The sequence below is a fragment of the Stenotrophomonas sp. Steno-C17 genome (assembly GCF_056393165.1).
This window is the reverse complement of sequence record NZ_JBWJPD010000009.1, coordinates 1-111,888: the sequence shown is the minus strand read 5'-3', so window position 1 is coordinate 111,888 and position 111,888 is coordinate 1. Positions and strand designations below refer to the sequence as shown.

At 67.4% G+C, this 111,888-nt stretch carries 104 protein-coding genes, 5 tRNA genes and 1 other RNA gene (1 of these 110 only partly in view); 38 read left to right on the top strand and 72 right to left on the bottom strand.

Features of this window, described 5'->3' with window-relative positions; translation table 11 throughout:
* The 3 genes from dnaK to hrcA all read right to left on the bottom strand — a co-directional run.
* Window positions 1-1,267, bottom strand: partial view of a molecular chaperone DnaK gene (gene dnaK, locus AC06FA_RS10200; protein WP_478068185.1) — the 5' portion only. Its footprint begins 656 nt before the window's first position; the window shows 1,267 of its 1,923 coding nt (coding positions 1-1,267); the start codon lies at window positions 1,265-1,267; its stop codon lies off the left edge, out of view.
* 186 nt (window positions 1,268-1,453) lie between these two features.
* Complete coding sequence (gene grpE, locus AC06FA_RS10195) at window positions 1,454-1,969, bottom strand: nucleotide exchange factor GrpE (RefSeq protein WP_108749334.1); 516 nt, start codon at window positions 1,967-1,969, stop codon at window positions 1,454-1,456.
* A 63-nt stretch (window positions 1,970-2,032) separates the two neighbouring features.
* A complete protein-coding gene (gene hrcA / locus AC06FA_RS10190; RefSeq protein WP_478068184.1) occupies window positions 2,033-3,097 on the bottom strand; it encodes a heat-inducible transcriptional repressor HrcA in 1,065 nt (354 codons plus the stop codon).
* Window positions 3,098-3,212: 115 nt separating this feature from the next.
* On the opposite strand from hrcA, the gene recN reads away from it, so the two are divergent.
* Window positions 3,213-4,889, top strand: a complete 1,677-nt coding sequence (gene recN, locus AC06FA_RS10185; RefSeq protein WP_478068183.1) for a DNA repair protein RecN — start codon at window positions 3,213-3,215, stop codon at window positions 4,887-4,889.
* A gap of 122 nt (window positions 4,890-5,011) precedes the next feature.
* Here the strand turns inward: recN and AC06FA_RS10180 are convergent, their stop codons facing one another.
* Window positions 5,012-5,929, bottom strand: a complete 918-nt coding sequence (locus AC06FA_RS10180) for a LysR family transcriptional regulator (protein WP_478068182.1) — start codon at window positions 5,927-5,929, stop codon at window positions 5,012-5,014.
* Window positions 5,930-6,155: 226 nt separating this feature from the next.
* A complete protein-coding gene (gene fur / locus AC06FA_RS10175; protein ID WP_108749330.1) occupies window positions 6,156-6,563 on the bottom strand; it encodes a ferric iron uptake transcriptional regulator in 408 nt (135 codons plus the stop codon).
* A gap of 103 nt (window positions 6,564-6,666) precedes the next feature.
* Between fur and AC06FA_RS10170 the strand changes: the two genes are divergently transcribed.
* On the top strand, window positions 6,667-7,056 hold the full coding sequence (locus AC06FA_RS10170; RefSeq protein WP_478068181.1) for an outer membrane protein assembly factor BamE: 390 nt from the start codon (window positions 6,667-6,669) through the stop codon (window positions 7,054-7,056).
* 36 nt (window positions 7,057-7,092) lie between these two features.
* Here AC06FA_RS10170 and AC06FA_RS10165 read toward each other — a convergent pair whose 3' ends face one another.
* Together AC06FA_RS10165 and AC06FA_RS10160 are read right to left on the bottom strand one after the other, a co-directional pair.
* Entirely contained in the window at window positions 7,093-7,350 is a 258-nt protein-coding gene (locus AC06FA_RS10165; RefSeq protein WP_478068180.1) for an RnfH family protein, read from the bottom strand.
* Window positions 7,351-7,353: 3 nt separating this feature from the next.
* Complete coding sequence (locus AC06FA_RS10160; protein WP_478068179.1) at window positions 7,354-7,779, bottom strand: type II toxin-antitoxin system RatA family toxin; 426 nt, start codon at window positions 7,777-7,779, stop codon at window positions 7,354-7,356.
* Between the two features lie 57 nt (window positions 7,780-7,836).
* On the opposite strand from AC06FA_RS10160, the gene smpB reads away from it, so the two are divergent.
* Complete coding sequence (smpB, locus tag AC06FA_RS10155) at window positions 7,837-8,340, top strand: SsrA-binding protein SmpB (protein ID WP_312708738.1); 504 nt, start codon at window positions 7,837-7,839, stop codon at window positions 8,338-8,340.
* Between the two features lie 307 nt (window positions 8,341-8,647).
* Here the strand turns inward: smpB and AC06FA_RS10150 are convergent, their stop codons facing one another.
* Window positions 8,648-9,220 carry a hypothetical protein gene (locus tag AC06FA_RS10150; protein ID WP_478068178.1) on the bottom strand — a complete coding sequence of 191 codons (573 nt, stop codon included), beginning with the start codon at window positions 9,218-9,220 and terminating at the stop codon, window positions 8,648-8,650.
* A 228-nt stretch (window positions 9,221-9,448) separates the two neighbouring features.
* Here AC06FA_RS10150 and ssrA point away from each other — a divergent pair.
* Both ssrA and AC06FA_RS10140 read left to right on the top strand, forming a co-directional pair.
* Window positions 9,449-9,802, top strand: a transfer-messenger RNA (tmRNA) gene (gene ssrA, locus AC06FA_RS10145).
* Window positions 9,803-9,963: 161 nt separating this feature from the next.
* Entirely contained in the window at window positions 9,964-10,434 is a 471-nt protein-coding gene (locus AC06FA_RS10140) for a hypothetical protein (RefSeq protein WP_478068177.1), read from the top strand.
* A gap of 19 nt (window positions 10,435-10,453) precedes the next feature.
* On the opposite strand, the gene AC06FA_RS10135 is transcribed toward AC06FA_RS10140, so the two are convergent.
* Window positions 10,454-10,909, bottom strand: coding sequence for a methyltransferase family protein (locus AC06FA_RS10135; protein WP_478068175.1), 456 nt, complete (start codon window positions 10,907-10,909; stop codon window positions 10,454-10,456).
* A 108-nt stretch (window positions 10,910-11,017) separates the two neighbouring features.
* On the opposite strand from AC06FA_RS10135, the gene AC06FA_RS10130 reads away from it, so the two are divergent.
* The 3 genes from AC06FA_RS10130 to AC06FA_RS10120 all read left to right on the top strand — a co-directional run bounded on the left by AC06FA_RS10130 (window position 11,018) and on the right by AC06FA_RS10120 (window position 14,392).
* Window positions 11,018-13,048 carry an esterase/lipase family protein gene (locus AC06FA_RS10130; protein WP_478068174.1) on the top strand — a complete coding sequence of 677 codons (2,031 nt, stop codon included), beginning with the start codon at window positions 11,018-11,020 and terminating at the stop codon, window positions 13,046-13,048.
* A 105-nt stretch (window positions 13,049-13,153) separates the two neighbouring features.
* Window positions 13,154-13,387 carry a hypothetical protein gene (locus tag AC06FA_RS10125; protein ID WP_478068173.1) on the top strand — a complete coding sequence of 78 codons (234 nt, stop codon included), beginning with the start codon at window positions 13,154-13,156 and terminating at the stop codon, window positions 13,385-13,387.
* Window positions 13,388-13,537: 150 nt separating this feature from the next.
* The gene (locus AC06FA_RS10120) at window positions 13,538-14,392 is read left to right on the top strand and encodes an endonuclease/exonuclease/phosphatase family protein (RefSeq protein WP_478068172.1); all 855 of its coding nucleotides are present in this window, start codon (window positions 13,538-13,540) and stop codon (window positions 14,390-14,392) included.
* 16 nt (window positions 14,393-14,408) lie between these two features.
* Here the strand turns inward: AC06FA_RS10120 and AC06FA_RS10115 are convergent, their stop codons facing one another.
* The 7 genes from AC06FA_RS10115 to AC06FA_RS10085 all read right to left on the bottom strand — a co-directional run bounded on the left by AC06FA_RS10115 (window position 14,409) and on the right by AC06FA_RS10085 (window position 22,638).
* Entirely contained in the window at window positions 14,409-14,672 is a 264-nt protein-coding gene (locus AC06FA_RS10115) for a hypothetical protein (RefSeq protein ID WP_478068171.1), read from the bottom strand.
* 163 nt (window positions 14,673-14,835) lie between these two features.
* Complete coding sequence (locus tag AC06FA_RS10110; protein WP_478068170.1) at window positions 14,836-16,251, bottom strand: efflux transporter outer membrane subunit; 1,416 nt, start codon at window positions 16,249-16,251, stop codon at window positions 14,836-14,838.
* Complete coding sequence (locus tag AC06FA_RS10105) at window positions 16,245-16,982, bottom strand: SDR family oxidoreductase (protein WP_478068169.1); 738 nt, start codon at window positions 16,980-16,982, stop codon at window positions 16,245-16,247. The genes AC06FA_RS10110 and AC06FA_RS10105 overlap by 7 nt, the downstream gene beginning before the upstream one ends.
* A 66-nt stretch (window positions 16,983-17,048) precedes the next feature.
* Window positions 17,049-20,219, bottom strand: a complete 3,171-nt coding sequence (locus tag AC06FA_RS10100; protein WP_313139697.1) for an efflux RND transporter permease subunit — start codon at window positions 20,217-20,219, stop codon at window positions 17,049-17,051.
* Between the two features lie 112 nt (window positions 20,220-20,331).
* On the bottom strand, window positions 20,332-21,507 hold the full coding sequence (locus AC06FA_RS10095; protein ID WP_478068237.1) for an efflux RND transporter periplasmic adaptor subunit: 1,176 nt from the start codon (window positions 21,505-21,507) through the stop codon (window positions 20,332-20,334).
* 136 nt (window positions 21,508-21,643) lie between these two features.
* Window positions 21,644-22,414 carry an SDR family NAD(P)-dependent oxidoreductase gene (locus AC06FA_RS10090; protein WP_478068168.1) on the bottom strand — a complete coding sequence of 257 codons (771 nt, stop codon included), beginning with the start codon at window positions 22,412-22,414 and terminating at the stop codon, window positions 21,644-21,646.
* Window positions 22,411-22,638: a hypothetical protein gene (locus tag AC06FA_RS10085; protein ID WP_478068167.1), complete on the bottom strand. Its 228-nt coding sequence runs from the start codon at window positions 22,636-22,638 to the stop codon at window positions 22,411-22,413. Before AC06FA_RS10085 ends, AC06FA_RS10090 begins: the two co-directional genes overlap by 4 nt.
* A 146-nt stretch (window positions 22,639-22,784) precedes the next feature.
* Between AC06FA_RS10085 and AC06FA_RS10080 the strand changes: the two genes are divergently transcribed.
* Complete coding sequence (locus AC06FA_RS10080; RefSeq protein ID WP_478068166.1) at window positions 22,785-23,813, top strand: LysR family transcriptional regulator; 1,029 nt, start codon at window positions 22,785-22,787, stop codon at window positions 23,811-23,813.
* A 217-nt stretch (window positions 23,814-24,030) separates the two neighbouring features.
* Here AC06FA_RS10080 and AC06FA_RS10075 read toward each other — a convergent pair whose 3' ends face one another.
* Together AC06FA_RS10075 and AC06FA_RS10070 are read right to left on the bottom strand one after the other, a co-directional pair.
* Complete coding sequence (locus tag AC06FA_RS10075; protein WP_108749307.1) at window positions 24,031-24,726, bottom strand: YiaD family glycine zipper/OmpA-like lipoprotein; 696 nt, start codon at window positions 24,724-24,726, stop codon at window positions 24,031-24,033.
* A 139-nt stretch (window positions 24,727-24,865) separates the two neighbouring features.
* Window positions 24,866-26,281, bottom strand: coding sequence for a cryptochrome/photolyase family protein (locus tag AC06FA_RS10070; RefSeq protein ID WP_478068165.1), 1,416 nt, complete (start codon window positions 26,279-26,281; stop codon window positions 24,866-24,868).
* Between the two features lie 105 nt (window positions 26,282-26,386).
* Here AC06FA_RS10070 and AC06FA_RS10065 point away from each other — a divergent pair, with 105 nt between their 5' ends.
* The gene (locus AC06FA_RS10065; RefSeq protein WP_478068164.1) at window positions 26,387-26,971 is read left to right on the top strand and encodes a hypothetical protein; all 585 of its coding nucleotides are present in this window, start codon (window positions 26,387-26,389) and stop codon (window positions 26,969-26,971) included.
* Window positions 26,972-26,990: 19 nt separating this feature from the next.
* Here the strand turns inward: AC06FA_RS10065 and AC06FA_RS10060 are convergent, their stop codons facing one another.
* From AC06FA_RS10060 to AC06FA_RS10040, 5 genes are all read right to left on the bottom strand, one after another.
* Window positions 26,991-27,488 carry a hypothetical protein gene (locus AC06FA_RS10060; protein ID WP_478068163.1) on the bottom strand — a complete coding sequence of 166 codons (498 nt, stop codon included), beginning with the start codon at window positions 27,486-27,488 and terminating at the stop codon, window positions 26,991-26,993.
* 232 nt (window positions 27,489-27,720) lie between these two features.
* Window positions 27,721-28,347, bottom strand: a complete 627-nt coding sequence (locus tag AC06FA_RS10055) for an inorganic diphosphatase (RefSeq protein WP_478068162.1) — start codon at window positions 28,345-28,347, stop codon at window positions 27,721-27,723.
* A 10-nt stretch (window positions 28,348-28,357) separates the two neighbouring features.
* Window positions 28,358-29,722 carry a purple acid phosphatase family protein gene (locus AC06FA_RS10050; protein WP_478068161.1) on the bottom strand — a complete coding sequence of 455 codons (1,365 nt, stop codon included), beginning with the start codon at window positions 29,720-29,722 and terminating at the stop codon, window positions 28,358-28,360.
* The gene (locus tag AC06FA_RS10045; protein WP_478068160.1) at window positions 29,719-30,837 is read right to left on the bottom strand and encodes a phytase; all 1,119 of its coding nucleotides are present in this window, start codon (window positions 30,835-30,837) and stop codon (window positions 29,719-29,721) included. The genes AC06FA_RS10050 and AC06FA_RS10045 overlap by 4 nt, the downstream gene beginning before the upstream one ends.
* Complete coding sequence (locus AC06FA_RS10040) at window positions 30,837-33,398, bottom strand: TonB-dependent receptor (protein ID WP_478068159.1); 2,562 nt, start codon at window positions 33,396-33,398, stop codon at window positions 30,837-30,839. The genes AC06FA_RS10045 and AC06FA_RS10040 overlap by 1 nt, the downstream gene beginning before the upstream one ends.
* A gap of 154 nt (window positions 33,399-33,552) precedes the next feature.
* On the opposite strand from AC06FA_RS10040, the gene upp reads away from it, so the two are divergent.
* Window positions 33,553-34,185 carry a uracil phosphoribosyltransferase gene (upp, locus tag AC06FA_RS10035; protein WP_312708705.1) on the top strand — a complete coding sequence of 211 codons (633 nt, stop codon included), beginning with the start codon at window positions 33,553-33,555 and terminating at the stop codon, window positions 34,183-34,185.
* Window positions 34,186-34,289: 104 nt separating this feature from the next.
* On the opposite strand, the gene AC06FA_RS10030 is transcribed toward upp, so the two are convergent.
* The 6 genes from AC06FA_RS10030 to rsmD all read right to left on the bottom strand — a co-directional run bounded on the left by AC06FA_RS10030 (window position 34,290) and on the right by rsmD (window position 39,141).
* On the bottom strand, window positions 34,290-35,177 hold the full coding sequence (locus AC06FA_RS10030) for an MBL fold metallo-hydrolase (protein ID WP_478068158.1): 888 nt from the start codon (window positions 35,175-35,177) through the stop codon (window positions 34,290-34,292).
* Window positions 35,178-35,305: 128 nt separating this feature from the next.
* Window positions 35,306-37,045: a gamma-glutamyltransferase gene (ggt, locus tag AC06FA_RS10025; RefSeq protein ID WP_478068156.1), complete on the bottom strand. Its 1,740-nt coding sequence runs from the start codon at window positions 37,043-37,045 to the stop codon at window positions 35,306-35,308.
* Window positions 37,042-37,323, bottom strand: a complete 282-nt coding sequence (locus AC06FA_RS10020; RefSeq protein ID WP_312708702.1) for a YfhL family 4Fe-4S dicluster ferredoxin — start codon at window positions 37,321-37,323, stop codon at window positions 37,042-37,044. Before AC06FA_RS10020 ends, ggt begins: the two co-directional genes overlap by 4 nt.
* A 132-nt stretch (window positions 37,324-37,455) precedes the next feature.
* The gene (locus AC06FA_RS10015; RefSeq protein WP_478068155.1) at window positions 37,456-37,947 is read right to left on the bottom strand and encodes a hypothetical protein; all 492 of its coding nucleotides are present in this window, start codon (window positions 37,945-37,947) and stop codon (window positions 37,456-37,458) included.
* Between the two features lie 79 nt (window positions 37,948-38,026).
* On the bottom strand, window positions 38,027-38,536 hold the full coding sequence (gene coaD / locus AC06FA_RS10010; RefSeq protein WP_005409091.1) for a pantetheine-phosphate adenylyltransferase: 510 nt from the start codon (window positions 38,534-38,536) through the stop codon (window positions 38,027-38,029).
* Between the two features lie 26 nt (window positions 38,537-38,562).
* On the bottom strand, window positions 38,563-39,141 hold the full coding sequence (gene rsmD / locus AC06FA_RS10005; protein WP_478068154.1) for a 16S rRNA (guanine(966)-N(2))-methyltransferase RsmD: 579 nt from the start codon (window positions 39,139-39,141) through the stop codon (window positions 38,563-38,565).
* A 663-nt stretch (window positions 39,142-39,804) separates the two neighbouring features.
* Here rsmD and htpG point away from each other — a divergent pair.
* Complete coding sequence (htpG, locus tag AC06FA_RS10000; protein WP_478068153.1) at window positions 39,805-41,694, top strand: molecular chaperone HtpG; 1,890 nt, start codon at window positions 39,805-39,807, stop codon at window positions 41,692-41,694.
* Between the two features lie 104 nt (window positions 41,695-41,798).
* Here the strand turns inward: htpG and AC06FA_RS09995 are convergent, their stop codons facing one another.
* Window positions 41,799-42,098 carry a hypothetical protein gene (locus AC06FA_RS09995; RefSeq protein ID WP_478068152.1) on the bottom strand — a complete coding sequence of 100 codons (300 nt, stop codon included), beginning with the start codon at window positions 42,096-42,098 and terminating at the stop codon, window positions 41,799-41,801.
* A 129-nt stretch (window positions 42,099-42,227) separates the two neighbouring features.
* On the opposite strand from AC06FA_RS09995, the gene ftsY reads away from it, so the two are divergent.
* From ftsY to AC06FA_RS09980, 3 genes are all read left to right on the top strand, one after another.
* A complete protein-coding gene (ftsY, locus tag AC06FA_RS09990; RefSeq protein ID WP_478068151.1) occupies window positions 42,228-43,508 on the top strand; it encodes a signal recognition particle-docking protein FtsY in 1,281 nt (426 codons plus the stop codon).
* A 114-nt stretch (window positions 43,509-43,622) separates the two neighbouring features.
* Window positions 43,623-44,747, top strand: coding sequence for an A/G-specific adenine glycosylase (mutY, locus tag AC06FA_RS09985; RefSeq protein ID WP_478068150.1), 1,125 nt, complete (start codon window positions 43,623-43,625; stop codon window positions 44,745-44,747).
* A 5-nt stretch (window positions 44,748-44,752) separates the two neighbouring features.
* Window positions 44,753-45,022 (top strand): oxidative damage protection protein, encoded by a 270-nt coding sequence (locus AC06FA_RS09980; protein WP_478068149.1) that lies wholly within the window; start codon window positions 44,753-44,755, stop codon window positions 45,020-45,022.
* A gap of 67 nt (window positions 45,023-45,089) precedes the next feature.
* Here AC06FA_RS09980 and AC06FA_RS09975 read toward each other — a convergent pair whose 3' ends face one another.
* The 10 genes from AC06FA_RS09975 to AC06FA_RS09930 all read right to left on the bottom strand — a co-directional run bounded on the left by AC06FA_RS09975 (window position 45,090) and on the right by AC06FA_RS09930 (window position 52,089).
* The gene (locus AC06FA_RS09975) at window positions 45,090-45,539 is read right to left on the bottom strand and encodes a DUF6491 family protein (protein WP_478068148.1); all 450 of its coding nucleotides are present in this window, start codon (window positions 45,537-45,539) and stop codon (window positions 45,090-45,092) included.
* A gap of 146 nt (window positions 45,540-45,685) precedes the next feature.
* Window positions 45,686-46,399, bottom strand: a complete 714-nt coding sequence (gene lolD / locus AC06FA_RS09970) for a lipoprotein-releasing ABC transporter ATP-binding protein LolD (protein ID WP_478068147.1) — start codon at window positions 46,397-46,399, stop codon at window positions 45,686-45,688.
* On the bottom strand, window positions 46,392-47,633 hold the full coding sequence (locus tag AC06FA_RS09965; RefSeq protein WP_108752791.1) for a lipoprotein-releasing ABC transporter permease subunit: 1,242 nt from the start codon (window positions 47,631-47,633) through the stop codon (window positions 46,392-46,394). The genes lolD and AC06FA_RS09965 overlap by 8 nt, the downstream gene beginning before the upstream one ends.
* Window positions 47,634-47,656: 23 nt before the next feature.
* Window positions 47,657-48,106, bottom strand: coding sequence for a hypothetical protein (locus AC06FA_RS09960; RefSeq protein WP_478068146.1), 450 nt, complete (start codon window positions 48,104-48,106; stop codon window positions 47,657-47,659).
* Window positions 48,057-48,305 (bottom strand): FAD assembly factor SdhE, encoded by a 249-nt coding sequence (locus AC06FA_RS09955; RefSeq protein WP_478068145.1) that lies wholly within the window; start codon window positions 48,303-48,305, stop codon window positions 48,057-48,059. Before AC06FA_RS09955 ends, AC06FA_RS09960 begins: the two co-directional genes overlap by 50 nt.
* A gap of 96 nt (window positions 48,306-48,401) precedes the next feature.
* A complete protein-coding gene (locus AC06FA_RS09950) occupies window positions 48,402-49,187 on the bottom strand; it encodes a succinate dehydrogenase iron-sulfur subunit (RefSeq protein ID WP_108752788.1) in 786 nt (261 codons plus the stop codon).
* Window positions 49,188-49,253: 66 nt separating this feature from the next.
* Window positions 49,254-51,044: a succinate dehydrogenase flavoprotein subunit gene (gene sdhA / locus AC06FA_RS09945; RefSeq protein ID WP_108752787.1), complete on the bottom strand. Its 1,791-nt coding sequence runs from the start codon at window positions 51,042-51,044 to the stop codon at window positions 49,254-49,256.
* Window positions 51,045-51,074: 30 nt separating this feature from the next.
* The gene (gene sdhD / locus AC06FA_RS09940) at window positions 51,075-51,470 is read right to left on the bottom strand and encodes a succinate dehydrogenase, hydrophobic membrane anchor protein (RefSeq protein ID WP_478068144.1); all 396 of its coding nucleotides are present in this window, start codon (window positions 51,468-51,470) and stop codon (window positions 51,075-51,077) included.
* On the bottom strand, window positions 51,467-51,859 hold the full coding sequence (gene sdhC, locus AC06FA_RS09935) for a succinate dehydrogenase, cytochrome b556 subunit (RefSeq protein ID WP_108755925.1): 393 nt from the start codon (window positions 51,857-51,859) through the stop codon (window positions 51,467-51,469). Before sdhC ends, sdhD begins: the two co-directional genes overlap by 4 nt.
* 56 nt (window positions 51,860-51,915) lie before the next feature.
* Window positions 51,916-52,089, bottom strand: a complete 174-nt coding sequence (locus tag AC06FA_RS09930) for a DUF1674 domain-containing protein (RefSeq protein WP_312708685.1) — start codon at window positions 52,087-52,089, stop codon at window positions 51,916-51,918.
* A 39-nt stretch (window positions 52,090-52,128) separates the two neighbouring features.
* Between AC06FA_RS09930 and ygfZ the strand changes: the two genes are divergently transcribed.
* Window positions 52,129-53,004, top strand: coding sequence for a CAF17-like 4Fe-4S cluster assembly/insertion protein YgfZ (gene ygfZ / locus AC06FA_RS09925; RefSeq protein WP_478068143.1), 876 nt, complete (start codon window positions 52,129-52,131; stop codon window positions 53,002-53,004).
* Between the two features lie 256 nt (window positions 53,005-53,260).
* Here ygfZ and AC06FA_RS09920 read toward each other — a convergent pair whose 3' ends face one another.
* Window positions 53,261-54,343, bottom strand: coding sequence for an ABC transporter ATP-binding protein (locus AC06FA_RS09920; RefSeq protein ID WP_478068142.1), 1,083 nt, complete (start codon window positions 54,341-54,343; stop codon window positions 53,261-53,263).
* A gap of 354 nt (window positions 54,344-54,697) precedes the next feature.
* On the opposite strand from AC06FA_RS09920, the gene zwf reads away from it, so the two are divergent.
* The 5 genes from zwf (at window position 54,698) to AC06FA_RS09895 (ending at window position 60,797) form a co-directional block, all read left to right on the top strand.
* Entirely contained in the window at window positions 54,698-56,134 is a 1,437-nt protein-coding gene (gene zwf / locus AC06FA_RS09915; RefSeq protein WP_478068141.1) for a glucose-6-phosphate dehydrogenase, read from the top strand.
* The gene (gene glk / locus AC06FA_RS09910; RefSeq protein ID WP_478068140.1) at window positions 56,131-57,138 is read left to right on the top strand and encodes a glucokinase; all 1,008 of its coding nucleotides are present in this window, start codon (window positions 56,131-56,133) and stop codon (window positions 57,136-57,138) included. Before zwf ends, glk begins: the two co-directional genes overlap by 4 nt.
* Window positions 57,135-57,857, top strand: a complete 723-nt coding sequence (gene pgl, locus AC06FA_RS09905) for a 6-phosphogluconolactonase (RefSeq protein WP_478068139.1) — start codon at window positions 57,135-57,137, stop codon at window positions 57,855-57,857. Before glk ends, pgl begins: the two co-directional genes overlap by 4 nt.
* A gap of 58 nt (window positions 57,858-57,915) precedes the next feature.
* The gene (gene edd / locus AC06FA_RS09900; RefSeq protein ID WP_478068138.1) at window positions 57,916-59,832 is read left to right on the top strand and encodes a phosphogluconate dehydratase; all 1,917 of its coding nucleotides are present in this window, start codon (window positions 57,916-57,918) and stop codon (window positions 59,830-59,832) included.
* Between the two features lie 305 nt (window positions 59,833-60,137).
* The gene (locus AC06FA_RS09895; RefSeq protein WP_312708674.1) at window positions 60,138-60,797 is read left to right on the top strand and encodes a bifunctional 4-hydroxy-2-oxoglutarate aldolase/2-dehydro-3-deoxy-phosphogluconate aldolase; all 660 of its coding nucleotides are present in this window, start codon (window positions 60,138-60,140) and stop codon (window positions 60,795-60,797) included.
* 388 nt (window positions 60,798-61,185) lie between these two features.
* Here the strand turns inward: AC06FA_RS09895 and AC06FA_RS09890 are convergent, their stop codons facing one another.
* From AC06FA_RS09890 to ispG, 3 genes are all read right to left on the bottom strand, one after another.
* Complete coding sequence (locus AC06FA_RS09890; protein ID WP_478068137.1) at window positions 61,186-61,833, bottom strand: response regulator; 648 nt, start codon at window positions 61,831-61,833, stop codon at window positions 61,186-61,188.
* A 202-nt stretch (window positions 61,834-62,035) separates the two neighbouring features.
* A complete protein-coding gene (locus tag AC06FA_RS09885; protein WP_478068136.1) occupies window positions 62,036-62,785 on the bottom strand; it encodes a phosphatase PAP2 family protein in 750 nt (249 codons plus the stop codon).
* The gene (gene ispG / locus AC06FA_RS09880; protein WP_478068135.1) at window positions 62,766-64,031 is read right to left on the bottom strand and encodes a flavodoxin-dependent (E)-4-hydroxy-3-methylbut-2-enyl-diphosphate synthase; all 1,266 of its coding nucleotides are present in this window, start codon (window positions 64,029-64,031) and stop codon (window positions 62,766-62,768) included. The genes AC06FA_RS09885 and ispG overlap by 20 nt, the downstream gene beginning before the upstream one ends.
* Window positions 64,032-64,145: 114 nt before the next feature.
* Between ispG and AC06FA_RS09875 the strand changes: the two genes are divergently transcribed.
* Window positions 64,146-65,372, top strand: a complete 1,227-nt coding sequence (locus AC06FA_RS09875) for an ATP-binding protein (protein ID WP_478068134.1) — start codon at window positions 64,146-64,148, stop codon at window positions 65,370-65,372.
* Entirely contained in the window at window positions 65,369-65,932 is a 564-nt protein-coding gene (locus AC06FA_RS09870) for a response regulator transcription factor (protein ID WP_312708669.1), read from the top strand. The genes AC06FA_RS09875 and AC06FA_RS09870 overlap by 4 nt, the downstream gene beginning before the upstream one ends.
* Before the next feature lie 90 nt (window positions 65,933-66,022).
* Here the strand turns inward: AC06FA_RS09870 and pgi are convergent, their stop codons facing one another.
* The 6 genes from pgi to pcnB form a co-directional block, all read right to left on the bottom strand.
* Window positions 66,023-67,537: a glucose-6-phosphate isomerase gene (gene pgi / locus AC06FA_RS09865; RefSeq protein ID WP_478068133.1), complete on the bottom strand. Its 1,515-nt coding sequence runs from the start codon at window positions 67,535-67,537 to the stop codon at window positions 66,023-66,025.
* Window positions 67,534-67,914, bottom strand: coding sequence for an aspartate 1-decarboxylase (panD, locus tag AC06FA_RS09860; protein ID WP_004153087.1), 381 nt, complete (start codon window positions 67,912-67,914; stop codon window positions 67,534-67,536). Before panD ends, pgi begins: the two co-directional genes overlap by 4 nt.
* A 143-nt stretch (window positions 67,915-68,057) precedes the next feature.
* Window positions 68,058-68,897, bottom strand: a complete 840-nt coding sequence (gene panC / locus AC06FA_RS09855; RefSeq protein ID WP_478068132.1) for a pantoate--beta-alanine ligase — start codon at window positions 68,895-68,897, stop codon at window positions 68,058-68,060.
* A complete protein-coding gene (gene panB, locus AC06FA_RS09850) occupies window positions 68,894-69,709 on the bottom strand; it encodes a 3-methyl-2-oxobutanoate hydroxymethyltransferase (RefSeq protein WP_478068131.1) in 816 nt (271 codons plus the stop codon). The genes panC and panB overlap by 4 nt, the downstream gene beginning before the upstream one ends.
* A 34-nt stretch (window positions 69,710-69,743) precedes the next feature.
* Window positions 69,744-70,229 carry a 2-amino-4-hydroxy-6-hydroxymethyldihydropteridine diphosphokinase gene (gene folK, locus AC06FA_RS09845; RefSeq protein WP_478068130.1) on the bottom strand — a complete coding sequence of 162 codons (486 nt, stop codon included), beginning with the start codon at window positions 70,227-70,229 and terminating at the stop codon, window positions 69,744-69,746.
* A gap of 3 nt (window positions 70,230-70,232) precedes the next feature.
* Complete coding sequence (gene pcnB, locus AC06FA_RS09840) at window positions 70,233-71,609, bottom strand: polynucleotide adenylyltransferase PcnB (protein WP_478068129.1); 1,377 nt, start codon at window positions 71,607-71,609, stop codon at window positions 70,233-70,235.
* Window positions 71,610-71,659: 50 nt separating this feature from the next.
* Here pcnB and AC06FA_RS09835 point away from each other — a divergent pair.
* Window positions 71,660-71,734 (top strand) — tRNA-Glu (locus AC06FA_RS09835).
* A 497-nt stretch (window positions 71,735-72,231) separates the two neighbouring features.
* Here the strand turns inward: AC06FA_RS09835 and AC06FA_RS09830 are convergent.
* From AC06FA_RS09830 to xylB, 3 genes are read right to left on the bottom strand one after another with little or no spacing between them, the layout of a single operon-like run.
* Complete coding sequence (locus tag AC06FA_RS09830) at window positions 72,232-73,656, bottom strand: sugar porter family MFS transporter (RefSeq protein ID WP_478068128.1); 1,425 nt, start codon at window positions 73,654-73,656, stop codon at window positions 72,232-72,234.
* A gap of 32 nt (window positions 73,657-73,688) precedes the next feature.
* A complete protein-coding gene (xylA, locus tag AC06FA_RS09825; protein WP_478068127.1) occupies window positions 73,689-75,029 on the bottom strand; it encodes a xylose isomerase in 1,341 nt (446 codons plus the stop codon).
* Between the two features lie 23 nt (window positions 75,030-75,052).
* Entirely contained in the window at window positions 75,053-76,546 is a 1,494-nt protein-coding gene (xylB, locus tag AC06FA_RS09820) for a xylulokinase (protein WP_478068236.1), read from the bottom strand.
* A gap of 245 nt (window positions 76,547-76,791) precedes the next feature.
* On the opposite strand from xylB, the gene fdxA reads away from it, so the two are divergent.
* The gene (gene fdxA, locus AC06FA_RS09815; RefSeq protein WP_108749264.1) at window positions 76,792-77,115 is read left to right on the top strand and encodes a ferredoxin FdxA; all 324 of its coding nucleotides are present in this window, start codon (window positions 76,792-76,794) and stop codon (window positions 77,113-77,115) included.
* Window positions 77,116-77,263: 148 nt separating this feature from the next.
* Here the strand turns inward: fdxA and AC06FA_RS09810 are convergent, their stop codons facing one another.
* Window positions 77,264-77,800, bottom strand: a complete 537-nt coding sequence (locus AC06FA_RS09810; RefSeq protein WP_478068126.1) for a hypothetical protein — start codon at window positions 77,798-77,800, stop codon at window positions 77,264-77,266.
* A 32-nt stretch (window positions 77,801-77,832) separates the two neighbouring features.
* Complete coding sequence (gene dapA, locus AC06FA_RS09805) at window positions 77,833-78,726, bottom strand: 4-hydroxy-tetrahydrodipicolinate synthase (RefSeq protein WP_478068125.1); 894 nt, start codon at window positions 78,724-78,726, stop codon at window positions 77,833-77,835.
* Between the two features lie 93 nt (window positions 78,727-78,819).
* Between dapA and AC06FA_RS09800 the strand changes: the two genes are divergently transcribed.
* The 10 genes from AC06FA_RS09800 (at window position 78,820) to AC06FA_RS09755 (ending at window position 84,841) form a co-directional block, all read left to right on the top strand.
* Window positions 78,820-79,452: a glycine cleavage system transcriptional repressor gene (locus AC06FA_RS09800; protein WP_478068124.1), complete on the top strand. Its 633-nt coding sequence runs from the start codon at window positions 78,820-78,822 to the stop codon at window positions 79,450-79,452.
* Window positions 79,453-79,531: 79 nt separating this feature from the next.
* Window positions 79,532-80,011: a peroxiredoxin gene (locus AC06FA_RS09795; RefSeq protein ID WP_478068123.1), complete on the top strand. Its 480-nt coding sequence runs from the start codon at window positions 79,532-79,534 to the stop codon at window positions 80,009-80,011.
* Window positions 80,012-80,092: 81 nt separating this feature from the next.
* The gene (locus tag AC06FA_RS09790; RefSeq protein WP_108749260.1) at window positions 80,093-81,493 is read left to right on the top strand and encodes a PhoH family protein; all 1,401 of its coding nucleotides are present in this window, start codon (window positions 80,093-80,095) and stop codon (window positions 81,491-81,493) included.
* Window positions 81,490-81,996: a hypothetical protein gene (locus AC06FA_RS09785; RefSeq protein ID WP_478068122.1), complete on the top strand. Its 507-nt coding sequence runs from the start codon at window positions 81,490-81,492 to the stop codon at window positions 81,994-81,996. The genes AC06FA_RS09790 and AC06FA_RS09785 overlap by 4 nt, the downstream gene beginning before the upstream one ends.
* Window positions 81,997-82,005: 9 nt before the next feature.
* The gene (locus AC06FA_RS09780; protein ID WP_478068121.1) at window positions 82,006-82,674 is read left to right on the top strand and encodes a YoaK family protein; all 669 of its coding nucleotides are present in this window, start codon (window positions 82,006-82,008) and stop codon (window positions 82,672-82,674) included.
* Window positions 82,675-82,785: 111 nt separating this feature from the next.
* Window positions 82,786-83,595, top strand: coding sequence for a bifunctional hydroxymethylpyrimidine kinase/phosphomethylpyrimidine kinase (thiD, locus tag AC06FA_RS09775; RefSeq protein ID WP_478068120.1), 810 nt, complete (start codon window positions 82,786-82,788; stop codon window positions 83,593-83,595).
* Complete coding sequence (locus AC06FA_RS09770) at window positions 83,592-84,518, top strand: alpha/beta hydrolase family protein (protein WP_478068119.1); 927 nt, start codon at window positions 83,592-83,594, stop codon at window positions 84,516-84,518. The genes thiD and AC06FA_RS09770 overlap by 4 nt, the downstream gene beginning before the upstream one ends.
* Window positions 84,509-84,585 (top strand) — tRNA-Arg (locus AC06FA_RS09765). Before AC06FA_RS09770 ends, AC06FA_RS09765 begins: the two co-directional genes overlap by 10 nt.
* A 70-nt stretch (window positions 84,586-84,655) precedes the next feature.
* Window positions 84,656-84,732: transfer RNA gene (locus AC06FA_RS09760), tRNA-Arg, on the top strand.
* A gap of 32 nt (window positions 84,733-84,764) precedes the next feature.
* A tRNA-Arg gene (locus tag AC06FA_RS09755) sits at window positions 84,765-84,841 on the top strand.
* A 484-nt stretch (window positions 84,842-85,325) separates the two neighbouring features.
* On the opposite strand, the gene AC06FA_RS09750 is transcribed toward AC06FA_RS09755, so the two are convergent.
* Window positions 85,326-86,240, bottom strand: coding sequence for a LysR family transcriptional regulator (locus AC06FA_RS09750; RefSeq protein WP_478068118.1), 915 nt, complete (start codon window positions 86,238-86,240; stop codon window positions 85,326-85,328).
* Window positions 86,241-86,379: 139 nt separating this feature from the next.
* Here AC06FA_RS09750 and AC06FA_RS09745 point away from each other — a divergent pair, with 139 nt between their 5' ends.
* On the top strand, window positions 86,380-87,081 hold the full coding sequence (locus AC06FA_RS09745) for a pirin family protein (RefSeq protein WP_478068117.1): 702 nt from the start codon (window positions 86,380-86,382) through the stop codon (window positions 87,079-87,081).
* 46 nt (window positions 87,082-87,127) lie between these two features.
* Here AC06FA_RS09745 and AC06FA_RS09740 read toward each other — a convergent pair whose 3' ends face one another.
* Window positions 87,128-88,240, bottom strand: coding sequence for an alpha/beta fold hydrolase (locus tag AC06FA_RS09740; RefSeq protein WP_478068116.1), 1,113 nt, complete (start codon window positions 88,238-88,240; stop codon window positions 87,128-87,130).
* 234 nt (window positions 88,241-88,474) lie between these two features.
* Between AC06FA_RS09740 and AC06FA_RS09735 the strand changes: the two genes are divergently transcribed.
* Together AC06FA_RS09735 and AC06FA_RS09730 are read left to right on the top strand one after the other, a co-directional pair.
* A complete protein-coding gene (locus tag AC06FA_RS09735) occupies window positions 88,475-90,853 on the top strand; it encodes a TonB-dependent receptor (protein WP_478068115.1) in 2,379 nt (792 codons plus the stop codon).
* Between the two features lie 8 nt (window positions 90,854-90,861).
* Window positions 90,862-92,970, top strand: a complete 2,109-nt coding sequence (locus AC06FA_RS09730; protein WP_478068114.1) for a phosphocholine-specific phospholipase C — start codon at window positions 90,862-90,864, stop codon at window positions 92,968-92,970.
* Between the two features lie 44 nt (window positions 92,971-93,014).
* Here AC06FA_RS09730 and AC06FA_RS09725 read toward each other — a convergent pair whose 3' ends face one another.
* The 15 genes from AC06FA_RS09725 to folP all read right to left on the bottom strand — a co-directional run bounded on the left by AC06FA_RS09725 (window position 93,015) and on the right by folP (window position 111,740).
* On the bottom strand, window positions 93,015-93,497 hold the full coding sequence (locus AC06FA_RS09725; RefSeq protein WP_478068113.1) for a LuxR family transcriptional regulator: 483 nt from the start codon (window positions 93,495-93,497) through the stop codon (window positions 93,015-93,017).
* A 100-nt stretch (window positions 93,498-93,597) separates the two neighbouring features.
* Complete coding sequence (locus tag AC06FA_RS09720; protein ID WP_478068112.1) at window positions 93,598-98,274, bottom strand: ATP-dependent helicase; 4,677 nt, start codon at window positions 98,272-98,274, stop codon at window positions 93,598-93,600.
* A gap of 163 nt (window positions 98,275-98,437) precedes the next feature.
* Window positions 98,438-98,530: transfer RNA gene (locus AC06FA_RS09715), tRNA-Ser, on the bottom strand.
* Window positions 98,531-98,608: 78 nt separating this feature from the next.
* A complete protein-coding gene (gene csrA, locus AC06FA_RS09710) occupies window positions 98,609-98,812 on the bottom strand; it encodes a carbon storage regulator CsrA (RefSeq protein WP_108749250.1) in 204 nt (67 codons plus the stop codon).
* A gap of 150 nt (window positions 98,813-98,962) precedes the next feature.
* Window positions 98,963-101,611, bottom strand: coding sequence for an alanine--tRNA ligase (alaS, locus tag AC06FA_RS09705; RefSeq protein ID WP_478068111.1), 2,649 nt, complete (start codon window positions 101,609-101,611; stop codon window positions 98,963-98,965).
* A gap of 109 nt (window positions 101,612-101,720) precedes the next feature.
* Complete coding sequence (gene recX, locus AC06FA_RS09700; protein ID WP_108749248.1) at window positions 101,721-102,212, bottom strand: recombination regulator RecX; 492 nt, start codon at window positions 102,210-102,212, stop codon at window positions 101,721-101,723.
* Between the two features lie 111 nt (window positions 102,213-102,323).
* Complete coding sequence (gene recA, locus AC06FA_RS09695) at window positions 102,324-103,361, bottom strand: recombinase RecA (protein WP_478068110.1); 1,038 nt, start codon at window positions 103,359-103,361, stop codon at window positions 102,324-102,326.
* Window positions 103,362-103,565: 204 nt separating this feature from the next.
* Entirely contained in the window at window positions 103,566-104,201 is a 636-nt protein-coding gene (lexA, locus tag AC06FA_RS09690) for a transcriptional repressor LexA (protein ID WP_005412936.1), read from the bottom strand.
* A gap of 225 nt (window positions 104,202-104,426) precedes the next feature.
* The gene (gene ubiB / locus AC06FA_RS09685) at window positions 104,427-106,109 is read right to left on the bottom strand and encodes a 2-polyprenylphenol 6-hydroxylase (RefSeq protein ID WP_478068109.1); all 1,683 of its coding nucleotides are present in this window, start codon (window positions 106,107-106,109) and stop codon (window positions 104,427-104,429) included.
* A 35-nt stretch (window positions 106,110-106,144) separates the two neighbouring features.
* Complete coding sequence (locus AC06FA_RS09680; RefSeq protein WP_478068108.1) at window positions 106,145-106,639, bottom strand: CinA family protein; 495 nt, start codon at window positions 106,637-106,639, stop codon at window positions 106,145-106,147.
* Window positions 106,640-106,701: 62 nt separating this feature from the next.
* Window positions 106,702-108,009 (bottom strand): MFS family transporter, encoded by a 1,308-nt coding sequence (locus AC06FA_RS09675; RefSeq protein WP_478068107.1) that lies wholly within the window; start codon window positions 108,007-108,009, stop codon window positions 106,702-106,704.
* Window positions 108,010-108,194: 185 nt separating this feature from the next.
* Entirely contained in the window at window positions 108,195-109,505 is a 1,311-nt protein-coding gene (hflX, locus tag AC06FA_RS09670; protein ID WP_108752750.1) for a ribosome rescue GTPase HflX, read from the bottom strand.
* A gap of 14 nt (window positions 109,506-109,519) precedes the next feature.
* A complete protein-coding gene (gene hfq, locus AC06FA_RS09665) occupies window positions 109,520-109,795 on the bottom strand; it encodes an RNA chaperone Hfq (RefSeq protein WP_478068106.1) in 276 nt (91 codons plus the stop codon).
* A gap of 95 nt (window positions 109,796-109,890) precedes the next feature.
* On the bottom strand, window positions 109,891-110,844 hold the full coding sequence (gene miaA, locus AC06FA_RS09660) for a tRNA (adenosine(37)-N6)-dimethylallyltransferase MiaA (RefSeq protein ID WP_478068105.1): 954 nt from the start codon (window positions 110,842-110,844) through the stop codon (window positions 109,891-109,893).
* Entirely contained in the window at window positions 110,844-111,740 is an 897-nt protein-coding gene (gene folP / locus AC06FA_RS09655) for a dihydropteroate synthase (RefSeq protein ID WP_478068104.1), read from the bottom strand. Before folP ends, miaA begins: the two co-directional genes overlap by 1 nt.
* Window positions 111,741-111,888 lie beyond the last annotated feature (148 nt).

The following is a 111,888-nucleotide window of genomic DNA, read 5'->3' as shown; positions in this document are numbered from 1 at the left end:
TGGTCGGAATGGTGGTGTTCTTTTCGATGATCTTGGTGAACACGCCGCCCATGGTTTCGATACCCAGCGACAGCGGGGTCACGTCCAGCAGCAGCACGTCCTTCACGTCGCCGCCCAGCACGCCGCCCTGGATCGCCGCACCCAGTGCCACGGCTTCGTCCGGGTTGACGTCCTTGCGCGGTTCCTTGCCGAAGAACTCGGTCACCGCCTGCTGCACCTTCGGCATGCGGGTCTGGCCACCGACCAGGATCACTTCGCTGATGTCGCTCGAACGCAGGCCGGCGTCGTTCAGGGCCACGCGGCACGGCTCGATCGACTTCTTGATCAGGTCTTCCACCAGCGCTTCCAGCTTGGCGCGGGTCAGCTTGATGTTCAGGTGCTTCGGACCCGACGCGTCAGCGGTGACGTACGGCAGGTTCACTTCGGTCTGCTGGGCGCTGGACAGCTCGATCTTGGCGCGCTCGGCAGCGTCCTTCAGGCGCTGCAGGGCCAGCGGATCCTTGCGCAGGTCGATGCCCTGGTCCTTGTTGAACTCTTCAACCAGGTACTCGATGACGCGGTTGTCGAAGTCTTCGCCGCCCAGGAAGGTGTCGCCGTTGGTGGCCAGCACTTCGAACTGCTTTTCACCATCGACGTTGGCGATTTCGATCACCGAGACGTCGAAGGTGCCGCCGCCCAGATCGTAGACCACGATCTTGCGATCCTTGTTGTCACCCTTGTCCAGGCCATAGGCCAGCGCGGCCGCAGTCGGCTCGTTGATGATGCGCTTGACGTCCAGACCGGCGATGCGGCCGGCGTCCTTGGTCGCCTGGCGCTGGCTGTCGTTGAAGTAGGCCGGCACGGTGATGACCGCTTCGGTGACCTTCTCACCGAGGAAGTCCTCGGCGGTCTTCTTCATCTTTTCCAGCACCTTGGCCGAGATTTCCTGCGGGGCCATCTTCTTGCCGTCGCTGGTGGCCACCCAGGCATCGCCATTGTCATGGGCCAGGATGCTGTACGGGACGTGGGCGATGTCCTTCTGCACTTCGGCGTCGGTGAACTTGCGGCCGATCAGGCGCTTCACCGCGTAGAAGGTGTTCTTGGGGTTGGTCACGGCCTGGCGCTTGGCCGAGGCACCGACCAGCACTTCGCCGTCCTTGGTGTAGGCGACGATCGACGGGGTGGTGCGATCGCCTTCCGAATTCTCGATGACGCGGGCCTTGCCGCCGTCCATGATCGCCACGCACGAGTTGGTGGTGCCGAGGTCGATACCAATGATCTTGCCCATGGGGGAGACTCCTGAAGAATGCTTGTTGGGTTCAGTCCGGCCGTTGTGCCGGTGGATGAATGGGATGTGGGGGAGGCTCGTGGAACATTCAAGCCATCCCCCGAACGCTGTGTTCAACCGTTCAAGGTTCGCCGGGCATGGCCCGGCGCTACCGGTCCCCGGCGGCCGTGCGCCCGGGACGCCGGGTCAGTCGGCGGCCACCACCACCAGCGCCGGCCGCAGCAGACGCTCGTTCAGCAGGTAGCCCTTCTGGAACACGGTGACCACGCTGCCGGGGGCGGCGCCGGGGGTCGGCACCTGGCTGATGGCCTGGTGGTGTTCCGGGTTGAACGGTTGGCCGGTCGGGTCCAGCAGGACCAGGCCATTGTCGGCGGCGACCTTCAGCAGCTGCTTGTAGGTCAGTTCCAGGCCTTCGCGCAGCGGATGGGCGTCATCGCCAGCGGCCTTCAGGCCGGCATCCAGGCTGTCGAACACCGGCAGCAGCTCGCCCAGCAGCTTTTCGTTGGCGAACTTGCGGGCCTGCTCGATGTCGCGGGCCACGCGCTTGCGCTGGTTGTCCAGATCGGCGCGTTCACGCAGGGCGTCGGCCTTGATCTGCTCGATCTCGGCGCGCAGGCGCTCGGTTTCGTCACTCACGCCGGCCGCAGCCGCTGCATCGGCCGCGCTCTGCTGGGATTCGATATCGGGGTTTTCGTGGTTCATGTCTGGGTCCCTGGCGGTCACAGCCCGCCTCCACCCACCCTAGTGTGGGCGGGATGCTGCGTTTCAAGCGTCGGATGTGCCCGGGGTGCGCCCGGAGGGCGAAAACGCCGCCCCCAGCACGTCGGCGGTGGCCTGCACCAGCGGAATCATGCGGTCGTAGGCCATGCGCTTGGGCCCGATCACCCCCAGCACGCCCAGCACCTGGCCGTTGGCGGTATAGGGCGCGGTGACCAGCGAGACGCCCTGCAGGGGCATCATGCCGGTCTCTTCGCCAATGAAGATGCGCACGCCCGGGGCCTGGATGGTCCGCTCCAGCAGCTGCAGGATCTCGCGCTTGCTGGAAAACAGCTCGAACAGTTCGCGCAGGCGCTCCAGGTCGGACAGGTCCTGCACGCCCATCAGCCGGGTCTGCCCGGCCACCAGCATGTCGTCGGCCGGCGGCTGCAGGGCCTGCTCGGCCAGCTCGATGCTGTGCGCCAGCAGCTGCTCCAGCTCGGAACGGGCATCGCGCAGCTCCAGCAGCAGGCGGGTGCGGATCTCGGCCAGCGGCAGACCGGCAAAATGCGCGTTCAGGTAATTGGCGACCTGTTCCAGCTGGCCCGGGGCGAACTCCTGGCGGGTCTCGATCACCCGGTTCTGCACCTCGTTGTCGGCAAACACCAGGATGGCCAGCACCCGCCGCCCGTCCAGGGCCACGAAATCGATCTGCCGGAAGGCGAACTGCTCGCGCCGCGGCGCGCTGACCACGCCGACGAAATGGCTCATGGCCGACAGCAGCTCCGAGGCGCTGCCCAGCAGGGCCTGGGTGCTACCGCCGCCGGCCAGTTCCAGCCGCAGGCGGGCCAGCTCGCCTTCGCCGGGGGGCTGCATCTGCAGCAGGCTGTCGACGAACACCCGGTAGCCGTGCGCCGTCGGAATGCGCCCGGCCGAGGTATGCGGCGAGGCCAGCAGGCCCAGGTCTTCCAGGTCGCCCAGGATGTTGCGGATGGTGGCCGGACTGACCTCCAGGCCGGCCACGCGCGCCAGCGTCTGCGAGCCTACCGGCTCGCCGTCCTGGATGTAACGCGCAATGAGCGTGCGCAGCAGATGGCGCGCGCGCGGGGCTAGCTGGTCGGCGGAACCGTGCATGGAATCAACCTGTGAGACACGGACACTAGATAATGGCGGCGCAGCACCTTGGCAAGTCATTGGACCACCCGGCCGCACATGCTAGCGTTGCGCGGCTGCAGACACCCCATTACCCATGCTCAGACATCTTTCGATCAAGGATTTCGCCGTCGTCCGCGCCACCGAACTGGAGTTCGGGCCCGGCATGACCGTCGTTTCAGGCGAGACCGGCGCCGGCAAGTCGCTGATGGTCGACGCCCTGGGCTTCCTGTCCGGGCTGCGCGCCGACAGCGGCGTGGTCCGCCATGGCGCCGCCCGCGCCGAGCTGTCGGCCGAATTCGCCCTGGACCAGCTGCAGGCCGCCCGGCAGTGGCTGGCCAACAATGAACTGGACGATGACGAGCAATGCCAGCTGCGTCGGGTCATCCGCGCCGACGGCGGCTCGCGGGCCTGGATCAACGGCCGTCCGGTCACCCTGGCGCAGCTGGGCGACCTGGCCGCGCACCTGGTGGAAATCCATGGCCAGCACGAGCAGCAGGCACTGCTGGCGCGCCCGTCGCAGCTGGCCCTGCTGGACGCATTCGCCAACAACGAGGACGCGCGCCGCCAGGTCCGCCGTACCGCCGCCGCCTGGCAGGCGCTGGTCGACGAATCGCTGGCGCTGTCGCAGCAGGGCGACGTGAGCGACCGCATCGGCTTCCTGGAACACCAGCTGCGCGAACTGGACCGCGAAGACCTGGAACCGGACTCGATTGCCGCCCTGGGCGCCAACCACCGTCGCCAGGCCCATGCCAGCGCCCTGCTGACCGCCTGCCAGGCCGCCAGCAACCAGCTCAACGGCGACGACGGCAGCTCCGCGCTGGACCTGCTGCAGCAGGTGCGCCACGACCTGTCGCGCCTGATCGAACACGACGCGCGCCTGGGCGAGGTGGATGGCCTGATCGAGAACGCCTCGATCCAGCTGCACGAAGCCCTGTCGCTGCTGGACCGGGTGCACGACGATCTGGATGCCGATCCGGAACAGTTCGAAGAAAACGAGCGCCGCCTGGGCCGCCTGCACGACCTGGCGCGCAAGCACCGGGTGCCGATGGACGAGCTGGGCGCGCAGCGCGAGCGCATGCACGCCGAAGTAGAGCAGCTGCGTGGCGCCGACGAGCGCCTGCAGCGCCTGGCCGGCGAGATCGACAAGGCCGTGGCCGCCTGGCGGGTACAGGCCGAGGTGCTGACCGCCAGCCGGCGCAAGGCCGCCGCGGAGCTGTCGGCCACCACCACCGGCATCATTGCCGAGCTGGGCATGGGCGGCGGCCAGTTCCTGATCGACCTGGAACCGCAGGACGCGGGCAAGCCCGACCCGCAGGGCGCCGAACGCGTCGAGTTCCTGGTCGCGGCCAACGCCGGCCAGCCGCCGCGCGCCCTGCGCAAGGTAGCCTCCGGCGGTGAACTGTCGCGCATTTCGCTGGCCATCGAAGTGGCCGCGCTGGACCTGGATGCGGTACCGACCATGGTGTTCGACGAAGTGGATTCGGGCATTGGCGGCGCCGTGGCCGATATCGTCGGCCAGAAGCTGCGCGCACTGGGCGAGAAGCGCCAGGTGCTGTGCGTCACCCACCTGCCGCAGGTCGCTTCCAAGGGCCACGCCCACTATCGGGTCAGCAAGGCGCCGGTGGAAGGCATGACCCAGAGCGCGGTGGAGAAGCTGGACAACAAGGCCCGCGAAGAGGAGCTGGCACGGATGCTGGGCGGCGTGGAAGTGAGCAAGGAAGCGCGCGCGGCGGCGCGCAAGCTGTTGGTCGCGTCGAGCTTGCTCGACTGAGCACGTGCATCCACGCATGGCGTGGATCTACGGGGTGCCAGGTCTGTAGAGTCGAGCCATGCTCGACTGCTCTTGGCCTGATGCCAGAACCAGTCGAGCATGGCTCGACTCTACAACGGGCTTCAGGCCAAGGGTTTGGCCAGGTCCACGTGTTCCACCAGGAAATCCAACAGCGCGCGCACCCGTAGCGGCAGGTAACCGCCCTGCCCCACGAACACGGCGTGCACTTCTTCCAGATCACCGGGGTTGGCGTCTTCCAGCACCGGCAGCAGGCGTCCAGCGGCCAGGTCATCGCGGACCTGGAAGGCCGCCAGCCGGGCCATGCCCAGCCCGCCCAGCACCAGCTGGCGCAGCGCATCGCCATTGCTGGCGCGCAGATTGCCCTGGGTCGGCACGCGCACCTGCTCGCCGTTGTGCAGCAACGGCCAGCCCTGCAGCGTCCGCGCATGGCCGATATCCAGCCGGTTGTGTGACAGCAACGCATCGGCGTCGGCCGGCAGGCCGTGGCGGGCCGCATAGGACGGCGCGGCCACGATCATCATCCGCGTAGCACCCAATTGCCGCGCCACCAGACTGGAGCTCTTCAGTGGGCCGGCGCGCACGGCCACGTCCGTGCGCTGTTCCAGCAGATCGATCACCTCATCGTTCAGGCTCAGGTCCACGCCCACCTGCGGGTGCGCCTGCAGGAAGGCCGGCAGCAACGGCAGCAGGAAGTGGCGACCGAACGGCACGTTGGAATTGAGCCGCAGACGCCCGCGCGGCTCCGCATGCGCGCTGGCGCAGCGCTCGGCCTCTTCCAGATCGGCCAGCACGCGCAGGCCGCGCTCGTAGAAGCTGCAGCCTTCCGGGGTCAACTGCAGTTGCCGGGTGGACCGCTGCAGCAGGCGCGTGCCCAGCCGCTGCTCCAGCCGCGCCACCAGCTTGCTCACTGCCGACGGCGTCATGTCCAGGCTGCGCGCGGCCGCGGAAAAGCCCCCGGTCTCGATCACCCGCACGAAGACCTCCAGCTCACCGGATCGGTTGATGTCAGGGCGGGCCATGGTGAATCCTGTTCACAGATGATTGTCCGGGCGCAGTCTAGTTCACAGATCGCGTAGCGGCCACGCTGGCCCACCTGCAGGGACGGGGGTCAGAGCCCTTTCCCGGCGGAAAGGGATCTGACCCCGGGGTCGGATCCCCTTGCGCCAGAAAGGGGCTCTGACCCCAGCAACGAAAAACCCCGGGCCAGGCCCGGGGTCTTCGCACATCACAGCAGGCGGGAAACCGTTACTTGCGCTTCTTGCGCACGTACAGCACCAGCGAATGCTCTTCCAGCTCGTAGCCGTGCTCGGCCGCGATCTTGCGCTGCAGCTCTTCGATTTCGTGGCTTTCGAACTCGATGATCTTGCCGCTGTCCACATCGACCATGTGGTCGTGGTGGCCGCCGCGGTCCAGCTCGTAGACGGCCTGGCCGCCTTCGAAGTTGTGCTTCAGCACCAGGCCAGCGGCCTCGAACTGGGTCAGCACCCGGTACACCGTGGCCAAGCCGATCTCATCGCCGTGCTCCAGCAGCTGGCGGTAGATGTCTTCGGCGGTCATGTGGTGCTGGGCATTGCGCTGCTCGAGCAGCGCCAGGATCCGCATCCGCGGATGGGTCACCTTCAGGCCGACTTTGCGCAGGTCGTGGGTTTCCATAGGTCTCCGTTCATTGGCGATTTAGCGCCAGCTGCCTCGGATTGGGTCGCGGTGGCACGCCAGGAGTGTATCATCGGTTCGATTTCCCCAAACGCCCTTTCCGATGCGCAATCTCCTGCTGGTCGCCACCATCGCTCTGTCCACCACCGGGTGCGGCATCATCTACAAGCAACCGATCTACCAGGGCAACCTGATCCGCGAGGACGCCGTGGCCAAGCTGCAGGTCGGCCAGAGCAAGCAGCAGGTGAATGCGCTGCTGGGCACGCCCTCGGTGCCGGACCCGTTCCATGCCCAGCGCTGGGACTACACCTCCACCGAACGCGTGAACCGCCTCGGCCGTACCGAAGTGAAGAACTTCACCGTGTACTTCGAGAACGACGTGGTGACCCGTTGGGAAGGCGACTACTTCCCGGCCAACGACAAGGCCCTGGCCCAGCAAACCGTGCGCCAGTTCGGCCGCAACCTGCCGAAGGACAAAAAGAAGGGCCGCTGAGCCCCGCTTCGCCGCGCCGCCGATGGGGGGCGCGGTTCAGTCGCCGCGGGCGCGCTTGCGGCGGTTGTCCTTGGGGTCGGCCAACAGGGGGCGCAGCAGCTCTACCCGGTCGCCGTCATGCAGCACCTGCTGCGGGCGGGCCAGCACCCCATGCACGGCCAGCGCCGGGCAGTCGGCACTGCCTTCCAGCGCGGCGGCAGCGACCGCATCGGCCACGGTGGCGCCCTCTTCCAGTTGCAGGCGGCGCGACAGCACGCGCTGCGGCCAGGCCAGCACCACCTCGACCTCGATCATCGCTCAGCCCTCGTCGGCCACGCGCACGAAGTCGTTGACCATGCGATCGGCCAGGCCCTGGAAGCCGATCGCCAGCGCCGGCCCGAGCAGGCGTGAGCGGGGTTCGAATTCCAGGGTCAGGGTCACCTTGCAGGCATCCTCGGCCAGGGCATGGAACTCCCAGCGGCCGTGCAGCTGCTTGAACGGGCCGTCGCGCAGCTGCATATCAATGCTGTGCGGGCGCTGCAGGGTGTTTTCGGTTTGGAACCAGGTGCTGAACGAGCCCAGGCCCAGATCCAGGCGGGCCACCAGCCGGTCCTCGCCCTGCTCCAGGATGCGGGCATCGGAGCACCAGCGGAAGCGGCGCGGATAGGCCTGCACATCGTTGACGAGATCGAACATGCGCGCGGAGGAATGTTCGACCAGGGCGCTGCGGCGGATAGTAGGCATAAAGACGGAACGTTTCGGCAATCGACCGGGCGGGCCCGAATCGGAGACAATACGGAAATGAGCAAGAACAGCGGCAAGGATAAAGCAAAGAGCGCGACGGCCAACAAGACCATCGCGTTGAACAAGCGTGCCCGCCACGAGTACCACATCGAAGAGCGCTTCGAGGCGGGCCTGGCCCTGCAGGGCTGGGAGGTGAAGTCGATCCGCGCCGGCCGCGGCAACATCATCGACGCCTACGCCTATGTGAAGCAGGGCGAGATCTTCCTGATCGGCGCGCAGATCACCCCGTTGATCCAGGCCTCGACCCACGTGGTGGCCAACGACCGCCGCGAGCGCAAGCTGCTGCTGCACCGGAGCGAGATCGACAAGCTGGTCGGCAAGGTCGAGCGCGATGGCTACACGATCGTGCCCACCGCCATGTACTGGAGCAAGAACAAGATCAAGCTGGAAGTGGCGCTGGCCAAGGGCAAGCAGACCCACGACAAGCGCGACGCCGCCAAGGACCGCGACTGGGCCATCGAAAAGCAGCGCGTCATGCGCCGCGGCAACCGCGACGCGTAACGCCCGGCCCCACCTGTAGAGCCGAGCCATGCTCGGCTGCTGTTGCCCTGCTTCGTAGAGTCGAGCTTGCTCGACTGCCTTGCTCGGTAGAGTCGAGCTTGCTCGACTGCGACGGATCCCTCAGTCGAGCTTGCTCGACTGTGGCGGACCCATCAGTCGAGCTTGCTCGACTGTGGCGGACCCATCAGTCGAGCTTGCTCGACTCTACCAACGGCCAGAAGTGCTTGCTCGACTGCGCCGGATCCATCAGTCGAGCAAGCTCGACTCTACCAACGACCAGAAGCCGTCGACCAAACCCGCCCCCCGGTCAACCGGCCAGCATGCCCCGCCCGCCCATGCGCGGCGCCAGCGCCGCATGCATCACCGCCAGGTGCATCACCACCGCCAGTTCCGGCGCATGCCGGTCATCGCCGGCGCGCCACTGCTGCGCCAGGCGCGCCGCGTCGGCCGGCAGCAGCGACATCAGCTGCGCATCGTCCAGCGCGTCGGCCGCACCCTGCAATTGCCGCGCAGTCTGCCGCGACTGCCACACATGCACGCCAATACTCAGACTGGCCAGCGACATCAGGGTCAGCGCCAACCCGTGTTCGAACCATTGCGCCAGCACGTCCGGCCCCCACAACAGGGCCGCCAGCACCGCCAGCGCCGGCAGCCGCCAGCCCAGCCAGTGCATGCGCCCGCGCTGCGGCCAATGCACCACCACCGCACTGGCCACCAGCGCCGCCGCAGCCGTGGCCGGCAACTCACTCAGCCAGGTGGCCGCCAGCAGCATCGCCATGACCGCCCACACCCAGACCGGCGGCACCGCCCGGCGCTGGTAGTCGGCGCCCACCGGTCCGACCAGTTGTCGCAGGCTGCGCTGTTGCGTGGCTTCGGTCACCCATTGTCTCCGTGTCGATCCTGGCTCGGATGGTCGCTGCCAGTGTGTCGCAATTTCGTGCCCGGGAAGTTAGCAATCCGCTATGACAAAGGCTCTACAACCTGTTGCGGATTGAAAAAACGGCAAAGGTGACGGTTCAGCATTTTTGCCGTAGCATTACAGGCGTTGGGCAGGCCAGCGCCGTGGCAGCACGGAACCGGTCTTGTACCTTGCAGCACTGTAGAAACCGGGGGTGCATTGGTTTCGACGGGGGTTGTGAAGTCGCCTGGCGCATGCCGAGGGGGTAGCTTTCCTCGTAAATCCAGCTGCAAAACTCTAGTTGCCAACGACGACAACTACGCTCTGGCCGCTTAAGGCCTAAGCCTCGAAACCGCTTGTGTCCATGCTCGCGGTGTAGAGTCACTATCATGGAATCGCGCTGGGCGGCTGCCTGTCAGTCCGGCACTAGAACACAACAGGCTGGTCCCCGGGTGCGCTTTGCACACCGTGCTGCTCGGGGGCGAGATCCAACGGTGAGCTAAGCATGTAGTGCTGGGGATGGAGTGCCTTCGGACGGCGGTTCAATTCCGCCCACCTCCACCATTTGTATGGCCTGTCGAGGCCACAAGAAGCCGGTTCTCCTTCCAAGGGGTTCCGGCTTTTTTGTTGCCCGTGCACAGCTGCGGTGACAGCCCACCCGCGCCTGCCGCACACTGCAGATTCAAAGGCCACTCGCCCCGCCCCACCACCCAGAAGGATCTGCAATGAACACCCGACTGCCCACCCTGCTGCTCGCCCTGGCCGCCAGCGCCGCCGCCTCTGCCGCGCCTGCCGCCAAGCCGACCGCGGCCCTTGAAGCCCTGCTGGCCTGCCGGGCCGGTTCCGATTTCACCCAGGCCCAGGCGGAAGATGCGCTGCGCGCCGCAGGCCTGACCCATGTGCCGGGCGGGGTGTTCGAGGCCAAGGGGGGCAAGGTCGCCCTGTTCGGCGGCCGCGTGGACAGCGCCGACATATCCATCGGGCCGAGCGGCAGCAAAAGCCTGCACGTTTATCTGAACGACGTGTCGGCGCCGCAGGTCGGTCGCAGCCTGTCGGTCACCACGGTGAACGAGGCCTCCGACCGCGAAGCGCCTTCCTTCATCCGCAAGCTTGATGCCCGGCACACCTTGCACGTGGGCGCCGCAGACGATTACGAAGGCTACTCGGCCTCGGTCAGCTGCCTGATCCTGCCGTAACCCCGCACGGCGCTGGTGCCTACAGCCAGCGCCGCACCTGGCTGCGGAATGCCTCGTAGCGGGCACCAAAGCGCGCGGCCAGTACCCGTTCTTCCGGCACGATCTGCAGCCGCGTGATCCAGGCCACGAACACGGGCACCACCAGCAGCGGCAGTGCATTGCGCAACAGCAGCAGGGCGCCCAGCAGCACCATCGCCTGGCCCAGATACATGGGGTTGCGGCTGTAGCGGTAGAGGCCGCCGGTCACCAGCACGGTGGTGGACGCCGGCCGCAGGGGATTGACCGTGGTGCGCACGCGGCCGAACGTCCACTTCGGCAGCAGGTTCAGCAGGAGGCCCAGCCCCAGCACGGAAACCGCCAGCCAGGCCGGCGCCGGCAGCGCCCATCCCGGCAGCAGACCGTCCAGCGCCCATCCGGCCAGGCCGCACATCAGCATGACCAGCGGCGGCGGAACACGGGTTTCCAGCAGGTGCATCGGTGTCCCTGAGCGTCTGCGTCCAGCCCGCAGCCTCACACACGCCGCCACTTTCTTCCGCGTTGACGCCGCTCCGGCTAGAGTGGCGCCACTGCGCAGGAGGACCGCATGGCACTACCCGGCTTCACCGTCGTTCGCCACATGGCGCTGACCATCACCGCCCTGCTGCTGCTGAGCGGCTGCGCCACGCTGCGCCAGTTCGGTCCGTCGGTGCAGGTGGGCACGGTCACCCCGGGCCAGTACATCGCGCTCAAGCGCGGTGACATCCTGACCAGCGGCAAGCTGAGTGCGGCCACCTGGGAAACGTTGCGCGTGGCCGGGCTCGATGAAACCGCGTGCGCCAAGCCGGGGCCGGCCTGCATCGAGGCGATGGAAGCCAGCATCGTGGTGCGCGAGGAGGACAAGCGTTCCAGCCTGGCCGAACTGTGGCTGCAGTATGCGATGACCCTGCCTGCGCCCAAGCGCGAATCACCGGCCGCAGCACGTGCGGCGGCGCCGACGCAGCCGCTGCCGCCGCTGGATGCGGGCTTCCAGCCGCGCCTGGACGCGTGGATGCAGGTCGCCCGCCAGGCCTACGCGTATCTGTTCTTCACCGAACGCACCGCCAACCAGCGCGGCTTTGAAGATCGCCAGACGCAGGTGCGCGACTACTACAACCTGGCCGTGCAGGAAGCCTCGGTGATGCTGTTCGAGGTGTATTCGCGCGGCGACGCCGGCAGCGACCGTTCGCGCTTGCAGGTGGGGCCGTGGACCTTCGTGCTGGCCCCCGATGCTGATGGCGCCACCCAGGACGGACGGCAACTGGTCGAACTGGTGCCGGCCGCGTCGATGTCCTTCACCGGCACCCTGCGCAGCGTGCACCGCCGCGATGGCTTCGGCGCCGAGCTGGTGGCGGTGATGGCAGACCCCAGCGAACAACCCGCCGCGGCAGCACCGGCGCCGGGCAGCCCGCAGGCGGCAGCGGCGGCCAGCGTGCGCGATTGGAGCGAGATGCCCTCGCCATCGATGACGGTGCTGCTGCGGTTTGCCGGCGCCAACCTGTGGGAGGTGCTGCACGACAACGCGCCCACGCTGGAAATCCACGACCCCTACCAGGTGTCCGAAGTACAGCTGCATGGCGAGCAGGTGCCGCTGGCGGCCAACTTCACCGCCGGTTATGCGCTGTGGCTGGCGCGCTCCAATTTCAGCCGGCAGTCGTTGCGCTCGCTGTTCGGTGGCAAGGGCGGCATCGAGCGCCCGCATCTGTTCATGATGCAGCCCTTCGATCCGGACCGGCGCGTGCTGCTGATGATCCATGGCCTGGCCAGCAGCCCGGAAGCGTGGGTGAACGTGGCCAATGAACTGATGCGCGACGAGGAGATCCGCCGCGACTTCCAGATCTGGCAGTTCTACTACCCCACCAACATGCCCATCGCGCTCAGCCACGATGCGATCCGGCACACGCTGGACGATGTGCTGGCGCACTTCGATCCGACCGGCAAGGACGTGGCCTCGCACGACATGGTGGTGGTCGCGCACAGCATGGGCGGGGTGATCTCGCGGCTGTTGGTTTCTTCGTCCGGCGACCATCTGGTGCAGACCCTGCTGGACACCGCGCAGATGTCGCCGGTGCAGCGCGAACTGCTGCGCACGCGCGGCGCACCGCTGCTGAACTTCCAGCCGGAACCGGAGATCTCGCGGGTGGTGTTCATCGCCACCCCGCACCGCGGCACCGATGTGGCCGGCACCCGCCTGGGCCGATGGATCGGCAAGTTCGTGCGGCTGCCACTGACCGTGCTGGAAGACGTGGCCAGCCTGGCCAACGATGGCCAGATCGAACGCAACGACGACAAGCACGGTTACCGCATGAACAGCATCCAGAACCTGGACAAGGACGATGCCTTCATCAAGGCGGTGGCCGACCTGCCGATGGCGCCGAAGGTGCGCTACCACTCCATCATTGCCCGCTCCAGCGCGCAGGGCCCGCTGCAGGACAGCAGCGATGGCCTGGTGCCGTACTGGAGTTCGCACCTGCCACATGCGCAGTCTGAAAAGGTGATCGTGTCCGGCCACAGCGTGCAGGAAGCGACACCGGCCATCGTGGAGCTGCGGCGCATCCTGCATGAAGACATGCAGGCGCACGACGCGCCGGCGAAGTAGCGGCGCACACTGCTGCCGCGTCGCCGGGGCACTTCCGGCAGCCTGTCGTGCGTGCTACACCAGCACTGCGCATGTGCGCGATCGCAGGAAGCAAGGATGAAGCTGATGAAACTGCAATTGGCCACGATGGCCACCCTGGTGGTAGCGGCGGCAACCCTGGTTCCGCTGGCCGAAGTACACGCCAGCGCACCGGGAACGACGGTGTCGTGCGTCCCGGTGAACATTGACCGCAACCGCGTCCACCAGCACTGCACCGAAACCTACATCGACGAGCAGGGCAACGTGCACGAAGCCGAGTACTGGATCGATGAGTACGGCAATCCGTACCTGCGCAACTGAGCCAGGCCTGCGCTGACCCATTGCACCACTGCGCCGGGCGGGCCTTCGCGGCCTGCCCGGCCTCTGCCAGCCGCCCATCGCGGCATACCGCAGCCCTGCCCTTCCATGGCATGCTCTGGAATCGTTTTCATGGAATGGAGGGATTCCACGATGTTGCAGCATGTCCGCCGCACCGCGCTCTGCGCGCTGTTGGCCCTGGCCCTGCCGGCCGCCGCCTGGGCTGCCAGCCCGGCACCGCTGAAAGTCATGTCTTTCAACGTGCGCACACCGGCCGATACCGAGCCGGGCAAGCGCTGGCCGGACCGCCGCGATGCGATGGTCAAGGTCATCCTGGAGGCCCATCCGGCGGTGATCGGCACCCAGGAACTGGTGCCGGAGCAGGCCCATTATCTGGCCGAACACCTGCCGGGCTACCGCTGGTTCGGCAAGGGCCGCCGCGGTGGCGAGGACGACGAACACATGGGCGTGTTCTACGACAGCAAGGTGCTGGCGATCGAGCAGTCCGGCGACTTCTGGCTGTCCGATACCCCGGATGTGCCGGGCAGCATCACCTGGGGCAACCTGTACCCGCGCATGGTGACCTGGGCACTGTTCCGCCGCCTGGACGACGGCCGCCGCTTCTACTTCATGGACACCCACCTGCCCTATCGCGACGAGGATGAGCCGCGCCGGCAGAAGGGCGCCGAGCTGATCGCGCAACGCGTGGGCAACCTGCCGGCCAATCTGCCGGTGGTGCTGACCGGCGACTTCAACAGCGAACCGGGCAGCGGCACCTACCAGGCCTTCACCCGCGTGCTGCAGGACACCCGCACCCAGGTGGCCGCACCGAAGGGGCCGCGCAAGACCTTCCATGATTTCACCGGCACGGCCACCACGCAGCTGGACTGGGTGCTGGTGCGCGGCTTCCATGCACGCAGCTTCACCACCGACGACCGCCGTATTGGCGGCGTGCTGCCGTCGGACCACTTCCCGCTGGTGGTGGAACTGGACTGGCCCAAGCCCTGACCGGCGTGCCCCCTGCTTACGGCGGGGGGCGCTTGTCGAGCAGGCGGAACAACGCCTGGTGCTGGTCGCGTGCCTGGAAAATGCGCGCGGCCACCGCCAGGAACAGCGCCACGCAGATCAGGCCGATGCCGATCATCGAATCGGGCAGCCGCATGAAGCCCAGCGCGCCGGTGAGGGCCGCCAGCACCATCAACACCACCACCGCCACTGACAGGCCTGCGCCGGGCAGGCCGGGATCACCGAACAACATCCGCTGGGTGGATCGCTTGTCGTCACGCATCGCCTGTCCTTGCTGGGGTGTTCCCCTCTAGGTACACCGCGCGGGAGGATTCCGGCAGAGTCAGAAACGACAGCACGCTGCGCTGCACCGCAGCAGCACCGCAGCAACGGCAGGCATCACGCCGCCAGCCACGCTGGAAACGACGTGATGCCCGCGCCTGCTGTCAGCGGCTGGCCACCGCCGGCTGCGGCGCCTGGCCCCAGCCGCCCAGTGCCTTGTAGACACCGACCACGCTGACATTCACTTCCGCTTCGGCCGCCGCCAGCGCATCGTCGGCAACCAGTTGCGTGCGCTGTGCATCCAGCAGGGTCAGGAAGTCTTCCGAGCCTTCGCGATAGCGGATCTGCGCCAGCGCTTCTGCACGCCGTGCCGCCTGCGCCTGCTCGACCACGATCGCCAGCCGTGCCTGTTGCTTGGCATAGCGGGTGAGCGCGTTTTCGGTGTCTTCCAGTGCCAGCAGCACGGCCTGCTCGTACTGCGCGGCCACGCCTTCGGCTTCGGCCTTGCTGGCCTGCAGGCGTGCCTTCACCGTGCCGAAATCGAACGCGGCCCAACTGATCGACGGGGTGAGCGACCAGGCCTTGTTGTTGCCGTTCACCAGCCCGCTGGCGTCGCCGCCGAGGAAGCCGACGAAGCCGGACAGCGACAGACGCGGGAACAGGTCGGCGGTCGCCACACCTACCCGCGCGGTGGCGGCGGCCAGGCGGCGTTCGGCCATGCGCACGTCGGCACGCTGGCGCAGCAGCTCGCGGGTGTCACCCAGCGGCAGTGCCTTGGCAAACGCCGGCACCTCATGCGGGGCCAGCATCGCGGTCAGCACTTCCGGGCGCTGGCCCAGCAGCACCGCCAGGCGGTTGCGCGACTGTGCCTCGGCCACTTCCAGCAGCGGAATGTCGGCCTCGATCGCCTTCAGGCGTGCGCGGCTGCTCTGCACGTCCAGCTCGCTGCCGGCGCCCAGTTCCCAGCGGGCTTCGGTCAGCTTCTGCGTATCGCGCAGGTTTTCCAGCGTGTGCTGGGCCACCGCGATGCGCTTCTGGGTGCCACGCAGTTCGAAGTAGTTGCGCGCGACTTCGGCGGCTACCAGCACCTGCGCGTCGGCCAGGTTGGCCTGCTCGGCGCCCAGGTCGGCACGCGCGGCTTCGGCGGCGCGGCGCTTGCGGCCGAACAGATCCAGCTCCCAGCCGGCATCGAAGCCGAGCTGGTAGCTTTCGCTGAACACCCGCTCGCCGCCCTGCGTTGCATCGGGCTGCTTGCGGCGGTCGTAGCTGCCACCGGCGGTGACATGCGGCGCCTGGTCGAAGCGGCTTTCCACGAACACCGCGCGGGCCTGGCTGACGCGGGCCACGGCCACGCGCAGGTCCAGGTTGTCCGACAGCGCACCGTGCACCAGTTCTTCCAGCACCGGATCGTCGAACTGGGCCCACCAGCTGGCCACCGGCGAAGCGGTGCTGAACACCGCCTGCTGTGCGCCCTGCAGGGCGACCGGCTCCTGCACCGGTGCCTTGTAGTTGGGGCCAACCGTCACGCAGCCGGCCAGCACCAGGCTGGACACGGCCACGGCCAGGGTACGGATCACCACGGCAGCACCTCGCCCAGGTAGGTGAAGCTGCCGCTGGCGCCGGATTCACCGATCAGCGCCATTTCCACGCTGGAACGGGCGCCTTCGCTGATTTCGATCTCACCGTTGCCACCGTTCATGTCGGTCTTCACGTAACCGGGGTGCACGGTGTTGACCTTGATCGGGGTGTTGCGCAGTTCGTAGGCCAGGCTGAGCGTCCAGCTGTTCACTGCAGCCTTGGAGGCGTTGTAGGCGGGAATCTTGAAATCGTAGATGCCCGATGCCGGGTCGGCATGCAGGGTCTGCGAGCCGAGCATGCTGGACACGTTGACGATGCGGCCGGACTTGGCCTGCTTCACCAGCGGCAGGAAGGCCTGGGTGACGGCCACCAGGGCGTACACGTTGGTGTCGAAGGTGCGGTGCCAGGTCTCCAGCGACTGCTCCGAAGGGGCCTGCGCCGGGTTCTCGATCATGATGCCGGCGTTGTTCACCAGGATGTCCAGGCGGCCGTGGCGCTGGCGCACCTGTTCGGCGGCCTCGGCAATGCTGGCTGCATCGGTCACGTCCAGCTGGATGGCTTCCACCGGCAGGCCCTCGGCCTGCAGCTGCAGTGCCTGCTCCACGGCCGTTTCGCGCTTGCGACCGGCCAGCAGCGTGTGCACGCCGGCCTGGGCCAGCTGGCGCACGGTTTCCAGGCCGATGCCGCGGGTGGCGCCGGTAACCAGGGCAATCTTGTTCTGATGGGTGTTCATGGGGTCATGCCTCGATAGGGGAAAGCGGGCGCCGGCACCGGGCCGGCGCAACCGCTGTTTTCCAGGTCAGTGATGAATGGTCGGTTCGCCGTGCTGCACCAGCTGGCCACCGCCGTTACGGGTGACGAACTTGCGCAGGGCGACGTAGAACACGGGGGTCAGGAACAGGCCGAACAGGGTCACGCCCAGCATGCCGGCGAATACGGTGATGCCGGTGACCGAGCGTACCTCGGCACCTGCGCCATGCGACAGCACCAGCGGCACGGTGCCGGCGATGAAGGCGATGGAGGTCATCACGATCGGGCGCAGGCGCAGGCGGCAGGCTTCCAGCGCGGCCTCGACGATGCCCTTGCCGCCCATTTCCAGCTCGCGGGCGAACTCGACGATGAGGATCGCGTTCTTGCACGCCAGGCCCATCAACACCACCAGGCCCACCTGCACGAACACGTTGTTGTCACCGCCGGTCAACCACACGCCGAACAGGGCCGACAGCAGGGTCATCGGTACGATCAGGATCACTGCCAGCGGCAGCGACCAGCTTTCGTACAGCGCGGCCAGCACCAGGAAGGCCAGCATGATCGCCACCGGGAAGACGATGAAGGCGGCCTTGCCCTGGGTCGCCTGCTGGTAGCTCAGGTCGGTCCATTCGGTGGTCATGCCCACCGGCAGCACCTTGCCGGCGATCTCGGTCAGCTTGTTCATGGCTTCAGCCGAGGACAGCACGCGCGGGTCGGCTTCGCCGGCCAGGTCGGCGGCCGGGTAGCCGTTGAAGCGCAGCACCGGGTCCGGGCCGTAGGTCTGCTTCACGGTGACCATCGAGCCGATCGGCACCATCTCGCCACGGTCGTTGCGGGTACGCAGCTTGCCAATGTCTTCCACGCTTTCACGGAACGGACCATCGGCCTGGGCGATCACCTGCCAGGTACGGCCGAACTGGTTGAAGTCGTTCACGTAGGCCGAGCCCAGGTAGGTCTGCAGGGTATCGAACAGCTCGGTGAGCTGCACGCCCTGCGCCTTGGCCTTCACGCGGTCCACTTCGGCATCCAGCTGCGGCACGTTGGCCTGGTAGCTGGTGATCGGGAACGCCATGCCCGGGGTCTGTGCCACGGCACCCTGCATCGACTGCACCGCGTTCTGCAGGGCGCCATAGCCCAGGTTGCCGCGGTCTTCGATGAACATCTGGTAGCCGTTGCCGTTGCCCAGGCCGAGGATCGGCGGCGGCATCATCGAGAATGCGAAGCCTTCCTGCAGCCCAGCGATCTTCTGGTTGATCTCGGCGTTGATCTGCGCAGCGGTACGGCCGTGGCGCTCGTTGAACGGCTTGAGCGGGATGAAGGCCACACCCGTGTTGGGCGTGTTGGTGAACTGCAGCGCGTTCAGACCCGGGAACGAGATGGTGTGGGCCACGCCATCGGTTTCCTGGGCGATCTTGGCGACCTTGCGCAGCATTTCATCGGTACGCGCGATCGACGAGCCTTCCGGCAGCTTCACACCGGCGATGAGGTACAGCTTGTCCTGGGTGGGAATGAAGCCCGGCGGCACCAGCTTGAAGATCACGCCGGTACCGACCAGCAGGATCGCGTAGACCACGAACACCGCACCGCGACGGCCGAGGATCTTCGACACGCCACGCTCGTACTTTTCCGAGCTGGACTTGAAGAAGCGGTTGAACGGACGGAACACCCAGCCGAACAGACGGTCGATCAGGCGGCTCGGCGCATCCTTGGGTGCACCGTGCGGCTTCAGCAGACGCGCGGCCAGCGCCGGCGACAGCGTGAGCGAGTTGATGGCCGAGATGACCGTGGAGATGGCGATGGTGACGGCGAACTGCTTGTAGAACTGGCCGGTGACACCGGACAGGAAGGCCATCGGCACGAACACCGCGCACAGCACCAGCGCGATGGCGATGATCGGCCCGGACACTTCACGCATGGCCTGGTGTGCCGCCGCGGTGGGCGACAGGCCTTCTTCGATGTTGCGTTCAACGTTCTCCACGACCACGATCGCATCGTCGACCACGATGCCGATCGCCAGCACCAGGCCGAACAGGCTGAGCGTGTTGATCGAGAAGCCCAGCAGGTACAGCGCAGCGAACGTACCCACCACCGACACCGGCACGGCGATCAGCGGAATGATCGAGGCACGCCAGGTCTGCAGGAACAGGATCACCACCAGCACCACCAGGGCGATGGCTTCCAGCAGGGTGGACACCACGGCCTTGATCGAATCGCGCACGAAGATGGTGGTGTCATACACCGCTTCGTACTTCACGTCGGCCGGAAAGCTCTTCTGCATCTCGTCCATGGTGCCGATCACTGCATCACGGATTTCCAGCGCGTTGGCGCCGGGCGACTGGAAGATGCCGATACCCACCGCGTTCTTGCCATCCAGCTGCGAGCGCAGGGTGTAGTCACCGGCACCCAGTTCCAGGCGGGCCACATCGGACAGGCGCACGATCTCGCCATCAGTGCCGCTCTTGAGCACGATGTCGCCGAATTCCTGCTCGCTCTTCAGTCGGCCCTGCGCGTTGATCAGGGTCAGGAACTGGCTGTTGGGCAGCGGTTCGGCGCCGAGCTGGCCGGCCGAGACCTGCACGTTCTGCTCGCGCATGGCGGCCACCACGTCGCTGGCGGTCAGGCCGCGCGCGGCCACCTTGTCCGGGTCCAGCCAGGCGCGCATGGCGTAGTCACCGCCACCGAAGATCTGCGCATCACCCACGCCCTGGATGCGTGCCAGCGCGTCCTTCACGTGCAGGCGCGCGTAGTTGCGCAGGTACAGGGTGTCGTACTTGCCATTGGGCGAGGTCAGGTGCACCACCATCAGGAAGGTGGGCGACTGCTTCTGCGTGGTCACGCCCTGCCGGCGCACGTCCTCGGGCAGACGCGCCTGCGCCTGGGCCACGCGGTTCTGCACCTTCACCGCCGCTTCGTCCGGGTCGGTGCCCGGGCGGAAGGTGATGGTCATCTGCAGCACGCCGTCCGAACCGGCCACCGACTTGAGGTACATCATGCCCTCGACGCCGTTGATCGCTTCTTCCAGCGGGGTGGCCACGGTTTCAGCAATGACCTTGGGGTTGGCGCCGGGATAGACCGTGCGCACGACCACCGACGGCGGCACCACTTCGGGGTACTCGCCGATGGGCAGGATGGGAATCGAGATCAGGCCGGCGGCGAAGATCACGATCGACAGCACCGCCGCGAAGATCGGCCTGTCGATGAAGAAACGGGAAAAGTCCATGGAGGAATTCCTGGGAAATGCCGCCGACGGGCAACAGCCGCCCTGCCCCTCGTCGATATGACGAAGGCAGGGAAGGCTGCCGCAGGCGCCGGCAGCTAGAGGGAAACGCGGATCAGTGCTTCAGTGCAGCGGTCGCATCGCGGCCCGGCGCGGGGGCCGGCTGCGGCTGCATCGCCACCGCCTTGGCCTGCACCGGCATGCCCGGCATGAAGACCTTCTGCACGCCGTCGACGATCACCTTGTCACCGGCAGCCAGACCGTCTTCGACGATGCGCAGGCCTTCGGCGGTTCGACCGAGGCGGACATCACGACGCTGGGCCTTGCCGTCCTTGTCGACCACGTACACGTACTTGCGGTCCTGGTCGGTCAGCACCGCCTTGTCGTCGATCAGGCGGGCTTCGAACTGGCCACTGCCCAGCAGCTGCACGCGGGCGAACAGGCCCGGGGTGAACTGGCGGTCGGCGTTGTCCAGCAGCGCGCGCACACGGATGGTGCCGGTGCTGCGGGTCACCTGGTTGTCGAGGAAGTCGACCTTGCCGGTGTGCGGGTAGCCGTCTTCACCCGACAGGCCGACCTTCACCGGCAGTTCGCTGTCGCGCTCGCTCGGGCGCTGGCCGTTGCGGGCCATCTGGGTGTAACGCAGGAAGGTGCTTTCGTCGGCATCGAAGTAGACGAACACGGTGTCCAGCGATACCAGCGTGGTCAGTACGCTGGCGCTGTCGCCGGCGGTCACCAGGTTGCCGGCGGTGACCATCGCGCGGCCGGCACGGCCATCGATGGGCGCGCGCACCTTGGTGAACTCCAGGTTCAGGCGTGCCGCATCCAGTGCCGCCTGCGCCGCCTGCACCGCAGCGCCGGACTGGTCGGCCGCGGCGCGACGCTGTTCGGCGGTTTCGGTGGAAATGGCCTGCTGTTCGGACAGACGCTTGGCACGCTCGGATTCGCTGCGCGCCAGGCTGGCCTGGGTGCGGGCACGGGCCAGTTCAGCGGCGGCGCGATCGTACTCGGCCTGGTAGCTGCGCGCGTCGATGGTGAACAGGACAGCGCCCTTCTTCACTTCTTCGCCTTCGACATAGTTGACCTTGTCGATGTAGCCGGACACGCGCGGGCGCAGCTCGACGCTCTGCACGGCTTCAACGCGGCCGCTGAATTCATCCCACTGGCTGACCTGCTTGACCAGCACCGGGGCGGCACTGACCTGCGGCGGCGGCGGCGCACCGGCCTCTTCGGCATGACCACCACTGCAGGCGGCCAGCACGGCAGCGGCAAGGATCGAAACACCAGCCATCGCCAGGCGATGACCGATACGGTGTGGAGAAGTGTTGGGGGAAGTCATGGCATGCATCCGTACGGAAGGGGTGGTAGTTCGGTGATACGTGTTCGTTTTCAGGCGGCGTAGCCTGCGACCTCAACGATGGTTGAGGTCAAGCAACGCCGGCGGTGTCGCGCCACAGCGGGGGCAGATCCAGGTTCAACAGCCCGCGCGGCAGTTCGGCGTCACTGCTGTCACAGCGGACGATGGCGCGGTTGTCGCGGCAGCCATCCAGCAGGGACACCACACGGCGCCCGACCAGCAGCGAACTGGGCCACTCGATGCAGGCGTTGGCCGCATTGCTGGGGGTGCAGACCGGGTTGCCGACTTCCAGCATCTGCGCGCGCACGCCCAGCGCCTGGGCCTCCTGGTGCAACACCTGCGCGTACATGCGCAGGGCCGCGGTGGTGATCGAGGTTTCGCCGTAGCCTGCCCAGGGCTTGGCACCGGCCGGACTGCCGATCAGCACATAGCGGCGGGCATGCGGGTTGTCCTGCAGCAGCGGCAACAGGTGGCGCGCGGCGTGCACGTGCGGCATCAGGTCAGCCTGCAGCGCACCCAGCAGCGCATCGCCACTGCGCGCGGTGACCCGACCACGGTTGTACGGGCCGCCCATGGCCGCCACCACCGCCGCCAGCGGACGCGGGCGCTGCGCCACACGCTCGGCCACGGTACGCGCCGAGCCATCGTCGCTGAACGAGCCGAGCATCGTCTGCAGGCCCGGCTCATCGGCGAACTGTTCGTGCAGCGCCGCCAGGCGCCCCGGATCGCGGCCGACCACCAGTACCGGGCTGCCGGCCTCCAGCAGCGCACCGACCACGCCCTGGCCGACCGCGCCGGTGCCGCCGAGGACAAGGACCTCGGGGGTCAGAATCCCATTCACGGGACATTTCCTCCCAAATCCGGGATAGTCCCAATTCGACGCAGGCGATCACCCTGGCGCGGGGCAAGGCGGATGGCACCGCCACGCTGCTGACGCAGGGGCGCGGTAAACTCGCGGAAATCCTTGTGTACCAAGGAACTCGGACGGGCCTCGACGGTCATTGCCTGGTCCAGGGTGTCCTGGCTGGCAAGCCGGAGGCGGGCAAGAATGTTGCGCAGGCTCATAGCGGACGGGCTCCAATCAACGAATGGCGCCACGATAGACCTCAAACCTTTACTTGATTAGTCCGGATTAAGGGGAATAATCATCCCGTCTCCGGTCCAATCGTTCTGTCACGATATCCCCGTCCCCGGCGTCCAGGATCCCGATCATGTCCCACGACCTCAATGAAACCCTGATCTTCGTCAAGGTGGTCGAGCAAGGCAGCTTCATCGCCGCCGCCAAGTCGCTCGGCCTGCCCAAGACCACGGTCAGCCGCAAGGTGCAGGAGCTGGAAACGCGCCTGGGTGCGCGCCTGCTGCACCGGACCACGCGCCGTCTCGGCCTGACCGAAGCCGGTTCGATCTACCACGAGCACTGCCAGCGCATCGCGCGCGAACTGGAAGAAGCCGAGAGCGCGGTCAGCCAGTTGCAGTCCGGCCCGCGTGGCTGGCTGCGCTTCACCGTGCCCTACTCCATCGGCATCACCTGGATCGCACCACTGCTGGGCCAGTTCCATGCGCAGTACCCGGAAATCCGCCTGGACATGCACATGGGAAACGAGAAGCTGGACCTGATTGCAGGCGAAGCCGATCTGGCCCTGCGCGTGGGTGCCCTGCCCGATTCCAACCTGGTGGCGCGCAAGCTCGGCAGCCTGCGCACGCAGGTGTTCGCCAGCCCGGCCTACATTGAACGCTACGGCGAGCCGCTGCACCCGGAAGAACTGCAGTTCCACCGCATCCTGGCGATGCGCAAGCCGCACCACACCGGTAGTTCACCGCGTTTCACCTGGCAGCTGGGCGAGAACGGCGGCGAACTGCGCGACTTCCCGGTGACCCCGCTGATGACCGCCAACGATATGTCCGCCCTGAACGGTGCACTGGTGTGCGGCGAAGGCCTGCTGCTGACCGGCGACGTGATGGCCAAGCCCTTCGTTGAATCGGGCATGGTGCGCCGCGTGCTGGCCGGCTGGACCGGCCCGGAAGTGGACTTCAATGCGGTGTTCGCCGGCGGCCGCCTGGTCTCGCCGAAGGTGCGCGCGTTCGTCGATTTCCTGGTGGAAAAGCTCAACTTCGACGCCAACTACATGCTGGCCCAGTGCCCGGCCGCGAAGCTGGCGCAACGTCAGCAGGAGAAGGAAGACGCCGCGCTGGAAAGCAGCGGCAAGCGGATTCTGGAGAAGGTGACTGCAGCGGCGTGACCGATGCATCATCCTGGACCGCCTTTTGTAGAGTCGAGCCATGCTCGACTGCTTCCGAACGTGCCGACCAAGGTCGGCACCTACCACGAGCGGGAGATGCGGCTGAGAATTCCACGGCGTGCCGAGCAACGCTCGGCACCCACAAAAATGCCGCCTGCAAGGGCGGCATTTTCGTTCCGGCCGAGGGCCGGAACGGCTCAAGCAGTAACGCTGCGCGTTACTGCTTGAGCGGAATCACGCGGATTTCCACGCGGCGGTTCTGCGCGCGGCCGGCGTCGGTGCTGTTGTCGGCAATCGGGTAGGCCTTGCCCGCACCCAGGGTTTCAATACGCACCTGCTGCACGCCCTGGCCCACCAGGTACTGCGCCACCGAATCGGCACGCTCCTTCGACAGGCGGTTGTTCACCGCATCGCTGCCGATGCTGTCGGTATGGCCGACCACTTCGATCATGGTCTGGTTGTATTCGTTCAGCGTGCTGGCAACGCCGTTGAGCGAGCTGTAGAACTGCGGCTTCAGCGCCGACTTGCCGAAATCGAAGGTGATGCCATCGGGCAGGTTCAGGGTGATGTTGTCGCCCTGGCGCTGCACGTCGATGCCGGTGTTGGCGGTGCGCTCACGCAGCGCGCGTTCCTGGCGGTCCTGGTAGTTGCCGATGGCCGCGCCGCTGAGCGCGCCGATGCCCGCACCGATCAGCGCATGCTGGCGGCGTTCGGTGGCGCTGTTGCCGGTCAGCAGGCCGGCCGCCACGCCCACGGCGGTGCCGATCAGTGCGCCACGCCCGGTGCGGTTCTGCTGCTCGGTCGGATTGCCGTACTGATCGCTCTGCACGTAGGAGCCGCCAGTGGCGCACGCACTCAGCGCGGCGGCAGTCATCAGGGCCAGTGCGACGTTGCGGGTGGTGTTGCGGATCATGGGTGGTCTCCTTGGATGCCGGCCGATGCGGCGTGCGAACGCTGAGGAGGATATACACGCCAGTGCGATGCCGGGATGATGAATGTGAAGGCCGGACGTGCTGCATTCAGCTTTCTGACCCGGCCTTCATGCGGCACCTTTACGCCCCGCCCGTACTCCGGTAAGCGGCCAACGCGGCGTCTCGGCCGGCGGCCAGATCCACCAGCGGGGTGCGCGGGTAAGCCGGCGCTTTCTCGGCCAACAGTTGCGGATGCTGCCACGGCGCAAAGCGAGCCTTCACCGGCAGCGCTGCCAACTCAGGTACCCAACGGCTGATGTAGCGCGCCTGCGGATCGAACTTCTCGGCCTGGGTCACCGGGTTGAACACGCGGAAGTACGGCGCCGCATCGGCACCGGTGCCGGCCACCCATTGCCAGCCCATCGTGTTGTTGGCCAGGTCCGCATCGACCAGGGTGTCCCAGAACCAGCGTGCGCCGTGCAGCCAATGCGCGCGCAGGTGCTTGCACAGGTAGCTGGCCACGATCATGCGCACCCGGTTGTGCATGTAGCCGGTGTGCCAGAGTTCGCGCAGACCGGCATCGACGATCGGCACGCCGGTGTTGCCGCGCTGCCAGTCGTGCAGCTGCGCGCTGCTGGGATTGGCCCACGGGAAGCGGTCGAAACGCGGATTGAGGTTGTCGGTAGGCGTTTTCGGGAAGTGGTGCAGCAGGTGGTAGGCGAAGTCGCGCCAGCCCAGCTGGCGCAGGTAGCCATCGATATCAGCATCGGTGCCGGCACTGCGCAGGGCTTCCAGCGCATGGGCGATGCGCCACGGTGCGATCTCACCGAAATGCAGGTGCGGTGACATGCGCGAAGTGCCCACCCGATCAGGCAGGTCACGCTGCTCGCGGTAGCCGCGCAGGGCGCCGTCTTCGAACACCGACAGCGCTTCCAACGCACCGGCTTCGCCCGGCTGCCAGTGCTCCCAGAAGCCGCTGTCCCAGTCCAGCGTGGGTGCCAGCTGCAGCGCGTCCAAGGCAAGGCCGTGTACCGCGTGCGCCGGCAGTCGCTGCGGCGCGGCCTGCAGCACGGGCAGGCGCCAGTGGCTGAGCACGTTGCGCCAGTACGGGGTGAACACTTTGTACGGCTGCCCCTGCTGGGTGGCGATATCCCACGGTTCGAACAGCAGGCTGCCATTGCAGCTCTGCGCATCGATGCCCAGCTCGCGCAGCGTGCGCTTGATGGCGGCATCGCGCGGCTGGGTGGCAGGTTCGTACTTGCGGTTCCAGTACACCGCTTCGGCGCCGGTTTCCTCGATCAGCGCCTGCAGGGTCGCCAGGCTGTCGCCGGCGCGCAGCACCAGCGCGGAACCGCGTGCACGCAGATCGGCATCCAGCGCCGCCAGAGAACGGTGGCGCCAGGCATCGGACGCGGCACCCGGCATCCACTCGCCCTCTTCGTGGGGCGCATGGATGTAGACCGGCACCACGTCATGGCCGGCATCGAGTGCGGCCTGCAGGGCCGGATTGTCCTGCAGCCGCAGATCGCGGCGGAACCATACCAACGCTACCGACACGTGCATCGCCTTCGTTCTGAGTGCCGCACATGATAGCCAGCGACAGTGAAGGCCGTGCGCGCGGCGCGGTCTGCTAGGCTGGCCCGCCCGCCAGTGGAACGTTGCATGCAGGATCTACGTGACCGGTTCGCCGTGTTTGGACCGTTGCAGGCGCAGGATGAAAACGATTGGCAGGGACCGTTCCCGCTGCCGGCAGTGGTAGCCCGCTTCTACGCGCAGGTCGGGCCCTTGGGGCACGAGATCAATGCCAAGGTTGGCCATGCCGGCATCACCCTCCCCGGCCTTGAGGTCTGGATTCCGCCCTTGCGGCGCCTGTGGAGCCACCAGGCCGGTTATCGCTGGCATGGCATCAGCGGCGAGCCGATCGAGGACTGGCCTTCGAACTGGCTGGTGATTGCCGACCATGGCGCCGATCCCTTCATCCTGGACATGGACGATGGCCGCATTCTGTTCGCCCAGCATGGGCGTGGGCACTGGGACGCCGATGTGTTCCTGGATGACCTGCCGACCCTGATGGCCGCGCTGACCGCTGCCGGCACGGCGTATGCGGATGCCGGCGATGACCTGTACAGCGATGACGACGACGGCGGCATCCGCGCCGAGCACGATGAAGCGGCGCTGCAGGCACTGGCCCAGGTGCTGGGCAGTCGGCTGGAAGCGGAGTGTGTGCTGGAGTCGCTGCGCGGCTGAGAGCCCGCCGCGTGGAGCATCACAGACCGCGGGCGCGCTGGCCATCCAAGGCGTGGGCGATCATCGCCCGCCGATAGACGGAAGCTGCCTGCTCGGCCAGTGCGCGATCGTCGTGCAACAGCAGGAAGCGCAGGAAACCGCGCTGCAGGCGTTCAGCATGCTCCAGCCCCAGACCGCGGTCTGCAGCAGCATCCATCGCCTGCCAGTGGGCGCGGGCCACTTCCTGGATCATCGCCGGATCGTGCAGATCCACCGTGCCGTAGTCCTTCGAACGCGGACGCAGCGGGGCGGGGGCCGGCACCACCGGCGGCGGCTCGGGCGCCGGTCCGGGTTGCCAGCGCCCACCGCGCAGCACGCGCTGCAGGCGCACCGGCACGGCCATCAACACCACCGCCAAGGGCAAGGGCAGCAGCAGCGCGCCCGCGCCGGTGTACAGGATCCCCTGCAGGCCATCGCCCAGGCCGGGGCGCAGCGCGGACAGCCCCTTGACCAGATACAGCAACAGCGCCAGCGCCATGGCATGAAACCAGGGGTACAGCACGGCACGGTTGAAACAGCGCCGCCACAAGCGGGGCGCCGATAGATCCGATGGGTAACGGCTGTACATCAGCACGCCCAACGCAAGCCAGCCGAACACAGCCGCGATGACCCACTTCGTGACCATTGCCACACCGCTCCCCTGCCCCAGCGGCGTAGTGCCGCGCCCGCGCAGCGTATCGGGTTGCCCGGGCGGGCGCCACGGCCTTGGCTCAGCGCCGGTTTTTGGCCTCGAAACGCTGCATCGACTCGCTGATCACCGCCCGTGCCTCGGCCGCGTTGCCCCAGCCATTGAGCTGCACCGGATTACGCCCGGCCGGCAGGTCCTTGTAGACACGGAAGAAGGCTTCGATGCGCTGCCGCTCGATCTCGGGCAGATCGGCCAGGTCGCGGATATTGGCGTAGCTGGGGTCCACTTTGTCGGTGGGCACGCCGATCACCTTCTCGTCGTGCTCACCGTTGTCGATCATCTTCAGGTAACCGATTGGACGGAAGCGCACGATCACACCAGGATGCAGCGGCTCGCGGGTCAGCACCAGCGCGTCCAGCGGATCGTTGTCACCGGCCAGGGTACGCGGCATCGAACCATAGTTGGCCGGATAGGCCACCGGCATCGACTGGAACCTGTCCACGTGCACCAGCCCGTCTTCCTTGATCTCGTACTTGGTGAAACTGCCGGCGGGGATTTCCACCGCCAGGTTCACCTCCTGCGGGGCCTGCTTTGGCTGCGCGGCCAGGAATGGGTGAAGCACGGCTTCGGCAGCGGTGGCAGCACCTGCCACCAGCAGCACGGCCGCGGCAAGGGCGGCCACCGGCACGAAACGTCGGGATGCGATCATCGTTGGCTCCTCATTCCCAGCAGCGGTCGGCACGACCCTTGGCAGTCTGCGCACGCGGGCATGCACGCGGGGTGATGCGCCCCTGCTGCAGCTCCACCTTCTGCGTGCTGCCATCGGCCGCACGGCGCAGCTCGAAGGCGTCGTACAGACGGCCGGTGACGGTGCGGGCTTCGTAGCGCAGGTGCTGCGGGTCGATGCGCAGCACCTGGAACAACTGCGTGTCCTCGGCCAGCGGCTCCATGGTCTGCTTGGCCTCGTCCGACAGCCGGTACTGCTTCGGACCGGCCACGGTCACCACATACTGCGGCGTAGCGGCCTGCCCTTCACCGCGGCGGCCGTAGGTGTGGTCGTGACCCTGCAGCACCAGATCCACCTTGTGGCGACGGATCACCGGCTGCAGCACCTTCTGCAGCGCGGCGTTCTGGCGGCCTTCGCGCGGCGAGTAGAACGGCTGGTGCAGCAGCACGATCGTCCACGCACGCCGGTTGCCGCTCAGCACGCTGTCCAGCCACTGCGCCTGCGCCTGTGCGGTGCCCAGATCGAGCGCGGAGGTGCCATCGAGCACCACCACGCGCACATCCTGTACGTCGAACCAGTAGGTGCTGGTATCGGCCACTGCCACACCGTTGCCCGGCAGCGCAAAGGTCACCGGCCAGTGGCGACCCAACACGCGGCGTTCCTGCGGCGTATCTTCGAATTCCTCGAAGTACTCGTGGTTGCCGATCGCCGGCGCCACCAGCGTTTCCTGCGCCAGCCAACCGGTGGCGGCGAACCATTCGCCCCACTCGGTATCGTCGGCGCCGTCGCCACCACTCACCAGGTCGCCGGCGAACAGGCTGACCCGCGCATCCGGCGCGGTCTTCTGCGCGGCCCGCACCACGCGACTGACATGGCTGAGGTTCTTGTTCTGGGTGTCACCGAAGTACAGCAGGGTCAGCGGCTGGCCGGGAACACCGGCGGTGCGCAACTGGTTCCAGGCGCTCCAGCCGCCGTTGCCCTGCACGCGGTAGACGTACAGCGTGTCCGGCTGCAGCCCATCCACCTGCACGCGGTGGTGATGGGACAGGCCGTTCTCGCTCTGCAGCGTCTGCGTGCTCGCACGCAGCTGGCGCACGCCCTCGATGGCCGGCGAATCGCCGGCCACGGCCACTTCCAGCAGCGGCGACTGCACGCTGCCGTCGGTACGCCAGGCCACCGCGAACGCGTGCGCCGGATCAGCCGAAGGCGAGGCCACGATGCGGTCTGGCAGCGGCGTGGCGGCGTAGTGACGACTGCCCTGCGGAACCTGGGTGTTGGGTTCGGCCGCAGCACCCGCCAGCAGCGGTGCGGCCAGCAGCAGTGCGACACTCAGCATGCGCATGCAACGGCCGCTCATGCGCCACACTCCAGCGGCAGCGACAGCTGTTTGGCAATGGCTTCCCAATCGAAGGCCACCACGCCCTGATCGTCATGCACCGCGTACAGCGCGCCGTGCGGGAAGCGCGGCGTGGGCTGCTGCATCATCCAGATGCCGTCGGTATTGGCCACTGTGTTGCCCTGGAACGCGCCGACCGGCTTCAAGGTGTGCCGGTCGAACAGATGGAACACACTGCGCTGCTTGCCCTGTTCGGTGGTGATCCACCAGCCATCCTTGCCGCAGGTCCGCAGCATCACGCCTTCGGCCTGCGCCTTGAACACGTCGCGACCGAAGGTGGTGCCGGTGAAGCGACCTGCCAGGGTATAGACCTTGAACTCGCTGGCGTAGCTTTCATCCTCTTCGGCAATCAGCAGGCGGTCGTTGGCCGGGTCGCCCCAGATCGATTCGACCACCCGCAGTGCACCGGCTTCGCCGGTGTCGCCGATGCTGGCCGCCAAGGTGGCTGCAACCTTGGCGCCGTCGCGGGTCACGTGGTACTGGCGCACGCGCTTGTCCAGCTCGGCCAGCGGCGGCAGGATGTCCTTGCCCTGTGCGTCCTCGCCGTTGTCCCAGGAATCGGTGACGTACACGCTGTAACCATCGGCCCGCTTGTCCACCCACAGGCCGTAGGGCTTGCGCAGATCCTGCGCACCAAACACTGCCAGCGGGGTGAAATCGGGCAGCGAGAATACCTGCACGCGGTGGTTGTCGCGCTCCACGATCCACAGCAGGTCGTCAGTCACCGAGATGCCATTGGGGCGGTCGAACTGGCCCAGCGCCGTGCCGCTGCTGCCGACATCACGCAGGTGCTTGCCGCTGCTGCCATCGTAGACCACCAGTTTGTCGGTGGCCTTGGCCGTGGCGATCAGCCAGGTAGCACCATCCGGCGCCTGCCAGCTGGCCGGCGAATCGATGTTGTCGGCCGGGGTCATCGGGGTCAGGAATGCCTCGGCAAGGGTCGCCACCGCACGCGGCGTATCTGCCGATGGCGTTGCCGCAGCGGAGCCGGCCTCGGCCGGCGCCCCCGCCGGCGTGCAGCCTGCGGCCAGCGCTGCGGCCAGCGCGGCCACCAGCAGGTTGATCCGGCGCGCCATCACAGGGCCACCTTCAGGCCAACGGCGTAGGTGCGGCCATACTCTTCCAGCTGCAGGGTGCGCGAGCGGGTGCCCTGGTACAGCTCCAGCGGCTTGTCCAGCAGGTTCTGCGCTTCGAAGTACATGCTGATGCGCGGGGTGAACCGGTAATCCAGCGAGAAGTCCAGCTGGGTGTTGGGCGCCACGTAAATGTCGAACGCGCGGCCCTTGCCGATGCTGTCCAGGTACTCACTGCGATACACCGCGGCCAGGCGCGTGCTGAGCCCGTATTTCTCATACCCGATGTGGGCGCTGTACACGTGCTTGGATGCGCGCGGCAGCATGAAGTCCTCACCGGCGCGATCGTCGATGCCGGCATCGAACTCGGTGTCCAGCCAGGTTCCGCTGGCGCCGACCAGCAGGCCGTCCAGCGCGCCCGGCAGGAACGACAGCTGCTGCTGCCAGTTCAGTTCGGCACCGCGCACGGTGGCCTTGCGGCCGTTGATCGGCTGGGTCACGTCGAAGCCGCCGTAGGCCGGATCATTGGTGCGCACGGTTTCCACGATATAGCCGTCGATGGACTTGTGGAACAGGCCGAGCGAGACGATGCCGGTGGTGCCGAGGTACTTCTCCACCGACAGATCGATGTTCTTCGACTCGTACGGATCCAGTTCCGGATTGCCCAGGCGCACTTCTTCATCGCCACGGCTGTACCCCACGCGTGGCGAGATATCGCCGAAGGACGGACGGGACACGGTCTTGTTCGCCGAGGCGCGCAACACCCAGTCATCGGCCGCGTCGTAGCGCAGGTGCAGGCCCGGCAGCACGTTGGTGTAGCTGCTGTTGGCCACGCGCGGGGTAACCGTGAAGCTGCGCCCGTTGGCCGCCACGTCCACCTGGTTGCCGGTCGCCTCGAAGCGCGTGCTTTCCACGCGCACGCCACCGATGACGCGCAGCGCGCCGATGTCCCAGGTGCCCATCGCATAGCTGGCGAAGATGTCTTCGCCGGCCACGTAGTCTTCTTCCAGCGAGGTCATCGCATTGCCGCCGACATCCTGCGGGCGGGCACTGTACAGGCTGCTGTTGGCCGCCCAGTAGGCGCGCATCGCATCCGAATCCATGCCGTCGCCCATGTTGCCGTGGCGATGATCGGGCGAACCGCTGGTCCAGCTCGACAGGGCGACCTTCGGGCCGACACGCAGTTCGCGCTCGTCGACATTCACGTCGCGGTCGCGCCAGCGGCCCAGCAGGCCGAACTTGATGCTGCTGCTGTCACCGTCGAAGCGCACGTTGACCTGCGCGCTGTGTTCCTTGTCGTTCACCTGCTTGGGCGACAGCACGAAGCGATCAAACGCGTAGTTGCCGTTGTCCAGCCACTGCGGGTTGTCGAAGGTGTAGGTCGGCAGGCGGCTGCGCTGGTCGAGCGTTCCGTTGAAATCGTCGCCGTCCAGGCTGAAACGCGCTTCCATCTCATCGTTCACCCGCTCTTCGGTACGGGTGTAGCCGACCTTGTAGTCGACCACCGCGTTGGTGAACGTGTTCTCACCGCCCAGGCTGGCCGCAAAGGTGTTTTCTTCCTTGGTGCGGTAGCGCATGCGCTTGTCGATCGCATCGCCGGGCATGTCATCCAGGCGGTACTGATCGGTACCGGTGAGAACCATGTCGGCATCGTCGAAATTGAAGATCACCCGCTGGCGGGTTTCGGCGTCATCGAACTGGCTGTACAGGGTGCGCAGGTAGTACTTGCTGTACTCGTTGGGGCGCCAGTCCAGGTTGAGGTTGGCGCCGATGCGCTTGCGTTCGATCTCGTACTTGCGGTGCTGCAGGTTGATCGCGGTGACATCGCCGGGTGCGGCATCGTCCTCGCCGTCGTACTCCACTTCGCTGTTGTCCGATTCGAACGTGCGCTTCTGGTAGTTCACGCCCAACGCCACGCCGAAGGTATCGGCGAACACTTCGCTGTAGTTGAAGGCCGCCTTGGGGCTGGTTTCGCCGGACAGCTGCTGGTGGCTGGCTTCGAGCTTGCCGCGCAGGCTGCGGCCATCGCGGTCGAACGCCGACGCCGACTCGACCAGCACCGCACCACCGATGGCATCACCGGGCATGTCCGGGGTGGGCGACTTGACCACGCGCAGGCGTTCGGTCGAATCGGACGGAATCACGTCCAGCGGTGCAGCGCGGCTGGAATCTTCCGGCGTGCCCACGGCAATGCCATCCACGCTGACGCTGTTGAGGTTGGCATCCAGGCCGCGGATGACCACGAAGCGGCCCTCGCCCTGGTCGCGGGTCACGCTGATGCCGGGCAGGCGCTGCAGCGATTCGGCCACGTTCTTGTCCGGGTACTGGCCCAGCGCGTCGGACGAGACCGCATCCTCGATGGCGTTGCTGCTGCGCTTCAGATCGACCGCACGCACCTGCGATTCGAGCTGGGCGCGCACTTCGATGCGATCCAGGTCGACCGCATCGGCGGCAACCGCGCCGGCACCGGCCACTGCCTGTTGCCCGGCAGCGTGCAGCGGCGCTGCAGCCCCCATCGCCAGGGTCAGGGTGATGGCCATGGCCAGCGGAGTCTTGATAATCACGTTGGAGCCCCATTCCTGTTAAGAATGGGTCTGCACGGTATGTCCGCAAGGTTGCACGGTCGTGACATGTGCGCGCCGACAGCCGCCGCCGCCGTTTGGGTTCGGACCGCCCTTGCGGCAAAATGGAGGCCTCTCCCAGACCCCCTTTCCGACCATGAAGATCGTCGAAGTGCGCCACCCGCTGGTGCAGCACAAGATCGGCCTGATGCGCAACGCTGCGCTCAGCACCAAGGATTTCCGCGAACTCGCCAACGAGCTCGGCACGCTGCTGGCCTACGAGGCCACCGCGGACCTGGAAACCGAACCGCACACCCTGCCCGGCTGGGCCGGCCCGGTTACCGTGCAGCGCATCGCTGGCGCCAAGATCACCGTGGTGCCGATCCTGCGCGCCGGCCTGGGCATGCTCAGTGGCGTGCTGTCGCTCATCCCCGCCGCCCGTGTGAGCGTGGTCGGCCTGCAGCGCGACGAAGAAACCCTGCAGCCGGTGCCCTATTTCGAGCGCCTGACCGGCCGTCTGGAAGAGCGCGATGCGCTGATCCTGGACCCGATGCTGGCCACGGGCGGCACCCTGATCGCCACCATCGACATGCTCAAGCGTGCGGGTGCGCGCCGCATCAAGGGCATTTTCCTGGTCGCCGCCCCGGAAGGCATCGAGGCAGTAAAGGCCGCGCATCCGGACGTGGAAATCTACACCGCCGCGATCGACGCCCATCTCAATGACAAGGGCTACATCCTGCCGGGCCTGGGCGACGCCGGCGACCGCATTTTCGGTACCCGCGTGGTTTGACCGGCTAGCGAGGTCGTAGAGTCGAGCTTGCTCGACTGGCGCGGGGTGTATCCGGGCATCGGGGTCAGAGCCCGTTGCGGCGCAACGGGGTCCGACCCCGGCACTCAGCCCAGCGCGCGGGCCTTCAGTTCGCCCTGCTCGTCCAGGGTCACGAAACGGCCTTTCTCGTCACGGCCAAGCTGCGCCAGTGCCACCTGCGGGTCGTGGGTGAAGAACAGATGCACGTTGCGCGCCAGCTTGTCTTCCAGGAACTGTCGCTTCTCGTCGATCAGCAGCTCGGCATTGCGGTCGTAGCCCATGGTGATCGGCACGTGCACCCATGACCGGCCCGGGATCAGGTCGGCACAGAACACCACGCCGCCGTGCGGCGCTTGGTCGGCATGCGCGTGGCCGACGATCTCGGCCAGCATCAGCCCCGGCGTGTGGCCGTCGCTGTAACTGAAGCGCACGCTGCGACCCAGGACCTGCGAATACTCGCCCTCCACCACTTCCAGGCGACCGCTGGCCTGCAGCAGCGCCGGCAGTTCGGCGATGAAACTGGCCCGATCGCGCGGATGCGGCTGCAGCGCCCGTTGCCAGTGCTGCGCGCCGACCACGAAGGTCGCATTGGGGAACAGCAGTTCCGGGCCGCGGCCTTCGGTCCACGGCGCCAGCAGACCCCCTGCATGATCGAAATGCAGGTGGCTGAGTACTACCACGTCAATATCTTCGTGCTCGAATCCGGCCTCGCGCAGCGAATCGATCAGCACGTGGCGGCTTTCCTGCACACCGTAGCGTTCGCGCATGCGCGGGTCGAAGAAGGCGCCGATACCCGTTTCAAACAGCACCGTCTTGCCTTCCAGCGGGCTGGCCAGCAGCGCACGGCAGGCCAGCTCGATACGATTGAGCTCGTCCGGAGCCGCCCATTTTTCCCACAACGCGCGCGGCGCGTTGCCGAACATCGCCCCGCCATCCAGGCGCTGCGAGTTTCCACGAATCGACCAGAGTTTCATGCAACGATTATTGAACGGGCCCCGTTAAATAATCGCTAGCCGGAAAATGGAAAACCCCGCCGGCTGGCGGGGTTGGTGGGGTTCGCGGGATTCGGGTGCGCCGGGCATGGCCCGGCGCTACCTGCACTTCAATGCGCCGGTACCACCTGCGCGCTGCCCACCGGATTGCGCGGATCGCTGCCGCCGAACAGCTTGTTCGCCTTGCGATCCCATTCGACGGTCTGCAGGTTGCCCCAGACGTGGCTGGAACCGCGACCACCGGCTGCGACGTCGCCCGGCAGGTCGATCTTGTGGCCCATCGCCTGCAGCTGCTTCACGGTCCCGGCATCGAACGCATCGCTCTCGGCCTCGATCAGGTCCGGCAACCACTGGTGGTGATAACGCGGCAGCGCGGCGACCTGCTGCGCATCCAGGCCGGCGTCGTAGCCCAGGATGCCCAGCAGCACCATGGTGATGATGCGGCTGCCACCGGGCGTACCGAGCACGATCACCTTGTCGCTGTTTTCCATGAAGGTGGGCGTCATCGAGCTGAGCATGCGCTTGCCCGGCTTCGGCGCATTGGCCGCATAGCCCATCACTCCGAATGCATTGGGGGTGCCCGGCTTCAGTGCGAAGTCGTCCATTTCATTGTTCAGCAGCACGCCGGTGCCCTTCGGAATCAGGCCCGAGCCGTACAGCAGGTTCACCGTCTGGGTGGCGCCCACGCGGTTGCCATCGCGATCGATGATCGAGAAATGGGTAGTTTCGTCATCTTCCAGCGGGGTCGGGTTGCCCGACAGCAGATCGCTGGGGGTGGCCTTGTCCGGATGGATGGTGGCGCGCAGGCCCTGGGCGTAGTCCTTGCTGGTCAGCACCTTCTGCGGAATCTGCACGAAATCCGGGTCGCCCAGGAAGAACGTGCGGTCGCGGTAGGCGCGGCGCATGGCCTCCACCACCAGGTGGGTGCGGTGTGCCGGGTCCATCTGCTTGATGTCCCAGCCTTCCAGGATCTGCAGCATGCTGGCCAGGGCGATGCCACCAGACGACGGCGGCGGCGCGGTGGTGATCTTCCAGCCGTTGTAATCGAACACGATCGGCTCGCGCAGCTTGACCTGGTAGCCGGCCAGTTCCTCGGCGGTCCACTTGCCGCCGGCCTGCTTCACCCCTTCCAGCAGCAGCTTGCCGGTCTGGCCCTTGTAGAAGCCATCGCGACCGCCGGCCGCCAGGCGCTCCAGGGTCTGCGCCAGTTCGGGCTGCTTGAACAGATCGCCGGTGGCGATCGGCTTGCCATTGCGCAGGTAGACCTCGCGCGTACCGGGGAAGCGCTCCATCACCTCACGGCGCGAGGCGTAGCCCTTGGCCATGCGCTCGTACACCGGGAAGCCCTCGCGTGCGATGCGGATGGCCGGCTGCAGCGAGGTGGCCAGCGGCAGCTTGCCATGCTTGGCCGACAGCTCAACCAGCGCGGCCGGCAGGCCCGGAATACCGGCCGACCACGGGCCATTGACCGAGCGGTCGCGGTCCAGGTTGCCCTGCTTGTCCAGGAATGCCTGCGGCGTGGCCGCGGTCGGCGCGGTCTCGCGCGCGTCCAGCATCACGTCCTTGCCGGTGGCCGCATCGTGCAGCAGGAAGAAGCCGCCACCGCCCAGGCCAGAGCTGATCGGTTCAACCACCGCCAGCGTGGAGGACACGGCCACGGCCGCGTCGAAGGCGTTGCCGCCCTGGGCCAGGATATCGATACCGGCCTGGGTGGCCAGCGCGTGGCCACTGGCCACGGCAACCCCGTCGGGGCGCTCTGCGCGGGCGGGGGTCTGGGCGGGGCCTGCAGCCCACGCCTGGGGGCCCAGCAGCAGGCCAAGCAGCAACAAGGGGCGGACGATCAGCTTCATTCGGATGGGGGCTCCGCGTAGAGTTCGGGATGATCGTGCTGCAGCTGGCGCAGCTTGGCCAGCAGCTGGACTTCCGTTTCCACGATATCCGGGTCCGGGTCGATGCATTCGACCGGGCAGACGACCACGCACTGCGGTTCGTCGAAATGACCGACGCATTCGGTGCAGCGCGCAGGGTCGATCAGGTAGATGGTTTCACCCATCGAAATGGCCTGGTTCGGGCAGGCCGGCTCGCAGACGTCACAGTTGACGCAGAGCTCATTGATTTTCAGCGACATGGCGATACTCCTCGCCCGCGCCTTGGGACAAGGACCGCCCCGCGCGGGCGCGCGGAACGGTCAGGTCATCAGCGGCACCCCTTGCAGGATGCCGCCCGGGCCACGCCGCAGCGTGGCCGCCACGGCTCGGTATTACTTGGCTTCGACGAAAATGTACTCGGCGCCGGTCGGCTGCACGGCAGCCTGCACGCGGGCGTTGTCGGCCGACAGACCGATGAAGACGACGCGCACGCCCTTCATCGAATCCGGCGACACGTCCTTGAACACGGCCTGGATCATGTCAGCCATCTTGCCCGAGGCCGACGAACCGAAGGCCAGCATGTTGCCCGGCTGCACGCCACGGGCCACGGCCTGGGTCGCGCTTTCGGTCTGGCGCTCGTACTTGGCCTGGAAGTCCGGGTCCGATTCCGGCGAGAGGTAGTACAGGAACGGGCTGTTGCTGATGTTGCCCATGTTCTGGATGGCCACTTCCTGCAGGTACTTCTTCCAGCCTGCATCGTCGTCCCTGGCCGGGGCGACCAGGGCCTGCTTGGCCTCGTCGACCGGAGCCGCTTCTTCCTTCTTGCAGGCGGTGAAGGCCAGGGCAAACGAAGCGATCAGCATCGCGCGCATGGTGGTGTTCATGGGTTTCCTCCCGAGATGGTGCGTGTTGGTGTACGTAATGGGGGTGCGTGGTACTACAGGAACGGCCGCTTGGCAGCGGTTACGACTGTGCCGCTTTCGCTTCGCGGACCTTGCGCAGCGCTTCGAGCACGGCGGCCGGCACGAAACCGGACACATCGCCCCCCAGGCGCGCGATCTCGCGGACAAGCGAGGACGAAATGAAGCTGTGCTGCTCGGCCGGGGTCAGGAACAGGGTCTCGACCTCGGGGATGAGATGGCGGTTCATGCTGGCCATCTGGAATTCGTACTCGAAGTCGGACACCGCGCGCAGGCCGCGCAGCAGCACTCCGCCCTGCACCGAACGTACGAAATGGGCCAGCAGGGTATCGAAGCCGATGACTTCGACATTGCCGTGGTGGCCCAGGGCGCCACGGGCCAGCTGCACGCGCTGTTCCAACGGCAGCGCTGGGCCCTTGGACGGGCTCTGCGCCACGCCCACCACGACCTTTTCAAACAGCGGCGCGGCCCGGCTCACCAGATCGATGTGACCATTGGTGATCGGGTCGAACGTGCCGGGGTAGACGGCGATGCGGCGGTTGGCCACGGTCATGGGCGGTTGCAGATGTTCAGATGAGGTCAAAGTGTAGCAGCGGCACGGCGGTACAGGGCAAAGCGGACCTCGCGGGTGCCGCCCTCGCGGTGCAGCAGCCAGTCCGGCGGCAGCACCGGCACGTGGCCCGCCGGTGATTCCACGTACAACCAGGCGTCGGCGGCTGCGTGCCGTGGCAGCTGGGCCAGCACGTCCTGCCACAGGCCATCGGCGAACGGCGGGTCGATGAAGACCAGATCGGCCTGCAGGGCCGGCGCGCCCTGCAGCCAGCGCAGGGCATCGGCCTGGACCACGGTGATCTGCTCGGCGGCCTGCAGCTTGGCGACGGCGGCCGACAGGTTGCGGGCGAGCTGGGCATCGCGCTCGATCAGGGTGGCGTGGGCGGCGCCGCGCGAGACGGCCTCCAGGCCCAGCGCACCGCTGCCGGCGAACAGGTCCAGCACACGGGCCCCCGCCAGCCTGGGCATCAGCCAGTTGAACAGTGTTTCGCGCACGCGGTCGCTGCTGGGCCGCAGGCCCGGCAGGGTCGGCACCGGCAGGCGGGTATTGCGCCAGCGCCCGCCGATGATGCGGACCTGACCGTCATTGCCACCACGGCCGCTCACCGGCGCCCCCCGCGGGGGGTGTTCAAGAAATTCAGCATGGCGGGGATTGTAGTTCGGCCGGGCTTTGCCCGGCACCCGTAGAGGCGAGAGCAAGAGCAAGAGCAACAGCGGGCATTCTGTGGGATGGCGGGGTGGGTCCGGTTGAGGGGGACGCCGTAAACCCGTCCATGGGGGCTTGGTCGCCGCATCCATGCGGCTCACACCCCCTCAACCGGACCCACCCCGCCTTCGACAGTTTCCCACGGTCTGCCGGAACGGCATCGGGGTCGGATCCCGTTGCTCCGCAACGGGCTCTGACCCCAGATCTGTATAGGCAATTGACAGATTTCATCCACGCATGGCGTGGATCTACCGTGTCGACCAAGGTCGACACCTACCAACAGCCGAGTGAACCTGTCAGAGGCGGGGCGGTGTGGGTGGGCAGGACCGCAGGCGCCATGGATGGCGCCTACGAGCCCCCAGGGACGGGTTTACGGCGTGTCCTGCCCACCCACACCGCCCCGCCATCCCACGTAATGCACGCTTTTGACGTTGAAGTTGACGTTGATCCGGCGGGTGCAGGGCGCAGCCCTGCCCGACCAACCCCTTGATTTCGGGACAATCAGCCATACCCCTTGGCGAGGCCGCACGCGCTGGCGCGGCATTGCACACGGAGCCCTATCGATGACCGAGACCCCCCAGACCGAAACCCTTGGCTTCCAGACCGAGGTCAAGCAGCTGCTGCAGCTGATGATCCACTCGCTGTACTCGAACAAGGAAATCTTCCTGCGCGAGCTGGTCTCCAACGCCGCCGACGCCGCCGACAAGCTGCGCTTCGAGGCCCTGACCCAGCCGGCCCTGCTGGAAGGTGACAGCGAGCTGCGCGTGCGCGTCAGCTTCGACGCCACCGCCCACACCATCACCATCGAAGACAACGGCATCGGCATGAGCCGCGCCGAAGCCATCGCCCACCTGGGCACGATCGCAAAATCCGGCACCGGCGATTTCCTGCGCCAGCTGTCCGGCGACCAGAAAAAGGACTCGCAGCTGATCGGCCAGTTCGGCGTCGGCTTCTACAGCGCCTTCATCGTCGCCGACGAAGTGGAAGTGACCTCCCGCCGCGCCGGCCTGGCCGCCGGCGAAGGCGTGCGCTGGACCTCGCGCGGCGAAGGCGATTTCGAAGTGGCCACCGTCGACAAGGCCGAGCGCGGTACCCGCATCGTGCTGCACCTGAAGGACGGCGAGCATGACTTCGCCGACGGCTGGCGCCTGCGCAGCATCCTGAAGAAGTACTCCGACCACATCGGCCTGCCGATCCAGATGCCGAAGGAAGGCGAAGAAGGCGCCGCGGTCGAGTGGGAGACCGTCAACCGCGCAAGCGCGCTGTGGACCCGCCCGCGCACCGAGATCAGCGACGCGGAGTACACCGAGTTCTACAAGCACGTGGCGCACGACCACAGCGATCCGCTGGCGTGGAGCCACAACAAGGTCGAAGGCAAGCTGGAATACACCTCGCTGCTGTACGTGCCCGGCCGCGCGCCGTTCGACCTGTACCACCGCGACGCGCCCAAGGGCCTGAAGCTGTACGTGCAGCGCGTGTTCGTGATGGACCAGGCCGAGCAGTTCCTGCCGCTGTACCTGCGCTTCATCAAGGGCGTGGTCGATTCCAACGATCTTTCGCTGAACGTCTCGCGCGAAATCCTCCAGTCCGGCCCGGTCATCGATTCGATGAAGGCGGCGCTGACCAAGCGCTCGCTGGACATGCTGGACAAGCTGGCCGCCGACAAGCCCGAGCAGTACGCCTCGTTCTGGAAGGAATTCGGCCAGGTGCTGAAGGAAGGTCCGGCCGAGGACTACAACAACCGCGAAAAGGTGGCCGGGCTGCTGCGCTTTGCCTCCACCCGCGGCGACGCCGATGCGCAGAGCGTGTCGCTGGCCGATTACATCGCGCGCATGGCCGAAGGCCAGGACAAGATCTATTACCTGACCGGCGAGAGCTACAGCCAGGTGCGCAACAGCCCGCACCTGGAAGTGTTCCGCAAGAAGGGCGTGGAAGTGCTGCTGCTGACCGATCGTATCGACGAGTGGCTGATGGGCTACCTGACCGATTTCGACGGCAAGGGCTTCGTCGATATCGCCCGTGGTGATCTGGACCTGGGCGCGCTGGAAAGCGAGGCCGACAAGCAGGAACAGGAAGCGGCCGCCAAGGACAAGCAGGCGTTGGTCGAACGCCTGAAGACGGTGCTGGGCGATGACGTGGCCGAAGTGCGGGTGTCGCACCGCCTGACCGATTCACCTGCGGTGCTGGCCATCGGCGAACAGGACCTGGGCCTGCAGATGCGCCAGATCCTGGAAGCGAGCGGGCAGAAGGTGCCCGACAGCAAGCCGGTGCTGGAAATCAACCCGGGCCACCCGTTGATCGCCAAGCTCGATGCCGAAGCCGATGGCGCCCGCTTCGATGACCTGGGCCGGGTGCTGTTCGACCAGGCCGCGCTGGCCGCCGGTGACAGCCTGAAGGACCCGGGCGCCTATGTGGCCCGTCTGAACAAGCTGTTGCTGGAGCTGTCGGCCTGACCGATACGGTTGCCGCCGGGCATGGCAGGCGTTTGTAGAGTCGAGCCATGCTCGACTGCTTTGTGGGTGCCAACCAAGGTTGGCACCTACCAGGGCGGGTTGGCTCAGGCGTTCCGATCCAGCAACGTGCCCAGCATCTGGTCCTGGCGGCGCACCAGCGCGGCATTGGCAGCGAAAGCCACCACCTCGGTTTTCGCCGCCAGCAGGTCGCCCAGCGGCGCGCTGGCATCCGGCGCTGCGGTGGCGACAGACGTCTCCACCCCACCCTGCTCCACGGCGCTGCGCTGCACCTGCAGCCGCTGCGCATCCGGGGTCGCCAGGTTGGCCACGTTGTGCGCGGCCACCTGCACGCCCTGCTGGGCGGCGCGCATGCCGGAAAGAGCGGTTCCCATCACGCTGTTCATGTTGGCCTCCGGGCCGCCCAACGCAGCCCTCCGTACCCGTTAGCGGCCGGCAGGCGGCAACCTTCAGTCCACATCGGGCCGACAGGCCCGAGTGGTAGCATATCCCCCTGATTTCAGCGCCTTTTGCCAATGCTCAGTTTTTTCCGCCGCAAGAAGCCCCAGGACGCCGCCGCTCCGGACGCGCCCAAGACCCAGCACTACTCGGCTGAAGAGCTGGCGGCGGCGTTCCCGTCTGCCGCGCCGGCCGAGCAAGCCCCAAGCGCTGCGGTAGCCGAGCCCGCGCCGGCTGCCCCGGCACCGGTACAGCCCCCCGTCGCCGAAGCGCCGCCGCTGCAGGCCGCCGAGCCGGTGGTCGCGGCCGAAGACGTGCAGGCCGAAGCGCTCGCCGCGGCCGCCGTGCTGGCCCCGCTGGCCCCGGTCGTTCCCGCCGAGGAACCGCCCGCGCCCGCCGCCGACCTGCCGGCCCTGGTGGACGCCCCGCCGGCCCCGGCCGGCAAGCCAGGCTGGCGCGAGCGCCTGCGCAACAGCGTCATCGCGCGCAGCTTCGGCGGCCTGTTCTCACGCAACCCCAAGCTCGACGACGACCTGCTGGACGAGCTGGAAACCGCGCTGATCACCGCCGACGTCGGCGTGGGCGCCACCACTGATCTGGTGGAAGGCCTGCGCAAGCGCATGAAGTCGCGCGAGTTCGCCGATGCCAATGCACTGCTGGCCGCGCTGCGCAGCGAACTGATCGCGATCCTGCAGCCGGTGGCGCAGCCGCTGGTGATCGACCGCAATGCCAAGCCGTTCGTGGTGCTCACCGTCGGCGTCAACGGCGTCGGCAAGACCACCACCATCGGCAAGCTGGCCAAGCGCTTCAAGGACGATGGGCACAGCCTGATGCTGGCCGCCGGCGATACCTTCCGTGCCGCCGCCGTGGCCCAGCTGCAGGCCTGGGGCGAGCGCAACGGTGTGGCCGTGGTCGCCCAGGGGCAGAACGCCGACGCCGCTTCGGTGGCCTACGACGCCCTGCAGGCCGGCAAGGCCCGTGGCACCTCGGTGCTGATTGCCGATACCGCCGGCCGCCTGCATACGCAGTCCGGCCTGATGAACGAGCTGGGCAAGATCCGCCGCGTGCTCGGCAAGATCGATGAAACCGCGCCGCACGAAGTGCTGATGGTGATCGATGGCACCACCGGCCAGAACGCGCTCTCGCAGCTGCGCCAGTTCAATGCCGCGGTGAAGGTGACCGGTCTGGTAGTGACCAAGCTGGACGGCACCGCCAAGGGCGGCGTGGTGTTTGCGCTGGCCCGTGAGTTCGGCATTCCGATCCGCTTTGCCGGCATCGGCGAACGTCCGGAAGACCTGCGCGTGTTCGATCCGGAAGCCTTTGTCGACGCCCTGCTGCCTGAAGCACTGGGCGGCTGATATATCGCGCAGCCACGCATGGCGTGGCTCTACTGCCCCGCGCGCGACGCCCCGGTGCCGCGCGACGGCCTGGTAGAGCCACCCCACGGGTGGCTGCCCCTCCCCGGAACCCCGATGCCCCGCCAGCCGCACGCCAGCGCCAACACCGCCCCGGACGGCCGCTTCGTCGCCCGCCTGCTGCACTGGTTCGGCGCGCACGGCCGCCACGACCTGCCCTGGCAGCACCCGCGCAGCCCCTACCGCGTCTGGCTGTCGGAAATCATGCTGCAGCAGACCCAGGTGGCCACGGTCATCCCGTATTTCCACCGCTTCCTGCAGCACTTCCCGACCCTGCCCGACCTGGCCGCGGCCAGCAACGATGCGGTAATGGCGCAGTGGGCCGGGCTGGGCTACTACGCGCGTGCGCGCAACCTGCACGCCGCCGCCAAGCGCTGCGTGGAACTGCACGACGGCGAGCTGCCGCGGGATTTCGAGGCGCTGCACGCGCTGCCCGGCATCGGCCGCAGCACCGCGGGCGCGATCCTCAGCCAGGCCTGGAACGACCGGTTCGCCATCCTTGATGGCAACGTCAAACGCGTGCTCAGCCGCTATCACGGCATCGAGGGCTTCCCCGGCCTGCCGGCCATCGAAAAGCAGTTGTGGGCACTGGCCGAAGGTCATGTCGCCCATGTGCCCGACGGGCGCATGGCCGATTACACCCAGGCACAGATGGATCTGGGCGCGACCGTGTGCAGCCGGGCCAAACCGGCCTGCGTGATCTGCCCGCTGCAGGACGACTGCGTGGCCCGCCGCGAAGGTCGTACCGCCGAACTGCCCACCGCCAAGCCCAGCAAGACCCTGCCCGAGCGCGAGGCAGTGGCGCTGCTGCTGCGCGATGCACGGCAGCGCATACTGCTGCAGAAGCGGCCGGACACCGGCATCTGGGCCCAGCTGTGGACCCTGCCGCAGGCCGACGCCGGCAGTGACCTGCAGGACTGGTTCGACGCCAACGTGGACGGTTCACTGGACGATGCCGAGGAACTGCCGCTGCTGCAGCACACCTTCAGCCATTACAGACTGCACCTGCAGGTATTGTCACGACAGGTATCCGGCCTGCGCGTGGAAGAACCCTCGCTGCGCTGGGTCGCGGCCGACGAGCTGCCCGCGCTGGGCCTGCCCGCGCCGATCCGCAAGCTGCTGGAAGGCACCAGCCCCAAGGTGCCGAAACGAAAGACCCCGAAAACCCGCAACCACGAGTAACCACCATGCCCCGTACCGTCTTCTGCCACTACGAACAACGCGATGCCGAGGGTCTGGATTTCGTGCCCTACCCCGGCGAGCTGGGCCAGCGCGTGTTCAACCAGATCGGCAAGCCCGCCTGGACGGCGTGGCTGGCGCACCAGACCATGCTGATCAACGAGAACCGGCTGTCGCCGCGCAAGCCCGAACATCGCGCGATGCTTGAAGCGGAGCTGGTGAAGTTCCTGTTCGAAAAGGACGCCGAAAAGCCGGCCGGCTTCACCCCCGAGGGCTGAGCCGATTCTCGCCGGGCCAGCATGCCCGGCGAGCAGACACCCGCCGGGCATGGCCCGGCGCTACCGGTTACTTCGCGGGTTCTTCGCGTTCCTGCACCTGCGCCTGGCGCATTTCCTTTTCCTCCGCGCGCAACGCTTTCACATCCAGCTTGCGGATGGTCTTGATGAAGCATGGCAGGCGCGGGCCGCCGGTCGGATCGTGCACCAGCACCTTGTCGAACGGCGCCGTCACCCGGCCCATGTGGCTGGTCAGGCCGATGGCCGGGGCAAAGGAAAGGTCCGGGCAGGGCCCGGTCAGCTCCAGCAGATAGGCCTCGCTGGGCTTGGTCCACACCGCCAGCGCACTGTCACCCAGCTCGGTCCAGCCATTGAGCGTGCCGAAGAACTGCATGTCCTTCTGCGGCGCACCGGCGTGGGCGCGATAAAGATCCAACCGCTCGGCACTGCTCAAGCGGCCGGTCGTGGCACACGCGGCCAGCGCCAGGCACAGCCCGGCCAGCAGCAACGGAGTCTTCATGGGCGTCTCCACAGGGAACTGCGCCCATCATGCGCCCCGACGGGCAACGCTGGCGCGACGATGGACCGCCCAATTCAGCCGCTGGTCGGCGAGACCCGCCCGCACCTGGCCTTGGCAGGTGCCCACCTGGGTGGGCACACCCTGTCTCAGACCTCGGCGTGCGCCAGCGCGTGCAGCCGCCCTTCGCGCAGCTCCAGCACCCGGTCCAGCCGGCGCGCCAGACTGCGGTCGTGGGTCACCAGCACCAGGCTGGTATGACGGGCGCGATTGAGCTCCAGCATCAGCTCGAACACCGTTGCCGCCGTGCGATCGTCCAGGTTGCCAGTCGGTTCGTCACCCAGCACGCAGGCCGGGTGGTTCACCAGGGCGCGTGCAACCGCCGCACGCTGGCGTTCGCCACCGGACAGTTCGCCCGGCTTGTGGTCCAGGCGATGCCCCAGGCCAACGGCCTCCAACAGTGCGGTGGCACGCGTGCTCGCCTCGGCCACCGCCGTGCCAGCCAACATCACCGGCATCATCACGTTTTCCAGCGCGGTGAATTCGGGCAACAGGTGGTGGAACTGGTAGACGAAGCCCAGCGCCTGGTTGCGCAGCAGCCCGCGCGCGGTGTCCGACAGTGCGGACATGCGCTGGCCGGTCACGTACACCTCGCCGGCGCTGGGCACGTCCAGCCCGCCCAGCAGGTGCAGCAGGGTGCTCTTGCCGGCGCCGGATGCACCGATGATCGCCACCGTCTCGCCGGCATTCACCCGCAGGTCCAGGCCATCGAACACCGGGGTCTGCATGCGGCCTTCGGCGTAGGTCTTGCCCAACGCTTCGGCGCGGATCACTTCATCGCCACGGTTGACGATCTTATTCATAGCGCAGGGCCTCGGCCGGCTGGGTGCGTGCGGCCCGCCAGGCGGGGTACAGGGTGGCCAGGAAACTCATCAGCAGCGCGATCAGGGTGATCGCCACGATGTCGCCGGTCTGCATGTCGGTGGGCAGGCCGGTGATGTAGTACACGTCCTCCGGCAGCAGCTTCACGTTGAACACCGATTCGATCGCGCCCAGGATGCGTTCCAGGTTCAGGGTCAGGGTGATGCCGCCGATCAGGCCGGCCAGGGTGCCGAAGATGCCGATCAGCGAGCCCTGCACCATGAACACCTGCATCACCCCGCCCGGGGTCAGGCCCAGCGTGCGCAGGATCGCGATGTCGGCCTGCTTGTCGGTCACCAGCATCACCTGCGAGGACACCAGGTTGAACGCGCCCATGGCGATGATCAGCGACAGCAGGATGCCCATCACCACTTTTTCCATGCGCAGCGAGTGGTACAGGTTGGCGTTCTGCTGGGTCCAGTCGCTGACCCGGTAGGCCCCGCCGAGGTTCTGCGCCAGGTCCACGCCCACCTCGAGCGAGCGGTCCATGTCGTGCAGTTTCAGGCGCACGCCGGTGGCGCCATCGCTGCGCAGCACGCGTTGCAGATCCTGCATGTTGGCAAAGCCAACGCCACGATCCACTTCGTTGTAGCCGGCCTCGAAGATGCCGCTCACCGTGAAGCGCTTCATGCGTGGCACCGCACCAGCGGGCGTGCCCTGCACTTCGGCAAAGGTGACCAGCACCTGGTCGCCCACGTCCACGCCCAGCCAGATGGCCAGCTCCTTGCCCAGCAGCAGATTGAAGCTGCCCGGCTTGAGGCTGTCGTAGCTGCCCTTGACCACCTTCTGGTCGATCACCGACACCTTCGGTTCCAGCGCCGGGTCGATGCCCTGCACGATGGCACCCTGCACGCGCGGGCCGCTGATCATCGACTGGATCTCGATGTACGGTGCGGCGCCGGCCACGCGCGGGTCCTTGCTGGCCACGTCCACCACCCGCATCCAGTCCGGCATGGGTTCGCCGTCACGGCTGATGGTGGTGTGCGCGGTCATCTGCAGCAGGCGGCTGCGGATTTCCTTCTGGAAACCACTCATCACCGCCAGGGTGGTGATCAGCACCGTCACGCCGAGCGCAATGCCCAGGATCGATGCCATCGAGATGAAGGAGATGAAGCCGTTGCGGCGCTTGGCGCGCAGGTAGCGCAGGCCGATGGCCACTGGAATGGGTTTGAACATGCAGGCACGCCGGTCAATTCAGCTTATGGTGCCACCGACCGGGGCCTGCGGGAAACCGCGCGTGCGGCCACGGCCAGTCGCAGTTCACGTCGCTGCGCGCGATCAAGCACATCCGGCCAGAACAACAGGTACCGGCGGCGGCCCTGCTGGCGCCAGCGCAGCAGCATCCACGGCCCTCGTTCCACCAGCGCGGGGCTGTCGATGTCCTGCCCGGCCACCTGCAGCGGCGCCGGCAAAGCAGCCAGCAGCAGCGCGCGCCGCGGCCGGTGCAGCCGCCAGCCCAGTTCGGCCAGGCCCAGCACCCAGACCGCCGCCAGCAACGGCCAGAACAGCGCGTGCGGCAGTGCCGACGCCTGCAGCAGCCAGGGGGCGGCGATCAACACCGCCAGCTGCGCCGCGCCCTGCAGGCGCGAGGGGCGCCACTCAAGCCTTGAGGGCGAGGATCTTCTGCATGAGCGGAACGGCGTGGGCATGCGGGCAGGCCTCGTAGCCCATGAACCAGCGCCACAACTTATCGTCCTCGCACTCCAGCAGGAACAGGAAAACCTCGCGCTCGTCGGTCGGCGCAGTGCCCCATTCGCGGTCCAGGTAGCGCTCGAACAGCTGGTCCAGTTCGCGCATGCCGCGGCGGCAGCGCCAGCGCAGCTTCTTCAGCAGGACGTCTTCTTCCATCGTGTCTCTCCAGATACAGCAAAGCCACGCATGGCGTGGCTCTACTGGGGCACAGCCACGCATGGCGCGGCTCTACCGGGTACTGCCAGGCCTGTATCAGGCGCGGCGTTCCATCATCAGCTTCTTGATCTCGGCAATTGCCAGCGCCGGGTTCAGGCCCTTCGGGCAGGTCCGGGCGCAGTTCATGATGGTGTGGCAGCGGTACAGCTTGAACGGATCTTCCAGATCGTCCAGGCGCGCACCGGTGTCTTCATCACGCGAGTCGATGATCCAGCGGTAGGCCTGCAGCAGGATCGCCGGGCCCAGGTAACGCTCGCCGTTCCACCAGTAGCTGGGGCAGCTGGTCGAGCAGCACGCGCACAGGATGCACTCATACAGGCCGTCCAGCTTCTTGCGGTCTTCCGGCGACTGCAGGCGCTCACGGTCCGGCGGTGCCGGCGTCTGGGTACGGATCCACGGCTTGATCGAGGCGTACTGCGCGTAGAAGTGGGTCAGATCCGGAACCAGATCCTTCACCACGTTCATGTGCGGCAGCGGGTAGATCGGCACTTCCTTCTTGCCGCAGTCCGCGATGGCGCGGGTGCAGGCCAGAGTGTTGGTGCCGTCGATGTTCATCGCGCACGAACCGCAGATACCTTCGCGGCACGAGCGGCGGAAGGTCAGGGTCGGATCGATCTCGTTCTTGATCTTGATCAGCGCGTCCAGGACCATCGGGCCGCAGGCGTCCAGATCGATCTCATAGGTATCGGTGCGCGGATTGCTGTCGTCGTCCGGACTCCAGCGGTAGATCTTGAAGGTACGCACGTTCTTGCCACCGGTCTTGGCGGGGAAGTGCTGGCCCTTCGTGATCTTGGAATTCTTGGGGAGTGAAAACTCGGCCATGGCTGCTCTCGTTGGCTCAGGCGGCCCGCGCCCGTAGGCGCGGATTGCATGGTAGGCGGGGTCGGATCAGTACACGCGCGGCTTCGGCGGCACCACGGACACGTCGTCGGTCAACGTGTACATGTGCACCGGGCGGTAATCGAAGCTGCACTTGCCCTTCTCGTCCACGCTGACCAGGGTGTGCTTCTGCCAATTGACGTCGTCGCGATCCGGATAGTCCTCGTGCGCATGCGCGCCGCGGCTTTCCTTGCGCTGCTCGGCCGAATTGATCGTCGCCACCGCGTTCAGCAGCAGGTTGTTCAGTTCGTACGTCTCGATCAGGTCCGAGTTCCAGACCAGCGAACGGTCGGAAACCTTCACGTCCTGGAACGAATCGAACACCTTGGCCATCTTCTCGCAGCCTTCCTTCAGGCTTTCGCTGGTGCGGAACACCGCGGCGTCGGCCTGCATGGTGCGCTGCATGCGGTCACGGATGACCGAGGTCGGCGTATCACCATTGGCGTGGCGCAGCTTGTCCAGCAGGCCCAGCGCCTTGTCGCAGGCGTCGGCCGGCAGCGGCTTGTGCGCAGCACCCGGCTTGATGGTCTCGGCGCAGCGGTTGGCCACGGCGCGACCGAACACGACCAGGTCCAGCAGCGAGTTCGAGCCCAGGCGGTTGGCACCGTGCACCGACACGCAGGCGGCTTCGCCGATCGCGTACAGGCCCGGCACCACCGAATCGGGGTTGTCACCGACCTTGCGCACCACTTCACCGTGGAAGTTGGTCGGAATGCCGCCCATGTTGTAGTGCACGGTCGGGATGACCGGGATCGGCTGCTTGTGCACGTCGACGCCGGCGAAGATGCGGGCGCTCTCGGCAATACCCGGCAGCTTCTCGTCGATCACGCCCGGGCCCAGGTGGGTCAGGTCGAGCAGGATGTGATCCTTGTGCTCGCCGACGCCGCGGCCTTCGCGGATTTCGATGGTCATCGAACGGCTGACCACGTCGCGCGAGGCCAGGTCCTTGTAGTGCGGTGCGTAGCGTTCCATGAAGCGCTCGCCCGAACTGTTGCGCAGGATGCCGCCTTCACCGCGGACACCCTCGGTGATCAGGCAGCCGGCACCGTAGATGCCGGTCGGGTGGAACTGCACGAACTCCATGTCCTGCATGGCGATGCCGGCACGCATGGCCAGGCCGCCACCGTCGCCGGTGCAGGTGTGCGCCGAGGTGGCGCTGAAGTACGCACGGCCGTAACCGCCGGTGGCCAGCACCACGCCCTGGGCGCGGAACAGGTGCAGCGTGCCGTCGGACATGTCCAGGGCCAGCACGCCACGGCACACGCCTTCGTCATCGAAGATCAGGTCGAGGGCGAAGTACTCGATCATGAAGCGCGCATCGTGCTTCAGCGACTGCTGGTACAGGGTGTGCAGCATGGCGTGGCCGGTACGGTCGGCCGCCGCGCAGGTACGCTGCGCCGCCGGGCCTTCGCCGTACTTGGTGGTCATGCCACCGAACGGACGCTGGTAGATCTTGCCTTCGGCGGTACGGCTGAACGGCACGCCGTAGTGTTCCAGCTCGATGATGGCCGGAATGGCCTCGCGGCACATGTACTCGATGGCGTCCTGGTCGCCCAGCCAGTCCGAGCCCTTGATGGTGTCGAAGAAGTGGTAGCGCCAATCGTCTTCGCCCATGTTGGCCAGCGCGGCGGAAATACCACCCTGTGCGGCGACGGTGTGCGAACGGGTCGGGAACACCTTGGTCAGACACACGGTCTGCAGGCCCTTGGCGGCCAGGCCGAACGTGGCGCGCAGGCCGGCGCCACCGGCGCCCACCACGACCATGTCGTACTTGTGTTCAGTAATCTTGTAAGCGGACATCTAATCTGGATTCCTGTCTTGTGCCTGGGCTCAGGCGACGCCGAGGGCGATGCGGCCCACCGCAAACACGCTGACGATCATGCCGAGCACGGCCACGAACTTCACGAAGGTCTGCAGCACCAGGGCCAGCAGCGATTCGTGGATGTAATCTTCCAGCACCACCTGCAGGCCCAGCTGGGCGTGCCAGAACATGGCGATGAGCAGGCCGATCAGCGGCACCGCGTTCCACGGCTTGGCGATGGCGGCGGTGGCGGTCACGTAATCGGCACCGGCCAGGCGCACCACGAACACCAGGAACCACACACCCAGCACCACCAGCGCGGCGGCGGTCAGGCGCTGGTGCACGAAGTGTTCGGTACCGGTCTTGGCCGAACCCAAGCCGCGCACGGTCTTCAGCGGGGTACGGAACTTGTTCGACTTGTTCATGCGGCACCTCCCAGCAGCACATAGGCCCACACCAGCGCGGTGATCACCAGGCTGCCAAAGACCGAGATCCAGCTGCTGCGCACGAAGGCGGGAATGCTGAAACCGATGGCGAAGTCCTGCACGATGTGGCGGATGCCATTGCACAGGTGGTAGGCGAACGACCATGTCCACGCGAACAGGAACACGCGGCCATACCAGGCCCCGGCATGGCCGGTGTAGCAGTTCCAGGATTCGGGCCCCATCATCAGGGCCAGAAGGCCCGCAGCGATGATGAGGGCACCAACAGACAGAAAGACGCCAGTGGCTCGATGCAGGATCGAGGTGGCCATCTGAATCTGCCAGCGATACACCTGAAGGTGCGGGGAAAGTGGGCGTTGTCTGGTCGCCATTCGCTGGGCTCGTTGTCTCGGCTGGGCGGCACGCGGCCGCGTTGGCTCAATGCTGATCAGAAATCGATGCAGCGTCCGTTTTTCTCCCAATCGCCGTACCGCACCGGATCAAGTCCGCCGCGGCCGCCGAATTCTTCTTCCACCTTTTCCGGTTCCACAGGCACAGGTGCCGCGGGGACCAGCGGGGCTTCAGCTTCGGCGTCGGGAGTGGGGGTTGTTTGGCCTATCATGTTCGGTCTCGCAACGCACAAATTTTAGACCTCGTTCACGTGCCTGACAACCTGCCCCCTGCTTTCGTCGCATATCCGCACCTTCCGGGCCACCAGCTGGTGAGCCTGCAGGGCGCCGATGCGGCCACGTTCGCCCACGCCCAGTTCAGCAGCGACGTGACCGCCCTGCCCCTGCTGCACTGGCAATGGAGCGCCTGGCTGAGCGCCAAAGGCCGCACCCTGGCGGTTTTCCAGCTGCTGCGGCTGGCCGAAGACCACGTGATGCTGGTGCTGGCCGACGGCGACGCCGATGCGATTGCGTCGCAACTGCAACGGTTCGTGTTCCGCCGCAAGGTGAAGCTGCAGGTGCATACGGATCTGGTGGTGACCGGCGCATTCACCGCGCCCGAAGCGGCCAGTGGCGCGGCCATCGCGCGTGCCGAAGGCGCTGACTGGGAACTGGACCTGGGCAGTGATGCGCTGCCGCGCACCCTGCGCATCGGCGCGCCCGACGCAGCGGCCACGGAAGCCGACGCCGCCGCGGACACCTTCGCGCTGGCCTGGCGCCAGGCCGACCTGCGCTTCGGCCTACCGCGGTTGGATGCCAGCCAGCGCGAAGTGTGGACACCCCAGCAACTGGGGCTGGACCGCCTGAACGGGTACAGCGTGAAGAAGGGCTGCTATCCCGGCCAGGAAATCGTGGCCCGCACCCACTTCCTGGGCAAGGCCAAGCGCGCGGTGCAGCTGCTGCACACCGCCGCGCCGGCCCAGGCCGGTGAAGCGGTACAGCAGGATGGCGCGGCGCTCGGCACGATCGCCAGCGTTGCCGGAGACCTGGCGCTGGCGGTGCTGCCGCTGGAGACCAGCGACGGCGAACTGCAGGTCGGCGGCGTGGCCGCCCAACGCGTGCCGCTGCTGGACGGCCTGGCACGCTGAGCCCAGCGGGAGGGTGCGGACCTGACCTGGCAGGTGCGGACCTTGGTCCGCACCGCGTCTGCCGGCATCCCATCCACGCATGGCGCGGATCTACCGGGGCCCGCTTCATCCACGCATGGCGTGGATCTACTGGGCCCGCTTCATCCACGCATGGCGTGGATCTACGGGGTCCCCACTTCTTCCACGCATGGCGTGGATCTACGTGAACCCCGCCTTGGTAGGTGCGGACCTTGGTCCGCACACCGGCGAAGCCGCCTTACAGCCGCTCGCCGGTTTCTGCGCTGAAGAAGTGCAGGCCCTGCGGGTGGATCGCCACGCGCATCTCCTCGCCCACCGCCGGCAGTGCCTGCGGCGCCACGCGCATGGTCAGCGCATGCTGGCCGCTGCTCAGGTTGACGAAGATTTCATTGCCGACCGGCTCGATGCCCTCGATGCGCGCCGTGAAGGCGTGCGCATCATCGACGGCCGCCGGTTGCAGATGCTCCGGACGCACGCCCACGGCGATCGACTTCTGCAGCCAGGCCGGGTCGATGGTGGCCTGGCCCAGCGGGGCACGCCATTGCCCATCGACCACGCTCACGCCACCGGCATCGCCCTGCAGCGTGCCGCGCAGCACGTTCATCGCCGGGCTGCCCAGGAATCCGGCCACGAACAGGTTGGCCGGCCGGTCGTACAGCGCCATCGGCGTGTCGATCTGCTGGATGATGCCGTCCTTGAGCACCACGATGCGCTGGCCCAGGGTCATCGCTTCCACCTGGTCGTGGGTCACGTAGATCATGGTGGTGCCCAGCTTGCGATGCAGCTGCGCGATTTCGGTGCGCACGCTATGGCGCAGCTTGGCATCCAGGTTGGACAGCGGCTCGTCCAGCAGGAACACCGCCGGTTCGCGCACCAGCGCACGGCCCAGGGCCACGCGCTGGCGCTGGCCACCGGACATCGCCTTGGGCAGCTTGTCCATCATCTCGGTCAGGCCCAGCGTCTGCGCCGCCTCGGCAATGCGCTTGTCGATGGTCGCCTTGTCATGGCCGCGCAGCTTCAGGCCGAAGGCCAGGTTCTCGGCCACGGTCATGTGCGGGTACAGCGCGTAGCTCTGGAACACCATCGCGATGTCGCGATCCTTCGGCGCCACGTCGTTGACCACGCGATCACCAATGGTGAGCGTGCCGCCGCTGATTTCCTCCAGGCCCGCCACCATCCGCAGCAGCGTCGACTTGCCGCAGCCGGATGGCCCCACCAGCACCATCAGCTCGCCGTCGGCCACCTCGAACGTGGCGTCCTTCACTGCGACCTGGCCGTTGTCGTAGACCTTGCGCACACCCTGCAACTGCACTTTTGCCATATCACTCTATCCAGTCCGCCCGGTGCCGGGCTGTCATTGGGGACTGCCTTCGGCCCTCCCGATGGCAGTGATGATTGCGCGGTCGCCGCATGACGGCGAGCACTGCAATCGAATACAGTGGCCCATTCTGCCATGTAAACGTTTTCACGTGGCACTATCCGATGGTCGGCGCGCACCGACCTGCAATAGCGGCCAACCGAAAGCGGGCCGTTGCGGTGGTTTCGAATGGAACGGTTGCCCGGAAGCCCGGAAAACCGCCCCCAGCGAACCTCGGACAGACAGTAGCGCGGATGTCCCCTGAACCCAGCCATGAAGCGATTGACAACGATGTCACCCGGATCTGAAACTCGAGCGATGCACGACACCCTCTTCCTGTTTGGTGCCACAGGTGATCTGGCCCAGCGCTACCTGTTCCCTTCGCTGCTGCGCCTGCTCGGCGACGGCCTGCTGCCGGAGGATTTCCGCATCCGTGCGCTGGCCCTCTCCGGCCACGACACCGAAGCCTTCCATGACATCCTGCGTCCGCGCCTGCAGCAGGCCATGCCCATGGCCAGCCAGGACGACATCGCCGCCCTGCTGCGCCGCATCGACTACCGCTCGGTGGACCTGCGCGACGTGGACTCGGTGGCCGCCGCGGTGTCCGACCTGGTGCACCGCCGCTGCGTCAGCTACCTGGCCATTCCGCCGGGCCTGTACATCTCCACCTGCGAAGGCCTGGCCAAGGGCGGCGCGCTGGCGTCGCCGGCACGCCTGATGCTGGAAAAGCCGATCGGCAGCGACAGCGAAAGCGCTGAAGAGATCATCAGCACCATCGGCCAGTGGATCGACGAAGACCGCGTGTTCCGCCTGGACCACTACCTGGGCAAGGCCGCGGTGCAGAACCTGATCGCCCTGCGCTTCGGCAACACGCTGCTGGAAGCAGTGTGGAACCGCAACTACATCGAATCGGTGCACATCCTGGTGGCCGAGAGCGAAGGCGTGGACGGCCGCGACGCGTATTACGCCCGCTCCGGCGCGCTGCGCGACATGGTGCAGAGCCACATCCTGCAGCTGCTGTGCATGGTCGCCATGGAGCCGCCGGCATCGCTGGAAGCCGACCGCATCCGCGACGAGAAGGTCAAGGTACTGCGCGCCCTGCGCCCGCTCGATGCGAAGAACGCCGCCCGTGACAGCGTGCGTGGCCGCTACACCGCCGGCAGCATCAACGGCCAGCCGGCCCAGGCCTACCAGCCGCCGGAAGGTAGCGACGTGGAAACCTTCGCCGGTGTCACCGCGCACATCGACAACTGGCGCTGGAGCGGCGTGCCGTTCCACCTGGTCACCGGCAAGCGCCTGCCCGAGCGCACCACCCGCGTGGTGGTCACCCTGAAGCCGGTCACCCATTGGCTGTTCGAGCGCCCGCAGCGTGCGCAGGCCGCGCCGAACCGCCTGGTGTTCCAGCTGCAGCCGCAGGAAAACATCGAACTGGGCCTGATGAGCAGCCTGGCCGGCCCGGAATGGGGCGCGCTGGAACTGCACCCGCTGGAACTGGAACTGTCAGTGCCGACCGGCCTGCACCGCCGCATCGCCTACGAACGCCTGTTCCTGGATGCCTTCAACGGCAACCACACCCTGTTCGTGCGCGATGACGAAGTGCGCGCTGCATGGGCGTGGATCGACAGCGTGGCCGACGCCTGGAAGGACGCCAAGCTGCCGCTGGAACCCTACCCGGCCGGCCAGTGGGGCCCCAGCTCGGCCACCGGGTTCCTGCCGCAGGGCGTGGATGCTCCCGACAGCGGAGCGTCGGCATGAGTGCCGCCAGCCAGCCCGTGCTGGTCGCCGATATCGGCGGCACCAACGCCCGCTTCGCCCTGGCCGACACCTCGCAGGACGCGCCGCTGCTGAAGGACAGCATCCGCGAGTACGCCGTGGCCGAGTTCCCGTCGCTGGGCGATGCCGCGCGCCACTATCTGGAACAGGCCGGTGCCAGCGCCCGCCGCGGCGTCTTCGCCGTGGCCGGCCGCGTGGATGGCGATGAAGCCCGCATCACCAACCACCCGTGGGTGATCTCGCGCAGCCGCACTGCGGCCATGCTCGGCTTCGACGAACTGCACCTGATCAACGATTTCGCCGCCCAGGCCATGGCCGTCGCGCTGCTGCAGCCGCATGACGTCGTGCAGATCGGTGGCGCGCACTGGACCCCGGCCGCGCCGGGCCAGCCGCGCAACTACGGTGTCATCGGCCCGGGCACGGGGCTGGGCGTGGGCGGCCTGCTGGTGCGCCACGGGCGCAGCTACCCGCTGGAAACCGAAGGCGGCCATGTCAGCTTCCCGCCGGGTACGCCGGAAGAAATCCGCATCCTCGAAATCCTGTCCGAGCAGTTCGGGCGGGTGTCCAACGAGCGCCTGATCTGCGGCCCCGGCCTGGTCAACATCCATCGCGCCGTGTGCGAGATGGCCGGCTTCGACCCGGGCCACCTGCAACCGGCCGATGTGACCGCGCGCGCCGCCCTGGGCGACCCGCAGGCGATGCGCACCGTGGATGTGTTCTGCGCGGTGTTCGGCGCCATCGCCGGCGACCTGGTGCTGGTGCAGGGCGCCTGGGACGGCGTGTTCCTGACCGGCGGACTGGTGCCGAAGATGCTCGATTCGCTGCAGCACTCCGGTTTCCGCCAGCGCTTCGAACACAAGGGCCGGTTCTCTTCCATCATGGGCCGGGTGCCGTCGCTGGCGATCATGCACCCCTGCCCCGGCCTGCTGGGCGCCGCCGCCTATGCCGCCGATGCCGAACGCGATGCCCCTGGAGTTGCTGCATGAGCCCGATCTTCCACGACGACCGCATCGACTTCGTACAGCACGGCGACGCCGATGCCTGGATCGAAGCGGTGGCCGCCGAGATGGCCCAGGCCATCAACCACGACATCAACGAAGTGGGCCGCGCCCGCATCCTGCTCTCCGGCGGTACCACGCCGGCGCCGGTGTACCAGGCGCTTGCCGAACTGGACGTGCATTGGGACCGGGTCGAAGTCAGCCTGGCCGATGAGCGCTGGCTGTCGCCGCAGGATCGCGACAGCAATGCCTGGCTGGTGCGCGAGCACCTGCTCAAGCGTGCTGAAGGTGCGCACTTCGATCCGTTGGTGCGGGTCGGCAAGCCGCTGCCCGAATGCGTGTACACCGCCAACCTGCAGGCCCAGCACAGCCAGGCGCCGAGCGTGGTGGCCCTGGGCATGGGCAACGATGGCCACACCGCCTCGCTGTTCCCCGGCTCCAAGGATCTGACCCGCGCACTGGAAAGCACCCTGCCCTACGCGGCGCTGGATGCCACCGGCTGCCCGGGCTCGAACCAGTGGCCGCTGCGCATCACCCTGACCCCGCGCGGGCTGGGCCAGTGCCGCCAGCGCCTGCTGCTGCTGCGCGGCAAGCAGAAACTGCAGGTGCTGCGCCAGGCCCTGGACAGCAACGACCCGCAGCTGTACCCGATCCTTTCTGCGATCAACCTGGACGGCGCGCGCCTGCGCGTCCACTGGGCTGATTGATGTCGGCGGCGGCACTGCGGTGCCGCCTGTCACTCGCCACCTTGAATGCCGGTAGCCAATGAGCCTCCATCCGCAACTGCAAGCCATCACCGAGCGCGTCATCCGCCGCAGCGCTGCGTCACGCGCCGCCTATCTGGCCGCGATCGACGCCTCGCTGCGTGACGGCCCGTTCCGCAGCCGCCTGAGCTGCGGCAACCTTGCCCACGGCTTTGCTGCCTGTGGCAGCACGGACAAGAGCCGCCTGCGCGGCGGCGTCACCGCCAACCTGGGCATCATCACCGCTTACAACGACATGTTGTCGGCCCACCAGCCGTTCGAGACCTACCCCGAGCAGATCCGCGAGATCGCCCGTGAACTGGGCGCCACCGCGCAGGTGGCCGGCGCCGTGCCGGCCATGTGTGACGGCGTCACCCAGGGCCGCGGCGGCATGGAACTGTCGCTGTTCTCGCGCGATGTGATCGCCCAGGCGACCGCGATCGGGCTGAGCCACGACATGTTCGACACCACCGTCTACCTCGGCGTGTGCGACAAGATCGTGCCGGGCCTGCTGGTGGGCGCACTGGCCTTCGGCCACCTGCCGGCGGTGTTCGTGCCGGCCGGCCCGATGACCCCGGGCATCCCCAACAAGCAGAAGGCCGAAGTCCGCGAGCGCTATGCCGCCGGCGAAGCCACCCGCGAGGAACTGCTGGAAGCAGAATCGGCGTCGTACCACGGCGCGGGCACCTGCACCTTCTACGGCACCGCCAACTCCAACCAGGTGCTGCTGGAGGCGATGGGCGTGCAGCTGCCCGGCGCGTCGTTCGTCAATCCCGGCACGCCGCTGCGCGATGCGCTGACCCGCGAAGCCACCGAGCGTGCGCTGGACATCACCGCGCTGGGCGACGACTTCCGTCCGCTTGGCCGCATCATCGACGAGCGCGCGATCGTCAACGCGGTCATCGCGCTGATGGCCACCGGCGGTTCGACCAACCACACCATCCACTGGATCGCCGTGGCCCGGGCGGCCGGCATCGTGCTGACCTGGGACGATTTCGACGAGCTGTCGCAGCTGATCCCGCTGCTGGCGCGCGTCTATCCGAACGGCGAAGCCGACGTGAACCGCTTCGCCGCTGCCGGCGGCCCGGCCTTCGTGTTCGGTGAACTGATCAAGGCCGGGCTGATGCACGGCGATCTGGTCAGCGTGGCGCGCGGCGGCATGGCTGACTACGCGCGCGAGCCGCAGCTGCGCGACGGCCAGCTGGTCTACCTGCCGGGGCTGGAACGCAGCGCCGATGACGAGGTGGTGCGCGGCGTGGACAATCCGTTCGAGAGCCAGGGCGGCCTGCGCCTGCTGCGCGGCAACCTGGGCAAGTCGCTGATCAAGCTGTCGGCGGTGAAGCCGCAGTACCGCACCATCGAGGCCCCGGCCGTGGTGGTCGATGCGCCGCAGGTGCTGAACAAGCTGCACGCCGCGGGCATGCTGCCGCAGGATTTCGTGGCGGTGGTGCGTTACCAGGGCCCGCGTGCGAACGGCATGCCGGAACTGCATTCGCTGGCGCCGTTGCTGGGGCTGCTGCAGAACCAGGGCCGGCGCGTGGCGCTGGTCACTGACGGCCGCCTGTCCGGTGCGTCGGGCAAGATTCCGGCGGCCATCCACGTGACGCCGGAAGCAGCGCGCGGCGGTCCTTTGGGCAAGGTGCGCGAGGGCGACATGATCCGCCTGGACGGCGAGGCCGGCACGTTGGAAGTGCTGGTGGATGCGGCCGAATGGGCGGCGCGTACGCTGGCGCCGAATACTGCGCCGGCGGCCAACGACATGGGCCGCAATCTGTTTGCGATCAATCGTCGGGTGGTCGGGCCTGCGGACCAGGGCGCGATTTCGATTTCGTGCGGGCCGGCGGCGGCTGATGGCGGGCCGTGGGATTACGACGCGGAGTACGAGCTGGGGCACGATGCTGCCGCGGCGGCGGCGCCGCATGAGGCGAAGGACGCCTGAGGGTTTGAAGAGCGTTGCGGGTCTGCGTTGGCGGTCAGTGTCCTGGTGGAGGCGGCGGGTAGCCCCCACCAGGACACGCCGTGAACCCATCCATGGGGCCTCGTAGGCGCCTTGCTCGTGTGCGCAATCCTGCGCACACGGCAAGACCGGGGTTGGGCGTCCTGCCCAACCCGCCCGAGGCATGCCTCGGGCCCATGGCGCCTGCGGTCCTGGTGGGGGCTACCCGCCGCCTCGGGACAGTTTGCTGGCGCCTCCGCGCCGCGAAGTGATCACTGAAAAGTACAAACAAGAGCAAGGGCAAAAGCATGGGTATCGAGCAACATCAGGTGAAGGCGGCGGAGATGCTGCGGGCGGCGGGTATTCTGCCGGTGGTGACGATTCATACGCTGGACCAGGCACGTGCGGTCAGTGCGGCGCTGCTGGAGGGTGGTCTGCCGGCCATCGAGCTGACGCTGCGTACGCCGGTGGCGATGGAAGCGCTGGCCATGCTCAAGCGCGAACTGCCCGATGTGGTGGTGGGTGCGGGTACGGTACTGACCGTAGAACAGATGCAGCAGGCGATCGATGCCGGTGCGGATTTCCTGGTCACCCCGGGCACGCCGCCGGTGCTGGCCGATGCGCTGGCGGCGGCGCCGCTGCCGGTGGTGCCGGGTGCAGCCACGCCGACCGAGCTGCTGTCGCTCTACGCGCGCGGCTTCCGCGTCTGCAAGCTGTTCCCGGCCACCGCCGTGGGCGGGCTGGCAATGATCAAGGGCCTGGCCGGTCCGGTGGCCGACCTGAAGCTGTGCCCCACCGGCGGCATCACTGAAAACACCGCTGCCGAGTATCTGGAGCAGAAGAACGTGGTCTGCATCGGCGGCTCGTGGATGGTGCCGGGCAACTGGATCGCCGACGGCCAGTGGGACAAGGTGCGCGAGAGCGCCGCCCAGGCCGCGAAGATCGTCAAGCGCGTCCGCGGTCACTGAAAAACCATGGGGTCAGAGCCCTTTCCCGCCGGGAAAGGGATCCGACCCCCGGGTCGGCTGACCCCAGGCCGCGAGTGCGCAACGCGCGCGACCCGCTCCCGCTCTTCCTTCTTCATTCCGCGGTGGCGGCGCACGGAAACTGTCCGTGGCCGGGCGGGTGGGTTGTGTAGGGGCGTGAGCCGCATGGGCCCGAGGCATGCCTCGGGCGGGTTGGGCAGGACGCCCAACCCCGGTCTTGCCGTGTGCGCAGGACAGCGCACACGAGCAAGCGGCGACCGAGCTTACAGGGACGTACTTGCAGCGCCCCCTGCACAGCCCATCCGCCCGGCCAACCCACATGATCCAACCGCACCACCACCGCGAGGGGCTGCGCCGTTGGCTGGAATCCTTACAGCGGCCGCGCCGGGTCCACCAGGCCGTACTGGCTGGCCATGCGCGCCAGCGCAATGTTGTCGTGGATACCCATCTTCTCGAACAGGCGCGCCTTGTGCGTGTTCACTGTCTTCGCGCTCAGGCTCAGGCGACGGGCAATGTCTTCCTGGCGCAGGCCCTGGGTCAGCAGCAGCGCGACTTCCAGTTCGCGCGGCGACAGCGTATCGAACGGCGAAGCATTGCCTTCCACGGTGGACAGCGCCAGGTTCTGCGCAATGCTGGTGCCGAGGTAGCGACGACCACCGGCCACGTCGCGCACCGCGCGCAGCAGTTCCTGCGCATCGCAGCCCTTGCCGATATAGCCGGCCGCACCGGCTTCCAGCAGGCGCTTGGGCAGCGGACCGTCTTCCAGCACCGAGACGATCACCACGCGCGTGCCACGGTGGCTGCGCACGATGCGCTCGGTCACCTCCATGCCGCTGACGCCGGGAAGGTGCAGATCACACAGCACCACGTCCGGCAGCAGCTGGCGAACTTCGCGCAGGGCGTCCTCACCGGTCTCGGCTTCGCCCACGACCTCGATGTCAGGTTCCCCCGACAGGATCATTTTCATCCCGGTGCGGACCAGCGCGTGGTCATCCACCAGGTAGACTCGAATCGTCATCCACGTCCCTCTTCGAATGCGGCCATCGGGGGCCAAACTAGGCGGGGGCTACGGCACACCGCAAGCGGGGAACGTGCGCAAAAATGGCGTTCTGCCTTGCGCATCACATTCCTGGCTTGTTGTTTCCGTCCCCGGCCCTGCAAAACCCCTGACATCGAAACTACACATCCACTGCGCAGCGCCCCGGCGCGGGGCAACCGCGTCACTCCCCTGTTGCGATCGCTTCGCTGGCCCTCGCTGGCGGCGAACCGTGACGTCGCCAAGGATGCCGGCGACGGAACATGACCAGATAGCACCCTACCACCCAAACGAGCGCGGCACACCATCCGGCCAGGATATCCGAGGGGTAATGCACTCCCAGATAGACCCGGGACACGCTCACCAGCAGGCTGAACGCGGGCGCCAGCAGCAGCACCGGCCAGCGCCAGCGGGTGTTCCACGCCAGCAGCACCAGGGTCATGGCCAGGGTCATCGACCCCATGGCATGCCCGCTGGGGAAGCTGAATGTCGATTCGGGCGCGATCGATTCCCACAGGCTGGGGCGGTCACGCTGGAAGAACTGCTTGCTGCCCATGTTCAGCAGCGCCGAGCCGACGAAGCACACAGCCACGAAGGTCGCCTCGCGCCAGCGCCGACGCCAGGCCAGCGCGCCCACGATCAGAACGTCGGCCGGGATCAGGAACCACTCGTAGCCCAGCCGCGACAGCAGCACGAAGAAGGCATCCAGCCCTGGCGAATGCAGGCCGTGCATCTGCCACAGCAATGGCGCATCGAAATGGAACGACTCGAACTCGTGCACTTCATCGGCCAGCGCGACGAAACCGGCCAAGGGCAGCAGCACGCCGGCAAACAGCAGCACCAGGCGCCAGGCGTTGCGCGCCATCCAGTGGCGGAAGCCGGAGGCGGGCTCCGGCGCGGCCAGGATGACGGGCTTATCCTGCGCTTCGGACATAGGTGCGTTCGACGTAATCGTCGATCAGGGCAACGAACTCCTGGGCGATGTTCTCGCCGCGCAGGGTCACCTTCTTCTCGCCATCCACGAATACCGGTGCGGCCGGGGTCTCACCGGTGCCCGGCAGGGAAATGCCGATGTTGGCGTGGCGCGACTCGCCCGGTCCGTTGACGATGCAGCCCATCACCGCCAGAGTCATGTTCTCCGCGCCCGGGTGGTGGATCTTCCACAGTGGCATCTTCTCGCGCACGTGGTTCTGCACCACCTTGGCCAGTTCCTGGAAGAACTCGGAGGTGGTGCGGCCACAGCCCGGGCAGGCTGTCACCAGCGGGGTGAACGCACGCTGGCCGGTGGTCTGCAGCAGTTCCTGGGCAACGATCACCTCCTGCGTGCGCGACTGCCCCGGTTCGGGGGTCAGCGAAATGCGGATGGTGTCACCGATGCCTTCCTGCAGCAGCACGCTCAGCGCCGCGGCCGAAGCCACGATGCCCTTGCTGCCGATACCGGCCTCGGTCAGGCCCAGGTGCAGGGCGAAGTCCGAGCGCTGGGCCAGGTCGCGGTACACCGCGATCAGTTCCTGCACGCCGCTGACCTTGGCCGACAGCACGATGCGGTCGCGCGGCAGGCCCAGCTCCACCGCCTGCTCGGCCGAATCCAGCGCCGAGCGGATCAGCGCCTCGCGCAGCACGCGGCCGGCGTCCCAGGGCTGTTCGCGATGGTTGTTCTCGTCCATCAGCTTCGCCGCCAGGGCCTGGTCCAGCGAACCCCAGTTGGCACCGATGCGCACCGGCTTGTTGTAGCGCACGGCGAACTCGATCAGCTGCGCGAACTGCAGGTCCTTCTTCTTGCCGAAGCCGACGTTGCCCGGGTTGATGCGGTACTTGGCCAGCGCTTCGGCGCAGGCCGGTTCGGCAGTCAGCAGCTGATGGCCGTTGTAGTGGAAGTCGCCGATCAGGGGCACATCGATGCCCATCATCGCCAGCTTGTCTACGATGCGCGGGATGGCCGCGGCGGCTTCGACGGTGTTGACGGTCAGTCGCACCATTTCCGACCCGGCTCGCCACAGATCGGCCACCTGCTTGGCGGTGGACGCCACGTCGGAGGTGTCGGTGTTGGTCATCGACTGCACCACCACCGGCTTGCCACCGCCAACGGTGACCCCGCCGATCTGGACGGCATGGGTCTGGCGGCGCGGCCAGGCGGTGGCATCGGAGGGGGGCGTGGGGCGGGTGACGGCGTCGTGCATGGGCCCATTCTACCGCCCGCCCCTGCGTTCGGGGTGGGTCGCATTCAGCGCGCAGCGCGTCTGCGGCCGATTGTCGCAGGCAGCCTGCGCGGTGAACGCATACGATGGGCAGGCATGACCGGACCCGACGCCCCGTTTCTTCGAACCCTGTGCAGCCTGCGCTGGCTGGCCGTGGCCGGCCAGGCGGCCACCATCCTGGTCGCCACCTGGGTGCTGGGCCTGCCGTTGCCGCAGCAGCCGCTGTGGGCCGGCGTGGCCGTGCTGGCCGCGTTCAACCTGTACACCCAGCTGCGCCCGGAAGCCGGCGACCCCGCCCCGCTGACCGCGTTCGGCCACATCCTGGTGGATGTGATCATCCTCACCTGGATGGTGGGCTGGAGCGGCGGCATCGCCAACCCCTTCGGCTCGCTGTTCCTGATCCTGATCGCGCTGGCGGCCTTTGCCCTGCCCCTGCGCTGGGCGCTGGCGGTGGCCGGCGCCTGCCTGCTGGGCTATGCCGCCAGCGGCGTGTTCGGGCAACCCCTGCCCACCGGCTACTTCCGCGCGCTGGACCTGAATCGCTGGGGCGTGGTGGCCAACTTCCTGTTGTCGGCCGCCGTGGTTCTGACCTTCTCGACCCGCCTGGCGATGGCCCTGCGCCAGCGCGAACTGGAACTGTCGGCGCTGCGCGAGCGCTTCGCCCGCAACGAGGGCATCGTTGCCCTGGCCACCCACGCCGCCTCCGTGGCGCATGAACTGAACACACCGCTGGCAACCATGACCCTGCTGGCCGACGACGTGGCCGAGCGCAGCGAAGAGCCGGAAGTGCGCGAGGACATGGAGACGCTGCGCGAACTGCTGGTGCAGTGCCGCGAACGGGTACTGGCGCTGGCCGCACCGGCCTCGGCCGATGCACCGGGGCGCAGCCATTCCAACGCCCAGCAGGTGCTGGAACAATGGCGCCTGGTGCGCCCGACCATCGACCTGCACCGCAACGACGACGCGCCGCTACGCCTGCCGCTGGACCCCGGCGTGGGCCATCTGCTGATGGTGCTGCTGAACAACGCGGCCGACGCCGGCGAGCAGGCCGGGCGGCCACGCGTGGACCTGGACCTGCGCATCGAAGGCGAGGACCTGATCGGCGAGGTACGCGATTACGGGCACGGCTTCGACGCGCGTGCCGCCGTGCTGCCGGGCAAACTGTTCGGCAGCAGCAAGAGTGAAGGCATGGGGGTGGGGCTGGCCCTGTCCCATGCCACCATCGAACGCCTGCACGGCGAGATGTGGATGCGCCCGGCCCAGGGGGCCGGCAGCCGCGTCGGCTTCCGCCTTCCGTTGGCCCCACGCGAGGACACCCCATGAACGCCTCACCCCTTGGCCTGCTGGTCGACGACGACGAGCTGTACCTGCGCACGCTGCAGCGCAGCCTGGCCCGCAAGGGCCTGGAAACCCAGACCGCGCAGGATGCCGCCAGCGCCCTGACCCTGGCCCGCCAGCAGCCACCGGCGTTTGCCCTGATCGACCTGAAGCTGGGCCACGATTCCGGCCTGGCCCTGATCCAGCCCCTGCGCGCACTGCGCGCGGACATGCGCATCCTGCTGGTGACCGGCTACGCCAGCATTGCTACTGCCGTGGAAGCGATCAAGCTGGGCGCAGACGACTACCTGCCGAAACCGGCCACGGTGCCGATGATCCTGCGGGCACTGGGCGAAGAAGACGACGGCCCGGCCGACGATGGCGAAATGGAAGTGCCCGATGCGATGACGCCGATCAGCCGCCTGCAGTGGGAACACATCCAGCAGGCCATGCACGAAACCGGCGGCAATGTCTCGGCCGCAGCGCGCCTGCTGGGCATGCACCGGCGTTCGCTGCAGCGCAAGCTGGCCAAGCGGCCCAGCCCGGAGCGCGACCCGAGCCGTTGACCCGGGGTCGGCACCACCCGCCTGTAGAGTTGAGCCATGCTCGACTGCCTTTTGCGCAGAGTCGAGCATGGCCCGACTCTACAGAGACCGTCAGCCCTTCAGCTGCGCCAGGATCTCGCGGGTCATCGGATCGGCCACCGCCACATCCTCGCCCTGCAGCGCCGGCAGCAGGCCGTTGGCCAGCTGCTTGCCCAGCTCGACACCGAACTGGTCGAAGGCATTGATGTTCCAGATCAGCGACTGCACGTACACGGCGTGCTCGTACATGGCGATCAGTGCGCCCAGTGCCTGCGGCGTCAGCGCATCGAGCAGGATCAGGGTGCTCGGGCGGCCGCCCGGATAATCGCGGTGCGGGTCGTCGCTGGCCTGGCCATTGGCCAACGCTTCGGTCTGTGCCAGCAGATTGGCCAGCAGCGCCTGGTGGTTCACCGTATAGGGATCGTCATTGCGCACGCAGCCGATGAAATCGGCCGGAATGATGCTGGTGCCCTGGTGCAGCGCCTGGAAGAAGCTGTGCTGCACATCGGTGCCCGCCCCGCCCCACCACACCGGCACCGTATCGGTGGTGACCGGCTGGCCGTCGCGCTGCACGCGCTTGCCCAGGCTTTCCATCACCAGCTGCTGCAGGTAGGCCGGCAGCAGCGCCAGGCGCTGGTCGTAGGTCATCACCGCGTGGGTGGCACAGCCCAGCAGATTGCGGTTCCAGATATCGGTCAGTGCATGCAGCACCGGCAGGTTGCGCTCCAGCGGCGCGTCCAGCGCATGCGCGTCCATCTGCGCGGCACCGTCGAGCAGCTGTTCGAAACGCTCGAAACCGATCGCCAGCGCGATCGGGAAGCCGACCGCCGACCACAGCGAATAACGGCCGCCCACCCAGTCCCACATCGGCAGCACGCGTTCGGCGGCGATGGCGAAGGCCTTGGCCGCACGCTCGGGGTTGGCACTGACCGCGTACAGGCGGTCGCTGCCACCCAGCCAGTCGTGCAGGATCTGGCCGTTGAGCAGCGTTTCCTGGGTGCCGAAGGTCTTGGAAATCAGGATGCCGGCGGTGGTGGCCGGATCCAGCGTGGCCAGCGTGCGCTGCATCGCCGCGCCGTCCACGTTCGACACGAAATGCACGCGCAGGCGCGCACCGGACACCGGGCGCAGCGCGTCGGCGACCAGGCGCGGGCCCAGATCGGAACCGCCAATACCCACGCTGACGACATCGGTCACGCCGCTGTCTTCCAGCGCGCGCACCAGAACGCCCATGCGCTGGCGGATCCCGCGCGCGGTGGCGTAGGCCTCGGCCGCCACCGGCGCGTCGACCGCATCACCACGCAGCGCAGTGTGCAGCGCCGCACGGCCTTCGGTCAGGTTGACCTGCTCGCCACGGAACAGACGGTTGATGGCACCGCCGACATCACGGTCGGCGGCCAATGCCAGCAACGCCTGCAGCGCGGCGGCATCGTACTTCTGCCGCGCGAAATTGACATACAACGGACCGACCCGCAGCGCCAGGTCCTGCACGCGGCCCGGTTCGGCGGCCAGCAGGCTGGGAATGCTTGCGCCCTTCAGGCGCTGGGCGTGGGAATGCAGCGAGTCGAATCCGTTGTTCGTTGTCATGCGGCCTGGGTCGGGATCGTGTCGTTGGTGTGGGAGATCTGGTTGTTGCCGTCCACGTACACCAGCTTCGGCTTGAAGCTGTCCGCTTCCTGCTCGGTCATGCTGGCGAAGGCAGCGATGATGATGATGTCACCGACCTGCACGTGGCGTGCAGCACCGCCATTGAGCGAGACCACGCCGCTGCCGGCTTCGGCACGGATGGCGTAGGTCGAGAAGCGCGCACCGTTGGTCACGTCCCAGATGTGCACCTGCTCGAACTCGCGGATGCCGGTGGCAGCCAGCAGGTTGTCATCGATGGCGATGGAACCTTCGTAGTTCAGCTCGGAATGGGTGACGGTGGCGCGGTGGATCTTGGTCTTCAGCAGGGACAGGTGCATGGCACGGTACAACGCAAAGGAAAGCGTGGATTCTAGCACCCGCGTGGCGCCGGGCTGCATGGCCGGCAACCCGTTCAGGTAGCGCCGGGAACCGGGGTCGGATCCCTTTTCCTGCGGAAAAGGGATCTGACTCCACCCAGACATCAGAATTCCAGGTTGTCGATCAACCGGGTGCTGCCCAGGCGGGCGGCAATCAGCGCCACCCGGCCGCCGCCGTCGAAGGTCGGCTCGGCCAGCTCGGGGGTGCGCAGCACGGCGTAGTCCACCTGGAAGCCGGCAGCCTGCAGTGCGGCCGTGGCATCGGCCTCGATCTGCGCGCGCGCGTGCCCGGCCACGTAGCCTTCGCGCATGCCCAGCAGGGTGCGATGGATCGTGGTCGCCAGCGGCCGCTGCTGCGCATCCAGGTACTGGTTGCGCGAGCTCTTGGCCAGTCCGTCGTCATCGCGCACGATCTCCGCGCCAACGATCTGCACCGGGAAGGACAGCTCGGCCACCATCTGCCGGATCACCGCCAACTGCTGGTAATCCTTGCGGCCGAACACGGCCACGTCCGGCTGCACCTGCAGGAACAGGCGCGCCACCACCGTGCAGACGCCATCGAAGTGGCCCGGGCGACTGGCACCCTCCAGCACTTCGCTCACGCCCGGGGCGTGCATCTGCGTGGTCCTGTCCACGCCCAGCGGGTACATCGCCTCGACGCTGGGCAGCCACACGGCATCGCAGCCGACCTGTTCCAGCCCGGCCACGTCGGCCTCGGGCGTGCGCGGGTAGCGACTGAAATCCTCGTTCGGCCCGAACTGGGTCGGGTTGACGAAGATGCTCGCCACGACCTTGTCGGCGTACTGGCGGGCCAGGGTTACCAGCGAATGGTGGCCACCGTGCAGGTTGCCCATGGTCGGCACCAGCGCCACCCGCAGGCCCTGCTGCTTCCACTGGGCAATCTGCTCGCGCAGTGCGCCAAGCTCGTTGAAGGTCTGGATCATTGGGCGTAGGCGTGCTGTTCGTCGGGGAAGCTGCCGTCACGCACGGCATCGGCAAAGGCACGGGTGGCACCGGCCACCGAGCCGCCTTCGGCCAGGAAGTCCTTGACGAACTTCGGCCGGCGGTGGCCGCTGTCCAGGCCGATGAAGTCGTGCAGCACCAGCACCTGGCCATCGCAGTGCGGGCCGGCACCGATACCGATGGTCGGCACGTCCACCGCGGCGGTGACCTCGGCGGCCACCGGCGTCGGCATGCATTCGAGCACGATCAGGGTGGCACCGGCGGCGGCCACGGCCTTGGCGTCTTCCACCAGCTGGCGCGCGGCATCGCCACGGCCCTGGATCTTGAAGCCGCCCAGGCGCAGCACCGACTGTGGGGTCAGGCCCAGGTGCGAACAGACCGGAATCTCGCGTTCGACCAGGTAGCGCACGATGTCGACCTTGAAGCCGGCGCCTTCGATCTTGACCATCTCGGCACCGGCCTGCAGCAGCTGCAGCGATGCGTCCAGCGCGCGTTCCGGGGTGGCATCGGCACCGAACGGCAGGTCGGCCACCAGCAGCGCCCGCTGCAGCACGCGCGACACCGCACGGGTGTGGTAGACCATGTCGGCCACGGTGACCGGCAGGGTGGAATCGTGGCCCTGCACGACCATGCCCAGCGAATCGCCGATCAGGATCAGGTCCACGCCGTTGGCGTCGAAGGTGCGGGCAAAGCCTGCGTCGTAGGCGGTCAACATGACCAGCTTCTGGCCATTGCGCTTGGCTTCGGCCAGCGCGGGTACGGTCCAGGGCTTGCTGTCTGCGTGGGTGCTCATGTGCTGATAACCGGGGGAGATAACCCGGGCATTATCACCCTATCGGCGCAATCCCGCAGGCATCGACCCGCATCACTGCGTCCTGCACGCTGCCATGGCCAGGAATTGTCAGTTCTGGCGCGATTTCCGCCAGGGGGACCAGCACGAAGGCGCGCTCGTGCAGGTACGGATGCGGCACCTGCAGCGCGGGCTCATCGACGCGCTGCTGCCCATACAGCAACAGGTCCAGATCCAGCGCGCGCGGGCCCCAGTGCACGGCGGGGTCACGCACCCGGCCGAAACGCTGCTCCAGCGCCAGCAGGGCCTGCAGCAGGTCCAGCGGCGCCAGCGCGGTATCCACCGCCGCCACCGCATTGACGAACGGTGGCTGGTCTTCATTGCCCCAGGCCGGCGTGGCATACAGCCGGGATGCCCGCTGCAGGCGCGTGCCGGCCAGCGTGTCCAGCGCGGCCATCGCCGCGCGGACCGTGCCGGCCGCATCGCCCAGGTTGGCCCCCAGGCCTATCCACGCAACGGTCATGACTTACTCGGCGGCGCCGCCCGGGCCACCGCTGCGACGGCGACGACGGCGGCGCTTGCGCGGCGCCCCGCCCTCTTCGTCGCCGCCCTCGGCGTGCATGGCATCGAGCGCGTGCTCCAGCTCGTTGCCCGACTGCGCCTGCGCCTCGCGCCAGAACTGCACATCGGCTTCGTGCTCGGCTGAGGCCACCTGGCGCAGCGACAGGAAATCGAAGGCGGCACGGAAGCGCGGGTGGGTCAACGTGCGCAGCACGCGCTTGCGCTGGCGTGAGCCGAAGCGCGACTGCAGCAGCCAGATTTCCTGCATGGGCAGCGAGAACCGGCGCGGCAGCGCGATGGTGCTCAGCTGCTGCACCGTCACCCGGTCGGCGGCGCGACGCTGCGCCTCTTCCGGGGCCACGCCCTGCTTCAGCAGGGTGGCCTGGGCACGGCAGTAGGCCGGCCACAGCAGCAGCGCGAACAGGAACGCCGGCGACACCGGCTCATCGTTGGCCACGCGTGCATCGGTGTTGGCCAGGCCTTCCACCAGCATGCGGCGCAGGGCACCGGTACGGTTCGCCTTCAGCGCCTTGGCGCTTTCCGGGAACAGCACGTCCAGCAGGCCATAGCGCTCCAGGCCTTCGAAACTGGCCACGCCGTGGCCGGACAGGAACAGCTTCAGCACTTCTTCGAACAGGCGTGCCGGGGCCGCTTCGTTGAGCAGGCCGGCCAGCTGCGGAATGGGCGCGGCGGTGCCCTGTTCGATCTGGAAACCGAGTTTGGCGGCCAGGCGCACCGCACGCAGCATGCGCACCGGGTCTTCGCGGTAACGCTGCTCGGGGTCGCCGATCAGCTTCATCAGGCGTGCCTGCACGTCCTCGAAGCCGCCGACGTAGTCGCGCACCGAGAAATCCTCGATGGCGTAGTACAGGGCGTTGCAGGTGAAGTCGCGGCGCACGGCGTCGTCTTCGATGGTGCCGTAGACGTTGTCACGCACCAGCATGCCGTTTTCCATTTCGCGGTCACCGCTGCCGTCATCGCTGTTGGCACGGAAGGTGGCCACTTCGATGATTTCGCGGCCGAAGACCACGTGGGCAAGGCGGAAACGGCGGCCGATCAGGCGGCAGTTGCGGAACAGCTGCTTGACCTGTTCGGGCGTGGCGTCGGTGGCCACGTCGAAATCCTTGGGCTGGCCGTTGACCAGCAGGTCGCGCACCGCGCCGCCCACGAGGTAGGCGCCGAAACCGGCATCGCGCAGGCGGTAGAGCACGCGCAGGGCGTTCGGGCTGATCTCCTTGCGGGAGATCGTGTGCTGGTCGCGCGGAATGACGCGCAGGCTGAACGGAGATGGAGCAGGGGAAATGATGTTGGCGCTTCCGGTTGAAGTTTCGGGATTGCCCATTGGCATCGAGGTACCTATACTACCGCTCCTGCCTCGGCAGCGACATACATGCTCCCTTCGTCTAGTGGTTAGGACGTGGCCCTCTCAAGGCTAAAACAGGGGTTCGAGTCCCCTAGGGAGCACCAGTCGCCGCAGCAGGAACCGAAAAAGCCCGCCAATGCGCGGGCTTTTCTGTTTTCCGGGGTTCACTGCTCCGGACGCTTGGTCGCTGTAGCGCCTGCCTGCCATCGGCATGAGCCGGTGGGGTCACCCAGGCCAGGACACGCCGTTAACCCCCAGTCCGGCCCAGCCGCTGGCGGCTGTGCGTTCGGGCGCTTGCGAAGCAGTGCTTCGCAAGCAAAGCGCCCTCACCCATGGGGGCTCGTAGGCGCCTTGCTCGTGTGCGCTGTCCTGCGCGCACGGCAAGACCGGGGTTGGGCGTCCTGTCCAACCCGCCCGCGGCTGCCGCACACACCATGAAACTGTCAGGAGGGGGCAGGCCGCCCTCTCCAGGACCGTTGGCGCCAGGGATGGCGCCATCGAGCACCATGGAGGGGATCTTGCGTGTCCTGGAGAGGGCGGCCTGCCCCCTCCCCCACGTAGCCGGGAGGCGCGAACGCAGCGCCACCGAAGCCAAAGCGCGTCAGCCTTCCATCTGCTCCAGTTCCTTGCCCTTGGTTTCGCGGACGTAGCGGACGACGAAGAAGATGGAGAGGAAGGCCGCCACGGTGTAGATGCCGTAGGCGCCGGCCAGGCCGATGCCGGCCAGCAGCATCGGGAAGGTGACGGTGATGGCGAAGTTCGACGTCCACTGCGCCGCACCGGCCACTGCCAGCGCGGAGCCGCGGATCTGGTTCGGGAACATTTCGCCCAGCATCACCCACATCACCGGGCCCCAGGACATGTTGAAGAACACCACGTAGACGTTGGCCGCCACCAGCGCCAGCCGGCCCATGCCGTCGGACAGCTGCAGCCGCCCGTCCACCAGGCTGCCACTGGCGAAGGCCACCACCATCAGCGCCAGCGACACCGCCATGCCCACCGAGCCGACCCACAGCAGTGGCTTGCGGCCGATCCGGTCGATCAGCAACACCGTGACCAGGCAGGCGCCGATGCTGAGCGCGCCGGACAGGACGTTGATCAGCAGCGCGTCGTTTTCCGAGAAACCCACCGCCTGCCACAGCACCGCGCCGTAGTAGAACACCACGTTGATGCCCACCAGCTGCTGCAGCACCGCCAGGCCGATACCTACCCAGACGATGCCGCGCAGCTTGCCGCTGGCCTTGTCCTTCAGATCGGCAAACGTCGGGCGATGCTGGTCCTGGGCCAGGCTGCCCTCGATCTCGCCACGCTTCACCCGCGCCTCGGCCGGCCCGTACAGCCGTGCCAGCACGGCTTCGGCCTGCGCGTGGCGGCCCTTGGCAACCAGGAAGCGCGGGCTCTCGGGAATGGTCAGCAGCAGCACCAGGAACAGCAGCGACGGAATGGCCTGCATCCAGAACATCCAGCGCCAGGCCTCCTGCCCCAGCCACAGCGGCTCGGTGGACGCACCGGCTGCCCGTGCCAGCAGGTAGTTACTCAGGAACGCGGCGAACAGGCCACTGATGATCGCCATCTGTTGCACGGTGGCCAGCTTGCCGCGGTAGCGCGCCGAGGCGACTTCGGCAATGTAGGCCGGCGACATCACGCTGGCTGCGCCCACCGCGAAACCGCCGACCATGCGCGCGGCCACGAACAGCCACGATGCATGGGCTGCGCCCGCACCCAGCGCCGACAGCAGGAACAGCACCGCCGAAATGATCAGCACGCTGCGGCGGCCCAGCAGGTCACCCAGGCGCCCGGCCACAAACGCACCGATGGCGCAGCCCAGCAACATCGAGGCCACCTCGAAGCCCAGCGCGGCCTCACTGGAGTTGAACGCCTGGCGCAGGCCATCGACCGTGCCGTTGATCACCCCGCTGTCGAAGCCGAACAGGAAACCACCGAGGGTGGCCACGCAGCTGATCAGAACGATGAAGGCCGTGTTTTCGCCGCGGCTGCCGGCGCTTGCAGGAATCGCTGTGGACATGGGTTCATCCGCGAATGGAAATGGCCTGCCGCTCAGCGCAGCAGGTACTGGTTCAGCAGGTTCTCATAGGCCTCCTGCCGTCCGCTACGCTGGCGCGGCTCACCGCCCTGCTCGGCCAGCGCGCACAGCGCATCCAGGCCCAGCTGGCCGGCCGCGAAGGCCTGGCCCGGGCCCTGGTCGAAGCTGGCGTAGCGCTCGCGCCGCCACTGCTCCAGCGGCGACTGCTGCAGCAGCGCATGGGCCACCTCCAGTCCGCGGGCAAACGCGTCCATGCCGCCGATGTGGGCCAGGAACAGATCCTGCGGATCGGTCGATTCGCGCCGCACCTTGGCATCGAAGTTCAGCCCGCCGTGGCCCAGCCCGCCCTGCCGCAGCACCACCAGCATCGCCCCGACGGTGTCGTACAGATCGGTCGGGAACTGGTCGGTATCCCACCCGTTCTGCGGATTGCCACGGTTGGCATCGATGCTGCCCAGCAGCCCGGCATCGGCCGCCACCTGCAGATCGTGGGCAAAGGTGTGGCCGGACAGCGTGGCGTGGTTGGCCTCGATGTTCAGTTTGAAATCCGCGTCCAGCCCGTGTTCGCGCAGGAAGCCGACCACGGTGGCACTGTCAAAATCGTACTGGTGATGCATCGGCTCCATCGGCTTGGGCTCGATCAGGAAGGTGCCCTGGAAGCCGATGCTGCGGCCATGGTCGCGCGCCGCGGCCAGGAAGCGCGCCAGATGCGCCTGCTCGCGCTTCATGTCGGTGTTGAGCAGGCAGGCGTAGCCTTCGCGGCCGCCCCAGAACACGTAGTTGCTGCCGCCCAGGGCCACGGTGGCCTCCAGCGCGGCCTTGACCTGCACGGCGGCACGCGCCACCACAGCGAAGTCCGGGTTGGTCGCCGCACCGTTCATGTAGCGCGGGTGCGAGAACAGATTGGCCGTGCCCCACAGCAGCTGCATGCCGGTCTGCTGCTGGCGCTGGCTGGCCAGCTCGACCATGTGTGCCAGATTGGCGCGGTATTCGCCGATGTCATCGGCGTCGGGGGCCAGGTCCACGTCGTGGAAGCACCAGTACGGCACGCCCAGCTTGGTGAAGAACTCGAACGCGGCGTCGCAGCGCGCTTCGGCACGCGCCAGCGGTGTATCGCCCTGTTCCCAGGAATAGGCGCGGGTCCCCGGCCCGAACGGGTCCTGGCCGGCACCACAGAAGCTGTGCCAGTAGGCCACGGCGAAGCGGAGGTGTTCGGCCATGCTGCGCCCGCCGATCTGCCGCTGCGCGTCATAGACCTTGAAGGCGAGCGGATTGTCCGAATCGCGGCCTTCGAAGGCGATGCGGCCGATGCCGGGGAAGTACTCACGCTGACCTACATGGAACGGGCTTGCCATGGACGATGCTTCCTTCTTCGGGATCAGGGCAGGCGCTGCTGGAACAGCGGCGTCAGTGCCTGCAGGTGGTGGACGAAACGCCGGTAGCCGGCCTCGTAAGCGGCCGCGCGCATGGGATCGGGCTGGGCGGCCAGGGCGGCGTCGAACTGCAGGTGGTCATCGACCAGATCGGCCAACGCCCCGCCCTGCCCCTCGCACAGCCAAAGCGCCTGCAGGGCCGCGCCGAAGGCGGCACCTTCGGCCTGCACCGGCACGACCACGGGCAACCGGAACAGGTCGGCGATCAACTGGCGCCATGCGGCGCTGTTGGCACCGCCGCCGGTCAGCACCAGGCGCTGGCCGCGCAGGCCGCCCTCGACCAGCGCGTCGTAGCCCAGCCGCAGGCTGTAGCTGGCCCCCTCCATCGCCGCGCGATAGAGGTTGGCCGGGCCCAGGTTGTGCAGGTTCAGGCCATGCAGGGCACCGCGCGCCAACGGCAGGTCGGGGCTGCGCTCGCCATTGAAGAACGGCAGCATCACCAGCCCGTCGGCGCCAGGCACACTGCGCGCCAGCAGGTCTTCGCACTGCGCAGGCGACTGCCCCAGCAGGGCGGCGACCTGGCCGGTGGCGACCGTGCAGTTCATGGTGCAGATCAGCGGCAGCCAGCCGCCATCCGAAGCGCAGAACGCGGCCCAGCGCCCCAGCGGGTCGACGCAGGGCGTGGCGCTCCAGGCGAACAGGGTGCCCGAGGTCCCCAGACTCATGCTCAACCGCCCTTCGCGCACCGCGCCGGTACCGATGGCCGCCATCATGTTGTCGCCACCGCCGACCGCCACACGGACGTCGGCAGGCAGGCCCAGCAGGGCCGCCACGGCGGGCAGCAGGGCGAAGCCCTGGTCCGGCCGGACCAGCGGCGGCAACAGGTCGGCCAGGTTGCGGCGCTCGTCGGTGGCCGCCAGCATCGCGGCCGACCACGTGCGCCGGCGCACATCCAGCCAGCCGGTACCGGAGGCATCTCCCGCCTCCATGAAGCGTTGCCCGGTCAGCCACAGGTTCAGGTAGTCATGCGGCAGCGCGATGCCGTCCAGCGCCGCGTCCACCGCGGGCCGGTGCTGGCGGGTCCAGCGCAGCTTGGAGGCGGTGTAACCCACGCGCAGGTCATTGCCGGCCTCGGCGATGCAGGCCGCCGCGCCGCCCATGGCGGACATGATCTGCGCGCACTGTTCGCTGCTGCTGGTGTCGCACCACAGCTTGACCGGTGCCAACGCGCGGTTGTCGGCACCCAGCGGTACGAAGCCATGCTGCTGCCCGGAAACGGCAAGCCCGCGCACCCGCGCCCGTACCGTGCCCGGCAAGGCCTGGATGCCCTGCACCAGCGCCTGCACCCAGTCTGCCGCGTTCTGCTCGCGTCCGCCGTCGTCAGTGGCGGCCAGCGACAAGGGCCGCGCCTGCTGGGCCAGCACCTGCCGCGCCTGCGCGTCGTAGGCCACCACTTTCACACTCTGGGTGCCGGCATCGATGCCCAGATAGACGCTCATGCCCTGCCCTTCGCTGCGATCCGCACTGTCACCCGCCAGATGTCCACCGATGGACATCGAGTCTGCCGGGGCGGTCGTCGGCTTGGCAATGTGCACTGCGGCAAAGCCGGCTGCGGGGCAGCACGCCGCGGCCGATGGCAGACCGCCGATCAGTACGTTCCAGCGCGGCGAAGCGCGCAACGGCAGCGCGCGCGGTCAACCTGTTCTAGAATTGTCCGCTTGAAGACGGATCTGCCTCCCCCCTTATGCCCTTTGTCGTCACCGAAAACTGCATCAAGTGCAAACACACCGATTGCGTGGAAGTGTGCCCCGTGGACTGTTTCCACGAAGGCCCGAACTTCCTCGTGATCGACCCGGACGAGTGCATCGACTGCACCCTGTGCGAGCCGGAATGCCCGGTCAACGCGATCTTCCCCGAGGACGATGTGCCCGCCGGCCAGGAAGTGTTCGTGGGCCTGAACGCCGAACTGGCGCGCGAATGGCCGGTGCTGACCGTGCGCAAGGACCCGCCTGCCGACGCTGGCGACTGGGACGGCAAGCCGGACAAACTGAAACTGCTGGAGCGCTGAGGCGCCTGCGGTTGCAACGAAAAAGGGCGCCATGGGCGCCCTTTTTCATGGCTGGGTGCCCACCTCCGCCCTGGTGGGTGCCAACCTTGGTTGGCACCTGAGCGTCAACCAAGGTTGACGCCTACCATCGCAAGGCATGGCCCGGCGCTTACGGCGCCAGCTTGGCCTTCAGCGCGGCGATCAGCTTCACCGGGGCTTCGGCGGTGGCCGGCAGGCCGCGCGGGTCGACCGCCGAGATGTATGCGCCGGCATCAACGGCCACCACGCGCACCAGGAAGTTGCTGCCTTCATAGGCCACGTCGTACGAGCCCAGCAGCTGCGCGCGGGTGGCGATGGTCACGCCTTCCAGGCCTTCCAGGGCAGTGCCGACCTTGGTGAACGCCTCGTCCTTGCTGCCCGGCACGATGAAACCGGTGTTGTTGGCAGCCGGCGCCGCCGCGGCGGCCGGTGCAGCCGGTGCCATCGGGGCGGCCTGCTGCGGAGCCGGTGCCAGCGCCGGCATCTGGTTGCTGCCAGCACCGGCCGGCAGGTTCAGATCCGGCGGCACTTCCAGCGGACGCATTTCAGGGGCCAGGGCGTAGTCGCCCTTGGCGCCGCGCTTGAAGCAGCCGGTGGTACCGGCGGCCACGGCGACGGCAAGCAGGGCGTAGGACAGCACGCGGACAGTGGAAACGGATTGACGCATGTGGATCTCCTGGATCAGGCCACGACGAAAGGTCAGTGGCTGGAAAGGGCTTCAAGGGCGGCGATGTCGCCGGCAAGGTGGTCGGCAGCCGGCGCATGCTCGGCCGACAACGGCAGCAGCGGCAGGCGCAGATCGTGGCCGATGCCGATCCGGCGCAGCAGCGCCTTGACCGGAATCGGGTTGGGCTCGACGCCACAGAAATCGTGGAACGGCTGCAGGCGGCCATCCCACGATTCGGCGGCTTCATGGTCGTGGGCGGCGGCCAGCGCGCACATGCGGCGGTAGGCGCCCGGCAGCGCGTTGGAACCGACCGAGATCAGGCCATCCATGCCGGCCTGGATCGAGCGGGCGGCAGTACCGTCATCGCCACTGAGCACGGCGAAATCCGGGGCCGACAGCGCCAGCAGCGCCTGCACCCGGCCGGTGTCGCCCACCGCTTCCTTGATGCCGACGATGTTCGGATGGCGGGCCAGTTCGGCCACGGTCTCCGGCAGCATGTCGCAACCGGTACGGCCGGGCACGTTGTACAGCACCACCGGCAGCCCACCCTGGTCGGCCACGGCACGGTAGTGCGCGATCAGGCCGGCCTGGGTCGGGCGCACGTACGGCGGGGTGACCACCAGTGCGTGGGTCGCGCCCAGCGCGGCGGCACGGCGGGTCTGTTCGATGGTCTTGGCGGTACCCGACAGGCCGGTGCCGGCCAGGACCGGAATGCGCCCGCCGATGCGCTCGACCGCGCTGGCCAGCAGCTGGTCGTACTCGGCATCGGACAGGGTGGCGGCTTCGCCGGTGGAGCCGGCGACGACAACGCCCTGGACGCCCGCCTCCAGCTGCAGGTGCAGCAGGCGCTGCCAACCGTCGGGATCGAGGGAGCCGTCGGCCCGGAACGGGGTCGCCAGCGCGGTGATGAGGCCGGAAAGGGACAAGGACGTGCTGCTCTTGGCTGGGAAGGGAAACGCCCGCCAATACTGGCCGGGGGCGACCTGAATGTTACTTGCGGCGCGAAACCACGGGCAAGTATGCTGGACACCGGTGGATTCCCGCCCCCCGGCGGGCATTCAGACTCACCCCAAGCATTACCCGGAATCGCCTTGACCGACACCACCCCGCGCCCCGCGCCGAGCGAAAACCACCTCCTGATCAACGCCTATACGACGCATCCGGAGTCTCCCCTGCTGTCTGTCACCCGCCGCATCGCCGACAGTGGCTGCAATCTGGTCGACGCACGCCTGGCCACCGTTGGCCGCGATGTCTCGGTGACCGCGCTGGCTACCGGTTCCTGGGATTCGGTGGCCAAGCTGGAAGCCATGCTGACCCGCCTGGAGCGCGAAGAAGGCCTGAAGCTGGTCTGGTACCGCACCGCCGCCAAGCAGGCGCAGTCGAACCTGCTGCCCTACATCGTGGAAGTGATCGCCGCCGACAAGCCGGGCATCCTGTTCCAGTTGGCCGATTTCTTCGACCGCCAGGGCATCACCATCGAGAACCTGCAGAGCACCCGCTACCGCGCCATGCAGACCGGCGCTGAAATGTTCAGCGCGCAGGTGACCATCGGCGTGCCGGCCAACATGCACATCGCCGCGCTGCGCGACGACTTCCTTGAATTCTGCGACCACTTGAACCTGGACGCGATCATGGACCCGATGAAATTCTGATTCTTCGCGCGCCTCTCACGGGCGCGTGGCGTTTCATGCAATTGTCGTAGAAACAACCCAGGCTCGACAGAAGGACCTCATGAACAACGGCGATACCCTGGACAGCACCATCCTTTCCCTGCCGCTGGCCCTGTCCGGCGGCCACCAGGCCACCCTCGGCGATTACGCCGGCCAGTGGCTGGTGCTGTACTTCTACCCCAAGGACAGCACCCCCGGCTGCACCACCGAAGGCATCGACTTCAACGCGCTGCTGCCCGAATTCAAGAAGGCCGGCGCGGTCGTGCTCGGCGTCTCGCGCGATTCGGTGAAGTCGCACGACAACTTCTGCGCCAAGCAGGGTTTCAACTTCCCGCTGGTCAGTGATGGCGATGAAGCCCTGTGCAGCGCATTCGACGTGATCAAGCTGAAGAACATGTACGGCAAGCAGGTACGTGGCATCGAGCGCAGCACCTTCCTGATTTCTCCCGACAGTCGTATCGTGCAGGCATGGCGCAAGGTCAAGGTCGCTGGCCACGCCGATGCCGTCCTCGCCGAACTCAAGGCCGCCCAAACCAAGTGAGTCCCATCGCCCACTCTGTCCGCCACCACCCTGCCCTGCAGGCTGTGGTGGTTTTTCCCTGTCCGTAACCAGGAAACGACGATGACCCGAGGCAAGCGCATCTACGTGCTGGATACCAACGTGCTGATGCACGATCCCACCGCGCTGTTCAAGTTCGAGGAACACGACGTCTACCTGCCCATGCAGGTGATCGAGGAACTGGACAACGGCAAGAAGGGCACCTCTGAAGCGAGCCGCAACGCCCGCCAGGTGAGCCGCTTCCTCAACGAGCTGGTGCAGGAATCGGGCCTGGACAACCTGGCCGACGGCATTCCGCTGCAGCGCCCCAACGGCCTGCAGCTGCGCGGCAAGCAGAGCGCCGGCAAGCTGCGCTTCCAGACCAGCCACTTCGACGCCGGCAAGAGTTTCGGCAAGGTCATTCCGGACAACGCCATCCTCGGCGCGATCCTGGCGCTGAAGGAAGAAACCCCGGACCTGCCGGTGGTGTTCGTTTCCAAGGACATCAACCTGCGCATCAAGGCGGCCATCGCCGGCATCGTGTCCGAGGACTACGAGAACGATCGCGCGCTGGATGATTTCAGCCTGCTGTACACCGGCGCCACCGAGCTGCCCGAAGACTTCTGGAAGCGCCATGGCGAAGACCTGCGCAGCTGGAGCGACAAGGGCCGCACTCATTATGAAATCCAGGCGCAGGATGGCGAGGAGTGGTATCCGAACCAGTACGTGTACCTGCCCGGCGAAGACGAAGTGGAACTGCGCGTCAGCCGCGTGGTGGGCGATGGCAAGGTGGTGCTGTCGCTGGTCGATGACTTCCGCCACGGCAGCCACGCCGTGTGGGGCATCAGCGCGCGCAACCGCGAGCAGAATTTCGCGCTGAACGCGCTGATGGACCCGGAGATCGATTTCGTCACCCTGCTGGGCACCGCCGGTACCGGCAAGACCCTGCTGGCGCTGGCCGCCGGCCTTGCGCAGACCATGGACCAGCAGCGCTACCGCGAGATCATCATGACCCGTGCCACGGTGAGCGTGGGCGAGGACATCGGCTTCCTGCCCGGCACCGAAGAAGAAAAGATGACGCCGTGGATGGGCGCGCTGACCGACAACCTGGAAGTGCTCACGCACAACCAGGAAGGCGGCACCTGGGGCCGCCAGGCCACCAACGACCTGCTGGCCAGCCGCATCAAGATCCGCTCGATGAACTTCATGCGCGGCCGTACCTTCCTGTCACGTTATCTGATCCTGGACGAGGCACAGAACCTCACGCCCAAGCAGATGAAGACCCTGATCACCCGCGCCGGTCCCGGCACCAAGATCGTCTGCCTGGGCAACGTCGAACAGATCGACACCCCGTACCTGACCGAAACCACCTCGGGCCTGACCTACGCGGTGGATCGCTTCAAGAACTGGCCGCACAGCGCACACATCACCCTGCGCCGGGGTGAGCGTTCGCGCCTGGCCGACTACGCTTCGGAGGTGTTGTGAGCCGTACACCGCGCCTGCTGCCGCTGGCAGCGATCGCCCTTGCCGCCACGTTGGCGGCCTGCAGCACCACGCGCGGCCCCGCCAGCGTGCCCACCGCCGAACGTACCGGTCAATCGTGGGTGGTCACCCGACCACTCATCGCCGCGCAGGTGCTGGACACCTGCTCGCGGCCCAGCCCCGGCCGCGAGGCCGGGCGGGTCAGCGGTTACTGGGCGCCCAGCCGGCAGCAGGTGGACCTGCTGGAGGCCAAGCTGTCCTCGCTGGAAGCGCAGGTGCCGCACGTGTTGGATTTCGACCGTCAGTACGTCGGCATCGAAAGCGCGGGCCAGCGGCTGATCTACATCAACGCCTTCCATCTGCCCGACGACGGCAGCGTGAATCCGGCCCGCGAAGCAGTGCGCGCATGCGATGGTGGTCGCCAGTTCTGGGGCGCGGTGTTCGACCCGTCCACCAGCACCTTCAGCGAACTGCAGTTCAACGGCGGCAAGCTGTCCTCGCCCTGACGCGGCGGCATGGGAATCCGCCTGCCCACCTGGGTCTGGATCGGCGCGGTCGCGCTCTCGTGCGTGGCCGGCATGGTCAATGTGGTTGGCTTCCTGGGCTTCGAGCACCAGGCGGTCAGCCACATGACCGGCAGCACCAGCCAGCTGGGCATGGCCCTGGCCCAGGGCGACTGGCGCGCCGTGGGTCACCTGTGGGGCCTGCTGATCGCCTTCTCGCTGGGCGCCATGCTCAGCGGCCTGCTGATCCAGGACAGCACCCTGCAGCTGGGCCGCCGCTACGGCGTGGCACTGGCGATCGAGTCGATGTTGCTGCTGGTGGCCATTCCGCTGTTTGAACAGCAGCAGATCTGGGGCGCACTGGCCGCGGCCATGGCCTGTGGCCTGCAGAACGCCATGGCCACCACCTTCAGTGGCGCGGTGGTGCGCACCACGCATCTGAGCGGCATGTTCACCGACCTGGGCATCGGCCTGGGCCACCTGCTGCGCGGGCTGCCGCTGCAACTGCGGCGACTGACCCTGAGCGGCCTGATCATCAGCGGCTTCCTGGCCGGCGGGGTGATCGGCGCCTGGCTGTTCGTGCGCTGGCAGTACGACGCGTTGCTGGCACCGGCGCTGCTGACCGGCCTGACCGGCATCGTCTACGTGGTGTACCAGCAATGGGCGCGCTGGCGGCATTGAGGGTGCGTGGGGTCAGATCCCTCTCCGGCGGAGAGGGCTCTGACCCCGGCTTGCGGCAGTCGAGCAAGCTCGACTCTACCCGCGCCTGCGGGACCACGGCACAATCGGTCCATGAGCCCCTCTACGCCCGTTTCCGCCCTGACCATCGCCGGCTCCGATTCCGGCGGTGGCGCGGGCATCCAGGCCGACCTGAAAGCCTTTGCTGCCCACCGCGTGCATGGCCTGTCGGTGATCGCCGCACTGACCGCACAGAACACCCGTGGGGTAACGGCGGTGCATGTACCGCCGATCGACTTCCTGCGCGCGCAGCTGGACGCCTGCTTCGACGATTTCGACATCCACGCGGTGAAGCTCGGCATGCTGGCCAATGCCGAGGTGATCAACGCGGTCGCCGAGGTGCTTGAACAGCGCCGCCCCGCCCAGGTGGTGCTGGACCCCGTGATGGTCGCCACCAGCGGCGCGCGCCTGCTGGAAGACAGCGCACTGCAGGCCCTGCGCGAACGCCTGATTCCCCTGGCCACGCTGATCACCCCGAACACGCCCGAAGCCGAACTGCTGGTCGGCCGCAGCATCGGCAACGCCGCGCAGGCGGAGCAGGCGGCGGCTGCGCTGCTGGAGCTGGGCGCAGGTGCCGTGCTGTTGAAGGGCGGCCATCTGCAGGAAGGCAACCGCGTGGTCGATCGCTATTTCGACGGCGTCAGCAGCGAAGAATTCATCCACGCCCGACTGCCGCTGGATGCACACGGCACCGGCTGCACGCTGGCCTCGGCCATCGCCGCACAACTGTGCAACGGACTCAGCCTGGCCAACGCCTGCGAAGCAGGCATCGACTACGTGGCGCGCGGACTGCAGCAGGGCTATGCACCTGGCCGCAGTGAGGTGCGGGTGCTGGACCACTTCGGCGCGGCGCCGCACGCATGAGCGCGACGCCACGGACGATCGCCGTGAACAGCGGCGATGGCCATCAGTACGAGATCATCGCCTGCGTGCCGGCACAGCCGCTGGCACGCCTGCTGTGGCTGCCGGCGCTGGGCGTGGCCGCGCGCCACTACCTGCCGCTGGCGCAGGCGCTGGCCGCGCGCGGTATCGCCGTCTACCTGCACGAATGGCGGGGCAATGGCAGCAGCGCGCTGCGACCGTCGCGCACGACCGACTGGGGCTACCGCGAGATTCTCGAACAGGATCTGCCTGCCAGTCAGGCGGTGCTGCGCGCCGAGGACGCCGCGGCGGCCGTCGTGCCGTGGATCATCGGTGGACACAGCCTGGGCGGACAGCTGGCCTGCGTGCATGCGGGCCGCATGCCGGATCGCTTCCAGCACCTGTGGCTGGCAGCCAGCGGCACCCCGTTCTGGCGCGCCTTCCCTCCCCCGCGCGGCTGGCTGCTGCCGCTGTTCTACCGTTTCCTGCCATGGATCGCGCGCCGCCAGGGCGTGCTGCATGGCCGCCGCCTCGGCTTCGGTGGCACCGAGGCACGCGGGCTGATTGCCGACTGGGCGCGGGTGGGCCTGAACAACCGTTATGCCGCCGTCGGCATGGCCGAAGACCTGGATGCACAGCTGGCGCGCGTCCACGGCACGGCGCAGGCGGTGCTGATGGCCGATGACTGGTTTGCGCCGCTGGGTTCGATGCAGGCGCTGATGGCCAAGCTGCCGAATGTGGCCTCGCGCGTGCGCGTGCTGTCCGCGCAGGAACTGGGCACGCGCGCCGATCACTTCGCCTGGATGAAGGCCCCGGACGTCGTGGCGGAAAGCTTTTTCATTCAGTTGAATGAAAATTTTCACAAAAGCGTTGACGTCGGGCGCCGACATCCGCATAATTCCGCTCCTGTCGCAGGGCGCCCGTAGCTCAGTTGGATAGAGTACCTGGCTACGAACCAGGCGGTCGGGAGTTCGAATCTCTCCGGGCGCACCACTCGACAGGCTTTCAGCATCCGCCGCTGGAAGATGCAGTAAAATGATGTGACAAATTGATTGTGTACCGCGCGCCCGTAGCTCAGTTGGATAGAGTACCTGGCTACGAACCAGGCGGTCGGGAGTTCGAATCTCTCCGGGCGCACCACACACGATCGATACAACAAGTTTATGTAATTGGCGCCCGTAGCTCAGTTGGATAGAGTACCTGGCTACGAACCAGGCGGTCGGGAGTTCGAATCTCTCCGGGCGCACCATTACACCGAAACAGCAGGCCTCGGCCTGCTGTTTTTTTATGTGTGTTTTCTGCAGGGCTGCGCCCTGCACCTGCAGAAGCTTTTTCCTGCGGCGGTTGGTAACGGCTGCCGCTATTGCTCTTGGTAGGTGTCGACCTTGGTCGACACGATTTTTCTGTCAGATATCGAATTGAATATTGAATCTGGGGTCAGAGCCCGTTGCGTAGCAACGGGATCCGACCCCGTGCCGTTCCGACAGATCGCGGCAAACTGTCGAAGGCGGGGTGGGTCCGGCTGAGGGGGCGTGAGCCGCATGGATGCGGCGACCGAGCTTACATGGACGTACTTGCAGCGTCCCCCTCAGCCGGACCCACCCCGCCACCCCACGGATACCCAGCTTTTGCCGTTGCCGTTGCCGTTGCCGTTGCCGTTGCCGTTGCCGTTGCATTGAGCAGGTGCAGGGCGCAGCCCTGCAGACCACACCCCATCCACGCATGGCGTGGATCTACCCCATGGCCTGCCACCACTGCGCCAGCAGTTCCGGCCTGCGCAGGCGCTCGCGCCACCAGCGCAGGGCCGCGCCATCTTCACCCGTGCGCCAGGCCAGCCAGAACGTTTCCTCCGCCTTGGGCTCTTCCACCTCGCGGATCACCAGCTCCCCGCGCGCCACCGCCGCGCGCGCGCACGGCTCGGGCAGGAAGCCGAATCCCAGCCCCTGGCATTGCAGCTTCAGCTTGCTGGCCATGTCCGGCACCGTCAGGATCTCCTGCCCCATCAGCAGGCCCACGGTGCGCGGCAGCAGACGCCGCGCGGAATCGGACACCGCAATGGCGCAATGCTCGGCCAGCTGCTCGCGGCCCAGCACACCCGGCACCTGCGCCAGCGGATGATCCGGCGCCACCGCAAACACGAAATCGACGCTGCCCAGCGGCTCCACCACGTAGCCACCGCCACTGGGCCCCTCGCCCGCCGCCCCCACCAGCAGGTCGGCACGGCGGTCCAGCAACGCCTCCCAGGTGCCCGACAGCGCCTCGCCGAACAGCCGCAGGCGCGTCGGCGCCTCGATACTGCGGAACGCGGCGATCTCCGGACCCAGCAGCCAGGTCGGGAACATCGAATCCACCGCCAGGCTCAGCTCCGCCTCCCAGCCCGAGGCCACCCGGCGCACCCGCAGCTCCAGCTCGCGGGCGGCACGCAGCAGGTGGCGGCCCTCGTCCAGCAGCGCACGCCCGGCCTCGGTCAGCTCCGCGCGCGGGCCCACCCGGTCGAACAGCTGCACGCCCAGATCTTCCTCCAGCTTGGCCACGGTGTAGGAAATGGTGGACGGCACCTTGTGCAGGGCCTTGCCGGCGCCGGCAAACGAGCCGCGACGGTCGATGGCGTCCAGGATCTGCAGGGCATCGAGGCTGATCTTGAGCATTCGAAATTTTCGATGATGGCTGTCAAAACTATCCGTTTTTCAAACCCGCGGCGCAAGCAGATACTTCTCTCCAACGGGGAAACACAGCGGCCACCGGCCCACCCCGCCCCATCGAAACCATCGAACAAGGAGAATCATCATGCTGCAGATCCGCAAGAGCGCTACCCGTGGCCTGGCCGAGCATGGCTGGCTGTCTTCCCGCCACACCTTCTCCTTTGCCAGCTACTACGACCCGCGTTACGTCAGCTTCGGCCCGCTGCGGGTCATCAACGAAGACAAGGTGATCGGCGGCCAGGGCTTCGGCACCCACAGCCACAGCAACATGGAAATCATTTCCTACGTGCTGGGCGGCGCGCTGGAGCACAAGGATTCGATGGGTACCGGTTCGGTGCTGCGCTACGGCGACGTGCAGGTGATGAGCGCCGGCAGCGGCGTCAGCCACAGCGAGTTCAACCACTCGGCCTCCGATCCGGTGCACTTCCTGCAGATCTGGGTGTTCCCGGACAGCGAGAACATCGAACCGTCCTACCGCGAGACCCACTTCACCCCGGAAAGCAAGCGCGGCCAGCTGCGCCTGATCGCCTCGCCCGACGGTGCCGACGGTTCGCTGCGCATCCAGCAGGACGCCCGCATCTTCGCCACCATCCTGGATGGCGAGCAGAAGCTGCACCATGCCCTGGCCACCGGCCGTGGCGCCTATGTGCAGGTGGCCCGTGGCCAGCTGCAGGTGAACGGCATCACCCTGGAAGCCGGCGATGCCCTGCAGGTCAGCGACGAAGCGCAGCTGACCCTGGAAAACGGCAACGACGCCGAAGTGCTGGTGTTCGACCTGCCGCTGTAAGACACGGAAAACCTGCGGTGCCGCATGGCACCGCAGGTTCAGCGGTTCACGCCCGCCAATGCGCCTGCGCCGGCAAGCGCGGCGCTGGGCACGTCGCTGCCGGATGCTGCGCATCGCGCGCCATCCAGTCGTCCACCACCCCCGCCAGCAGGTCCAGCCGCAACGGCAGGGTGATGTGGTCTTCGCCACGCATTTCGATGTAATGCGCGCGCGGATTGGCCTGGGCCAGTTCGCGCCCCTGGCTGACCGGGATGTGCTGGTCACCCTGGCCATGCAGCAGCAATACACAGGCACGGGTATCGGCCAGTGCGCGGGCCACGTCCACGCGGTCCAGGTCCAGGTCCAGGCGCTGCCCTGCAGCGGCCACCACCTGATCGATGTCCTGGCCACCATAGCGCCAGCGTGCGTAGCGGGCGATCGCCTGCGCCTTCAGCCCTTCCGGCTGCAGTGCCATCAGGTGCGGAATCATCGTGCGGATGGCCACCCCGGCGTTGGCGAACGATTCCATCGCCACCACGCCTTCCACCTGGTCGCCCAGCTTGTCTGCCGCAAACAGCGCGGTCGCTGCGCCGTAGGACACCCCGAACAGGTACAGCGGACCCTGTATTTCGCCGCGTGCGCGCAGTGCGGCAATCACGTCCACGACATCATCCGACTCGTAGGTGCCATAGCCGGACGGCCCGGCCCCCGACTGCCCGTGGTTGCGCAGGTCCAGGGTCACGACCCGGTAGCCCTGCCCCGCCAGCTGCAGCGACCACGGCAGCATGGAATCGCCGTTCATCATCCAGCCGTGCAGCAGCACCACGGTGCCGCGCGGCGCCTGCGCGCGGAACGGATGCGGCAGCGCCAGACTCAGCCCGGTATCCAGCGGCAGCCCGTTCTGGTGGTGCTGCGGCAGGTAGTGGTAGCGGGCGCCGTAGTCGCCCGGATCAAATACCCGCCAGAAGATCGGCACGCCCTCACGCCCGGCAGCGAAGCCATGCCGGGTGGGCAGCGCCGCAATGGCGGCGGTCAGCCGCGGCTGGTCCAGCAGGGTCGAGACGCCACCCGGCGCAACCAGACGGTCGCTGAGCGAGGTGGAACCGGCATTGATCGAGGAGGAGCATGCAGCCAGCCACAGGCCGGCGCACGCCAGCAGGAGCAGCAGCAGGCGCTTCATGGGCATCAAAGGGAACGGGACGACAGCGCGACAGGCTATCTGCGTCGGCGGCCGTCATCTATCGCACTGTCATGACGGGTTGATGACACCCCAGCCGCCGTTCAGCCCGCCCCGCGTCCCGCACTCACCGCTGTGACCGCCGCCGCAGTGCCATCGAACCTGCGCATTCACGTCACCGCGATGTCATTGCCACTGCTGACACTCCCGGGCTTTCCCACCGAAGGTCCGCTCTCAATGCCCATGCGTGCGTCGTTCCCCCGCTTGTCCCTGCTGGCCCTGCTGATCGCCCCCGCCCTGGATGCGCTGGCCGCAGCGCCTGAGGCAGAGGCCGCCGACACCGCCAGTACCGATGCGCGCACGCTGGACCAGGTACAGGTGATCGGCCAGGCCACCAGCTATGCCAAGACGGCGGTCAGCGCCGAAAGCCTGAACCGGCAGATGGCAATGAGCAGCGTGAACGATGCGCTGAACGAAGTACCGGGCGTGGTGGTCAGCGAAGCCGACGCCACCGGATCGTCGGTATGGGGCACGCAGATCAGCATGCGCGGCTTTGTCACCAACCGCGATACCCAGCAGATCGGCACCACCATCGACGGCCTGCCCAACGGTGGCTCCGGCTACGGCGGCGGCTCACTGGCCAACCGCTACATCGACACCCTGGACCTGGAAACGGTGGAAGTCAGCCAGGGTACCGCCGACATTTCCTCGCGCTCCAACGAAGCACTGGGCGGCACCCTCAACTTCCTGACCAGCGACCCGCTGCACGACAGCCGCCTGCGCTTCGTGGTCGGCGCCGGTGACAACGACGCACGCAAGTACTACGTGCGCTATGACACCGGCCTGCTGGGCGGCCACACCCGCGCCTGGATCAGCGCCTCGTCGGCCGAAGTGAACGACTGGATCGACGGCACCGGCCATGCCAGCAACGACCATATCGCCGGCAAGTTCATCACCGAACTGGATCGCTGGACGCTGACCGGCTACCTGTCCTACAACGACGCCGACGAGCCGGAGTACACCAGCGTCACCCCGCAGGGCTTCGCCACCCAGCCCAACCGCGACAACCTGGTCGGTACCCTCACCGGCATTCCCTACCTGGACCAGAACTACCGCTCCGGCTCGCGCGCCCTGCGCGAGAACACCTTCGGCTACCTGCGCGCCGCCTTCGACGCGGGCAACGGCTTCAAGGCCTCCATGGCCGCCTACGGCCACCGCATGCAGGGCCGCGGCGACTGGCTGCCGCCCTACCTGGCCGATGTCAGCGCCGACGGCGCGGGCCGTGCGGAATCGGAGTACCTGGGCGGGCGCACCGTCTACGGCGGCAGCAACCTGGGCCAGATCTACTTCGTGAACCCCGACGGCAGCGCCGCCCAGCCGATCGCCGGCTGCACGCCGCGCTCCGGCTTCAGTGCCGAGTACGATCCCAACTGCTACGCCGGCAACGTGCTCGGCGCGCAGTCCTACCGCCACACCCATTACGACAACGACCGCATGGGCGTTACCGCAGACGTGGAATGGCGGCAGACATTCGGCACGGTGGACAACACCCTCCGTGGCGGCCTGTGGGTGGAGAAGCTGGACCGCAACGCGCGCCGTGACTGGCACCGCCTGCTGAACGTCGGCCAGGACATCAGCTTCGACCACCAGCCGTACTGGGTGCAGTTCGACGACCGCTACAAGGTCGATGAGCAGATGTACTACATCGAGGACGTGGCACGCTTCGGGCCCTTCAGCGCACGCTTGGGCGTGAAGCAGTTCTTCGTGGACCAGTCGCGCCGGCGCACCATCGGTGCCAGCGAACAGGTCAGCAGCGATTCGAAGTCCGATCCGCTGCTGTCCACCGGCTTCACCTGGGCGCCCGGCCCGGAAGGCATGGAGCTGTTTGCCGGCTTCTCGCAGAACTTCGCGGCCATCCCGTCCGGGGTGCTGGGCGAAACCGACCCGCAGCGCTTCCGCAACGTCGAACCGGAAACGGCCGACAACATCGAACTGGGCCTGCGCATCAGCCGCTGGCCGCTGACGGCGTCGGTCACCCTGTACAACATCCGCTTCGACAATCGCATCGTCTATCTGCCGGCGGGCCTGGTCAGTGGCATCGACTACCTGGACGTGACCGATGGCGTGTACGAGAACTTCGGCGGCGTGGAAAGCAATGGCCTGGAGGCCGCGTCCGGCTACGGCTGGGACAACGGCTGGCGGGTCAATGCCGCCTACACCTACAACCGCTCCACCTACCTGGGCAGTGGCGATGCCGCCCGCGATACCCAGCTGGGCATCGTCGACGGCGCCAAGGTGATCGGCCAGGCCGAAAACACTCTGGTGCTGTCGGCCGACTGGCAGGGCGCGAACTGGAACTTCGGCCTGTCCGGCCGCTACCTGGGCAGCCGCTACCTGGATGCCGCCAACGTCAACAAGCTGCCCTCGGCCACGGTCTTCAACGCCAACATCGGCTTCGACCTGCAGGGCCTGTCACCGCGCCTGAAGGGCATGGGCGCCAACCTGGTGGTGAGCAACCTGACCGACAAGCGGTATCTTGCAGGGGTGGACGGTCGCGATTCCGCCTTCATCGGCGCGCCGCGTACCGTTGGCATCTCTTTCCGTGTGGATCTGTGAGCAAACCCGTGACTGATATCGGCCGACGCCGGTTGTTGCAGGCCGGCATGGCTGCCGGCCTTTCCCCGCTGCTGCCCAGCATTGCCCGGGCAGCAGCGATCGCCCCGGCCGCGCATACGCGCAGCCTGCAGGACCTGCAGCACATCGTGGTGTTCATGCAGGAAAACCGCTCGTTCGACCACTACTTCGGCACCCTGCCCGGTGTGCGCGGTTTCGGTGATCGGTTCGTGGCGCCGGCACCGCCGCTGGCCGGTGCCGAGGGGCCGCGTACCCTGTGGCTGCAGCCCGATGCCGACGGCAACCGGGCGATCGCCCCCTTCGCCCTGGATACGGCCCGGCACTTTGGTTACATGCGCGTGGAAGGCACCCCACACACCTGGCCCGATGCGCAGCGCGCCTGGGACCACGGGCGCATGGCGCACTGGCCCCAGGCCAAGCAGAACCACTCGATGGGCTACTTCCAGCGGGCCGACCTGCCGTTCCAGTTCGCCCTGGCCGAAGCGTTCACCGTCTGCGATGCCTACCACTGCGCCATGCAGGCGGGCACCAACCCGAATCGCGTGTTCCTGTGGACCGGCCACAACGATGCGCAGGCACGGGCCGGTGGCCCGGTCATCGCCAACTCGCACGACAACTTCCCCGAGTACGGCGGCCACCCGCAGTCGTACCACTGGGCCAGCTACGTGGAGCGCCTGCAGCAGGCCGGCGTGTCCTGGCAGATCTACCAGGACATGGACGACAACTTCACCGACAACCCCCTGGCCGGCTTCGAAGCGTTCCGCCAGGCCTATCGCGGCGCTGAAGGACACGACCCGCAACTGCGCCGCCGCGCGGTCAGCAGTCGGGGGCTGGCGCAACTGCGCCAGGACGTGATCGAAGGGACGCTGCCGCAGGTCAGTTTCATCATTGCCGACGCCGCCGGCAGCGAACATCCCGGACCGTCCAGCCCGGCGCAGGGCGCGGCCTACACCGCGCGCGTGCTCGATGCACTTACCGCCGATCCTGAAGTGTGGAGCCGTACCGCGCTGCTGCTGATGTTCGACGAGAACGACGGCTTCTTCGACCACATGCCGCCACCGGCACCGCCTTCGCCGCAGGGCGATGGCTGGGCCGGCGCCTCTGCGGTCAGTACCGAAGGCGAATACCATCTGCACCCGGCGCCTGGCGATGAGAAGTACGACGACGCCGACCTGCGCGGCCGACCCTATGGACTGGGGCCGCGCGTGCCGCTGTACGTGATCTCGCCCTGGAGCCGCGGCGGCTGGGTCGACTCGCAGGTGTACGACCACACCTCGGTGCTGCGCCTGATCGAGCGCCGCTTCGGGGTGGCCTGCCCGGACATCTCACCGTGGCGGCGCGCGGTCAGCGGTGATCTGGTCAACGCGTTCGACTTCGCCCAGCGCGACACCCGGCCGTTCGTGCGCGCCCTGCCCGATGTCAGCGCGGTGGCCGCCCGCGCCGCCACCTTGCCTGGGCGTACCGTGCCGGCATTGCCGGACGATCTGCAGCCTGCGCGGCAGGAACGCGGCGTACGCCCGGCGCGCGCGCTGCCCTATCGCCCGCAGGTGCAGGTGCAGTCGCGCGATACCGGCAGCATCGGCCTGGCGCTGTCGTGCGAAGGCGCTGCTGCCGTGCTGCACGTCTACGACCGCCTGCGGCTGGAACAGATTCCGCGGCGCTACACGCTGCTGCCGGGGAAGCCGTTGCAGGACCACTGGCCGCTGGATGCACAGGGGCGCTACGACCTGTGGGTGCTGGGCCCGAACGGCTTCCATCGCCACTTCCAGGGCGATGCGGGCGCGCCTGCGCTGCAGGCGTGGGTGCAGCATCGCGATGGCAGGCTGCACCTGCAGCTGCGCAATCCGGGCACCACCGCGCAGACGGTCCGCGTGAGCGCTGGTGCCTACGCAGGCCACATGCCGGAACAGACGCTGTCACTGGCCGCCGGTGCCGAGCAGGTGCTGGACTGGAATGCCGCACCTACTGCGGGCTGGTACGACCTGCATCTGCAGGCCGGTGCGCAGCAGCTGCGCCTGGCCGGTCGCGCCGAAGATGGCCGCCCCGGCAGCAGTGATCCGGCGATGGGCGGCCAACCGCTGCGTTTCGAGCACGACTGAGTCCTTGCGCATGCACGCAGCGCCTGCCCTGCGCGAGCGTTCGCTCAGGGCAGGCGCCGGAACAGGTTGGTCTGCAGGATCGGCGTGCCCTGATGGGTATAGAACGCCTTGGTCTCGGTCATCGTTAAAGGGTCGGCCGCGATTGTGTAGATGCGCGTGGACGCGGGGGCGCCGTGGTCGACCAGCTGCATCACCAAGGTGGAGGGCGACGGCAGCTTGAGGTTGGCCTGGTCGGCCCCGTAGGTGCCCGACAGCGGGCCCGGCGTACCATCCAGCGACAGCGTGCCGTCGGACTTCATGGTCTTGCCATCGTGCAGCACGATATCCACGTGCGAGCTCCAGCGGCCGCCACCGGCATCCTTGAATTCCAGCACCACCTGCTTCGGACGCTGCGCTTCCGGTAGCGCCGACGTGGAGATGTCCAGCAACCAGCGGCCCAGCAGTGGCGACGGGGAGGCATCGGCAGCGACAGCAGCACCGGCCTGCAGTGACAGCGCGGACAGCAGCACAGCGGACAACAGCTTCATGCAAGTCTCCGTTCGAGTGAAGAAGGATCTGCAGCAACGCGTGCGCACACTGGAACACAGTTTCGCCCAGCCGCCTGTTCACGCTCGCGCTGGGCGGGACTCAGCCGTTCCAGCCCAGCCCGCGCGGCTCACTGCTGAACCCCGCGGCGCGCAGCGCGTCCACGGCAAGACCGCGGTGGACCGGCTCGGCATTGATCCGCTGCAGCGTGAAGGACAGCCGCCGACCGCGCCGCAGGCCGACGGCCAGCGCCTGTGCCGCCGCGGTCCAGCGCGCCACAGCGCCCTCGTCCGTGTCATCGATCCAACTGGACAGCTGGCGGCCCCCTTGCGGCAGGTACAGCTGCAGCCGACCTTCACCGATCACCACCAGCGCACCGGCGCGTCGCACCGGCCTCGACCCTGCCGTGGCCTGTGGCCAAGGCAACAGGCTGCCGAATGGGTTGGCAGGATCCAGCGCGGACAGCGCAACCCATCCGCCAGGGCCATCCGCACGTTCGGCACAGACACGCAGGTGGTCAATGTCTGCGCGTTGGGCGAACTGGGCACCGCCCATCCCCTGCACGAAGCGCCCGCGCAACAGCTGGCCCGCGTCCTCCATGCTGCGCAGCACCGGCCGCAGTGCCGGGAAGCCGCCGGCCACGGCCTCGCTCATCGCCGCGCTGCGGGTGAGCACCGTGTAGCGGTCCAGCAGCGCCTCGGTCTGCGCCAGCGCACGCACCGTGTCATTGGCCCGCTCCTGTGGCAGCAGCGACCAGCGCCCGGCCAGCGTCGGCCCCGCGCTGCTGGCCAGCGCCAGTCCCGCGCTTCCCGTCGCCAAGGGCATGAAGGCAACGTCGCGGCGTCGGCGGGAAACGGACATCGGCCGCGTCCGCGCCGGGCGCACGCCGTCGAGCGCGCGCAGCGGTGCCCACAGGTCACTGCTGATCTGCCCGCGCCACGCCAGCTGCCACAGCGCCGTCTGGAAATCCTCGCCTGCACTGCCTGCATCCGCGAGATGCGGCTGTACCTGCATCGCCAGCTGGTGGGCGAAGAACGCACCGCCTGCAGCCAGCACCTTCAGGATCGCCTGCTGCATCGGCGATGGGATGTCATCGCTGTCCATGAGCGGCAGGGTTTCGGCCGCATGGTCGCGCAGGTGCAGCGACACCCGTCCATCATCATCGCCCAGGCGGCCGTGGCCAGCCCAGAGCACCGTCCCGGTGGCCAGTAGTTCGTCCAGCAGCGCAGGCGTGTAACCGGGCACCCGCGCAGGCAGCACCTGCTGCTCCCACAGTGATGCCGGCAGCGGCAGCCCCGCCAGTTGCGCGATCACCTGCAGCACGGCGTCGCTGCCCCAGCCAGGCGTGGCCTTCGGCAGCACACCCTGCCCTTCCAGCAATACGCCGACATAGGCGTCCACCGGTACCGGCCGCGTTGCCTCACGGGCGGCCTGCAGCGAGCGCAGCCGCAACCGCTGCAGCACATCGACGGCCACCCACTCATGGGCCGCGCGCGGCGAAGGCGGTGCCGATCTGTCGGCCGGCTGGCGACGGTCAAGGCCGAAGCGCCCCCGAATGATCCGGCCCTGCTCCTGCAACACCTGCAGCGCGTCGTCCACCACCGCCACGCCCAATCCGAAGCGGGCCGCCACGCTGCCGCTGCTGAAGGGCCCAGAGTGGCGCGCGTGTCGGCCGAGCAGGTCACCCAGTGGATCCCCCACCGATGCCAGGAACACCTCGGCAATGTCCGAGGGCAGTTCGATCCCGATGGCATCGCGCAGCCGCGCGGCGTCCTCCACCGCCGCCCACTGTTCAACACCGGCAATGGTCACGCGGATTGCACGCCCAGCAGCCTGCAACACCTGCAGCGAGGCCACCACCTGCGTGGGTTCGGTGATGCGCTGCGCGATGTCGCTGGCCGGCAACGGGCCAAGCTCGCGCAGCAGGTCGGCCACGCCTTCACTGCCACGCGCGTGGCGGGGCGGGTCCAAGCGCTGCAGTTCACGCGCGATGGTGGCCACCACCTCATCGTCCAGCAGCTCACCGAGGTCGACCTGGCCCAGCAGCTCGGCGAGCAGGCCACTGTCGAGCGACAACACCGATGCGCGTCGTTCAGCCAGGGGCACGTCGGCTTCGTACATGAACTCGGCGACATAGCCGAACAACAGGTCCGCCGCGAAGGGCGACGGCATGGCGGTCTCCACTTCAACCATCTGGACCTGGCCGGCCTGCACGCGCAGCATCAGTGCATCCAGCGCGTCCAGGTCGTAGACATCCTGCAGGCATTCGCGCGCGGTCTCGACCAGGATCGGGAAACCCTCGTGGCCACGCGCGATCTCCAGCAACTGCCCCGCACGCAGCCGCTGCTGCCACAACGGCGAGCGCTTGCCCGGCGTGCGGCGCGGCAGCAGCAGGGCACGCGAGGCGCACTCGCGGAAACGGGCGGCGAACAACGCCGACCCGGTAACCGACAGCGTGATGGTGTGGCGCAGGCTGGCCGCGTCGAACAGAAAGAGTTCCGCGCCCGGCGCAGCACCGCTGCGGTCAGGCATGCGCACGATGATGCCATCGTCGCTGGCCACCACGGCCGGGTCGATGCCCGCCTGCTCGCGCAGCCGCGCGGCCACCGCCAGCGCCCAGGGGTCGTGCACGCGACGCCCGTAGGGCGAATGCAGCATCACCCGCCAATCGCCCAGTTCATCGCGGCAGCGCTCGACCACCAGGCGCAGGTCGGTCGGCAGCACGCCGGTCGCCTGCTGCTCGGCAACAAGTGCCAGCATGTTGCCGATCGCACTGTCGTCCAGGCCTCGCCCGCGCAGCCGTGCCAGCAGCGCCGGTGACGGCTCGCCAGCGCCGCGCGGGTCGGCTTCCAGTTCGGCAAGGAACGCGCCGGTGGCCTGCCCCAGCTCGGCCGGGCGACCCATGCCCTCGCCACGCCAGAAGGGCAGCCGCGCCGAGCGCCCGGGTGCGGGCGTCACCACGACCTGGTCGAGGGTGATCTGGTCGATGCGCCAGGACGTGGCGCCGAGGGTGATGACATCGTTCACCCGCGACTCGTGCACCATCTCCTCGTCCAGCTCGCCCACCCGACGCGAGCCGGCCTGCTCTTCGCCCTCGGGCAGCACCACCGCGTACATGCCGCGGTCCGGGATCGTGCCGCCACTGGTGACCGCCAGCTGCCGGGCACCGGGGCGCGCGGTCAACGTGCCTGTCTTCCGGTCCCACACCAGGCGCGGGCGGAAGCCAGCGAATTCGTCGGACGGATAACGCCCGGCCAGCATGTCCAGCACCGCGTCGAAGGCACTGCGGGGCAGCGTGCGGTAAGGCGCAGCGCGGCAGACCCGTGCAAACCAGGCCTCTGCATCGAGTGGCTCCATCGCCACGGCGGCAACAGTCTGCTGGGCCAGCACATCAAGCGGGTTGCGCGGTGGATCGATGGCTTCGATGCGGCCATCCAGCATGCTGTCCACCACCACGGCGGCATCGACCAGGTCACGTCGTGTGCGCGGGTAGAGCAGGCCGCGCGACATACCGCCTACCTGGTGTCCCGCACGCCCCACCCGCTGCAGCGCACTTGACACCGACGGCGGCGCCGCAACCTGGATGACCAGATCCACCAGGCCCATGTCGATGCCCAGCTCGAGGCTGGACGTCGCCACGACACAGCGCAGTTCACCCGCCTTCAGCGCCTGCTCGATGGCGGCGCGCTGCTCCTTGGACACCGAGCCATGGTGCGAGCGCGCAATCACCGCGTCGGGGGCAGTGACACGGTTCACCGTGCTGCCGGTGAATGATCCGTAGGCGGTTGCCACTTCGGTGTCGCCCACGTTTTCCGCACCCGTGCGCTCGGCATGCAGCTCGTTGAGTCGCGCGGTGAGCCGCTCCGCTACGCCGCGCGAATTGGCAAAGACGATCGTTGAGCGATGCTGCATCACGTTATCGAGGATGCTGGCTTCCACGTGCGGCCAGATCGACCCCACGCGTGTGCCGGCACCACGCCCTTCCGCCGGGCCGTGCACGGCCAGGTCGGTCATGTCCTCCACCGGCACTACGATCTTCAACTGCAGCTGCCGCTGCGAAGGCGGCTGCACCACCTGCACCGGACGATCGCCGCCGAGGAAGGCGGCCACGTCCTGCACCGGGCGCACTGTGGCGGACAGACCGATGCGCTGTGCGGGCACCTTCAGCAAGGCGTCCAGCCGCTCCAGGCTGAGGGCCAGGTGCGAGCCTCGCTTGCCACCGGCCACGGCATGGATCTCATCGAGGATGACCGTATGCACATCGCGCAGGATCTCCCGCGCCTGTGACGTCAGCATCAGGTACAGCGACTCGGGCGTGGTTATCAGGATGTCCGGCGGACGCCGCAGCAGCCGCGCGCGGTCGCTGCTGCTGGAATCACCGGTACGCATGGCCACGGTAAGCGCAACGGCCGGGTCGCCGCGTTCACTGCGGCGTGCACTGATTCCCTGCAGCGGCACCTGCAGGTTGCGCTGCACATCGCTGCCCAGCGCCTTGATCGGCGACAGGTAAAGCACCCGCGTGCGTGCCACGGGCTTGGCCGCGGGGTCGCGGCGTGCATCGCCATCGCGCTCGGCGAACACCTGGTCGATCGCATGCAGGAACGCCGCCAGCGTCTTTCCCGAGCCGGTAGGGGCGACCACCAGCGTGTGCTGGCCTGCGGCGATCGAGGCCCACGCCTGTTCCTGCACCGGCGTCGATCCAGCGAACGTGGAGCTGAACCAGTCACGCGTGGCGGGATGGAAGGTCTGCAGGGAATCCAAGGCAGGGACGGTCGCCATGTTCGACGGTTCGATGATACGGCGATGATGCACAACGCCGTGAAGACCTGCCGCACGGGCACCGGACGTCGAGACATGCACGCGACAGACAGGTGCAGAGAGAGAAAACGCGCACAACGAAAAACGCCCGCAGATCGAAAATCTGCGGGCGCTTTCTTGTATCTGGCGGAGCGAGAGGGATTCGAACCCTCGATAGAGCTTTTGACCCTATACTCCCTTAGCAGGGGAGCCCCTTCAGCCACTCGGGCATCGCTCCGGGGTTTTCGCCGCGTCTGGTGCGTTGCACCTCAGCGGGGCGTGAATCATAACGTTAATCAGACGCGAAGGTAAAGCTTTATTCGGCAGAATTTTCGTTGCCGGTGCTGCCGGCTTCGTCACCGCGCTGGATGCGCTGGTAGATCTCTTCGCGATGCACGGCAACGTCCTTCGGCGCGGTGATGCCGATGCGCACCTGATTGCCCTTGACGCCCAGAACAGTGACGCTGACCGAGTCACCGATCATCAGGGTTTCGCCAACGCGGCGAGTGAGGATCAACATTTTTGAAAGTCTCCATGGAACCGTGTGGAAGGGTATCCCCCACCGGCTTGACGCTCCGTCAAGAAGCGCCCCCACGACAAAGGGAAAAGATTCCGCAATGGTACCGTCAGCCGTCCCGCTCCTACAAGGAGGGGGACGGCCGGGCATTCATCACAGGCGGGGGCTGACCCATTCGACGACCGCGGACAGCGCGGTAGCAAGGGCGGGCCCGTCCTCGCCACCACCCTGGGCGAGGTCCGGGCGTCCGCCGCCCTTGCCCCCGATCTGACCGGCGATATGGGACAACAGTTCCCCGGCCTTGACCTTGCCCATTGCACTGCCGTTCACACCGGCCACCAGGGCGGCCTTGCCGTCCTGGGCACCGGCCAGCACGATCACCGCGTCGCCCAGCTGCTGCTTCAGGCGATCGATGGCATCACGCAGGGCCTTGGCATCGAAGCCTTCCAGGCGCGCGGCCAGGACCTTCACCCCGGCCACTTCCACGGCCTGGCTGGACAGGTCGGCGGTGGCACCGGCGGCAACCTTGGCCTTCACGGCTTCCAGTTCGCGTTCCAGCTGCTTCTGGCGCTGGCCCAGCGCACGGATCTTCTCGACCACGTCGGTGGCGCTGCCGCCCAGCAGTTCGGCCGCTTCGGCCAGGCGGGCCTCTTCGGCATCCACGTAGTCCAGCGCGCCCTGCCCGGTCACCGCCTCGATGCGGCGCACGCCGGCCGAGACACCGCCTTCGGAGGTGATCTTGAACAGACCGATATCGCCGGTACGACCGACATGGGTACCGCCACACAGTTCAGTGGAGTAGTCACCCATCTTCAGCACGCGCACGTTTTCGCCGTACTTCTCGCCGAACAGCGCCATGGCACCGAAATCGAGCGCTTCCTGCATGCCCATGTTGTGCACTTCGGCGGCGTTGTTGGCACGCACCTGCTGGTTGACCTTGCGCTCGATGATCGCCAGTTCCTCGGCCGAGATCGGCTGGAAGTGCGAGAAGTCGAAGCGCAGGCGGTCCGGTGCCACCAGCGAGCCCTTCTGCTGCACGTGGGTGCCCAGCACTTCGCGCAGGGCGGCATGCAGCAGGTGGGTGGCCGAGTGGTTGAGGATGGTGGCGCCACGGCGCTCGCCATCGACCTGGCCCGCCAGCACGTCGCCCACCTTCAGGCCGCCTTCGGCCAGGGTGCCGACGTGGCCATGGAACTGGCCGGCGAATTTCTGCGTGTCGGTCACGTCCAGGCGGACACCGGCGCCGCTCAGCACACCGGTATCGCCAACCTGGCCGCCGGATTCGGCATAGAACGGGGTCTTGTCGGTAATCACGATGACCGCATCGCCGGCGTCAGCCGAGGACACGGGGCGACCGTCCTTCAGCACGGCCAGCACGGTCAGGCCATCGGCCTGCAGGCGGTCGTAGCCCAGGAAGGCGGTCGGGGTGAGGGTCGCCACCAGTTCGGCCGGCAGGGTCACGCCGCCACCGAACTTGCCTGCGGCACGCGCCGTTTCGCGCTGCTGTTCCATGGCCGCGTCGAAACCGGCGATGTCCACGGTCAGCTCGCGCTCGCGGGCGATGTCCTGGGTCAGGTCCAGCGGGAAGCCATAGGTGTCGTACAGGCGGAAGGCGTCGACGCCCGGAATGACGCCGTTGCCGGCCTTGGCCGCCACGTCTTCGAAGATCTTCATGCCGGCGTCGAGGGTTTCGGCGAAACGCTCCTCTTCGGCTTGCAGGGCGCGGGTGACGGTGTCCACGGCGGCGGGCAGTTCCGGGTAGGCCTCCCCCATCTGCTCGACCAGGGTCGGCACCAGCTTGCTGAAGAACGGCTGGCGCACGCCCAGCATCCAGCCGTGGCGCAGGGCGCGGCGGATGATGCGGCGCAGGACATAGCCACGGCCTTCATTGGACGGCAGCACGCCGTCGACGATCAGGAACGAACAGGCGCGGATGTGATCGGCGATCACGCGCAGCGACTTGTTTTCCAGATCGGCGGTGCCGGTCAGTTCGCTGGCCTTGCGGATCAGCGCCTGGAACAGGTCGATCTCGTAGTTGGTGTGCACGTGCTGCAGGATCGCCGCCAGGCGCTCCAGGCCCATGCCGGTATCCACGCACGGCGCCGGCAGCGGCACCAGGGTGCCGTCGGGCTGGCGGTCGAACTGCATGAAGACCAGGTTCCAGATCTCGATGAAGCGGTCGCCGTCTTCGTCCGGCGAGCCCGGGGGGCCACCGGCGATATGGTCGCCATGGTCATAGAAGATCTCGGTGCACGGGCCGCAGGGACCGGTATCGGCCATCTGCCAGAAGTTGTCCGAGGCGAACGGGGCGCCCTTGTTGTCGCCGATGCGCACGATGCGCTCTTCCGGAATGCCGACCATGTCGCGCCACAGCGCATAGGCTTCGTCGTCGGTCTGGTAGACGGTGACCAGCAGGCGCTCGGCCGGCAGCTTCCAGACCTGGGTCAGCAGTTCCCAGGCCCAGGCAATGGCGTCCTTCTTGAAGTAGTCACCGAAGGACCAGTTGCCCAGCATTTCAAAGAAGGTGTGGTGGCGCGCGGTGTAGCCCACCTGGTCCAGGTCGTTGTGCTTGCCGCCGGCGCGCAGGCAGCGCTGCACGTCGGCCGCGCGCACGTAGCTGCGCTTTTCCGCGCCAAGGAACACGTCCTTGAACTGCACCATGCCGGAGTTGGTGAACAGCAGGGTCGGATCGTTGCCCGGCACCAGCGGCGCGGACGGCACGATGGTGTGGCCTTTGCCCTTGAAGAATTCAAGGAAATCGCTGCGGATCTGGGAAGTCGTGAATTTGGCGGATGCGTTCATTGGGGGCTGGCAGTCTGCGGGCCGGCAATCCCGCACCACCGGCCGCACTGGCCGGGGTCGCGACGGACCGCCGAAAACCTAAAGGGTAGCAGGCCCGGCGCCGCCAGTCTCAGTCGTCCGGGTCAAACCGGGTGGCGCGGCGGATGGTGTCCCCGTCGAAGCCCCGGCGGGCCAGCAGATCGGCGGCCTTGCGGCGCTGGGCCAGGTCCTGCGGACCGTCCTCGCCGAAGCGGCGGCGGACCAGATCGCGGGCGTTTTCCTGCCAATCGCCCTCGTAGCTGTCCATCGCGGCGCTGATGGCCGCACTGTCCAGGCCATGGGTACCCAGCTCGGCACGCACGTGGATCGGGCCATAGCCGGTGTTGGCGCGCATGCGCACCAGATTCTCGGCAAAACGGGTGTCGTCCTGCCAGCCGGCCTCGGTCAGCTTGGCCACGGCGGCCTGCGCCGCCTCGTCTTCGATCCCGCGGGCGGTCAGCTTGCGGGTCAATTCCTTGCGGGAATGCTCACGCCGCACCAGCAGGCCCAAGGCGCGCTGCACCGGCGTCTGTTCACGGGGCCGGCGCTTGCGGCCGGTGGGGACGTCGTCAGCGTCGGACATCGGTTGCTCCAAGGGTGGCGCCGTCCGTGGCACCCAGCCCATCCGTGGGCGATTCGAACCTGCGGGACAGGGCAACGTCACTGACGGCGCCGCCCTGCCCCACAGCAAGACTTACTCGTCGTCGCCGTCGTCGTCGCCTTCTTCGCGCACGGCTTCGGCCGGCTGGAACTTCTCGCGCAGCTCGGCTTCCAGCTTGGCAGCCACGGACGGGTTGTCGCGCAGATAGCCGCGGGCGTTGTCCTTGCCCTGGCCGATACGCTCTTCGCCGTAGCTGTACCAGGCACCGGCCTTCTCGACCAGCTTGGCGTCCACGCCCATGTCGATCAGTTCGCCCTCGCGGCTGATGCCCTCGCCGTACAGGATTTCAGTGATGACCTGCTTGAACGGCGGCGCCAGCTTGTTCTTGACGACCTTGATCTTGGTCTGGTTGCCGATGATCTCGTCGCCCTTCTTGATCGCACCGATGCGGCGGATATCCAGACGGACCGAGGCGTAGAACTTCAGCGCATTGCCGCCGGTGGTGGTTTCCGGGCTCTGGCCCGGCATCATCACGCCGATCTTCATGCGCAGCTGGTTGATGAAGATGACCAGCGTGTTGGAACGCTTGATGTTGCCGGTCAGCTTGCGCAGAGCCTGGCTCATCAGGCGGGCCTGCAGGCCCGGCAGCTGATCGCCCATTTCGCCTTCGATTTCAGCCTTCGGGGTCAGCGCGGCAACCGAGTCGATCACCAGGATGTCCACCGAACCCGAACGCACCAGCATGTCGGCGATTTCCAGCGCCTGCTCACCGGTATCGGGCTGCGACAGCAGCAGGTCGTCCACGTTCACGCCCAGCTTGCCGGCGTAGATCGGGTCCAGGGCGTGCTCGGCGTCGATGAAGGCTGCGGTGCCGCCCATCTTCTGGCATTCGGCAATGGCCTGCAGCGTCAGGGTGGTCTTGCCCGACGATTCCGGACCATAGATTTCAACGACACGGCCCTTCGGCAGACCGCCGATGCCCAGTGCGATGTCGAGCATCAGCGAACCGGTCGGGATGGCTTCGACGGGTTCGACCACGCGGTCGCCCATGCGCATCACCGAGCCCTTGCCGAACTGCTTCTCGATCTGGCCCAGAGCAGCAGCCAAGGCGCGCTTCTTGTTCTCGTCCATCGTATTGGTCCTTGCAGAGGTCATGTCGTTGGGGGTGCTGTCTTTGGGGGTCTTCTTTGCCATGGGTTCACTTTAAGTCGGACGTATCGCACAGGCTGAGATTCTGCCCGGCGCTCTGAAAAGAATTATCGGACATCCGTACCAACCTCAGTGGAACCAGAGAATCGCCACAAAAGACCGCGGGGAAATGTGCAGTGGAACGGGTCAACGGTTCGGCCGCAGCAGGCCGCAATACAGGCCCTCGATGGCGAAGTCCTGGTCGGGCAGCACTTCGATCGGTTTGTAATCGGGGTTGCGCGGCAGCAGACGGATGCGGTCCTTGGCGATCTTCAGCAGCTTGACGGTGATCTCGTCATCGATGCGGGCCACCACGATCTGCCCGGAATGGGCATCGCGGGTGCGGTGCACACCGATCAGGTCACCGTCGAAGATGCCTTCGTCGATCATCGAGTCGCCCTGCACCTTCAGCAGGTAATCCGGCGCGGGCGAGAAGAACACCCGGTCCAGCACCACGAAATCGTCCGAGCCGATGTCCGCACCGATCGGCAGACCGGCCGCGACCCGGCCGAGTACCGGCAGCCGCAGGACACTGTCGGGCAGCCCCGGCTCAGCCAGCTTTTCCACCGGCGGCGCCTGCACCAGGCGGATGCCGCGGGCCTGGCCCGGGATGCGACGGATCGCCCCGGCCTGTTCCAGTGCCTCCAGGTGGTACTGCGCCGCACGTACGCCCTTGAAGCCGAAGGCACGTGCGATTTCAGTCTGCGACGGCGGTGCGCCCTCGCTCTCGATACGCTCGGCGATCAACTGCAGGATCGCCTGCTGGGTGTCGGTCAGGTCCATGATTAGTAGTATTACTACTAATACCGGCCGCCGCAAGTGCCGGGTGCGACACGGGGTGATGCGGACCCGGCCAAGGCAAGGGCGGCCGACTGACAGTCGGCTCTACCGGAATCACCGCGCAACTCTGCAGTGCTTCGTGGGAACTGCTGTGGCGCTGCTGGTAACGGCAAGGGCAGCCGACTGACAGTCGGCTCTACCGGATCGGCTCTACCGGGATTGCGCGCATCATGTGTGTTTGCCGCTGCGCCAGATCGAGAACAGGATCCACACCCCGCAGAACCCGGCGCCGACGAAGCCGCATACCCCCAGGGCCAGCAGCCAGCGGCTGGAGATGCCGCCTACGCTGTGCATCACGATGGACGAGCCGATGATCAGCGCGGCGGTGACGATGCCCATCACCAGCCGGTTGGCGGCCCGGTTCACCTGGTCGCCGAAACCCTGCAGGGCGCTGGTCTCCACCTTCAGCTGCAGGCGACCGCGGCGCGCGGCCTGGACCAGCTTGCGCAGGTCGCGGGGCAGCTCTCCGGCCAGCTCGATCATGCCCTGCAGGGAGCGCCGGCCGCGCTTGATCAGCGCCCGCGGGGCGTAACGCTGCAGCACTACCCGTTCCAGGAACGGCCGCGCGGCACTGGCCATGTCGAAATCCGGATCCAGCTGCCGGCCCATCCCCTCCAGGGTCAGGAACGCCTTGATCATCAGCGCCAGGTCGGCCGGCAGGGTCAGGCTGTAGCTGCGCAGCAGCTGGGTGATGTCGCCCAGCATCAGGCCAATGCGCAGGTCCTTCAGCGGTACACCGCGGTACTGGTCCACGAACTGGCTGATGTCGTGCTGCAGCCGGTTTTCATCCACCTCCACGCCCCCGGCCCAGTCCAGCAGCACATCGGCCACCCCCTGCGGGTCCTGTTCCACCAGCCCGTGCAGCAGCTGGGCGACCTGGAAGCGGCGCACTTCTGACAGCGCGCCGACCATGCCGAAATCGATCACCCCGATCCGGCCGTCGCGCAGGTAGATGATGTTGCCGGGGTGCGGGTCGGCATGGAAACTGCCGTCCTCGAGCACCATCTTCAACACGATGTCGGCGCCGCGCCGTGCCAATGCGCGCCGGTCAAGTCCAGCGGCGTCCACCGCAGCCAGATCGCGGCCGGGAATGCCGTCCACGAAGTCCTGTACGTTCAGGCTTTCGCAGGTCCACTGCCAATGCACGCTGGGAATCAGGATGTCGTCGCGCCCCTGGAAGTTGCGCGCGATGCGCTCGGCATTGCGGCATTCGGCAGCGAAATCCAGTTCCCGCCGCAATGACACGGTGAACTGCTGCACCACCTCGGCGGGGCGGTAGCGGCGCAGGTCGGGCAGGCGCGCTTCCACGATTTCCGCCAGGCGTGCCAGCAGCCGCAGGTCGGCTTCCACCACGTCGCGGATGCCGGGCCGGCGCACCTTCAGCACTACCTGGCGGCCGTCGTGCAGTCGCGCCCTGTGTGCCTGCGCCAACGAGGCGGCCGCCATCGGCGTTTCATCCAGGAAGGCGAACACCTGCGCCGGCGGCGCCCCCAGGTCGGCCTCCAGCTGTTCGCGGATGGCCGCGTACGGCAGGGCTGGAACCGCGTTCTGCAGTTCGGACAACTCGGCGATCCAGTCCGGCGGCAACAGATCCACGCGGGTGGCCAGCACCTGCCCCAGTTTCACGAACGTCGGCCCCAGATCCTGCAGGGCACTGCGCACCCGCACCGGCGCGGTCATGCGCAGCATCTGCTGGCCTTCCTCGTTCCAGTGCAGCAGGCGCCCGGCGCGCTCCAGCACGCTGGCCAGGCCGATGCGCCGCACCACGTCACCGAATCCATAGCGGATCAGGACGGCGGCGATCTCCTGCAGCCGGCCCAGGTCACGGACTGTGCCCAGTGTTTCCCACATCGCTGACGCCTCCGGTCAAATACCGGGCCAGCATGTCACAGCTGGGCGTCGATTCCGTGCAAGGCCGCCGCCACGGTCTGCCGGCGGATGGCATCGCGGTCACCCTCGAACTGGAACAGTTCCGCGCGCGCATAGCCGCCCCGCCGCTTCCAACCGATCCAGACACTACCCACCGGCTTGTCCGGGCTGCCACCGCCCGGGCCGGCGATGCCGGTGACCGCCACCGCGATGCCTGCACCGGAATTGACCAACGCGCCGGACACCATTTCCAGCACCGCTTCGCGGCTGACCGCGCCGAACTGCTCCAGGGTCTGTGCGCGCACGCCCAGCAACCGCTGTTTGGCCTCGTAGCTGTAGACCACCATGCCGCAGTCGAAGAACGCTGACGACCCGGCGATATCGGTCATGCACTTGGCGATCCAGCCACCGCTGCAGCTTTCAGCGGTGACCAGCTGCAGTGCGTCGTGCTGCAGGCGCTGCCCAAGCGCGGCGGCCTGGGCGTGGAGATCGGCATCGGTAGGAATGGACATCGGCAGGTTTCGCGGAAACGACGGCACGTTGTACCGCAGATCCGCGCCGCTGTCCTGCCGCATCAATGGTCGTGGTGCAGGTAGCGGGCCTGCGCCGGCAGACGCAGGCTGACCAGGAAGGCCACGACCATCATCACGGTGACGTACCAGAAGAACAGCTGCTCATGGCCCAGCTGCTTCAGCCCCAGCGCCGCATACTCGGCGCTGCCGCCGAACACCGCGTTGCCGATGGCATAGGCCAGGCCCACCCCGAGCGCGCGCACCTGCGGCGGAAACATCTCGGCTTTCACGATGCCGGAAATGGAGGTGTAGAAGCTGACGATGGCCAGCGCCAGCACGATCAGGCCAAACGCCGCCCACGGGCTGGTGACGTGCTGCAGGGTGATCAGGATCGGCACGGTGGTGAGCGCACCGAGCGCACCGAACAGCATCATGCTGGTGCGGCGGCCGATGCGGTCGGACAGCATGCCGAACAGCGGCTGCATGCACATGTACAGGAACAACGCCCCGGTCATCACGTAACTGGCGGTCTTGATCGGCAGATGCACCGTGTTCACCAGGAACTTCTGCATGTACGTGGTGAAGGTATAGAAGATCAGCGAACCGCCTGCGGTATAGCCGAGCACGGTGAAGAAGGCCGCCTTGTGGTCGCGGAACAGCGCGCCCAGCGTGCCCGCGTCCTTGTCATCGCGGCTCGATTCGCTCTGGGTTTCGTGCAGCGTCCGCCGCAGCAGCAGTGCCACCACGGCCGCGACGGCGCCCAGCACGAACGGAATGCGCCAGCCCCAGGCACGGATCTCGGCCTCGCTCAGCACCGATTCCATGATGACGATCACCAGCACGGCCAGCAGCTGGCCGCCGATCAGGGTGACGTACTGGAACGAAGAGAAGAATCCGCGCTGGCCACGCAGCGCGACTTCGCTCATGTAGGTGGCGGTGGTGCCGTACTCGCCGCCCACCGACAGGCCCTGGATCAACCGCGCCACCAGCAGCAGCACCGGCGCCATCGCGCCGATGGTCGCGTAGGTCGGCAGGCACGCCACCATCAACGAACCGCCGCACATCATGCTGACCGAGATCAGCAATGACTTCTTGCGCCCCAGCCGGTCGGCAATGCGACCGAACAGCCAACCGCCGATCGGCCGCATCAGGAAGCCGGCCGCGAACACGCCAGCCGTGTTGAGCAACTGCACGGTGGGATTGGAGGCGGGGAAGAACGCTCCCGCGAAGTAGATCGCGCAGAACGCGTAGACGTAGAAGTCGAACCACTCCACCAGGTTGCCGGACGAGGCCGACATGATGGCGAAGACGCGATGACGCTTCTCCGCAGCGCTGTACTGGGGCAGATCGGCGGCCGGGGCCTGCGACATGGGGAACTCCGAAGGGGGCCGTGGGGGCCGACCTTCGGATCATCCTCCCGCCATGTGCAAGACGGTGTGCAGCATCAGGCGGCTGGCGTGCGGTAATCGGCCGGTTGTGCGGCGGGGTCGGATCCCGAAAAGCGTCGGGGTCGGATCCCGTTGCAAGGCAACGGGCTCTGACCCCAGCCCGGCCATCACCACTCCGGCAGTTTTTCCGGCAGCAATGCGCGGATCGGTGCGCCATCGGCGCTGGCCGCCAGCTTCTCGGCCTCGGCGATCGGCAGATCGACCTGCAGCAACCAGCCATCTTCATCGGCCTGCTCGCTGCGGATGACTTCCAACTGGTGCAGGCGCGCACGCAGACGCCCGGCACTGGGCGGCAGACGCAGCTCGCCGGTCACGTGCTGCAGGCCCAGACGCCGGCCCAGCACGGTCTGCAGCAGCTCCAGGCCCTGCCCGTCACGCGCCGAGATCCAGACCCGCTCGCGGCGGGCCTCGTCGGGCACACCGTCCTGGCCGTCGTGGCGCACCTGCGCGCCGTCAATGCGGTCGATCTTGTTGAACACCAGCAACTGCGGCAGGTCGCCGGCACCCACCGCCGCCAGCACCTCGTCCACCTGGGCGATGCGCTCTTCGCGGTGCGGATCGGCCGCGTCGACGATATGCAGCAGGAAATCCGCCTCGCGCGCCTCGGACAGGGTAGAGCGGAACGCCGCCACCAGGTCATGCGGCAGGTCGCGCACGAAACCCACGGTATCGGCCAGCACCACGTTGCCGCCGGGCACCGCAATGCGGCGCACGGTCGGATCAAGCGTGGCAAACAGCTGGTCGGCGGCGTAGGCCTCGGCACCGGTCAGTGCGTTGAACAGCGTGGACTTGCCGGCGTTGGTGTAGCCCACCAGCGCTACGCGCGGCAGCTCGCTGCGCACGCGCGCACGGCGCATCTGGGTGCGCTGCACTTCGACCTTTTCCAGCCGCTTCTGCAGCTGTTCCACCCGCTTCTGCAGCAGGCGGCGATCGGTTTCCAGCTGGGTCTCACCGGGACCGCGCAGGCCGATCGAGCCACCACGCTGGCGTTCCAGGTGGGTCCAGCCGCGCACCAGGCGCGTTGCGATATGGCGCAACTGCGCCAGCTCGACCTGCAGCTTGCCTTCGTGGCTGTGCGCACGCTGGGCGAAGATGTCCAGGATCAGGCCAGTGCGGTCGATCACCCGGCGTTCCAGGAACCGTTCCAGGTTGCGTTCCTGGCCCGGACTGAGTGCGTGGTTGACCAGGATCAGGTCAGCACCGGTCGCCTCGACCGCCGCCTTGATCTCGTCCAGCTTGCCGCTGCCGATCAGGGTGGAGGGGTTGGGACGGTCCAGGCGCGCGGTGATCGTCGCGGCGATGCTGGCCCCGGCCGAGCGGGCCAGATCGCCGAATTCTTCCAGCACATCCTCTTCCAGCTTGCCGAAGTGGGGCTGGATCAGCAGGGCGTGTTCGCCCCGTTTCGAGCGGTCAAACATTCACCGCTCCGTTGTTACGCGTCTGCTTCATCACCTGCCTGACCATCTTCACCCGACTGCACGTAGCCACCGCCCGGGCCGACCTTGACGTTGCGTGCCGGCACCACCGTGGAGATGGCGTGCTTGTAGACCATCTGGCTGACGGTGTTGCGCAGCAGGACCACGAACTGATCGAACGATTCGATCGTGCCCTGCAGCTTGATACCGTTCACCAGGTACACCGAAACCGGCACACGTTCGCGCCGCAGTGCGTTCAGGAAAGGATCCTGCAGCGATTGCCCCTTGGACATTGCATACTCCTGATTATTGTTCTTATTGGGTGGCCGACGCGTGCTTCGCCCCCAGGCCGCACGCCGGACCATGATGGTACACGGCCAACGCCCGTTCAGCGTGCGACGAAGGTCGCGACTGCGTCGGCCAGCCGCTGTTGGTCCATATGGGGGTCGAACCAGCGGGCATCAAGCTCGCCGCGCAGCCAGGTCAGCTGCCGCTTGGCCAGTTGCCGGGTGGCGAAGATGCCCTTGTCGCGGAAGCCGGCAGCCGTGCCCTGCCCGTCCAGGAACTCCCAGGCCTGGCGGTATCCGACCGCACGCACGGCGGGCAGGTCCAGCGGCGCGCTCACGGCGGCCATCTGCGGCAGGGCGCGCAGGGCGCGCACTTCGTCCAGGAACCCCTGCGCCAGCATGGCGTCGAAACGGGCTTCGATGCGCTGGTGCAGCACGGCGCGCTCGCGCGGGGCCAGGATCAGCTTCAGGGTGCGCACCGGCAACGGCGCGACACCGCGTTGGCGCTGCAGTTCACTGATCGGGGTGCCGGTGAGCCGATACACCTCCAGCGCCCGCTGGATGCGCTGCGGGTCGGTGGCGTGGATACGCGCCGCCGCGGCCGGATCGACCGCGGCCAGGTCGTTGTGCAGGGCAGTCCAGCCGCGCTCGGCCGCCTCTGCCGCCAACGCTTCGCGCATGCCTGGATCAGCTTCCGGCATCGGCGAAAGGCCTTCCAGCAACGCCCGGAAGTACAGCCCGGTGCCCCCCGCCAGGATCGGCGTGCGGCCGCGGGCCACGATGTCGGCCACGACGCGTGCCGCATCGGCGGCGAACTCTGCCGCCGAATAGGTCTGCCACGGATCGCGCAGGTCCAGCAGATGGTGCGGCGCCTGCGCGCGTTCGGCGGCGTCAGGCTTGGCCGAGCCGATATCCAGCCCACGGTAGACCAGCGCCGAATCGACACTGACGATCTCGCCGTTCAACTGTTTGGCCAGGGCGATCGCGGTAGCGGTCTTGCCGCTGGCGGTCGGCCCCATCACGGCGATCGCCAGCGGTCGCCGGTCAGCGGCCATCAGTCTTCGTCCGGCCAGCGGATCGCCGGGGTGGCGTCCACGCGCTGGGTGGGCACGGCCTCGACCGCCTGCCAGATCTTCAACGCATCGACCGTGGCGGCCACGTCGTGCACGCGCACGATGCGCGCACCGCGCTGCACCGCGATCAGGTGCGCGGCCACCGACGCTGCGACGCGCTCGGATGGCACCTGCCGCCCGGTCAGCTCGCCCAGGCTGCGCTTGCGCGACAGGCCAGCCAGCATCGGCACGCCCAGTTCCAGGAAGCGCTCGGAACGGGCCAGCAGGGTCATGTTGTGCGCGGTGGTCTTGCCGAAACCAAAGCCGAGGTCGATGACCAGGTGTTTTTTCGCGATGCCGGCCATTTCCGCCGCGAACAGGCGCTGCACCAGGAAACCGTGTACGTCGGCCACCACGTCGTCGTAGTGCGGCTCGGCCTGCATGTTGCCGGGCTCGCCCTGCATGTGCATCAGCACCACCGGCACGCCGGCGGCGGCGGCGGCTTCCAGCGCGCCCTCCTGGCGCAGGCCGTAGATGTCGTTGATCATGCCCGCGCCAGCGGCCACGGCCGCGCGCATCACCTCCGGCTTGAAGGTGTCGATGCTGATCGGCACCTGGGTGCGGGCAGCCAGCTGCTCGATCACCGGCAATACGCGCTGCAGTTCTTCTTCGATCGAGACCGGGGCGGCGCCGGGGCGGGTCGATTCGCCACCGATGTCGAGCAGGTCGGCCCCCTCCTCCACCAGTTTCAAGCCATGGGCGACGGCGGCGTCGGTGCTGTCATGCGCGCCACCGTCGGAGAACGAGTCGGGGGTGACGTTGACGATGCCCATGACCCGGGCACGGTCCAGGCGCAGGATGCGGCCGGCGCAATCGAGCTGGGGAGAGATGTCGAACATGGGCGATCCTGCAGGCAACGGCGTTTAGTTTAGTGCGGCAGGGCTGCGCCCTGCACCCCTGTAGAGTCGAGCCGTGCTCGACTGAAGCAACGTCAAAAACTGCATTACGTGGGATGGCGGGGCGGTGTGGGTGGGCAGGACACGCCGC

What these genes read in the sequence shown, in the direction of transcription:
- recN (WP_478068183.1), top strand. Translation starts at nt 3,213, where the DNA reads ATGCTCAGACATCTTTCGATCAAGGATTTCGCCGTCGTCCGCGCCACC.
- ftsY (WP_478068151.1), top strand. Translation starts at nt 42,228, where the DNA reads ATGCTCAGTTTTTTCCGCCGCAAGAAGCCCCAGGACGCCGCCGCTCCG.
- AC06FA_RS09725 (WP_478068113.1), bottom strand. Translation starts at nt 93,497, where the DNA reads ATGAAGCTGTTGTCCGCTGTGCTGCTGTCCGCGCTGTCACTGCAGGCC.
- AC06FA_RS09795 (WP_478068123.1), top strand. Translation starts at nt 79,532, where the DNA reads ATGAACAACGGCGATACCCTGGACAGCACCATCCTTTCCCTGCCGCTG.
- pcnB (WP_478068129.1), bottom strand. Translation starts at nt 71,609, where the DNA reads ATGGGCAATCCCGAAACTTCAACCGGAAGCGCCAACATCATTTCCCCT.
- AC06FA_RS10180 (WP_478068182.1), bottom strand. Translation starts at nt 5,929, where the DNA reads ATGGCCCGCCCTGACATCAACCGATCCGGTGAGCTGGAGGTCTTCGTG.
- AC06FA_RS10135 (WP_478068175.1), bottom strand. Translation starts at nt 10,909, where the DNA reads ATGCACCTGCTGGAAACCCGTGTTCCGCCGCCGCTGGTCATGCTGATG.
- edd (WP_478068138.1), top strand. Translation starts at nt 57,916, where the DNA reads ATGAGCCTCCATCCGCAACTGCAAGCCATCACCGAGCGCGTCATCCGC.
- AC06FA_RS10080 (WP_478068166.1), top strand. Translation starts at nt 22,785, where the DNA reads ATGTCCCACGACCTCAATGAAACCCTGATCTTCGTCAAGGTGGTCGAG.
- AC06FA_RS09885 (WP_478068136.1), bottom strand. Translation starts at nt 62,785, where the DNA reads ATGTCCGAAGCGCAGGATAAGCCCGTCATCCTGGCCGCGCCGGAGCCC.
- AC06FA_RS09800 (WP_478068124.1), top strand. Translation starts at nt 78,820, where the DNA reads ATGCTGGACACCGGTGGATTCCCGCCCCCCGGCGGGCATTCAGACTCA.
- AC06FA_RS09895 (WP_312708674.1), top strand. Translation starts at nt 60,138, where the DNA reads ATGGGTATCGAGCAACATCAGGTGAAGGCGGCGGAGATGCTGCGGGCG.
- AC06FA_RS09955 (WP_478068145.1), bottom strand. Translation starts at nt 48,305, where the DNA reads ATGGAAGAAGACGTCCTGCTGAAGAAGCTGCGCTGGCGCTGCCGCCGC.
- ggt (WP_478068156.1), bottom strand. Translation starts at nt 37,045, where the DNA reads ATGAAGCTGATCGTCCGCCCCTTGTTGCTGCTTGGCCTGCTGCTGGGC.
- AC06FA_RS09770 (WP_478068119.1), top strand. Translation starts at nt 83,592, where the DNA reads ATGAGCGCGACGCCACGGACGATCGCCGTGAACAGCGGCGATGGCCAT.
- fur (WP_108749330.1), bottom strand. Translation starts at nt 6,563, where the DNA reads ATGGAAACCCACGACCTGCGCAAAGTCGGCCTGAAGGTGACCCATCCG.
- AC06FA_RS09920 (WP_478068142.1), bottom strand. Translation starts at nt 54,343, where the DNA reads ATGGCAAAAGTGCAGTTGCAGGGTGTGCGCAAGGTCTACGACAACGGC.
- AC06FA_RS09720 (WP_478068112.1), bottom strand. Translation starts at nt 98,274, where the DNA reads ATGGCGACCGTCCCTGCCTTGGATTCCCTGCAGACCTTCCATCCCGCC.
- ispG (WP_478068135.1), bottom strand. Translation starts at nt 64,031, where the DNA reads ATGCACGACGCCGTCACCCGCCCCACGCCCCCCTCCGATGCCACCGCC.
- fdxA (WP_108749264.1), top strand. Translation starts at nt 76,792, where the DNA reads ATGCCCTTTGTCGTCACCGAAAACTGCATCAAGTGCAAACACACCGAT.
- zwf (WP_478068141.1), top strand. Translation starts at nt 54,698, where the DNA reads ATGCACGACACCCTCTTCCTGTTTGGTGCCACAGGTGATCTGGCCCAG.
- AC06FA_RS09750 (WP_478068118.1), bottom strand. Translation starts at nt 86,240, where the DNA reads ATGCTCAAGATCAGCCTCGATGCCCTGCAGATCCTGGACGCCATCGAC.
- AC06FA_RS10075 (WP_108749307.1), bottom strand. Translation starts at nt 24,726, where the DNA reads ATGATCCGCAACACCACCCGCAACGTCGCACTGGCCCTGATGACTGCC.
- AC06FA_RS10085 (WP_478068167.1), bottom strand. Translation starts at nt 22,638, where the DNA reads ATGAGCCTGCGCAACATTCTTGCCCGCCTCCGGCTTGCCAGCCAGGAC.
- AC06FA_RS09875 (WP_478068134.1), top strand. Translation starts at nt 64,146, where the DNA reads ATGACCGGACCCGACGCCCCGTTTCTTCGAACCCTGTGCAGCCTGCGC.
- smpB (WP_312708738.1), top strand. Translation starts at nt 7,837, where the DNA reads ATGAGCAAGAACAGCGGCAAGGATAAAGCAAAGAGCGCGACGGCCAAC.
- AC06FA_RS09810 (WP_478068126.1), bottom strand. Translation starts at nt 77,800, where the DNA reads ATGCGTCAATCCGTTTCCACTGTCCGCGTGCTGTCCTACGCCCTGCTT.
- AC06FA_RS09790 (WP_108749260.1), top strand. Translation starts at nt 80,093, where the DNA reads ATGACCCGAGGCAAGCGCATCTACGTGCTGGATACCAACGTGCTGATG.
- AC06FA_RS09675 (WP_478068107.1), bottom strand. Translation starts at nt 108,009, where the DNA reads ATGTCGCAGGCCCCGGCCGCCGATCTGCCCCAGTACAGCGCTGCGGAG.
- AC06FA_RS10165 (WP_478068180.1), bottom strand. Translation starts at nt 7,350, where the DNA reads ATGATCGAGGTCGAGGTGGTGCTGGCCTGGCCGCAGCGCGTGCTGTCG.
- xylA (WP_478068127.1), bottom strand. Translation starts at nt 75,029, where the DNA reads ATGGCAAGCCCGTTCCATGTAGGTCAGCGTGAGTACTTCCCCGGCATC.
- AC06FA_RS10100 (WP_313139697.1), bottom strand. Translation starts at nt 20,219, where the DNA reads ATGGACTTTTCCCGTTTCTTCATCGACAGGCCGATCTTCGCGGCGGTG.
- AC06FA_RS09965 (WP_108752791.1), bottom strand. Translation starts at nt 47,633, where the DNA reads ATGTTCAAACCCATTCCAGTGGCCATCGGCCTGCGCTACCTGCGCGCC.
- htpG (WP_478068153.1), top strand. Translation starts at nt 39,805, where the DNA reads ATGACCGAGACCCCCCAGACCGAAACCCTTGGCTTCCAGACCGAGGTC.
- xylB (WP_478068236.1), bottom strand. Translation starts at nt 76,546, where the DNA reads ATGAGCGTCTATCTGGGCATCGATGCCGGCACCCAGAGTGTGAAAGTG.
- AC06FA_RS09780 (WP_478068121.1), top strand. Translation starts at nt 82,006, where the DNA reads ATGGGAATCCGCCTGCCCACCTGGGTCTGGATCGGCGCGGTCGCGCTC.
- glk (WP_478068140.1), top strand. Translation starts at nt 56,131, where the DNA reads ATGAGTGCCGCCAGCCAGCCCGTGCTGGTCGCCGATATCGGCGGCACC.
- AC06FA_RS10060 (WP_478068163.1), bottom strand. Translation starts at nt 27,488, where the DNA reads ATGGCGCTGGCGCTGTTGCTGTATCTGGTCAAGGGGCTGTCCGCGCTG.
- AC06FA_RS10020 (WP_312708702.1), bottom strand. Translation starts at nt 37,323, where the DNA reads ATGTCGCTGAAAATCAATGAGCTCTGCGTCAACTGTGACGTCTGCGAG.
- lolD (WP_478068147.1), bottom strand. Translation starts at nt 46,399, where the DNA reads ATGAATAAGATCGTCAACCGTGGCGATGAAGTGATCCGCGCCGAAGCG.
- AC06FA_RS09745 (WP_478068117.1), top strand. Translation starts at nt 86,380, where the DNA reads ATGCTGCAGATCCGCAAGAGCGCTACCCGTGGCCTGGCCGAGCATGGC.
- AC06FA_RS10065 (WP_478068164.1), top strand. Translation starts at nt 26,387, where the DNA reads ATGCAGGATCTACGTGACCGGTTCGCCGTGTTTGGACCGTTGCAGGCG.
- panD (WP_004153087.1), bottom strand. Translation starts at nt 67,914, where the DNA reads ATGCACCTGTCCCTGCTGAAGACCAAGATCCACCGCGCCACCGTCACC.
- ubiB (WP_478068109.1), bottom strand. Translation starts at nt 106,109, where the DNA reads ATGTGGGAAACACTGGGCACAGTCCGTGACCTGGGCCGGCTGCAGGAG.
- AC06FA_RS10030 (WP_478068158.1), bottom strand. Translation starts at nt 35,177, where the DNA reads ATGAAACTCTGGTCGATTCGTGGAAACTCGCAGCGCCTGGATGGCGGG.
- folK (WP_478068130.1), bottom strand. Translation starts at nt 70,229, where the DNA reads ATGACCGTTGCGTGGATAGGCCTGGGGGCCAACCTGGGCGATGCGGCC.
- AC06FA_RS10120 (WP_478068172.1), top strand. Translation starts at nt 13,538, where the DNA reads ATGTTGCAGCATGTCCGCCGCACCGCGCTCTGCGCGCTGTTGGCCCTG.
- AC06FA_RS10115 (WP_478068171.1), bottom strand. Translation starts at nt 14,672, where the DNA reads ATGCGTGACGACAAGCGATCCACCCAGCGGATGTTGTTCGGTGATCCC.
- AC06FA_RS09995 (WP_478068152.1), bottom strand. Translation starts at nt 42,098, where the DNA reads ATGAACAGCGTGATGGGAACCGCTCTTTCCGGCATGCGCGCCGCCCAG.
- AC06FA_RS10050 (WP_478068161.1), bottom strand. Translation starts at nt 29,722, where the DNA reads ATGAGCGGCCGTTGCATGCGCATGCTGAGTGTCGCACTGCTGCTGGCC.
- AC06FA_RS10125 (WP_478068173.1), top strand. Translation starts at nt 13,154, where the DNA reads ATGAAACTGCAATTGGCCACGATGGCCACCCTGGTGGTAGCGGCGGCA.
- folP (WP_478068104.1), bottom strand. Translation starts at nt 111,740, where the DNA reads ATGTTCGACATCTCTCCCCAGCTCGATTGCGCCGGCCGCATCCTGCGC.
- AC06FA_RS09740 (WP_478068116.1), bottom strand. Translation starts at nt 88,240, where the DNA reads ATGAAGCGCCTGCTGCTGCTCCTGCTGGCGTGCGCCGGCCTGTGGCTG.
- alaS (WP_478068111.1), bottom strand. Translation starts at nt 101,611, where the DNA reads ATGAACGCATCCGCCAAATTCACGACTTCCCAGATCCGCAGCGATTTC.
- AC06FA_RS10105 (WP_478068169.1), bottom strand. Translation starts at nt 16,982, where the DNA reads ATGAACACCCATCAGAACAAGATTGCCCTGGTTACCGGCGCCACCCGC.
- sdhC (WP_108755925.1), bottom strand. Translation starts at nt 51,859, where the DNA reads ATGGCGACCAGACAACGCCCACTTTCCCCGCACCTTCAGGTGTATCGC.
- AC06FA_RS09930 (WP_312708685.1), bottom strand. Translation starts at nt 52,089, where the DNA reads ATGATAGGCCAAACAACCCCCACTCCCGACGCCGAAGCTGAAGCCCCG.
- AC06FA_RS09980 (WP_478068149.1), top strand. Translation starts at nt 44,753, where the DNA reads ATGCCCCGTACCGTCTTCTGCCACTACGAACAACGCGATGCCGAGGGT.
- pgi (WP_478068133.1), bottom strand. Translation starts at nt 67,537, where the DNA reads ATGACAACGAACAACGGATTCGACTCGCTGCATTCCCACGCCCAGCGC.
- AC06FA_RS10170 (WP_478068181.1), top strand. Translation starts at nt 6,667, where the DNA reads ATGCGCAATCTCCTGCTGGTCGCCACCATCGCTCTGTCCACCACCGGG.
- pgl (WP_478068139.1), top strand. Translation starts at nt 57,135, where the DNA reads ATGAGCCCGATCTTCCACGACGACCGCATCGACTTCGTACAGCACGGC.
- AC06FA_RS09735 (WP_478068115.1), top strand. Translation starts at nt 88,475, where the DNA reads ATGCCCATGCGTGCGTCGTTCCCCCGCTTGTCCCTGCTGGCCCTGCTG.
- AC06FA_RS09960 (WP_478068146.1), bottom strand. Translation starts at nt 48,106, where the DNA reads ATGCCCACGCCGTTCCGCTCATGCAGAAGATCCTCGCCCTCAAGGCTT.
- hrcA (WP_478068184.1), bottom strand. Translation starts at nt 3,097, where the DNA reads ATGCACGGTTCCGCCGACCAGCTAGCCCCGCGCGCGCGCCATCTGCTG.
- AC06FA_RS10055 (WP_478068162.1), bottom strand. Translation starts at nt 28,347, where the DNA reads ATGATCGCATCCCGACGTTTCGTGCCGGTGGCCGCCCTTGCCGCGGCC.
- sdhA (WP_108752787.1), bottom strand. Translation starts at nt 51,044, where the DNA reads ATGTCCGCTTACAAGATTACTGAACACAAGTACGACATGGTCGTGGTG.
- AC06FA_RS10045 (WP_478068160.1), bottom strand. Translation starts at nt 30,837, where the DNA reads ATGGCGCGCCGGATCAACCTGCTGGTGGCCGCGCTGGCCGCAGCGCTG.
- sdhD (WP_478068144.1), bottom strand. Translation starts at nt 51,470, where the DNA reads ATGAACAAGTCGAACAAGTTCCGTACCCCGCTGAAGACCGTGCGCGGC.
- hfq (WP_478068106.1), bottom strand. Translation starts at nt 109,795, where the DNA reads ATGTCCAAGGGGCAATCGCTGCAGGATCCTTTCCTGAACGCACTGCGG.
- AC06FA_RS09870 (WP_312708669.1), top strand. Translation starts at nt 65,369, where the DNA reads ATGAACGCCTCACCCCTTGGCCTGCTGGTCGACGACGACGAGCTGTAC.
- panB (WP_478068131.1), bottom strand. Translation starts at nt 69,709, where the DNA reads ATGAGCACCCACGCAGACAGCAAGCCCTGGACCGTACCCGCGCTGGCC.
- mutY (WP_478068150.1), top strand. Translation starts at nt 43,623, where the DNA reads ATGCCCCGCCAGCCGCACGCCAGCGCCAACACCGCCCCGGACGGCCGC.
- grpE (WP_108749334.1), bottom strand. Translation starts at nt 1,969, where the DNA reads ATGAACCACGAAAACCCCGATATCGAATCCCAGCAGAGCGCGGCCGAT.
- recA (WP_478068110.1), bottom strand. Translation starts at nt 103,361, where the DNA reads ATGGACGAGAACAAGAAGCGCGCCTTGGCTGCTGCTCTGGGCCAGATC.
- AC06FA_RS09975 (WP_478068148.1), bottom strand. Translation starts at nt 45,539, where the DNA reads ATGAAGACTCCGTTGCTGCTGGCCGGGCTGTGCCTGGCGCTGGCCGCG.
- AC06FA_RS09890 (WP_478068137.1), bottom strand. Translation starts at nt 61,833, where the DNA reads ATGACGATTCGAGTCTACCTGGTGGATGACCACGCGCTGGTCCGCACC.
- recX (WP_108749248.1), bottom strand. Translation starts at nt 102,212, where the DNA reads ATGTCCGACGCTGACGACGTCCCCACCGGCCGCAAGCGCCGGCCCCGT.
- AC06FA_RS10130 (WP_478068174.1), top strand. Translation starts at nt 11,018, where the DNA reads ATGGCACTACCCGGCTTCACCGTCGTTCGCCACATGGCGCTGACCATC.
- AC06FA_RS09680 (WP_478068108.1), bottom strand. Translation starts at nt 106,639, where the DNA reads ATGTCCATTCCTACCGATGCCGATCTCCACGCCCAGGCCGCCGCGCTT.
- csrA (WP_108749250.1), bottom strand. Translation starts at nt 98,812, where the DNA reads ATGTTGATCCTCACTCGCCGCGTTGGCGAAACCCTGATGATCGGTGAC.
- AC06FA_RS09830 (WP_478068128.1), bottom strand. Translation starts at nt 73,656, where the DNA reads ATGTCCACAGCGATTCCTGCAAGCGCCGGCAGCCGCGGCGAAAACACG.
- AC06FA_RS10160 (WP_478068179.1), bottom strand. Translation starts at nt 7,779, where the DNA reads ATGCCTACTATCCGCCGCAGCGCCCTGGTCGAACATTCCTCCGCGCGC.
- hflX (WP_108752750.1), bottom strand. Translation starts at nt 109,505, where the DNA reads ATGTTTGACCGCTCGAAACGGGGCGAACACGCCCTGCTGATCCAGCCC.
- AC06FA_RS10095 (WP_478068237.1), bottom strand. Translation starts at nt 21,507, where the DNA reads ATGGCTGGTGTTTCGATCCTTGCCGCTGCCGTGCTGGCCGCCTGCAGT.
- panC (WP_478068132.1), bottom strand. Translation starts at nt 68,897, where the DNA reads ATGATCCAGACCTTCAACGAGCTTGGCGCACTGCGCGAGCAGATTGCC.
- AC06FA_RS10140 (WP_478068177.1), top strand. Translation starts at nt 9,964, where the DNA reads ATGAACACCCGACTGCCCACCCTGCTGCTCGCCCTGGCCGCCAGCGCC.
- thiD (WP_478068120.1), top strand. Translation starts at nt 82,786, where the DNA reads ATGAGCCCCTCTACGCCCGTTTCCGCCCTGACCATCGCCGGCTCCGAT.
- lexA (WP_005412936.1), bottom strand. Translation starts at nt 104,201, where the DNA reads ATGGACCTGACCGACACCCAGCAGGCGATCCTGCAGTTGATCGCCGAG.
- AC06FA_RS09950 (WP_108752788.1), bottom strand. Translation starts at nt 49,187, where the DNA reads ATGGCCGAGTTTTCACTCCCCAAGAATTCCAAGATCACGAAGGGCCAG.
- miaA (WP_478068105.1), bottom strand. Translation starts at nt 110,844, where the DNA reads ATGGCCGCTGACCGGCGACCGCTGGCGATCGCCGTGATGGGGCCGACC.
- AC06FA_RS10015 (WP_478068155.1), bottom strand. Translation starts at nt 37,947, where the DNA reads ATGAACACCACCATGCGCGCGATGCTGATCGCTTCGTTTGCCCTGGCC.
- upp (WP_312708705.1), top strand. Translation starts at nt 33,553, where the DNA reads ATGAAGATCGTCGAAGTGCGCCACCCGCTGGTGCAGCACAAGATCGGC.
- coaD (WP_005409091.1), bottom strand. Translation starts at nt 38,536, where the DNA reads ATGACCGTGGCCAACCGCCGCATCGCCGTCTACCCCGGCACGTTCGAC.